113 protein-coding genes and 2 pseudogenes (1 of these 115 only partly in view) are annotated in these 110539 nt (G+C 72.9%); 55 read left to right on the top strand and 60 right to left on the bottom strand.

Annotated elements, in window-relative coordinates:
- Positions 1-589 carry the 3' portion of a 2-phosphosulfolactate phosphatase gene (locus tag OG904_RS32910; RefSeq protein WP_405497340.1) on the top strand. 113 nt of this gene lie to the left of the window's left edge, so the window shows 589 of its 702 coding nt (coding positions 114-702); the start codon falls outside the window, past its left edge; the stop codon is at positions 587-589.
- Between the two features lie 20 nt (positions 590-609).
- Positions 610-795, top strand: a complete 186-nt coding sequence (locus tag OG904_RS32905) for a hypothetical protein (RefSeq protein ID WP_405497338.1) — start codon at positions 610-612, stop codon at positions 793-795.
- On the opposite strand, the gene OG904_RS32900 is transcribed toward OG904_RS32905, so the two are convergent.
- The 4 genes from OG904_RS32900 to OG904_RS32885 all read right to left on the bottom strand — a co-directional run bounded on the left by OG904_RS32900 (position 741) and on the right by OG904_RS32885 (position 2869).
- Positions 741-1442 carry a beta-glucanase gene (locus OG904_RS32900; protein ID WP_405497337.1) on the bottom strand — a complete coding sequence of 234 codons (702 nt, stop codon included), beginning with the start codon at positions 1440-1442 and terminating at the stop codon, positions 741-743. The two genes, OG904_RS32905 and OG904_RS32900, sit on opposite strands and share 55 nt — an antisense overlap.
- Before the next feature lie 95 nt (positions 1443-1537).
- Complete coding sequence (locus OG904_RS32895; protein ID WP_405497335.1) at positions 1538-2152, bottom strand: hypothetical protein; 615 nt, start codon at positions 2150-2152, stop codon at positions 1538-1540.
- Between the two features lie 133 nt (positions 2153-2285).
- On the bottom strand, positions 2286-2567 hold the full coding sequence (locus tag OG904_RS32890; RefSeq protein WP_405497334.1) for a hypothetical protein: 282 nt from the start codon (positions 2565-2567) through the stop codon (positions 2286-2288).
- Positions 2564-2869, bottom strand: coding sequence for a DUF6247 family protein (locus tag OG904_RS32885; protein WP_405497332.1), 306 nt, complete (start codon positions 2867-2869; stop codon positions 2564-2566). Before OG904_RS32885 ends, OG904_RS32890 begins: the two co-directional genes overlap by 4 nt.
- Positions 2870-3092: 223 nt before the next feature.
- On the opposite strand from OG904_RS32885, the gene OG904_RS32880 reads away from it, so the two are divergent.
- Positions 3093-4700 carry a phospholipase D-like domain-containing protein gene (locus OG904_RS32880; protein ID WP_405497330.1) on the top strand — a complete coding sequence of 536 codons (1608 nt, stop codon included), beginning with the start codon at positions 3093-3095 and terminating at the stop codon, positions 4698-4700.
- Between the two features lie 39 nt (positions 4701-4739).
- Here the strand turns inward: OG904_RS32880 and OG904_RS32875 are convergent, their stop codons facing one another.
- Both OG904_RS32875 and OG904_RS32870 read right to left on the bottom strand, forming a co-directional pair.
- Positions 4740-5462, bottom strand: coding sequence for a siderophore-interacting protein (locus OG904_RS32875; protein ID WP_405497328.1), 723 nt, complete (start codon positions 5460-5462; stop codon positions 4740-4742).
- A gap of 200 nt (positions 5463-5662) precedes the next feature.
- Positions 5663-6181 carry a nuclear transport factor 2 family protein gene (locus OG904_RS32870; protein ID WP_405497326.1) on the bottom strand — a complete coding sequence of 173 codons (519 nt, stop codon included), beginning with the start codon at positions 6179-6181 and terminating at the stop codon, positions 5663-5665.
- 338 nt (positions 6182-6519) lie between these two features.
- Here OG904_RS32870 and OG904_RS32865 point away from each other — a divergent pair, with 338 nt between their 5' ends.
- The gene (locus OG904_RS32865) at positions 6520-6978 is read left to right on the top strand and encodes a GNAT family N-acetyltransferase (RefSeq protein ID WP_405497324.1); all 459 of its coding nucleotides are present in this window, start codon (positions 6520-6522) and stop codon (positions 6976-6978) included.
- Positions 6979-7003: 25 nt separating this feature from the next.
- Here the strand turns inward: OG904_RS32865 and OG904_RS32860 are convergent, their stop codons facing one another.
- From OG904_RS32860 to OG904_RS32850, 3 genes are all read right to left on the bottom strand, one after another.
- Positions 7004-8191, bottom strand: a complete 1188-nt coding sequence (locus OG904_RS32860) for a nitrate/nitrite transporter (protein WP_405497322.1) — start codon at positions 8189-8191, stop codon at positions 7004-7006.
- A 100-nt stretch (positions 8192-8291) separates the two neighbouring features.
- On the bottom strand, positions 8292-8966 hold the full coding sequence (locus tag OG904_RS32855) for an ABC transporter ATP-binding protein (RefSeq protein WP_405497320.1): 675 nt from the start codon (positions 8964-8966) through the stop codon (positions 8292-8294).
- Between the two features lies 1 nt (position 8967).
- Complete coding sequence (locus OG904_RS32850) at positions 8968-10413, bottom strand: ABC transporter permease (RefSeq protein WP_405497318.1); 1446 nt, start codon at positions 10411-10413, stop codon at positions 8968-8970.
- A gap of 178 nt (positions 10414-10591) precedes the next feature.
- Here OG904_RS32850 and OG904_RS32845 point away from each other — a divergent pair, with 178 nt between their 5' ends.
- Both OG904_RS32845 and OG904_RS32840 read left to right on the top strand, forming a co-directional pair.
- Positions 10592-11254, top strand: coding sequence for a response regulator transcription factor (locus OG904_RS32845; RefSeq protein WP_405497316.1), 663 nt, complete (start codon positions 10592-10594; stop codon positions 11252-11254).
- A complete protein-coding gene (locus OG904_RS32840; protein ID WP_405497314.1) occupies positions 11251-12540 on the top strand; it encodes a sensor histidine kinase in 1290 nt (429 codons plus the stop codon). Before OG904_RS32845 ends, OG904_RS32840 begins: the two co-directional genes overlap by 4 nt.
- On the opposite strand, the gene OG904_RS32835 is transcribed toward OG904_RS32840, so the two are convergent.
- Positions 12498-12851 carry a hypothetical protein gene (locus OG904_RS32835; protein ID WP_405497312.1) on the bottom strand — a complete coding sequence of 118 codons (354 nt, stop codon included), beginning with the start codon at positions 12849-12851 and terminating at the stop codon, positions 12498-12500. The two genes, OG904_RS32840 and OG904_RS32835, sit on opposite strands and share 43 nt — an antisense overlap.
- Before the next feature lie 100 nt (positions 12852-12951).
- Positions 12952-13356, bottom strand: coding sequence for a hypothetical protein (locus OG904_RS32830; protein ID WP_405497310.1), 405 nt, complete (start codon positions 13354-13356; stop codon positions 12952-12954).
- Positions 13357-13516: 160 nt separating this feature from the next.
- Between OG904_RS32830 and OG904_RS32825 the strand changes: the two genes are divergently transcribed.
- Positions 13517-14182: a GNAT family N-acetyltransferase gene (locus tag OG904_RS32825; RefSeq protein WP_405497308.1), complete on the top strand. Its 666-nt coding sequence runs from the start codon at positions 13517-13519 to the stop codon at positions 14180-14182.
- 27 nt (positions 14183-14209) lie between these two features.
- Here OG904_RS32825 and OG904_RS32820 read toward each other — a convergent pair whose 3' ends face one another.
- The gene (locus OG904_RS32820) at positions 14210-14830 is read right to left on the bottom strand and encodes a TetR/AcrR family transcriptional regulator (RefSeq protein ID WP_405497306.1); all 621 of its coding nucleotides are present in this window, start codon (positions 14828-14830) and stop codon (positions 14210-14212) included.
- A 195-nt stretch (positions 14831-15025) separates the two neighbouring features.
- Between OG904_RS32820 and OG904_RS32815 the strand changes: the two genes are divergently transcribed.
- The gene (locus OG904_RS32815; protein ID WP_405497304.1) at positions 15026-16489 is read left to right on the top strand and encodes an MFS transporter; all 1464 of its coding nucleotides are present in this window, start codon (positions 15026-15028) and stop codon (positions 16487-16489) included.
- A 364-nt stretch (positions 16490-16853) separates the two neighbouring features.
- Here the strand turns inward: OG904_RS32815 and OG904_RS32810 are convergent, their stop codons facing one another.
- From OG904_RS32810 to OG904_RS32785, 6 genes are all read right to left on the bottom strand, one after another.
- The gene (locus OG904_RS32810; RefSeq protein WP_405497302.1) at positions 16854-17096 is read right to left on the bottom strand and encodes a protealysin inhibitor emfourin; all 243 of its coding nucleotides are present in this window, start codon (positions 17094-17096) and stop codon (positions 16854-16856) included.
- Positions 17097-17342: 246 nt separating this feature from the next.
- On the bottom strand, positions 17343-18176 hold the full coding sequence (locus OG904_RS32805; protein ID WP_405497300.1) for a phosphatase PAP2 family protein: 834 nt from the start codon (positions 18174-18176) through the stop codon (positions 17343-17345).
- 47 nt (positions 18177-18223) lie between these two features.
- The gene (locus tag OG904_RS32800; protein ID WP_405497298.1) at positions 18224-19177 is read right to left on the bottom strand and encodes a YihY/virulence factor BrkB family protein; all 954 of its coding nucleotides are present in this window, start codon (positions 19175-19177) and stop codon (positions 18224-18226) included.
- Positions 19178-19259: 82 nt separating this feature from the next.
- Positions 19260-21023: a diacylglycerol kinase family protein gene (locus OG904_RS32795; RefSeq protein WP_405497296.1), complete on the bottom strand. Its 1764-nt coding sequence runs from the start codon at positions 21021-21023 to the stop codon at positions 19260-19262.
- A gap of 91 nt (positions 21024-21114) precedes the next feature.
- A complete protein-coding gene (locus tag OG904_RS32790; RefSeq protein ID WP_405497291.1) occupies positions 21115-23538 on the bottom strand; it encodes a SpoIIE family protein phosphatase in 2424 nt (807 codons plus the stop codon).
- The gene (locus OG904_RS32785; protein WP_405497289.1) at positions 23535-27554 is read right to left on the bottom strand and encodes a HAMP domain-containing protein; all 4020 of its coding nucleotides are present in this window, start codon (positions 27552-27554) and stop codon (positions 23535-23537) included. Before OG904_RS32785 ends, OG904_RS32790 begins: the two co-directional genes overlap by 4 nt.
- Before the next feature lie 340 nt (positions 27555-27894).
- On the opposite strand from OG904_RS32785, the gene OG904_RS32780 reads away from it, so the two are divergent.
- Positions 27895-28332, top strand: coding sequence for an ATP-binding protein (locus OG904_RS32780; protein ID WP_405497287.1), 438 nt, complete (start codon positions 27895-27897; stop codon positions 28330-28332).
- A gap of 48 nt (positions 28333-28380) precedes the next feature.
- Here OG904_RS32780 and OG904_RS32775 read toward each other — a convergent pair whose 3' ends face one another.
- Complete coding sequence (locus OG904_RS32775) at positions 28381-28725, bottom strand: STAS domain-containing protein (protein WP_405497285.1); 345 nt, start codon at positions 28723-28725, stop codon at positions 28381-28383.
- A 213-nt stretch (positions 28726-28938) separates the two neighbouring features.
- Between OG904_RS32775 and OG904_RS32770 the strand changes: the two genes are divergently transcribed.
- From OG904_RS32770 to OG904_RS32735, 8 genes are all read left to right on the top strand, one after another.
- Positions 28939-29865, top strand: coding sequence for a SigB/SigF/SigG family RNA polymerase sigma factor (locus OG904_RS32770; protein WP_405497283.1), 927 nt, complete (start codon positions 28939-28941; stop codon positions 29863-29865).
- Between the two features lie 9 nt (positions 29866-29874).
- Positions 29875-30309: an STAS domain-containing protein gene (locus OG904_RS32765; protein WP_405497281.1), complete on the top strand. Its 435-nt coding sequence runs from the start codon at positions 29875-29877 to the stop codon at positions 30307-30309.
- The gene (locus tag OG904_RS32760; protein WP_405497279.1) at positions 30306-31262 is read left to right on the top strand and encodes an anti-sigma factor RsbA family regulatory protein; all 957 of its coding nucleotides are present in this window, start codon (positions 30306-30308) and stop codon (positions 31260-31262) included. Before OG904_RS32765 ends, OG904_RS32760 begins: the two co-directional genes overlap by 4 nt.
- 190 nt (positions 31263-31452) lie before the next feature.
- The gene (locus tag OG904_RS32755; RefSeq protein WP_405497277.1) at positions 31453-31884 is read left to right on the top strand and encodes an ATP-binding protein; all 432 of its coding nucleotides are present in this window, start codon (positions 31453-31455) and stop codon (positions 31882-31884) included.
- Between the two features lie 103 nt (positions 31885-31987).
- Entirely contained in the window at positions 31988-32110 is a 123-nt protein-coding gene (locus tag OG904_RS32750) for a hypothetical protein (RefSeq protein ID WP_405497275.1), read from the top strand.
- 149 nt (positions 32111-32259) lie between these two features.
- Positions 32260-32709, top strand: a complete 450-nt coding sequence (locus tag OG904_RS32745) for an SRPBCC family protein (protein ID WP_405497273.1) — start codon at positions 32260-32262, stop codon at positions 32707-32709.
- 5 nt (positions 32710-32714) lie between these two features.
- Complete coding sequence (locus tag OG904_RS32740; RefSeq protein WP_405497271.1) at positions 32715-33551, top strand: DUF1206 domain-containing protein; 837 nt, start codon at positions 32715-32717, stop codon at positions 33549-33551.
- A 166-nt stretch (positions 33552-33717) separates the two neighbouring features.
- Positions 33718-34326: a response regulator transcription factor gene (locus OG904_RS32735; RefSeq protein ID WP_405497269.1), complete on the top strand. Its 609-nt coding sequence runs from the start codon at positions 33718-33720 to the stop codon at positions 34324-34326.
- Between the two features lie 33 nt (positions 34327-34359).
- Here OG904_RS32735 and OG904_RS32730 read toward each other — a convergent pair whose 3' ends face one another.
- The 5 genes from OG904_RS32730 to OG904_RS32710 form a co-directional block, all read right to left on the bottom strand.
- On the bottom strand, positions 34360-36192 hold the full coding sequence (locus OG904_RS32730; RefSeq protein ID WP_405497267.1) for an ATP-binding cassette domain-containing protein: 1833 nt from the start codon (positions 36190-36192) through the stop codon (positions 34360-34362).
- Positions 36189-38111, bottom strand: a complete 1923-nt coding sequence (locus tag OG904_RS32725) for an ATP-binding cassette domain-containing protein (protein WP_405497265.1) — start codon at positions 38109-38111, stop codon at positions 36189-36191. The genes OG904_RS32730 and OG904_RS32725 overlap by 4 nt, the downstream gene beginning before the upstream one ends.
- Before the next feature lie 68 nt (positions 38112-38179).
- Positions 38180-38320, bottom strand: coding sequence for a SapB/AmfS family lanthipeptide (locus OG904_RS32720; protein ID WP_405497263.1), 141 nt, complete (start codon positions 38318-38320; stop codon positions 38180-38182).
- A complete protein-coding gene (gene lanKC, locus OG904_RS32715) occupies positions 38317-40953 on the bottom strand; it encodes a class III lanthionine synthetase LanKC (RefSeq protein WP_405497261.1) in 2637 nt (878 codons plus the stop codon). The genes OG904_RS32720 and lanKC overlap by 4 nt, the downstream gene beginning before the upstream one ends.
- Positions 40880-41764, bottom strand: coding sequence for a VanZ family protein (locus OG904_RS32710; RefSeq protein ID WP_405497259.1), 885 nt, complete (start codon positions 41762-41764; stop codon positions 40880-40882). The genes lanKC and OG904_RS32710 overlap by 74 nt, the downstream gene beginning before the upstream one ends.
- A gap of 124 nt (positions 41765-41888) precedes the next feature.
- Between OG904_RS32710 and OG904_RS32705 the strand changes: the two genes are divergently transcribed.
- Positions 41889-42851 carry a YihY/virulence factor BrkB family protein gene (locus OG904_RS32705; RefSeq protein WP_405497257.1) on the top strand — a complete coding sequence of 321 codons (963 nt, stop codon included), beginning with the start codon at positions 41889-41891 and terminating at the stop codon, positions 42849-42851.
- Here the strand turns inward: OG904_RS32705 and OG904_RS32700 are convergent.
- Entirely contained in the window at positions 42778-43290 is a 513-nt protein-coding gene (locus OG904_RS32700) for an ATP-binding protein (protein ID WP_405497255.1), read from the bottom strand. The two genes, OG904_RS32705 and OG904_RS32700, sit on opposite strands and share 74 nt — an antisense overlap.
- Before the next feature lie 341 nt (positions 43291-43631).
- Here OG904_RS32700 and OG904_RS32695 point away from each other — a divergent pair, with 341 nt between their 5' ends.
- Positions 43632-44438, top strand: coding sequence for a ribonuclease BN (locus OG904_RS32695; RefSeq protein ID WP_405498399.1), 807 nt, complete (start codon positions 43632-43634; stop codon positions 44436-44438).
- A gap of 171 nt (positions 44439-44609) precedes the next feature.
- Here OG904_RS32695 and OG904_RS32690 read toward each other — a convergent pair whose 3' ends face one another.
- The 3 genes from OG904_RS32690 to OG904_RS32680 form a co-directional block, all read right to left on the bottom strand.
- Positions 44610-45050, bottom strand: coding sequence for a hypothetical protein (locus OG904_RS32690; RefSeq protein WP_405497253.1), 441 nt, complete (start codon positions 45048-45050; stop codon positions 44610-44612).
- 16 nt (positions 45051-45066) lie between these two features.
- Positions 45067-45321, bottom strand: coding sequence for a hypothetical protein (locus OG904_RS32685; protein ID WP_405497251.1), 255 nt, complete (start codon positions 45319-45321; stop codon positions 45067-45069).
- Positions 45322-45388: 67 nt separating this feature from the next.
- Entirely contained in the window at positions 45389-45904 is a 516-nt protein-coding gene (locus tag OG904_RS32680) for a hemerythrin domain-containing protein (RefSeq protein ID WP_405497249.1), read from the bottom strand.
- 185 nt (positions 45905-46089) lie between these two features.
- Between OG904_RS32680 and OG904_RS32675 the strand changes: the two genes are divergently transcribed.
- From OG904_RS32675 to OG904_RS32660, 4 genes are all read left to right on the top strand, one after another.
- Complete coding sequence (locus OG904_RS32675; RefSeq protein ID WP_405497247.1) at positions 46090-46632, top strand: hypothetical protein; 543 nt, start codon at positions 46090-46092, stop codon at positions 46630-46632.
- Position 46633: 1 nt separating this feature from the next.
- On the top strand, positions 46634-47209 hold the full coding sequence (locus tag OG904_RS32670; protein ID WP_405497245.1) for a hypothetical protein: 576 nt from the start codon (positions 46634-46636) through the stop codon (positions 47207-47209).
- A gap of 218 nt (positions 47210-47427) precedes the next feature.
- A complete protein-coding gene (locus tag OG904_RS32665; RefSeq protein ID WP_405497243.1) occupies positions 47428-49932 on the top strand; it encodes a SpoIIE family protein phosphatase in 2505 nt (834 codons plus the stop codon).
- A gap of 136 nt (positions 49933-50068) precedes the next feature.
- Positions 50069-50440, top strand: coding sequence for an STAS domain-containing protein (locus OG904_RS32660; protein WP_405497241.1), 372 nt, complete (start codon positions 50069-50071; stop codon positions 50438-50440).
- A gap of 83 nt (positions 50441-50523) precedes the next feature.
- On the opposite strand, the gene OG904_RS32655 is transcribed toward OG904_RS32660, so the two are convergent.
- From OG904_RS32655 to OG904_RS32615, 9 genes are all read right to left on the bottom strand, one after another.
- Positions 50524-50877: a DUF3618 domain-containing protein gene (locus OG904_RS32655; protein WP_405497239.1), complete on the bottom strand. Its 354-nt coding sequence runs from the start codon at positions 50875-50877 to the stop codon at positions 50524-50526.
- Between the two features lie 207 nt (positions 50878-51084).
- Positions 51085-51453 carry a PRC-barrel domain containing protein gene (locus tag OG904_RS32650; RefSeq protein ID WP_405497237.1) on the bottom strand — a complete coding sequence of 123 codons (369 nt, stop codon included), beginning with the start codon at positions 51451-51453 and terminating at the stop codon, positions 51085-51087.
- A gap of 94 nt (positions 51454-51547) precedes the next feature.
- A complete protein-coding gene (locus OG904_RS32645) occupies positions 51548-51709 on the bottom strand; it encodes a hydrophobic protein (RefSeq protein ID WP_405497235.1) in 162 nt (53 codons plus the stop codon).
- A gap of 168 nt (positions 51710-51877) precedes the next feature.
- Positions 51878-52033 (bottom strand): DUF6131 family protein, encoded by a 156-nt coding sequence (locus OG904_RS32640; protein ID WP_328296574.1) that lies wholly within the window; start codon positions 52031-52033, stop codon positions 51878-51880.
- A gap of 87 nt (positions 52034-52120) precedes the next feature.
- Entirely contained in the window at positions 52121-53188 is a 1068-nt protein-coding gene (locus OG904_RS32635; protein WP_405497232.1) for an iron-containing redox enzyme family protein, read from the bottom strand.
- Positions 53185-53619, bottom strand: a complete 435-nt coding sequence (locus OG904_RS32630) for a CDGSH iron-sulfur domain-containing protein (RefSeq protein ID WP_405497230.1) — start codon at positions 53617-53619, stop codon at positions 53185-53187. The genes OG904_RS32635 and OG904_RS32630 overlap by 4 nt, the downstream gene beginning before the upstream one ends.
- On the bottom strand, positions 53603-54286 hold the full coding sequence (locus OG904_RS32625) for a HemK2/MTQ2 family protein methyltransferase (protein ID WP_405497228.1): 684 nt from the start codon (positions 54284-54286) through the stop codon (positions 53603-53605). Before OG904_RS32625 ends, OG904_RS32630 begins: the two co-directional genes overlap by 17 nt.
- A gap of 187 nt (positions 54287-54473) precedes the next feature.
- Positions 54474-54773 carry a DUF3040 domain-containing protein gene (locus OG904_RS32620; RefSeq protein ID WP_405497226.1) on the bottom strand — a complete coding sequence of 100 codons (300 nt, stop codon included), beginning with the start codon at positions 54771-54773 and terminating at the stop codon, positions 54474-54476.
- Between the two features lie 12 nt (positions 54774-54785).
- A complete protein-coding gene (locus tag OG904_RS32615; RefSeq protein ID WP_405497224.1) occupies positions 54786-55115 on the bottom strand; it encodes a plasmid stabilization protein in 330 nt (109 codons plus the stop codon).
- A 192-nt stretch (positions 55116-55307) separates the two neighbouring features.
- On the opposite strand from OG904_RS32615, the gene OG904_RS32610 reads away from it, so the two are divergent.
- From OG904_RS32610 to OG904_RS32585, 6 genes are all read left to right on the top strand, one after another.
- Positions 55308-55481, top strand: a complete 174-nt coding sequence (locus OG904_RS32610) for a CsbD family protein (RefSeq protein ID WP_405497222.1) — start codon at positions 55308-55310, stop codon at positions 55479-55481.
- A gap of 291 nt (positions 55482-55772) precedes the next feature.
- Positions 55773-56384: a thioredoxin family protein gene (locus OG904_RS32605; RefSeq protein WP_405497220.1), complete on the top strand. Its 612-nt coding sequence runs from the start codon at positions 55773-55775 to the stop codon at positions 56382-56384.
- Positions 56385-56446: 62 nt separating this feature from the next.
- Positions 56447-56914: a hypothetical protein gene (locus tag OG904_RS32600; protein ID WP_405497218.1), complete on the top strand. Its 468-nt coding sequence runs from the start codon at positions 56447-56449 to the stop codon at positions 56912-56914.
- Between the two features lie 131 nt (positions 56915-57045).
- The gene (locus tag OG904_RS32595; RefSeq protein ID WP_405497216.1) at positions 57046-57963 is read left to right on the top strand and encodes a SigB/SigF/SigG family RNA polymerase sigma factor; all 918 of its coding nucleotides are present in this window, start codon (positions 57046-57048) and stop codon (positions 57961-57963) included.
- A 239-nt stretch (positions 57964-58202) separates the two neighbouring features.
- Complete coding sequence (locus OG904_RS32590) at positions 58203-59168, top strand: anti-sigma factor RsbA family regulatory protein (RefSeq protein WP_405498397.1); 966 nt, start codon at positions 58203-58205, stop codon at positions 59166-59168.
- 162 nt (positions 59169-59330) lie between these two features.
- A complete protein-coding gene (locus OG904_RS32585; RefSeq protein WP_405497214.1) occupies positions 59331-59675 on the top strand; it encodes an SH3 domain-containing protein in 345 nt (114 codons plus the stop codon).
- Between the two features lie 51 nt (positions 59676-59726).
- Here OG904_RS32585 and OG904_RS32580 read toward each other — a convergent pair whose 3' ends face one another.
- Positions 59727-60032 (bottom strand): WhiB family transcriptional regulator, encoded by a 306-nt coding sequence (locus OG904_RS32580; RefSeq protein ID WP_405497212.1) that lies wholly within the window; start codon positions 60030-60032, stop codon positions 59727-59729.
- A gap of 195 nt (positions 60033-60227) precedes the next feature.
- On the opposite strand from OG904_RS32580, the gene OG904_RS32575 reads away from it, so the two are divergent.
- From OG904_RS32575 to OG904_RS32550, 6 genes and pseudogenes are all read left to right on the top strand, one after another.
- A complete protein-coding gene (locus tag OG904_RS32575) occupies positions 60228-60974 on the top strand; it encodes an SOS response-associated peptidase (RefSeq protein WP_405498395.1) in 747 nt (248 codons plus the stop codon).
- A gap of 99 nt (positions 60975-61073) precedes the next feature.
- A complete protein-coding gene (locus tag OG904_RS32570; protein WP_405497210.1) occupies positions 61074-61622 on the top strand; it encodes a hypothetical protein in 549 nt (182 codons plus the stop codon).
- A 102-nt stretch (positions 61623-61724) separates the two neighbouring features.
- Entirely contained in the window at positions 61725-63143 is a 1419-nt protein-coding gene (locus tag OG904_RS32565) for an MFS transporter (RefSeq protein WP_405497208.1), read from the top strand.
- 132 nt (positions 63144-63275) lie between these two features.
- Positions 63276-63344, top strand: a pseudogene (locus OG904_RS32560) (hypothetical protein); the annotation flags it as partial.
- Between the two features lie 101 nt (positions 63345-63445).
- The gene (locus tag OG904_RS32555; RefSeq protein ID WP_405498421.1) at positions 63446-63820 is read left to right on the top strand and encodes a hypothetical protein; all 375 of its coding nucleotides are present in this window, start codon (positions 63446-63448) and stop codon (positions 63818-63820) included.
- Between the two features lie 116 nt (positions 63821-63936).
- Entirely contained in the window at positions 63937-65616 is a 1680-nt protein-coding gene (locus OG904_RS32550) for a peptide-N4-asparagine amidase (RefSeq protein ID WP_405497206.1), read from the top strand.
- A gap of 85 nt (positions 65617-65701) precedes the next feature.
- Here the strand turns inward: OG904_RS32550 and OG904_RS32545 are convergent, their stop codons facing one another.
- The gene (locus tag OG904_RS32545) at positions 65702-66865 is read right to left on the bottom strand and encodes a PP2C family protein-serine/threonine phosphatase (RefSeq protein WP_405497204.1); all 1164 of its coding nucleotides are present in this window, start codon (positions 66863-66865) and stop codon (positions 65702-65704) included.
- Positions 66866-67005: 140 nt separating this feature from the next.
- On the opposite strand from OG904_RS32545, the gene OG904_RS32540 reads away from it, so the two are divergent.
- The 5 genes from OG904_RS32540 (at position 67006) to OG904_RS32520 (ending at position 75053) form a co-directional block, all read left to right on the top strand.
- Positions 67006-67947, top strand: coding sequence for a cyclase family protein (locus OG904_RS32540; RefSeq protein ID WP_405497202.1), 942 nt, complete (start codon positions 67006-67008; stop codon positions 67945-67947).
- A gap of 105 nt (positions 67948-68052) precedes the next feature.
- Positions 68053-71079 carry a SpoIIE family protein phosphatase gene (locus tag OG904_RS32535; RefSeq protein WP_405497200.1) on the top strand — a complete coding sequence of 1009 codons (3027 nt, stop codon included), beginning with the start codon at positions 68053-68055 and terminating at the stop codon, positions 71077-71079.
- A gap of 143 nt (positions 71080-71222) precedes the next feature.
- On the top strand, positions 71223-72773 hold the full coding sequence (locus OG904_RS32530; RefSeq protein ID WP_405497198.1) for a sugar ABC transporter ATP-binding protein: 1551 nt from the start codon (positions 71223-71225) through the stop codon (positions 72771-72773).
- A complete protein-coding gene (locus tag OG904_RS32525; protein ID WP_405497196.1) occupies positions 72770-73873 on the top strand; it encodes an ABC transporter permease in 1104 nt (367 codons plus the stop codon). Before OG904_RS32530 ends, OG904_RS32525 begins: the two co-directional genes overlap by 4 nt.
- 31 nt (positions 73874-73904) lie before the next feature.
- Positions 73905-75053 carry a substrate-binding domain-containing protein gene (locus OG904_RS32520; RefSeq protein ID WP_405497194.1) on the top strand — a complete coding sequence of 383 codons (1149 nt, stop codon included), beginning with the start codon at positions 73905-73907 and terminating at the stop codon, positions 75051-75053.
- Positions 75054-75110: 57 nt separating this feature from the next.
- Here OG904_RS32520 and OG904_RS32515 read toward each other — a convergent pair whose 3' ends face one another.
- Complete coding sequence (locus tag OG904_RS32515; RefSeq protein ID WP_405497192.1) at positions 75111-76094, bottom strand: deaminase domain-containing protein; 984 nt, start codon at positions 76092-76094, stop codon at positions 75111-75113.
- Between the two features lie 216 nt (positions 76095-76310).
- On the opposite strand from OG904_RS32515, the gene OG904_RS32510 reads away from it, so the two are divergent.
- Positions 76311-76856, top strand: coding sequence for a GNAT family N-acetyltransferase (locus OG904_RS32510; RefSeq protein WP_405497190.1), 546 nt, complete (start codon positions 76311-76313; stop codon positions 76854-76856).
- An 80-nt stretch (positions 76857-76936) separates the two neighbouring features.
- Here OG904_RS32510 and OG904_RS32505 read toward each other — a convergent pair whose 3' ends face one another.
- Positions 76937-78400, bottom strand: coding sequence for an MFS transporter (locus OG904_RS32505; RefSeq protein WP_405497188.1), 1464 nt, complete (start codon positions 78398-78400; stop codon positions 76937-76939).
- A 77-nt stretch (positions 78401-78477) separates the two neighbouring features.
- On the opposite strand from OG904_RS32505, the gene OG904_RS32500 reads away from it, so the two are divergent.
- Entirely contained in the window at positions 78478-79002 is a 525-nt protein-coding gene (locus OG904_RS32500; RefSeq protein ID WP_405497186.1) for a MarR family winged helix-turn-helix transcriptional regulator, read from the top strand.
- Positions 79003-79060: 58 nt separating this feature from the next.
- On the opposite strand, the gene OG904_RS32495 is transcribed toward OG904_RS32500, so the two are convergent.
- The 3 genes from OG904_RS32495 to OG904_RS32485 form a co-directional block, all read right to left on the bottom strand.
- Positions 79061-79855, bottom strand: a complete 795-nt coding sequence (locus tag OG904_RS32495; RefSeq protein WP_405497184.1) for an alpha/beta fold hydrolase — start codon at positions 79853-79855, stop codon at positions 79061-79063.
- A 220-nt stretch (positions 79856-80075) separates the two neighbouring features.
- The gene (locus OG904_RS32490; protein WP_405497182.1) at positions 80076-81818 is read right to left on the bottom strand and encodes an acyl-CoA dehydrogenase family protein; all 1743 of its coding nucleotides are present in this window, start codon (positions 81816-81818) and stop codon (positions 80076-80078) included.
- Between the two features lie 127 nt (positions 81819-81945).
- Positions 81946-82500: a PadR family transcriptional regulator gene (locus OG904_RS32485; RefSeq protein WP_405497180.1), complete on the bottom strand. Its 555-nt coding sequence runs from the start codon at positions 82498-82500 to the stop codon at positions 81946-81948.
- A gap of 186 nt (positions 82501-82686) precedes the next feature.
- Here OG904_RS32485 and nadE point away from each other — a divergent pair, with 186 nt between their 5' ends.
- The gene (gene nadE / locus OG904_RS32480; RefSeq protein WP_405497178.1) at positions 82687-83517 is read left to right on the top strand and encodes an ammonia-dependent NAD(+) synthetase; all 831 of its coding nucleotides are present in this window, start codon (positions 82687-82689) and stop codon (positions 83515-83517) included.
- Positions 83518-83632: 115 nt separating this feature from the next.
- Here the strand turns inward: nadE and OG904_RS32475 are convergent, their stop codons facing one another.
- The 4 genes from OG904_RS32475 to OG904_RS32460 form a co-directional block, all read right to left on the bottom strand.
- A complete protein-coding gene (locus OG904_RS32475) occupies positions 83633-85189 on the bottom strand; it encodes a M12 family metallo-peptidase (RefSeq protein WP_405497176.1) in 1557 nt (518 codons plus the stop codon).
- Between the two features lie 182 nt (positions 85190-85371).
- Positions 85372-85737: a PRC-barrel domain-containing protein gene (locus tag OG904_RS32470; protein ID WP_405497174.1), complete on the bottom strand. Its 366-nt coding sequence runs from the start codon at positions 85735-85737 to the stop codon at positions 85372-85374.
- Positions 85738-85897: 160 nt separating this feature from the next.
- A complete protein-coding gene (locus OG904_RS32465) occupies positions 85898-86392 on the bottom strand; it encodes a hypothetical protein (RefSeq protein WP_405497172.1) in 495 nt (164 codons plus the stop codon).
- Positions 86393-86456: 64 nt separating this feature from the next.
- A complete protein-coding gene (locus OG904_RS32460; RefSeq protein WP_405498393.1) occupies positions 86457-87362 on the bottom strand; it encodes an NAD(P)/FAD-dependent oxidoreductase in 906 nt (301 codons plus the stop codon).
- A gap of 74 nt (positions 87363-87436) precedes the next feature.
- Here OG904_RS32460 and OG904_RS32455 point away from each other — a divergent pair, with 74 nt between their 5' ends.
- Together OG904_RS32455 and OG904_RS32450 are read left to right on the top strand one after the other, a co-directional pair.
- Positions 87437-88033 (top strand): helix-turn-helix domain-containing protein, encoded by a 597-nt coding sequence (locus OG904_RS32455; RefSeq protein ID WP_405497170.1) that lies wholly within the window; start codon positions 87437-87439, stop codon positions 88031-88033.
- A 157-nt stretch (positions 88034-88190) separates the two neighbouring features.
- Positions 88191-89165: a class I SAM-dependent methyltransferase gene (locus OG904_RS32450; RefSeq protein WP_405497168.1), complete on the top strand. Its 975-nt coding sequence runs from the start codon at positions 88191-88193 to the stop codon at positions 89163-89165.
- A gap of 143 nt (positions 89166-89308) precedes the next feature.
- On the opposite strand, the gene OG904_RS32445 is transcribed toward OG904_RS32450, so the two are convergent.
- The 5 genes from OG904_RS32445 to OG904_RS32425 all read right to left on the bottom strand — a co-directional run bounded on the left by OG904_RS32445 (position 89309) and on the right by OG904_RS32425 (position 95676).
- Positions 89309-89662, bottom strand: coding sequence for a UBP-type zinc finger domain-containing protein (locus OG904_RS32445; protein ID WP_405497166.1), 354 nt, complete (start codon positions 89660-89662; stop codon positions 89309-89311).
- A complete protein-coding gene (locus tag OG904_RS32440; protein WP_405498391.1) occupies positions 89659-91203 on the bottom strand; it encodes an ATP-binding protein in 1545 nt (514 codons plus the stop codon). Before OG904_RS32440 ends, OG904_RS32445 begins: the two co-directional genes overlap by 4 nt.
- A gap of 11 nt (positions 91204-91214) precedes the next feature.
- The gene (locus tag OG904_RS32435; RefSeq protein ID WP_405497164.1) at positions 91215-92891 is read right to left on the bottom strand and encodes an FAD-dependent oxidoreductase; all 1677 of its coding nucleotides are present in this window, start codon (positions 92889-92891) and stop codon (positions 91215-91217) included.
- Between the two features lie 177 nt (positions 92892-93068).
- Positions 93069-94340 (bottom strand): anhydro-N-acetylmuramic acid kinase, encoded by a 1272-nt coding sequence (locus tag OG904_RS32430; RefSeq protein ID WP_405498389.1) that lies wholly within the window; start codon positions 94338-94340, stop codon positions 93069-93071.
- A gap of 16 nt (positions 94341-94356) precedes the next feature.
- Positions 94357-95676 (bottom strand): MFS transporter, encoded by a 1320-nt coding sequence (locus OG904_RS32425; protein WP_405497162.1) that lies wholly within the window; start codon positions 95674-95676, stop codon positions 94357-94359.
- Between the two features lie 121 nt (positions 95677-95797).
- Here OG904_RS32425 and OG904_RS32420 point away from each other — a divergent pair, with 121 nt between their 5' ends.
- The 6 genes from OG904_RS32420 to OG904_RS32395 all read left to right on the top strand — a co-directional run bounded on the left by OG904_RS32420 (position 95798) and on the right by OG904_RS32395 (position 100111).
- Positions 95798-96460: a TOPRIM nucleotidyl transferase/hydrolase domain-containing protein gene (locus tag OG904_RS32420; protein WP_405497160.1), complete on the top strand. Its 663-nt coding sequence runs from the start codon at positions 95798-95800 to the stop codon at positions 96458-96460.
- Between the two features lie 65 nt (positions 96461-96525).
- Positions 96526-97053 carry an NUDIX hydrolase family protein gene (locus OG904_RS32415; RefSeq protein WP_405498387.1) on the top strand — a complete coding sequence of 176 codons (528 nt, stop codon included), beginning with the start codon at positions 96526-96528 and terminating at the stop codon, positions 97051-97053.
- A gap of 141 nt (positions 97054-97194) precedes the next feature.
- Entirely contained in the window at positions 97195-97626 is a 432-nt protein-coding gene (locus OG904_RS32410) for a hypothetical protein (protein ID WP_405497158.1), read from the top strand.
- A 31-nt stretch (positions 97627-97657) separates the two neighbouring features.
- Positions 97658-99001: a hypothetical protein gene (locus OG904_RS32405; RefSeq protein WP_405497156.1), complete on the top strand. Its 1344-nt coding sequence runs from the start codon at positions 97658-97660 to the stop codon at positions 98999-99001.
- 29 nt (positions 99002-99030) lie between these two features.
- Positions 99031-99522 (top strand): hypothetical protein, encoded by a 492-nt coding sequence (locus OG904_RS32400; RefSeq protein ID WP_405497154.1) that lies wholly within the window; start codon positions 99031-99033, stop codon positions 99520-99522.
- A 76-nt stretch (positions 99523-99598) separates the two neighbouring features.
- Positions 99599-100111, top strand: a complete 513-nt coding sequence (locus OG904_RS32395) for a hypothetical protein (protein ID WP_405497152.1) — start codon at positions 99599-99601, stop codon at positions 100109-100111.
- A 31-nt stretch (positions 100112-100142) separates the two neighbouring features.
- On the opposite strand, the gene cynR is transcribed toward OG904_RS32395, so the two are convergent.
- Positions 100143-101048, bottom strand: a complete 906-nt coding sequence (cynR, locus tag OG904_RS32390) for a transcriptional regulator CynR (protein WP_405497150.1) — start codon at positions 101046-101048, stop codon at positions 100143-100145.
- 124 nt (positions 101049-101172) lie between these two features.
- On the opposite strand from cynR, the gene OG904_RS32385 reads away from it, so the two are divergent.
- The gene (locus OG904_RS32385; RefSeq protein ID WP_405497148.1) at positions 101173-101772 is read left to right on the top strand and encodes a carbonic anhydrase; all 600 of its coding nucleotides are present in this window, start codon (positions 101173-101175) and stop codon (positions 101770-101772) included.
- 140 nt (positions 101773-101912) lie between these two features.
- Positions 101913-102383, top strand: coding sequence for a cyanase (cynS, locus tag OG904_RS32380; RefSeq protein WP_405497146.1), 471 nt, complete (start codon positions 101913-101915; stop codon positions 102381-102383).
- Positions 102384-102426: 43 nt separating this feature from the next.
- Here cynS and OG904_RS32375 read toward each other — a convergent pair whose 3' ends face one another.
- Entirely contained in the window at positions 102427-103050 is a 624-nt protein-coding gene (locus OG904_RS32375) for a TetR/AcrR family transcriptional regulator C-terminal domain-containing protein (protein ID WP_405497144.1), read from the bottom strand.
- 92 nt (positions 103051-103142) lie between these two features.
- On the opposite strand from OG904_RS32375, the gene OG904_RS32370 reads away from it, so the two are divergent.
- Complete coding sequence (locus OG904_RS32370; RefSeq protein WP_405497142.1) at positions 103143-104573, top strand: FAD-dependent monooxygenase; 1431 nt, start codon at positions 103143-103145, stop codon at positions 104571-104573.
- 25 nt (positions 104574-104598) lie between these two features.
- Here the strand turns inward: OG904_RS32370 and OG904_RS32365 are convergent, their stop codons facing one another.
- The 4 genes from OG904_RS32365 to OG904_RS32350 all read right to left on the bottom strand — a co-directional run bounded on the left by OG904_RS32365 (position 104599) and on the right by OG904_RS32350 (position 108829).
- Positions 104599-106026 (bottom strand): lamin tail domain-containing protein, encoded by a 1428-nt coding sequence (locus OG904_RS32365; RefSeq protein ID WP_405497140.1) that lies wholly within the window; start codon positions 106024-106026, stop codon positions 104599-104601.
- Positions 106027-106324: 298 nt separating this feature from the next.
- Positions 106325-106678: a VOC family protein gene (locus OG904_RS32360; protein ID WP_405497138.1), complete on the bottom strand. Its 354-nt coding sequence runs from the start codon at positions 106676-106678 to the stop codon at positions 106325-106327.
- Between the two features lie 70 nt (positions 106679-106748).
- Positions 106749-108152, bottom strand: a complete 1404-nt coding sequence (locus tag OG904_RS32355) for an MFS transporter (RefSeq protein WP_405497136.1) — start codon at positions 108150-108152, stop codon at positions 106749-106751.
- Complete coding sequence (locus OG904_RS32350) at positions 108149-108829, bottom strand: ArsR/SmtB family transcription factor (RefSeq protein ID WP_405497134.1); 681 nt, start codon at positions 108827-108829, stop codon at positions 108149-108151. The genes OG904_RS32355 and OG904_RS32350 overlap by 4 nt, the downstream gene beginning before the upstream one ends.
- A 413-nt stretch (positions 108830-109242) precedes the next feature.
- Between OG904_RS32350 and OG904_RS32345 the strand changes: the two are divergent.
- Positions 109243-109929: pseudogene (locus OG904_RS32345) on the top strand (IS110 family transposase); the annotation flags it as partial.
- A 181-nt stretch (positions 109930-110110) separates the two neighbouring features.
- Here the strand turns inward: OG904_RS32345 and OG904_RS32340 are convergent.
- Positions 110111-110533: a hypothetical protein gene (locus OG904_RS32340; protein ID WP_405497132.1), complete on the bottom strand. Its 423-nt coding sequence runs from the start codon at positions 110531-110533 to the stop codon at positions 110111-110113.
- Positions 110534-110539: the final 6 nt, after the last annotated feature.

Here is a 110539-nt window from a genome sequence, read left to right as displayed (position 1 = left end):
GGAGAAGATCGTGCTCGCCGAGTCCCTGGACGAAGCCCTGGCCCTCAAGGCCCGCCACCCGGATTGGGTGGCGCTCAAGGACGGTCCGGCCGCGCCCGGGTTCGACGCCGTCAACTCGCCGGGCCTGCTGCGGTCCGTTGACCTCGGCGGACGGACCGTGGTGCAGAAGACCACGGCGGGGACGGTCGGTGCCCTCGCGGTCAAGGAGGCGCCGCTGGTGCTGTGCGCGGGCTTCGTGGTGGCGGAGGCCACGGCCCGGCTCCTGCGGGAGCGCGGGGGTGAGGGCGTCACGTTCGTGATCACCGGCGAGGACGGCCGGGCCGACGAGGATCTGGCGTGCGCCCAGTACATCTCCCGGAGGGTCACCGGGGCCGGGACGGACGCCGCCGGATACCTGCGCCGCGCTGCCGGGTCGCGCGCCGCCGCCGAACTGGCGCGGGGGGTGCGTCAGGGGGTCCATCCCGATGACGTCGCGCTCTGCCTCGAGGTGGACCGGTTCCCCTTCGCCATGGTGGCGGCCCCGGAAGGCCCGCTCATGGTCCTACGTCCGCACGGCATGCCCTCACTGACCGACGGCGCCCCGATCTGATCAGGAGGACGCGGATCTCCATGTCTTCGGCATCCCCGGCGCGGGCCGCGTGCCTGGCCATCTGCTACGACGGCTCGTTCCCGGAAACGGTCCGCCAACTCACCTGGTTGGGAGCGGAGATCATCAACCGCCCGTGGTCCCAGCCTGCCCGCTACGGCGAGCGCGTCACCCCGGACCGGTACACCCGCAAGTGCGAGACCTCGTAGGACAGCTCCAGCACCTCGGGCTCCGGCGCCGGGTGGTACCTGCCCGCGGAGACCGAGAGGTTGACGATGAGGTAGGCGTGCCAGCCGCGGCCCACACCCCTGCCGTCGCTGAAGACACGCACGCCGTTGACCCACCAGACGACCGAGCCCTTCCCGAACTCGACCTTCAGGTCGATCCACGCTCCGGGCCGGATCACCGGATCACGGTGGTAGCGGTGCGCCTCCCGGACGTGGTTGGAGAGTTCCAGCAGATCCGGGTTGTCGGGGTGGTACTCGAACACGTCGATCTCCTGGCCGCCGTCGCGCCAGGTCCAAATGGCGGGCCAGGCCCCCCGCCGCACCGGGAGCTTCACCCGGGCCTCCAGCACGTCGCCGGTGCGCACCGCGAAGCCCTCGTCACTGCCTTCGGTGGTGAGCAGTCCGCAGTCCCAGTGGCCGTCGGGGCGCGGCGTCGCCCGGAAGACCCCGCCGCGGCTGTAGGCGGGGTCGGCGACGAGGTGGTCCAGCTTGTTGTCGCCCGGGTTGACCGGGCCGCCGTCGGGATACGCCCACGAGCGGCCGGCGATCCACTGGGTGGGAGAGGTGAAGTCGGCGGTGAAGACGGGTGCGCGGCGCGGGCGCACCATGCTCCACAACCGTTCGGGCATGTCCGAGATCATGACTGTGATGTGCCCGCCAGGAGACACCGCACACTCGAACGGTCACACAACGCAATCAGACGGCTAGTTTGCGGTTCTGAAGGCTACGACGCGGGAGGGGTGAACAGGTGCGCCCGTCGGACTCCGGCCTTGCGCAGTTCGTCGGCCACGATGCGCAGAGCGGTGCGGGCCATGTACGGAAACATCCCGCCCTTGCAGTCCAGATGCACGCAGGGAACCTCTTCGTCGACGGCGACGTAGTTCGGGCTGTAGAGGTCGGTGTCCACCATGACGTCCTCGGCCTCCTCCGGCGGGAATTCGCGGCCGTCCTCGAACGTGCAGGCCAGGCGGCGCCGTGCGGCGGTGAGTGCCGCGATGGCGCCCGCCGGGTCGGTCGACTCGACGGCGATCTCCCAGTGCTGCCGGAACCTGTCGCCGTTGCCCCCCAGGATGCGCAGTGCACCCGGGTCCACCGTGATGCCGCCGGGTTCGCTCTCCGAGACCACGGCCCGCTCCATCCAGAAGGCGCTCTGGAGGGTTTCCAGGGTGGCCTCCGCCACGCGCCAGAGCATCTGCGGGCCCGAACCCCGCACCGCCTCCTCGAACAGGCCACGGGCTCGTTCCCCGTCCCCCAGGTCCAGGACCTGGCACCCGCGCCTGAACGCGGTCTGGGAAGGGTCGTCGACGACAGGGGGCAGGAGGGGCTCATCGGTATCCACGGGCCCATGCCTACCACCCACCGCTGACATCCGGCCGCCGATCCGCCGAATCACCGACAGCACCGATCCGACCGGTCAACTGGCCTGACAGGGACCCGAGATCGCCTTGACCCCGGCATCTGCGGTGCCGGGGTCAGAGTGCTGTCGTGCGCGGCTCTCCGAGCCAGAGGACGTTCAGGACGGACAGGCGGCGCAGGGGCCTGTTGATCCAGTAGGTGAGGGACAGCTGACCGACGGACGCGAGCCGCACGTCCTCGCCCTCGGGATCGTCGGCGTTCCACCGGGAAAAGCCCCAGGGGTCGGCCGCGGCGGCGTCCAGGATGTCCCAGACCGTCTCTTCGGCGTGCTCGGGCAGCATTTCGAGCGCCTTCGCCGCCGGTGCGGAGAAGCGGACCGCGTACGGCAGGCCGGTCACCGGCGCCCGCCCCGCAGCTCCGCCATGTCCACGAAGGCGCTGTCGTCGCAGCCGCCGGCGACGAAGGCGTCCACCGCCGGGGCGGAGCCGAGCCTGGCCTGCCAGACCTGGACGACCTCGTAGAGCGCGGCGAGCGAGAACGTCCGGCGGGACTCCTCCAGCGCGGCCGTCCACTCCTGCTCGAAGGCCGGCACCCACCGTGCGGCACGGCGGTCGGCGCGCAGCTGCGTCAGCAGCTCGGCCGGAGCTCCCGGGGCGGGGGCGTACGGCGTGGCGGAGGTGTCGTAGGGCTGCGCGCTCATGGGCTGTCCTCCCGGAGGGTCGTACCGCCACGGTACGCCCGCCGGACGGTCGTGGATGCCGTGAATGCGGCGGATGCCGTGGATGCGGCGAACGCGTGGCCGGAACTCGCCCTGGACTGATTAACAGATGTCTACCAGCTGGTAACTTGCGCGGGTTGATCAAGCTTGGAGCTCTGGCCGGTCATGCTCCCGGCCAGAGCCACCCCTCAGTCAAGGAACCACATTGGCACGCACCGCCCGTACGACGGCCCTCCTCAGCGCACCGGCCCTCGCACTCGGCTTCTCCCTCGTCGGCGCCACCGCCCCCGCGTTCGCCGCGGACGCGCCCACCCCGCACCTGGACTCGGTGGAGCAGACCCTGCGTCAGGTATCGCCGGGCCTGGAGGGCTCGGTCTGGGAACGCACCTCCGGCAACCGGCTCGGTTCGTCCGCGCCCGGGGGCGCCGACTGGCTGCTCCAGACCCCCGGCTGCTGGGGTGACGCCACCTGCGCCGACCGGCCCGGATCGCGCCGTCTCCTGGAGAAGATGCGCCAGGACATCGCCAATGCCCGGCAGACGGTGGACATATCGACGCTGGCCCCCTTCCCCAACGGCGGCTACCAGGAGGCGATCGTCGCGGGCCTCAGGGAAGCCGCCCAGAAGGGCAACCGGCTCAAGGTGCGCGTCATGGTGGGCGCGGCGCCCATCTACCACTCCACGGTGTTCCCCTCATCCTACCGGGACGAGCTGCTCGCGAAGCTGGGCCAGGCCGCCGCGGGCAACATCACCCTCAACGTGGCCTCCATGACCACCTCGAAGACCGCCTTCTCCTGGAACCACTCCAAGCTGGTCGTGGTGGACGGCAATTCGGTGATCACCGGCGGCATCAACAACTGGAAGGACGACTACCTCGACACCTCCCACCCCGTGAGCGACGTCGACCTGGCACTGTCCGGGCCCGCGGCGGGCTCCGCGGGCCGCTACCTGGACTCCCTGTGGGACTGGACCTGCCGAAACAAGAGCAGCTGGAACTCGGTCTGGTTCGCCGCCTCACCCGGCGCGGACTGCATGGCCTCCCTGCCCCTTCCCACGGCTCCGCAGCGCGAGGGGGACGTGCCCGCGCTCGCCGTCGGTGGTCTCGGCGTGGGCATCCGCCAGAACGACCCCGCCTCCGCCTTCCGCCCGGTCCTGCCCACGGCCGCCGACACCAAGTGCGGGATCGGGGTGCACGACAACACCAATGCCGACCGGGACTACGACACCGTCAACCCGGAGGAGAGCGCCCTGCGCGCCCTGGTCTCCAGCGCGACCTCGCACATCGAGATCTCCCAGCAGGACATGCAGGCCACCTGCCCGCCGCTGCCCCGCTACGACGTGCGCCTCTACGACACCCTCGCCGCGAAGCTCGTCTCCGGTGTGAAGGTGCGCATCGTCGTCGGCGACCCGGCGAACCGCGGCGCGGTCGGCAGCGGCGGCTACTCGCAGATCAAGTCGCTCTCCGAGGTGAGCGACGCCCTGCGCGGCCGGGTGACGAACCTGACCGGTGACGGCGCCCGGGCGCGGACGGCCCTGTGCGAGAACCTCCAGCTGGCCACGTTCCGCGCTTCCGACCGGCCGACCTGGGCGGACGGCAAGCCCTACGCCCAGCACCACAAGGTGGTCTCGGTCGACGGTTCGGCCTTCTACCTCGGCTCCAAGAACCTGTACCCGTCCTGGCTGCAGGACTTCGGCTACGTCGTCGAGAGCCCGGCCGCGGCCGCACAGCTGAAGAGCGACCTGCTGGACCCGCAGTGGCGGTACTCCCAGACCACCGCGACGTACGACTACACCCGCGGCCTCTGCCAGGGCTGACGGCCCCGCCCCGCCGGACCCGCCCGACGACGGCGCTCCTCACTCCATCCCGGTCTTGCCCGGGGTCCAGAACGGCTTCGTGACCACGGACCGCCGGGGCCAGCCGCGTTCGCGGACCAGGTGGTCGCGGACGAGCTGGACCGTGCGCGCCTCGCCCGCCACGTACCCGACCCCGGGCTCGTCGGGCAGGTCGAGGGCGCGCACCGCGTCCACGAGCACGGCGGAGGAGACCGGGGACGCGTCGCCCCGGACCACGAAGGCGAGTTCACCGGCACGGTGGAGCGGAAGCCGGGCCCCGGCGGTCGCCGTCTCCACCGCGCCGTACACCCTGCTGTCCGCCGGTACGGCGGCCAGCAGGGCGCCGAGGGCCACGGAGGCCGTCTCCTCTCCGGCGAACAGGTGGTACGGCGCGTCCGGGCGCAGCGTGAACGACCCTTCCGGGCCACGGAACCGGACGGCCTGCCCGGGGCGCGCGGCCCGCGCCCACCGGGCGCCGGGGCCCGCGCCCAGGTGGTCCAGTACGCACAGGTCGAGCGCGCCGAGCTCCGGGTCGAACCGCCACACGGAGTAGGTGCGCAGATCGCCGAGGCGGGCGCGCAGGGAGGAGGCGCCGGGATCTCCGGTGAAGACGCGGAGCTGCTGGCCCGGGGTGCAGGTCAGTGCGCGCAGCCCCTCCCCGGCCACCCGGATCCGGGTCATGCCGGCGGCGATCGGCTCGGTCTCGGTGATGAGGCCCTCGACGGACAGGCGGTCGAGGATCATCCGTCCGACGCCGCGTGAGCGGGCTTTGCGTACAGGGGTGTCGCGTGGGGCGGCCAAGGGGTCGGTCCCTTCCGTGTGCGTCGTCCGACCGGACAGTCTTCATGTCGCGACGCGCGGCATCGAGGCTGGGAAAATAAGTCGTACGACGCACCTTCCGCAAGTGCCCGGCACCTGAAGGCGGAACCCCCGCGAACGGTCCGTCAGCCGGTGGGCGGGGTCCAGTCGGCGGGCAGGCCGGACTGGGCGAGGACGGTGGCCAGGCTGTAGTGGTCCTGGTCGGATGTGATCAGGCAGTGGTTCCTGTCGAGGTCGAGGACGGTGGTCATCGGCACGGCGAAGGGCTTGGGCGCGCCCTTGAGGTGGCCGGAGTAGACGGCCCGGACGGTGACGCGGTCGCCGTCGAGGCGGGACGCACGGACCGTGACGTGGACGTTGCCGATGAGGTTGTCGGCGCGTGCCTTCCAGCCGGAGATCTCCTCGCGGCCCCGGAAGGTGACGGCGATGGCCTCGTCGGTGTAGGTGCCGTCGGCGGTGAACAGCGCTCCGAGGGACCGGGGGTCCGTGCCGTTCCAGGCGCCGGCCCAGGCGGTGACGATCCTGGGCGGCCGCCCGCTGGAGTCCGCGGCATGGGCGGCGGTCGCGGTGGTCGCGGTGGCGCAGAGGGCAGCGGTGGCGGCCAGTACGGTCATGGCACGGGCGGGACGGGAGGTCGAGGGCATGGGGATGTTCCTTGTCGTCTGCATGTGTGCGTATTCGCGTGTCTGCGTATTCGCGTGTCTGCGTATTCGCGTATTCGCGTGTCTGCGACGGTCTGCGTGTCCGCAACCGTCATGGCACACAGACTCGTGTCATGCGGTGTCCACTCTCCAGGCCCGGACACCCCGGGGAGTGCCCATCCCTGTCCACACTTGTCCACACCGCCCTGTGACCACGGCACGGCTACCTTCCGCAGCGGCGCGTCAGGATCCCGATTTCGACATTCCGGTGCTGCCCGGGCACGGCCGGACCAGGCATGATCCTTCGCGAGGGGCCGTTCCCGACGAGGAAAGTACGCATCATGTCGAAAACCATCACAGTCCGCGGGGTCCGCGACGGGGACTTCCCGCAGTGGCGCACGCTGTACCGCGGCTACGCGGACTTCTACCGGGTCGAGCAGACCGAGGAAGCCGCCGAACGCGTGTGGGCCTGGGTGAACGACCCCTCCCACGAGGTGAACGTCCTCGTCGCCGAGGACGGTGACGGCCGGCTGATCGGCCTCGCCCACTACCGCCCGTTCGCCCGACCCCTGTCGGCCACCACCGGCTGCTACCTGGACGACCTGTTCGTCGACCCCGCCCACCGCGGCTCAGGGGCCGCGGACCGGCTGCTCGCAGTCTTGCGCGAGATCGCCGCCGAACGCGGCTGGAGCGTGGTCCGCTGGATCACCGCCGACGACAACCACCGCGCCCGGGCCAAGTACGACCAGGTGGCCACCCGCACCATGTGGGTCACGTACGACATGGCACCGGACCGCTGAACCCGCGCGGGCCGGTCCCGTCACCTCACCGGCTGGTGCGCAGGGTGCGCATGCGGCCGTAGGCGTACACGCACCCTGCCAGCGCGAGGTCGGACAGCAGCATGAAGCCGATCGAGTACGAGCCCTTGGCGCTGTAGATGCCGCCCATGACCAGGGGCGGGACGAACCCGCCGAGACCTCCCACGGCGCCGACGATGCCGGTGACGCTGCCCACCTGGGGTTGCGGTGTGACCTGCGAGACCAGGGCGAAGACGCTCCCGCCGGCGGTACCGAGCCCGGCTGCCATCATCAGCATCGCGATGGTGGCAGCCGGGACGAGCGGTGGGTCGAACGCCTGGACCACGGCGAACAGGGCCACGGCGGCCAGCGCGGCGGCGGTGACGACAGCCGGGTGGAACCTGTCCGAGAGGCGGCCGCCGATGGGCCGGAAGACCACGGTGACCAGGGCGAAGCCGGCGGCCCTGGTGCCCGCGTCGGTCGGCGGGAGTTCGTACCAGGTCTTGAGGTAGGTGGGCAGGTAGACGCCGAACGCGACGACGCCGCCGAAGCCGATGGCGTACAGGGCGGACAGCTCCCAGGTGACCCGCAGCCGGGCGGCCCGGCCGAGCCGGGCGGAGAGCGAGGCGGTGGGTACGGCCCGGTCGGGGCGGTCCGTGATCAGGACGGCGGCCAGCGCCGCGTACCCCGCGAGCGCGGCGGCCACCACGAGGAACGGCAGGTTCTCGCCGTGAGCGGCGATGCGCGGGGTGAAGTAGCCGGACAGCGCGACGCCTCCGGTACCCATGCCGAACACGCCGAGCGCGAAGCCCCGCCGGTCCGGCGGGAACCATGAATTGACGAGGGGGACGCCGATCGCGAACGTCGTGCCGCCGAGGCCCAGCAGCAGGGCGACCACGAGGAGGAGGACGTAGTCGTCCTTCACGGGGATCAGCAGCAGCACCGGAACGACGGTGAGCGCGGACACCAGCGGCAGCATCAGCTTCGCACCGTAGCGGTCGGTGAGCGCACCCGCGGGGATCCGCCCCACGGAACCGACCAGGACCGGGATCGCGACGAGCAGCGACTGCTGGAAGGAACTGAGGTTCAGCCGGTCCTTGTACCCGGTGGCCAGTGGGGCGATCAGGTCCCAGGCCCAGAAGGTGAGCGTGAACCCGAGCGTGGCCACGATCAGATTGCGGTACGCGGCGGCGGAGGGGCGCTGGTCGGTGTCCACGCCCCCAGTCAAGACACCGGACGGCCCCGTCGGCGCGCTGGACTGCGCCGTACGGGGCCGCCCGGGCCGGGTGGCCCCTGGCCGGGCCGGCCCCCTACGGTCACACGGTCACGAGCTTGCCCCGCTTCAGCTGCAGGACCTCGTCGCAGGCGTTCGCGACCTCCCGCGAGTGGGTCACCAGGATCACGCACTTGCCCTCGTCGTGGGCCAGCCTCCGGAACACCTCGATGATGTCGGCGGCCGTCTCGTGGTCGAGGCTGCCGGTGGGTTCGTCGGCGCAGAGGACGTCCACCTCGCAGGCCAGGGCCCGGGCGATGGCGACGCGCTGCTGCTGGCCGCCGGAGAGCTGGAGCGTGCGGCGGTTCTGGTCGGCCCGCTCGATGCCGAGGAGGTCGAGGAGTTCGGTGGCGCGCCGCTTCCTGTTGACGCCCTTCACTCCGGTGATCTCCATCGCGGAGGTGATGTTCTGCACGGCGGTCATGTAGGTGAGGAGGTTCAGCGACTGGAAGACCGTGGCCACGTGCCGGTTGCGGTACCGGCCCAGGCCCAGCCGGGCCACGTCCTGGCCCTGGAAGCGGACGCTGCCCGTGGTGGGCGAGTCGAGTCCGCTGGCAAGGGAGAGGAGGGTGGTCTTGCCGCTGCCGGAGGGGCCGATCACCGCGTACATCCGGCCGGCCTCGAAAGCGTAGTTGACGCCCTTGAGGACGGTGCGCCTGCGGTTTCCGCTCTGGTAGGCGCGGCTGAGGTCACTGAGTTCGAGGATCGGGGTGGTCACGTCAGTCGCCCTTCGTCAGGATGTCGCGCGGGTTGAGGCGCAGTACGCGGGCGCCGGGGACGAGCGTGGCGAGGACCGCGATGCCGAGGCCGGTGGCGCCGACCTTGCCCAAGTCGGCGGGGCCGAGCCGGATGTCCATCGTGTCGATGGGCTCGACCTGTGGTTCGTCGCTCCTGTTCGCGCCGCCGGTGGGGTCGGAGGGGTCGGGCTTGTTCGCTTCGTTCGCGGCCTGGTCGTTGGCGGAGGACACCTCGCCGGAGAGCAGTCGGTCGCCGATGGCCTGGGAGAGGAGCTGGCTGCCCGCGGCGGCGAAGCCGATCGCCAGGACCGCACAGGCGACCACCTCGACCAGGTGCTGGCCGAGCAGCTTGGGCTTCTTCTCGCCGAGGGAGAGCAGGATGCCCAGCTCCTTGCGGCGTTCGCGCAGGTTGGAGGCGATGATCAGGGCGAGGATGACGGTACCGGCGACGGCGACCAGCCAGACCGTGAGGGAGGCGAAGTCGGCCGTCTTGCCGATCGGGCCGACCAGGGTCTTGTACTGCTTGTCGTTGACGGTCAGCGGGAAGATCTTGAGGTCGGCTCCGGCCGCCTTCGCGTCCTCCTTCAGCTCGTCCAGGTCGCCGGGGTCGCGCAGGGTGAAGGTGGCCTGCTTCAGGACGCCGCCGTCGGCGGCCGGTTCCTTGCCGTCGAGGCGGGTCGCGCCGTCCGGAGTGACGTAGATCTGGTTCGAGGGGGCCGCCATCGGCGGGACGTACGAGCGGGGGTCGGGGATGCCGTTGGTGTAGATGCCGCCGATGGTGAAGTCCGTCTCCTTGGTGCCGAGGCGGCCGTCGGGATTCTGGATGTTGGCGTTGAGCTTGACCTTGTCGCCGACCTTGAGGTTGTTGTCCCTGGCCACCCGCTCCTCGATGACGACGACGTCGTTCTTGGTGTCCGGCTTGATGCCGGAGCCGGCGATGATCTTGGAATCGCCGTTGCGGAACGCCGAGACCGAGTCCAGGTCACGGACGCCGTCCGCCTTGAAGAAGTCCACTCCGCCGCTGTCCTGGCCGGCCGGCGCCGGAACCGGCTGGTGGAGCTTGACCTGGCCCGTGGGGGCCGCGACTCCGTCCTTCGAGTAGTTGCACCGCGCCACCACCGAGGACTTGCAGATCTTGTCCACCAGGCCGCGGCTCAGGTCGCCCTCGGCTCCGATCATGCCGCCCTGCCCCGACCCCGGGTCCGGTTTCTGCGACTTCCCGGAGTTGATGAGGGCGTTCAGGTCCAGCTGCATGGTGGCCACGGCGCCCACGCTGCTCTTCGCCGACTCGGCGGCACGCGCCGCCGCCGACTGGATCAGGAACCCGGACAGGACCAGGGTGCAGATGACGAAGAAGAGCCCCACCAGCATCACCGTCTTGCCCAGCTGGCCCCACAGCCGCCACCAGGCTCGTTTGAACAGATTCATGGACGTCACGCTACGAAGGCCGTGTTTTGAGCGGTGTATGCGATTTCCGGCAGCGCCCGGTGTCTCATACACGGATCAAATGTGCCGTTTGATAAGACGGATCCGGTACGAGGTCGATACCGGTGGCGGAGTAGGGGAAATGCCCCGGTGAATTAATGAAAAGAAAAGGTTGTCGCGCGTGCGCGTGCTGGTGGTGGAGGACGAGCAGTACATGGCACGGGCCCTGGAGATGGGTCTGCGCCGGGAGGCCATCGCGGTGGACGTGGTGCACGACGGGGCGACGGCCCTGGAGCGGGTGGCCGTCTACGACTACGACGCCGTGGTCCTGGACCGCGATCTGCCCGGGGTGCACGGTGACGAGGTGTGCCGCCGGATCGTCAGGATGCGGCTCGGGTGCCGGGTGCTGATGCTGACCGCCGCCGGGCGCCTCGGGGACAAGGTCGAGGGCCTGGGGCTGGGCGCCGACGACTATCTGGCCAAGCCCTTCGACTTTCCCGAACTGGTCGCCCGGCTGAGAGCCCTGTACCGGCGCAGCCCGATGGTGCACGCGCCGGTCCTCACCTTTGCCGACATCGAATTCGACACCCACCGCCAGCGGGTCAGCCGCGGGGGCGGCGAGATCCGGCTCACCCGCAAGGAACTGGCCGTACTGGAGCTCCTGATGCGCGCCGAGGGCGGGGTGCTCAGCGCCCAGTACCTCCTCGACAAGGCCTGGGACGCGCACACCGACCCCCTCACCAACGCGGCCCGCCTCGTCGTGCACACCCTGCGCAAGAAGCTCGGCGAACCGCAGCTGGTGCACACCGCGATCAGCGCCGGCTACTACCTGGGGACCGAATGAGGCGGCGCCCGGCGCGCAGGCCCGCACGGCGGTCGCTGAGCATCCACGGCCGGCTCTTCCTCGGTTTCGCGGGCGCGCTCGGGCTGTGCGGCGCGCTGATGGTCACGATCATCTACGTCGGCATGCGCTTCGTCCCGACCTACGACCTCACCAGGACCGTGGAGGTCCCGGCCGGCTCCGTGCCTCCGCGGGTCTGCACCCCGCCCGGGACCACCCCTCCGCTCCCGGGGGACATCGCGTGCCCGACGCCCGGCGAGGGACAGATGACAGAGGGACACAGGGCCGACGGCCTGAAGACCGGCGCCCCCGCGGACATCACCACGAAGGAGGAGGTGTGGTCCACCGTCCTCACCTTCTCGATCGGCGGGGTGCTCCTGGTGATGGCCCTCGGCCTCGGCGCCGGGTGGATCCTCTCCAAACGGCTGCTCGCCCCGCTGCACACCATCAGCGAGGCGGCGGCGAGGGCCGCGAACGGCAATCTGCGGGACCGGATCAACGCCGGGGGGCCCGCGGACGAGCTCAAGCAGCTGGCGGACACCTTCGACGGCATGCTGGCCCGTCTGGAGGAGTCCTTCGCCGCGCACCAGAGGTTCGCCGCGAACGCCTCGCACGAGCTGCTCACCCCGCTGGCCACCACCCGGACCCTGCTCCAGGTCGCGGGCGACGACCCCACGGGCGAGGAGTTCGCGGAGCTCGTCCCGATGCTGTGGGAGACCAACGAACGCAACATCCACGTCGTACGGGCGCTGCTCGACCTGGCCACCGCGGACCGGGCGGCGCCCTTCGACCCCGGTCCGGTGGACGTCTCGGTGCTCGTGGTCCGGGTCGTCGCCGAACGGGCCGGGCGGGCGGCCTCGTACGGGATCCGCATCGAGACGGAGATCGAGGCGGACTGCGAGGTCACCGGAAACGCCACGCTGCTGCGGCAGTTGCTGCTGAACCTGCTCGACAACGCCCTCACCCACAACGTCGCCGGCGGCTCGGTGCATCTGGCCGTCCACCGGGAGGAGGGTGTGGTGGTCGAGGTCGACAACACCGGCCCGCACGTGGAAGAGGAGGTCGTGGACCGGCTCTTCGAGCCCTTCTACCGGGCCCGGTCCCGGGTCAGCAGCGACCGGACCGGGCACGGGCTCGGCCTGGCGATCGTCCGGTCGATCGTCACGGCCCACCACGGCACGGTCACCGCCACGGCGAACCCGGGCGGCGGCCTCACCGCCCGCATCGAGTTGCCACCCGGCCCGTCTCAGCGGAACTCGTGTACCACCCGGATCTCGCCGACCAGGTGAGCGTTGAACTCGTCCAGCTCCTCAGCCGGCACCCACAGCTCCAGGATCGTCCGCCCGCCGGCCTGCTGGACGGGGTACCGGCTCAGGAACCCCGACTCGACCTCGAAGCGGGTGACGAATCCGACGCCGCTGTGCTTGACGTTCCAGTCCCTCGCGATCTTGATCGCGTAGTCCTCGTTGAGGACCGGGTAGAAGATCGGCTGCTCGGGGAGACGAGGGGGCCAGGCACGCCAGTTCAGCTCTCGGACCAGGGCCAGCTCTTCGGGGCCGGTCGGGCGCCACAGGGTCGTCGTTGCTCGCTGGCTGGGCATGTGCGTCGCTCTCTGGATGCGGGAGGCCGCTGGTACGGCTGTTCTGCGACCGGACGATACCGGCGGCGGGGGTGCATCAGCCATGCGGTTTCCGTGCCCGTCAGCTGGGCGGGCGGTCCTCGGTGCGGGTGCTCGCGGTGGTCTGCCCGGGCGGCCAGGTGCCGTGCTCGATGAGGTGGGCCACCGCGTGGCCGGCGGCGTCGAGGGTGACCGTGTCCCGGTCGGCGTGGCTGCCGGTCCGGCCGTCGGGCAGCGCGTACCCGCCGGAGGAGCCTTCGGCGCGCGGATCCGCGAGATGCTCGCCGGGGTCGCCTTCCCCGTCCAGCAACGTGACCTTCGCACGTTCGCCGTTGGTGACGACGCCCAGGAGCCGCCCCGTGCCGCTCTCGAACCAGGTTTCCGGGTTGCCCCAGTCCAGCCGGTGGCGGAGCAAGTGCCGGGCCTCGGCACCGGCGTAGGCGTGGTCGGCGGAGCCTCGCAGGTGCCAGCGGTCAGCGGTGGTCAAGGTGCTCCTGCCTCGGTCTGGACGGTGTGTGGAGAGGTGCGGGTGTCCATTGTCGCGCGCCCGCGGGGCCCGGGCCGCAGAGGCCGCCGCCGGGTGGTTCGTGCGGCGTGTCCGGCCCGTGCGCCGGGGGCGGCCCGGGCTCGCTGCCTAGCGTGGCCCCATGAGCACACGTCCAGCACTGCCGTTCGCCGGGTACGGGATCCGGTCGGCCCGGCCCGGGGAGGCCGGGGCGATCGCCGCGCTCCTGGCCCGCGCCTTCGCCGACGACCCGGTCATGGCGTGGATGATCCCCGGCGCCACCGGCCGGGAACGCCGGATCGCCCGCTACTTCAGGCTGGCCCAGCGCCGGCAGCGGCCCCGCGCGGGCGGTGTCCGGGTCGCCGCGACCGGTGAAGGGCGGCTGCTGGCGGCCGCGTTGTGGTCGGAGCCCGGGCGCTGGAAGACCTCCGCGGTACAGGACCTGACGGCGCTCCCCCGGTACGCCGGCGTCTTCGGACTCCGTGGGCTGCCACGGGCCGGGGAGGTCCAGAACGCCATGCACGAGGCCCATCCGGACACACCGCACTGGTACCTGCCGTCCGTGGGGACGGAGCCGGGGCTCCAGGGGACGGGCGTCGGTTCGGCGCTGCTGCACCAGCAGCTGGCCGACTGCGACCGCCTCGGTCAGCCCGCCTACCTGGAGTCCAGCAAGCCGGCCAACGTGCCCTTCTACGAACGGCTGGGCTTCCGCGTCACCGGTGAGCTCCGCCTCCCGGAGGGCGGGCCGACCGTCCGGCCCATGTGGCGCGACCCCGCTCCCGCGGACCTGCCGGCGACCGGCCGGTAGGCGCCGCCCCCGTCGGGGAGGCGTAGATCACCGGGGCTGCGGTCGGCGCAGGAGCGCAGGCGCCGGGTGGGGCAGGGGGCTGGCGGCAGCGGGGTTGAGGCCGTCCAGGACCAGGGTCACGTAGCGCCGCCAGCCGTCTTCGGCCGGATCCATGGTCCACAGGACGCTGACGAGCATGCTCATGATCCTCTTCAGATCGTCGGGCACGAGGTCGGCGCGGATCACCCCGGCCTGCTGACCCCGCGTCACCAGCGGGTCGAGCGCGTCGAAGAAGCGGGCGCTGGTCTCCGCGGAGAAGACTCCGGCGTTCCGGGCCGCCGTCAGCACGTGGTGCTCGTCGGCCGCCGAGGTCAGGGCGGCTTCGATCACGACGCTCAGACCGTGGCGGGGGTCCTCGTCCGCGAGCGCGCGGTCGATGGCGGGGATGACGTCCTGGGTGAACTGCTGGTCGAGTACCGCTCGAAGGAGGGCGGCCTTGTCCGGGAACCGGCGGAAGAGCGTGGCGATCCCCACGCCGGCCCGCCTGGCGATCTCGTCGAGCGGCGCATCGGGCCCCACCTCGGCATATACGTCTCGTGCCGCCCGGACGATCTTCTCGATGTTGCGGGCGGCGTCCGCTCGCAGAGGTTTGGGAGTGTCGGTCGGCACGCTGCCGACAATAGCAACTGATAGTCGACGATCGGATCTGGTTGACACGCCGCGCGCCGCGAACTGATAGTTGACTACTGCTTGTGGTGTGCACCGACCTCGTACCCACTCGCTGCCGGGCAGTCCCCTCAGCACCTCGCGCACTCCGTGCCGTCCGGCCGGCCGGACCTTCGACCTACGCCTCTAGGACTCTCCATGCCACAGTCCCCCACGGCCACCACCCGCACCGGAAGGGTGATCGCGACGCTCGCCCTCGCGGGTGTCGCCGCGGCCGTCATGCAGACGCTGGTCACTCCGCTGCTGACCGACCTGCCGAACATCCTGCACACGTCCCACTCCAACGCGGCCTGGGTCGTCACCGCCACCCTGCTCGTCGCGGGCGTGTGCGTCCCCATCAGCGGCCGCCTCGGCGACATGGTCGGCAAGCGCCGCATGCTGCTGGCCTGTTGCGTGCCGCTGATCGCCGGATCCGTGGTGTGCGCCCTGTCCGGCAGCGTCATACCCATGATCGTCGGGCGCGGCCTGCAGGGCATCGGCATGGGCATGATCCCGCTGGGCATCGCCCTGCTCCGGGACATCCTCCCCGCCGAGAAGCTCAGTTCCTCCATCGCCCTGGTGAGCGCCTCCATGGGCATCGGCGGCGGGATCGGCCTGCCGCTCTCCGCGGCCGTCGCGCAGTACGCGAACTGGCGCTTCCTGTTCTGGGGAGCCGCGGCGCTCGCGGCCGTGGTCGCCGTCATGATCGTGGCCTTCGTGCCCGACGTCCCCGCCGCGGCGAAGGGCCAGCGCTTCGACGTGATCGGCGCGCTGGGCCTCGCGGCAGGCCTGGTGTGCCTGCTGCTCTCCGTGTCGAAGGGCGCCGACTGGGGCTGGGGCTCGGCGACCACCCTCGGCCTGATCACCGCCGCCCTGGCGGTCCTCGCCGCCTGGGGCTGGTTCGAATGGCGCACCACCGACCCGCTGGTGGACCTGCGCACGACGGTCCGTCCGCGCGTCCTGCTGACCAACCTCGCCTCGGTCTTCATCGGCTTCGGCATGTACGCGAGCATGCTGGTCGTCCCGCAGCTGCTCCAGTTCCCCGCCTCCACCGGCTACGGCCTGGGCCAGTCGATGGTGGCGGCCGGGCTGTGGATGCTCCCCGGCGGGCTGATGATGATGGCCGTCTCCCCCCTCGGGGGCAAGCTCACCAATGCCCGCGGCCCGAAGGTCACCCTCGTCTGCGGAGCGCTCCTGCTGGCCGCGGGCTACGGCGCCGCGCTCCTGCTGGCCGGAACCGCCCCCGGCCTGATGGTCGCCGCCATGGTCATCAACAGCGGTGTCGCCCTCGCCTACGGCGCCATGCCCGCCCTGATCATGAGCGCGGTGCCGCTTGCGGAGACCGGGGCGGCCAACGGTTTCAACGCCCTCATGCGCTCCCTGGGCACCTCCGTCGGCGCCGCCGTCGTCGGTGTCGTGCTGGCCCGGATGACCACCACGGCCGGCGGCGTCACCTTCACCTCCGAGTCCGGCTTCCGGACCGGACTGCTGATGGGCGGCGGGTTCGCCCTGCTGTCCGGAGCCGTCGCCGCCCTCATCCCCGCGCTCCGGCCGGAACGGCTCGAGCTCCGGGAGTCCTCGGGGCCCGCGACCGAGTCCGCCCACACCACCGTCAGCAAGTAGCGTCCGCGCTCGGCACACCGCCCGGAGCCGCTTCCCGGCGGCTCCATCGGCTCAGTGAGGTGCCGCGGCGGAGGCCGTACGGCCCGAGATCCGCTCCAGCGACCGGCTCAGGTCGGCCGCGAACCGGTTGTCGGCAAGGATCCGGCGCCCGCCCGGGCCGGCGCTAGCGGGTGACGGCCCGCACGGCGGCGGCGACGGAATGCGGCCGGGGCCGGGGTACGGCCCCGTCGCAGCCAGATGGCCGGACCGTACCCCGGTACCGGGCTCCTACCCGTCCGGCCCGCTCCCATGGCCCCGGACCGGGCCCGTTGTCGCGGGCGGCGATGTGATCACCCCGGACACCGGGCCCGGGCGGGCGCCGGGGTCAGGCCATTTCGCCGAGGACCGCGCGGATGAGTTCGCGCTGGTCGCCGGTCAGGCCCATCTCCTCGAGAACGAGTTCCTGGCCGTCGACCGTGATCCGGTAGTGGAAGCCGTCCGCCACGGGCGGCATGACGCGTCGCGCCAGGTCCTCCCATGCCGCGGCGTCCTGCCGGACAGAGGTGTCGATCTTCCGCACTTTGCCCACGCCGGCAAAGCCTCCCGAGCGACTGACGGTGATCAGCATGGTCGTACTCCTTCGCAAGCCGGATCTTCCCTCACGGGACCGCGCACCGGCCGTTCGGTCACGGACTCGGACTCGGGCACTGACGGCCACGGCCCCGTGAGGCTCTGGGCGCACCTGCCCCCCGATCCGGCGGTCATCCCCCACCGGGGACCCGACGTGACGCCAACGGCTCGATTTCACCGGTGTCTGGCCGACGACGGGCGGCAGGACGGGCGGACGGCAGGAACCGCGTGCAGTACTCCCCTCTCAGGCCCCTCCCCCGTCCCCGCCGGTCGCGGGCGCCTCGGGCTCGGGTCCGGTGAGCTCCGGTTCCAGGCCCCCGGCCACCGGGGTACGGCGCCGTCCGGTGTCGGCCCGCCAGGCCTCGAAGGCCAGTGTCGTCGCGGTGACCACCGCGAGGCCCAGCAGCCAGCCGCCCACGACGTCGCTGACCCAGTGGACCCCCAGCGCGACCCGGGTGCAGCCGACGCCGACCGTGGTGACGAGCGCGAGCACCCAGGGCAGCGGCCGCCAGGCCCGGGGGACCACGGGCAGCAGGACCAGCAGCAGGACCGCGCACGAGGTCGTCGCCGTCATGGCGTGGCCGGAGGGGAAGGAGAAGCCGGGCGCGTGGGCGACCGGATCGGCGAGATGCGGCCGTGCCCTTTCGACCGCGCTCTTGACCAGGAGCCCGGTCAGGCCGCCCGCGACCGCCGTGGCCGATGCCCAGGCCGCCAGCCGCCAGGCGCCCCGGGTCATGAGCCAGGCCACGAGTACGGCCACCGCGAGGCGCAGGGTCACCGGGTCCCACACGAAGTCCGAGAGGAAGCGCAGGAGTTCCACCCAGCCCGGGTGGGCGAGCGCGGTGCCGTGGAGGCGTTCGGCCGCGGTCCGGTCCAGGTGGTGCAGCGGAGGCCACTGCGACTCCACGAGGACCAGGGCCAGCGCGAACGGCACGGCCGCCACGGCCGTCGCGACCGAGGCGAGCACGAGCCTCGCGCCGAAGGCGGCGTCGGGACCGGCGTGCCGCGGGAGCAGCCTCCGTAGCGGACCGCGTGGGCCTGGCGGCCGTTGCCGGGGACGTTCCGTGCGCCGTGCCATGGTGGCGGCTCCCTCTCGTGTGCGGTGGTGGTGCTGCGGCCGGGCGGTCAGACTCCGGGATCGTCCGTGATCGGCTCCCGCACCCCCGCCCGTACGGCTTCCAGCTGCGCGGCGAAGGAGAGCCCGAGGAAGAGCGCCACGGAGGTGAGGTAGGACCAGAGCAGCAGCGACACGATCGCGCTGAGGGGTCCGTAGACGCTGGTGAACGAGCTGCTCTCGCCGATGTACAGGCTCAGGCCCCAGGTCGCCAGGTTCCACAGCACGAGGTGGACGACGGCCCCGAAGGCCAGCCAGGTGTAGCCGGGCTGGCGCCGGCGCGGGGAGCGGCGGAAGATCGCGCTGGTGGCGAGGACGGCGAACAGCACGCCGACGGGCCAGCGCACGAGTTCCCAGATCCGCACGGTGTCGGGAGAGAGCCGGTAGACCTCGGCCAGCGCGCGGGTCAGGTGGGTGCCCAGCACGGTCAGGGTGAAGCTGAGCCCCAGCGGGAATCCCGCGAGGGCCGCCATCACCAGGCCCCGGGTGTACTTGGCGAGGAAGGGCCGGTCCCGCTCGTTGCCGTAGATGCGGTTGGCGCCCCGCTCGACCTGGCAGAGGGCGGTGGTGACGTTGACGAGGGAGAACAGCAGTCCCAGCCAGAGGGCGGCCTGGCCCCCGTCGCCCGCGTGGCGTCTGCTCTCGCTGAGCGCGTCGTCCACCACGCCCTGGCCGGGGCCGCTGGTGAGCCCGCGGATGGTCAGCTCGGCCACGCGGCCCACGTCCTCGGTGTGCAGCACGCCGGACAGGCCGACGGCGGCGATGGCCAGCGGGACTATGGACAGTACGGTCTGCAGGGCGAGGGCCCGGGCGTGGCTGAAGCCGTCGGCGTAGCGGAAGCGCACGAAGGAGTCGCGCGCGAGGCTCCAGCCGCCGTAGCGGCGCAGCGCGGTCCACGCTTCGTCGGCCGACAGTTCCTCACCGCGCACGTCGTGCCGCTGCGGTACCCGTCGTGCGGTGCCCATGGTGTTCCTGCCTTCTCGTGGAGCCTGCGAAGCTTTCGGCCGGCCGGAGTCCGGGGGCCGGCGGTCCGTGCGTACCGCGGGCTCAGGACGCCGGTCCGGGAGCTTGCGGGAGGCACGCGCCGCTGTCTGCGGCGGCGGTGGCCCCGGGCTGCCGCGGGGTGGTGGGTGCCCCGGGTGCGCGGGGCAGGCAGACCCTCAGGGCGCCCGGTTCGATCTCCGCGGTGAGGCGGACGCCGTCCCGCACGGCATCGCCGTCGAGTTCGCGCGGCTGCGGTACGGCGCAGCGGATCTCGATCCGGGTGGCGCTGAAGTACTCGAGCGCGCCCCCGGCTTCGCTGCGGCCGCCCGGGGCCGCGGCCGGCCCGGGGGCTGTCTGCCCGGGGGCCTGCCCGCGGCGCCGCAGGACGCGCTTCGCCAGGTGACCGGCCGCGGCGAACCATCCCGCGGCGCCCCGCGGGTCGAACAGCACCACTTCCAGGCGTCCGCTGTCCGGCCTCGCCTCCGGCAGGAGCGGGAGGCCGCCCTGGAGGGTGCCGACGTTGCCGATGACCACCATGCGGGCCCGGCGTCGCCGGGTGCGGCCCCCGTCGACGCGGACCGTCAGGCGCATGCCGGGATCCCCCAGGTGCCGCAGGGCCGACAGGACGTACGCGGCCCAGCCCATCCGTGACTTGAGCCGCGGGGAGGTGTCCCGGACCATCGCGGCGTCGAAGCCGGCGCCCGCCATGACGGTGAACCGCGTCGGCGGGAGGCCGTCGCCCCGGACCCGGCCGACGTCGATCCCGAAGGTTCCACCGCCCAGGGACTCGTCCAGGGCGAGGGCCGGATCCATCGGGAGGCCCAGGTTCCGGGCGAGGAGGTTCCCGGTGCCGCAGGGCACGACCGCCAGCGGGATGCGGCTGCCGGCCAGGACTTCGGCGCAGGCGCGCAGGGTGCCGTCGCCGCCGCACACCACGACGAGGGCCGGGCGGAGGGTGGCGAGCTCCCCGGCCAGGGTGCCGCAGGGCCGTTCGGCGGAGGTCAGGATCCACCGCGGGTCGCGGTGGCCGTGGTCGCGGAGCACGGTGCGGACCCGGTCGGCGAGCTCGTCCGGGCAGCCGTGCGGGTGTCGCACCACGATGACCGGACCGCCGCTGCGGGGCGCGGGCGCCGGGCCGGACCGCTCGGCGCGGGCGGGTTCCGCAGTGGACCGCCTCCCGTACAGCAGCGCGAACCCGGTGATCAGCAAGGTCGCCGCACCGTTGAGCAGGCCGCCGGCCACGTCGCTGGGGTAGTGCATGCCCCGGTACATCCGCGACAGTGCGACGGCCGGCGGGACCAGCAGCAGGCAACCCGCGACCGCGTGGCGCCAGGGGCCCCGCAGGCGCAGCACGGCGATCACCGCCAGCCCTCCGTAGAGCGCGAGGGACGCGCCGACGTGCCCGGAGGGGAAGCTGGAGGTCGGCGGCGCGGCGTCCAGGTGGGCAACCGCGGGACGCGGCCGGTCCACCCAGGCCGTCACCACGAGGAAGACCGCCGACTGCGCGGCCACCGAGGCCCCCAGGAACAGCGCCTCGGCCCGGCGCGGGACGCGGGGGACCAGGAGGAGGGCGAGGACGCAGAAGAGGGTCACGCCGACGACGGCCTGCGTACCGGCGAGCGCGGAGAACCAGTCCGTGACGGCGGTGGCGGTCGCACCGCGGCGCTCCGCCAGCGCCGGGTCGGCCGAACCCTCTGCCGACAGCGGCCAGTGCCGGGCGGCCGGGCCGGTGACCAGCCTTCCCAGGCAGACCATCAGGGCCGCCTGGACGGGAAGGAGCAGGAGCGGCCAGGCGCCGCGCACGGAAGAACCGCAACTTCGCTTCATGAGGGGACTTCTGGCCCGTCACGGCCGGATGATGCGCTGTGGGGCGCCTGCGCCCCATGTCGTCCCTTCCGGACCTTGCCGGGCCGGGAGCTCAGCCGACCTGGATGCCGATCACGCACGTGTCGTCGTCCGTGTCGGAGCGGCTCTCCGCGAGGAGGCGGTCCAGCTGCCCGTCCAGGGATCCGGCGCCGGCGGCCGCCGTGTTCATGAGGTGTCCGAGCGAATCCTGGACGGAGGAGTCGCGCCGTTCCACCAGCCCGTCCGTGAACATCAGCAAGGTGTCCCGCGGTTCGAGCCGCACCTCCCGCTCCACGTACGTGACGTCGGGCAGGGCCCCGAGGAGCAGGCCCTCGATCAGCGGGAAGGCCTCGGCCTGACCGCCGCGCACGAGCACGGGCGGCAGGTGGCCCGCGCGCGCCCAGCGCAGCACCCGGGTGCTCGGGTCGAAGAGGCCGCAGACGGCGGTGGCCGTCACGTGCTTGGCCAGGTGGTGGGTGACCGTGTTGAGCCAGGACAGCAGCTGGGCGGGGCCCGCGCCGGTGACGGCGAGACCGCGCAGGGCGTTGCGCAGCACGACCATGCCGGTGGCCGCCTCGATGCCGTGGCCGGCCACGTCGCCCACGGACAGCATGATCAGTCCGGAGGGCAGGACCACGGTGTCGTACCAGTCCCCGCCGACGAGGGACTCGGTCTCCGCCGGCCGGTAGCGTACGGCGACCCGCAGGCCCGGCGCTTCCACGGCCGGAGGCGTGGGGGGCATGATCGCGTGCTGGAGCTGGAGGGCGAGCCGGTTGCGTTCGGCGGATTCGGCCTCGGTGTGGGCGAGTTGGTCGCGGGTCGCGGCCAGTGCGACCTCGGTCCAGTGCTGGGCGGAGATGTCCTGGTAGGCGCCGCGCACCGCGTGCAGCCGCTGGTCCGCGTCGAGGACGGGCTCGGCGACGACCCGGATGTGGCGGGTGATCCCGTCGGGCCGCTGGAGGCGGACGTTGACGGAAGCGGGACGGTGGTGGCGGAGCACCGCCCGCAGGAAGCTGCTGAGGGCGGCGTGGTCGTCGGGGTGGGCGTAGCCGGGCAGTTCCCGCAGCCGCACCGGGGGCGCGGTGGCGGGGAGTCCGTGCAGCGCGTAGAGCTGTGCGTTCCAGGTGGTCTCGCCTGTGACGAGGTTCTCCTCGAAACCGCCGATCCGGCCGAGGCGCTGGGCGTGCTGGAGGAGGTTGGCCAGCCGGGCCGTCTCGTCCTCGATCCGCCAGATCAGCAGGACGGCGGCGCCGTGGCGGCTGACGCTGATGTCCGCGACCGAGGTGAGGGGTATCTGGTCGACGAGCGCGGTCAGGCTCATTCGGCGGGCCCGGAACGGCTCGCCCGTCGCGTGTACGCGTCCGATGATGTCGCACAGTCCGCTCTCGCCGGCCGCCATGGGGTAGGCCTCCAGCAGCAGGGCGCCGTTGACGTCGCCGCGCGGCCGGCCCACCGGGTCGACGAACCGGCTGCCGGTGTGCCGGATCCGGAAGTCGCTCAGCCGGCCTTCGGAGTCGAGCACCGGGGTGAGCACCACGGCGGGATCGTGCAGTCCCTCGGCGAGGTCGATGAGCTCGGCGACGTCCGGGAGCACCGCCTCGGTGCTCGTGCGGTCGCGCGGGGGCGCGGTGTCCATGGTGCGGGCGCACAGCTCGGCGAGCGCCTCGACCTGGCGCTCGATCTGCGGGGGCTGGGCCGCCAGGGGCTCCGGCCAGCAGATCTCCAGGACTCCGTGGATCCGCCCGCCCGTCCCCGTCGGTACGGCCATCCGTCCGCCGTCGGGCCAGTGCAGGTGGCCGATGGAGGGCAGCCCCTCGCGGCCCGGCAGGGCCAGGGTGACCAGTCGGCGCTCGCTCAGTGCGAGTCGGGCGACGGTGGAGACCCCGGGCGGTACGTGGCGCCAGCGCGCGGCCTCCCCGGGCGGGAAACCGGCGTGGCCGGCGAGGGCCAGGGAGCCGTCGGGCTCCGCGGTCCACACGGCGACGGCGACGGCTCCCAGGGGGCCCAGGGCGTTCGTCAGGAGGGACTCGGCCACCGCCTGGGTGTCGGCGGCGACGGCGAGCATGCCGCTCTCGGCTGTGCGCATCCGGACCGAGAGCGCGGAGTGCCGCCCGGCCGGTCCGTCGGGCACGGCGGTGCGCTCGACGAACTCGGCGGCGATCTCGCTGACCTGGTCGCGGGAGGCCTGGTTGACGATGTCGGCGGCGAGTTCGAGGGGGGAGGTCCCGCTCTCGCGGCACAGCACGTCGAGCTGGCGCGCCGCCGCCGCCGGAGTGCAGTTCAGCTGTCCGATCAAGATGCCCTTGGCCAGTTCGACCAGGGCCCGGCCGTCGGCGGCGGCCTGCGCCTCGAGGACCTCGCGGCGCAGGCGTTCGACGGTGGCGACGAGGCGTCCCAGCGGGGCCGGGGCCTGGTGCGGTACCGCGCTCGCGGCCCGCTCGCCGTCCGCCGGACCCTGCGGGGTCACGGGCTCGTACCGCTGGGTGTCCCCGGTCACCGCATGAGCCAGTGCCGGACGCGGGCGATGAGGTCGTCGGCGTCCACGGGCTTGGTCACGTAGTCGCTGGCGCCCGCGGCGAGGCTCTTCTCCCGGTCCCCGGGCATCGCCTTGGCGGTGACGGCGATGATGGGCAGGCCCGCGTAGGCCGGCATCCGCCGGATCTCGGCCGTGGCGGCGTAACCGTCGAGTTCGGGCATCATCACGTCCATCAGGATGAGGTCGACGCCCTCGTTGCGGATGAGGGCGTCGATGCCCTTGCGGCCGTCCTCGGCGTGCAGCACGCGCATGCCGTGCAGTTCCAGGACCCCGCTGAGGGCGAAGAGGTTGCGTGCGTCGTCGTCCACGACCAGCACCGTGCGGCCGGCCAGGTCCCCGGCGAGGACGTGGGCGTCCTGCTGCCCGCGCGCATCGCCCTGGACCAGGGGCAGTACGTCCCCGGGCTGCTCTGCGGACAGGTGGAGGGCGATGCGTTCGCGCAACTCGTCCAGGCTGGAGAGCAGTTCCACGTGGCGCGAGGCGGACCGCTCCCGCAGGGCGTCCTCCAGGCCGGTCCGCACCCGGGGGTTGTTGTGGGCCAGGACCGGGAGCGAGGCGAGGGCCCGGTCACCGTCGAGCGCGTCGAGGAAGCGCAGGGCCTCGCCGTCGGGCATGTCCAGTTCCAGGACCACGCAGTGGAAGGCGTCGGACGCCAGGGCGGCGGCGGCCTCCCGCGAGCTCGTGGCATTGACCACTTGGATGCCGCCGCGTTCCCCCGTCATCTGGTGGCTGGGGGCGAAGTCCCGGCCGGCGCTCTCCGCGACCAGGGAGAGCAGGCCGTTGGGGCGTGCCTCGATCACCAGCAGGCGGCGGGCCCGCCGCTGGGCGGGGAGCAGGTGTGCGTCCGGACGGCCCGGACGGGCCGCCGCGGGCGTGCCGCTGGACGCGGTCACCCCGGGGGCGTCGGCCGGGGGCGCTTCCTCGTAGTCCGCGCGGCTGACCGGCAGGTAGAGGGTGAAGGTGCTGCCCTGGCCCGGTGTGCTCTCCGCGGTGACCGCACCGCCCAGGAGCTGGGCGATCTCCCGGCTGATGGAGAGCCCGAGGCCGGTGCCGCCGTACTTGCGGCTGGTGGTGCCGTCGGCCTGCTGGAAGGCTCCGAAGACGGACTCCAGCTGCTGCTCGGGGATGCCGATGCCGGTGTCGCGCACGCGGAAGGCCAGCAGGGGGCCGCGCCGGGTGAGCCCCGCGGGGGCGTCGGGGACGGTCGCCGGTTCGATGTGGAGCTCGACGCCGCCGCGCTCGGTGAACTTGACGGCGTTGGAGAGCAGGTTGCGCAGGACCTGGCGCAGTCGCGAGTCGTCGGTGAGCAGGTCGTCGGGGGCGTCGGGGGCGGTGGTGACGGTGAAGTCCAGGCTCTTCTGCGTGGTCATCGGGCGGAAGGTGGCGTCGACGTACTCCAGCAGCTGGGGCAGCTGAACCCGCTCGGGGTTGATGTCCATCTTTCCGGCCTCGACCTTCGACAGGTCCAGGATGTCGTTGATCAGCTGGAGCAGGTCCGAGCCGGCCGAGTGGATGATCCCCGCGTACTCGACCTGCTTGGGGGTGAGGTTGCGGGCGGGGTTCTGGGCCAGCAACTGGGCGAGGATGAGGAGGCTGTTGAGCGGCGTGCGCAGCTCGTGGCTCATGTTGGCGAGGAACTCGGACTTGTAGGTGGAGGCCAGCGACAGCTGCTGTGCGCGGGTCTCCAGTTCCTGCCGGGCCTGCTCGATCTCCAGGTTCTTGGCCTCGATGTCGCTGTTCTGGCTGGCGAGGAGGGCCGCCTTCTCCTCCAGCTCGGCGTTGGAGCGCTGGAGTTCCTCCTGCTGGACCTGGAGTTCCTCGGAGCGCGCCTGGAGTTCGCCGGTCAGCCGCTGGGACTCGCCGAGGAGCTCGTCGGTGCGGGCGTTGGCGACGATCGTGTTGACGTTTGCGCCGATGGTCTCCATCAGCTGGGTGAGGAAGTCGCGGTGTACGGGGGTGAAGGCGCTGAAGGAGGCCAGCTCGATCACTCCGAGGACCTGGTCGTCGACCACGATCGGCAGGATGATCAGGCTGCCCGGGGTGGTGTGGCCCAGCCCGGAGGAGATGACGTAGCCGCCGGGCACCTGGTCGGTGGCGATGATGCGGTGGCTGCGGGCTGCCTGCCCGACGAGGGACTCCCCGAGGGCGAACCCGGTTCCCTCTTCGGCGCCCGCGGGACGCCCGTAGGACCCGACGAGGGTGAGCACGGTGCCGGCGGGGCCGTCCTCGGCGAGGTAGAAGGCGCCGTACTGGGCGGCCACCAGCGGGGTCAGCTCGTCCATGACGAGTTCGGCGACGGCGGCGAGGTCCCGGTGGCCCTGCATCAGGCCCGAGATGCGGGCCAGGTTGGACTTGAGCCAGTCCTGCTCCTGGTTGGCCCGGGTGCTCTCGCGCAGCGAGCCGACCATGGAGTTGATGTTGTCCTTGAGTTCGGCGACCTCGCCGGAGGCGTCGACCGTGATCGAGCGGGTGAGGTCTCCCTCGGCGACCGCGCTGGCGACCTCGGCGATGGCCCGGACCTGGCGGGTCAGGTTGCCGGCCAGCTCGTTGACGTTCTCGGTCAGGCGCTTCCAGGTGCCCGACACGCCCTCGACCTCGGCCTGGCCGCCGAGGCGGCCCTCGCTGCCGACCTCGCGGGCGACTCGGGTGACCTCGGCGGCGAAGGAGGACAGCTGGTCGACCATCGTGTTGATGGTGGTCTTCAGCTCCAGGATCTCGCCGCGGGCGTCCACGTCGATCTTCTTGGACAGGTCGCCGTTGGCCACGGCCGTGGTGACGAGCGCGATGTTGCGGACCTGGCCGGTGAGGTTGTTCGCCATGGAGTTGACGTTGTCGGTGAGGTCCTTCCAGGTGCCGGCCACGTTGGGCACCTGCGCCTGGCCGCCGAGCCTGCCCTCGGTGCCGACCTCGCGGGCGACGCGGGTGACCTCGTCCGCGAAGGCGGACAGCGTGTCGACCATCGTGTTGATGACCCCGGCCAGCGCGGCGACCTCGCCCTTCGCCTCCACCACGATTTTCTGCGAGAGGTCGCCGCGGGCGACGGCGGTGGCCACCTGGGCGATGGAGCGCACCTGGCCGGTCAGGTTGGACGCCATGACGTTGACGTTGTCGGTGAGGTCCTTCCAGGTGCCGGAGACCCCCCGGACCGTCGCCTGGCCGCCGAGGTTGCCCTCGGTGCCGACCTCGCGGGCCACCCGTGTCACCTCGTCGGCGAACGCGGAGAGCTGGTCGACCATCGTGTTGATCGTCTCCTTCAGCTCCAGGATCTCCCCCCGGGCGTCCACGCGGATCTTCTGCGTCAGATCGCCCTGGGCCACCGCGGTGGTGACCTCGGCGATGGAACGCACCTGGGCGGTCAGGTTGTCGGCCATGACGTTGACCGATTCCGTCAGGTCCTTCCAGGTGCCGGAGACGCCCTTGACGTCCGCCTGGCCCCCGAGCCTGCCCTCGGTGCCCACCTCGCGGGCCACGCGCGTGACCTCCCCGGCGAAGCCGGAGAGCTGGTCGACCATCGTGTTGATGGTCTCCTTCAGCTCCAGGATCTCCCCGCGGGCGGTGACGGTGATCTTCTGCGAGAGGTCGCCCTTGGCCACGGCGGTGGCGACCTGGGCGATGGAGCGGACCTGGGCCGTGAGGTTTCCGGCCATGAAGTTGACCGAATCGGTGAGGTCGAGCCAGGCGCCGCCGACTCCCGGTACGTCGGCCTGACCGCCCAGGGTTCCCTCGGTGCCCACCTCGCGGGCCACGCGCGTCACCTCGGAGGTGAACAGCGACAGCTGGTTGACCATCCCGTTGAAGACGGTGGCGATCTCCCCGAGCAGCCCGTCCGTGCCGTCGGGCAGCCGGGTGCGGAAGTCCCCGTCGCGTACGGCGGTCAGGCCCGCCAGCAACTGGCGAAGTTCCGACTCGCCGATCCCGCCCTCGCCCGCCACCGGCGGCACCCCGCCCGGTGAATCAGCGCCCGCCCGCTCGGCCATCCGTCAACCCCACTCTCGATACCAACCGCTCCGAACGCACGGGACGGGACGGGCTCCCTGGCAGGGGAACGCGCCGGAGCGCCCGGCTCCACCGGAATCCTCTTCGCCGCGAAACCGGTCCGGTGAAGGCCGACCCCCGCCGAAAGGACGATAGGGCACAGCCGATCACACCGGGACCGGCGCATGCGATCGCACCCGGACCGGGGCTTCCGATCACACCCTGACCGGCCCGTACGCCCTTTGCCGCGCAAAGCCCCGGATGCTCTCCCCGGCTCCGGGCAGACGAACCTGTGACGCGCGTACGACCATCGCGCACGACCAGAGGGACGAGGTGAGGGTGATGGCGGTCAGGGCAGTGGGCTGGGCACGTTCGTTTCCGGTCGCGGAAGGCGTCCGGGCAGCGCGGCAGTGGACCGCAGGGCATCTGGCGTCACTGCCGTGGAGTCGTTCGGCGGCCGACACCGCGCACTCCGTGCTGCTCTGCGTCTCCGAACTCGTCACCAACGCGCACCTGCACGCGGCCGGCACCGCGCACCTCGTGCTGACCTGGGACGGCCGCTGCCTGCACGTGAGCGTCTCCGACGCCGACCCGCGGCTGCCCCGCCCGCGTGAGCCCGATGCGGACGAGGGGGCCACGTCCGGTCGCGGACTGGGGATCGTCACCGCGCTGGCCGATTCCCTGGACGTCCACGCGAGCCACGGCGGCAAGGCGATCACCGCGTGCTTCCGGCCCGCCGGCGGGCGGAACCCGCACGCGGCCGGCCCGTACCCCGGCTGACGGCTGACGGGCTGACGGGCTGACGGGCTGACGGGCTGACGGGCGAGCTCACGCCTCCAGGGCGTCCTCGACGCTCGCGCTCAGGGAGAGGACGGTATCGGCGCCGGTCACGGTGAAGAGCCGGCGCAGCTGCTCCCCGGGGGCGGCGACGCGCAGGGCCGTGAGGTGGTGCAGCCGCAGCAGCAGGTTCAGGAAGGAGGAGTCCCCGAAGGTGATGTCACCGGCGTCCAGGACCACCAGGGGGTACCGGCCCGCGGCGGCGGTGAGGGCATCCTCCAGCGGGGCCAGCGTGTCCTGGTCCAGCTCGCCGCGGGCGGCCACCACCCACCCGGGCCCCGCCTCGTAGCAGTCCCCGACCACACCTGGCCGGTCCGCGTCCCCTGCTCTGGTCATGTCCGCCTCCCCGGATCGCTGCCTGTAACGTCGTCGTCAAGGGAGTATGCCCGGTCGCCAGGCCGGCGGGCCCGCTCCCGGGTGCGGCGCGGTTCCCCCGGGTGCGCGGCAAGGCCGGGGAAAAAAACCGGTGCCCGTCCATGTGTGTAAGACCGATCGGCCGGGGCAGAAGCGCCCGGGCAGCCATCAGTCAATCGGGAGGGAGTGGCTACCATGTCGCGCTCGGCCACCGTCGCAGGACCCATTCGTGCCACAGACTCGCAAGCCGCCGCTTGTGACCGGGGCACCGCGGGAGCGCCAACGCCGGACGTGGACCAGTTCCAGGTGGAGAACGCCCGCGAGATGGCGCCCACCGACGCCCGGGAGCTGTCGCGGCACTTCTTCGGGAGGCTGCGCACCCTGGAGGAGGGGACGCGCGAGTACCAGTACACGCGCAACACCCTCATCGAGATGAACCTCTCGCTCGTGCAGTTCGCGGCGCGGCGCTTCCGCGCCCGGGTGCTCGGCGGCGGTCTCGACATGGACGACATCATCCAGGTGGGAACGATCGGCCTGATCAAGGCCATCGACCGCTACGACCTCGAGCGGGAGGTCGAGTTCTCCACGCTCGCCCTCCCCTACATCACCGGTGAGATCAAACGCTACTTCCGCGACACCACCTGGGCCGTGCACGTACCGCGCCGCCTGCAGGAGCTGCGCACGGAGCTCGCCAAGGCCCAGGAGGCCCTGAGCGACGTCCTGGGGCGGGCGCCGACGGTCAAGGAGGTCGCCCTCCACCTGGAGCTGTCCGAGGAAGAGGTCATCGACGGACTGGTGGCCGCGAACGGCTACACGAGCGGCTCGCTCGACACCGCCGTCGCGGAAGGCGACTCGGCGTCCACGGCGAGCCGGACCACCCGGCCGCTCGCGGAGCGCTTCGGTGAGGTCGACCCCGCCATGGAGCTCTTCGAGGAGTTCCACACCCTCGCACCCCTGCTGGAGGAGTTGGACGAGCGCGACCGGTCCATCCTGCAGATGCGCTTCGGCCAGGAGAAGACCCAGGCCGAGATCGGCGCCGAGCTGGGCATCTCCCAGATGCAGGTGTCGCGCATCCTGTCCCGCACCCTGGCCCGGCTGCGCGCCGGCATGCTCACGGAGTAGGACCCGGCGATGACCTCCCTCCACCGGCACACCTGTTCCGCCTCCGCCGTCGGCCCGCAAACGCGCCGGGACGACGGTGCGGGGGCGGACGCGGACGTGCGGTGCGGGCGGGGGTGCACCGCAGCGGTCGCGGGGACGGCTCTGACCGCCCGGCCCCTGGGGGACCGCCCCGGGACGCGCCTGAGCGGCAGCTGCGACCTGGATTCCCGTCAGGAGCTGTGCGACGCGCTGGGCGTCATGACCGGGATTCCCGGCCCCGTCCTGCACCTCGATCTCTCCGCCGTGGTGTTCCTCGACACGGCAGCGGTCGCCGCCCTGGTGGGGACATCCGCCGCACTCAACGGGCAGGGGCGGCGCCTGCTGCTCCACGACCCGCCGTACTCGCTCCGCAAGGTCGTGGAGATGTTCCCGGACGAATGCGCCGCGCTGGAGGTCGCAGCATGATCACCGTTCCTGCGCCCGCCGGGCCCGGGGCCTTCGTCCACCCCGCCCTCTTCTACCAGGACCTCCCCGGGTACGTGAGCGGGGTGGGCGGCTTCGTACGGGGCGCCCTGTCCGCCGGGGAACCGGTGCTCGTCGCCGTGCCGGGTCCGCACCTGGACGCCCTGCGCGAGGGCCTCGGCGAGAACTCGGCGGAGGTCACCTGGGCGGACATGACCGAGCTGGGCCGCAATCCCGGCCGCATCCTGTCCGCCCTGCAGGATTTCGCCGACCGGCACCCGGGCCGGCCGGCCCGGATCGTCGGTGAGCCGATCTGGCCCGGCCGCTCCGCCGCCGAGGTGCTGGAGGCCACGCGTCACGAGGCCCTCATCAACACGGCCTTCGCGGGCCGGCCGGCGACCATCCTGTGCCCCTACGACGTACGGGGGCTGGCGCCCGCGGTGGTGTCCGACGCCCGGCGCACGCACCCCACGCTCATCGAGGAGGGCCGGGACCTGCCGAGCCCGCTCTACAGCGACGCGTCCGGGGTCTCCGCGGACTGCGACCGTCCGCTGCCCGAGCCCGCAGGTGACGTACCCCGGCTCGACTACTCCCACGGAGGGCTGGCCGAGGTCCGGGCGTACGCCGAGGGGTGGGCGCACGGAACGGCCCTGACCCCGGCGCGGCGCGGCGATCTCGTCCTGGCCGTCAGCGAAGCGGCGGCCAACTCCCTTTCCCACGGGGGCGGGAAGGGCACCATGCGGCTGTGGACCACGGGCGGGGCCCGGGCGGAGGTCGTCGCCGAGATCCGCGACGGCGGCCGCCTGGCCGACCCGCTCGCGGGACGCCGCCGGCCCTCCCTCGCGTCGGCCGACGGCGGTCGCGGCCTGTGGATGATCCACCAGCTCTGCGATCTGGTGGAGGTCCGCGCCACGGACAGTGGCTTCACCCTGCGGCTCCACATGGCAACGTCCTGAGAGCGGCGGTCACCTAGACTGTCCGGGCGGGCCCGAGTGTCCCCAGGTCGCCGGGGGGCGTGAGGGGCCGGTCGGGGCATCGACCATGAGATGGCCGGACAGGGCCCGGAAGCAGAGAACAGCGTCAATGTGGGGGTGAGAGACCTCGGTGGAGACCATCGGACCCATCGGACCTGAGACGGGTGGTCCGGTGAGCGCCGGCCTTCCCGCCGGAGGACAGCGCCGCCGGCTCGCCCTGGCGGGAGTCCGCGGCGCCGTGGCCAAGGGCCGCGACTTCACGCGCGAGGCCCTGCGGGACTGGGGATGGGACGGGACCGAGACCGCCGAGGACACCCTGCTCCTCGTGTCCGAGCTGCTGACCAACGCGTCCCTGCACGCGGACGGTTGCCACGAGCTCGTGCTCACCTCCGGCGAAGCCCTGCGCATCGAGGTGTACGACGGATCGACGACGCTGCCCAGGCGCAACCCGGCCCCGCAGCGCGGTGTCCCGGGCGGCCACGGCCTGTACATCGTCGAACGTCTGTCCGACCGCTGGGGCTCGCGCGCCCACGAGCACGGGAAGGCCGTCTGGGCGGAGATCGAGGCCGCCCGGCTGGTGTCCGGCAGGCCCACCGGTCGCTGACCCGTCGGGTGCGGGCCCGTGCGCGCACCGGAGCGGCGCTCGTGCCCGCACCCCCGCCCGCGCCCGGGAGCGTCAGGACGGCCGCCGGGGGCAGGAGCGCGATATGACCTCCCCTCAGTTCACCTCGCTGTCCCTGGCCCCGGCGATCGGTCCCGACTGGGTGCACCTGCTCGTCATCGCCTTCGCACTGATCGTCCTCGTGCACACCCTCGCCCGGCACCCGTAGGGACACCGCCGCGTGCGGCCCCGATCCCGGCGTACGGGCGGACGGTCCGCGCATGGGGCCCTCCAGTCCGGGTAGCCGCGCCTGCAGACGTCCTGACGGACGACCCGCACCTCGGGGTGCGGGCTGCCGACCACACGGAAGGGGTGCGCATGTCGCACGTCGAGGAGTATGTCGAGGTCAACGTCCCCGTACGCACGGCCTACAACCAGTGGACGCAGTTCGAGGACTTCCCCGCCTTCATGGAGGGGGTCGAACGCATCGTCCAGCGCACGGACACGCTCACCCACTGGGTGACCAACGTGAACGGTGTGCAGCGCGAGTTCGACGCCCAGATCACCGAGCAGCTCCCGGACCGGCGCGTCGCGTGGATGACGGTCGACGGGGAGGCCCGCCAGGCAGGGCTGGTCACCTTCCAGCCGATCGACGCGACCACCACCAAGGTCGTCCTGCACATGAACTGGGTGCCCGACGGTCTGGCCGAGGCGGCCGCCGACAAGCTCGGCTTCGTCAAGCGCCAGGTCGCGGGCGACCTGAAGCGGTTCAAGCTGTTCATCGAGGAGCGCGGGGTCGCGACGGGCTCCTGGCGCGGCGAGATCTGACCGCGATGGGAATCGGGGCCGCGAGGGGCGCCCGTGCCGCGTCCCGGGGGGCCCGTACGGCCTCCCGGGGCGGCCGGGGCCGGGAGGTCACGGCACGCTGCGGGCTGCTGGCGCGCGGGGTGCTGTACGTACTGATCGGGATGCTGGCCGTACGCGTCGCCTTCGGTGGCGGCGGTGAGGAGGCCGACCGGCGGGGCGCCCTCCAGGAGCTCTCGGGGAAGCCCTTCGGCAGCGTCCTGGTCTGGGCCGTGGGCATCGGGCTCGTGGGCATGGCGCTGTGGCGTCTGTCGGAGGCGCTGTTCGGGGCGGCCGGGCCGGAGGGCGACAAGCCCGTGAAACGGCTGTCCTCGGCGGGCCGGTCCGTGTTCTACGCCGTGGTGGCCTTCTCCGTGCTCACGTTCCCCGCGAGCGGCGGGCGTTCCGGGGACGAACAGTCGCGCGACGCGACGGCGACGGCCCTGGAACTGCCCGCCGGGCAGTGGCTGGTGGGCGCCGCCGGGCTGGGGATCTGCGTCGCGGGCGTGGTGATCGCGGTACAGGCCGCGCGGCGCTCCTTCCGCAGGCATCTCGCCATGGGAGGGGTCTCGGCACGGTGGCGCAAAGCCGTCGACTTCCTCGGGGTGAGCGGCGGCCTGGCCCGGGGGACGGTGGCCACCGCGGCCGGCGGCTTCGTGGTGTACGCGGCGCTGCGCTACGACCCCGCGCGGGCGAAGGGGATGGACGACACCCTGCGGTCGTTCACCACCACCGCGGCGGGTCCGTGGCTGCTGCTGGCGGTCGCCGCGGGGCTGGTGCTCTTCGGGCTCTTCTCCTGGGCGATGGCCCGGTGGCGCGAGGTCTGAGCCCCGTCCACTCTTCAAGGGGATTACCCGCCTAAGGGAAGCCCGAATTCCGGGGTGTCTCGGCCAACTTGCCCGTACGCCCCCGCACGCCCCCCGAAGTGACGTTCCATCACCCCCGTACGGGGGCAGCCGCGTGGTGCTTGGTTCGTCTACCTAGGGGAGAACGATGACGAAGGTCCTCGTCCTGCACAGCGTCAGCCTGGTCCGGTCCGCACTGGCCGCCCTGCTGAGATCGGAAGGGCCCTTCGAGGTCACGTCCGCGGGCTGGCGGACCGCGGGGCGCCGGGCCGAGTCCTTACGACCGGACGTGACGGTCGTCGACCTCGACTGTCCGGGGGCGACGGCCGTCCTGACCGAAGGGGGGCGCACGGACCAACAGGTCCTCGCGTCCCCGTCCGCCGTCCTGGTGCTGGCGTCGGCCGGCGCACCCGGTGCGCTGCAGCGGGCCTTCCGGGCCGAGGCCCGCGGCTACGTCGACAAGGACGGCTCGCCCGGTCGGCTGGTCCGCGCGGTCCGCAAGCTCGCCGCGGGGGAACGGTTCATCGACGCCTCGCTGGCCTCCGCCTTCATGGAGGCCGAACCGCTCCCCCTGAGCCCGCGCGAACTCAGCGTGCTGGCCCGGGCCGCGGAGGGCGATTCCATCGCGGAGATCGCCCGCACCCTGCACCTGGCGAGCGGGACGGTGCGCAACTACATCGCCGCGGTGACCCGCAAGACCGGAGCGCGCAACCTCATCGACGCGATCCGGATATCGCAGGGGGCGGGCTGGGTCTGAGCAGCGGCCGCCCGGGCGGATCCGGGGCCGGGGTCATTCGTCCGTGGTCCGGTTCCAGCTTCCCACCAGATCGCGGTACAGGGGTGAGACGGCAGGGAGTTGCGCGTGCGTGCCGCACACCGCGCGGGTCCCGTCGAGGACCAGGACCCGGTCGGCTCGGGCCGCGGACGAGACGCGGTGCGCCACGACGACGAGGGTGCCGGGACGGTCCGCGAGGGCCCGCTCGGCCCGCTCCTCCGTACGCGGGTCCAGGTGGCAGGTGGCCTCGTCGAGCAGCAGCAGCGGAGCCGGCGAGAGGTAGGCGGCGGCGAGCGCGAGGTGCTGGCCCTCCCCCCGGGACAGCAGCCGGGGGGACACCTCGCCGTCCAGGCCTCCCAGTCGTGCGACGAGGTCCTCCAGCCCCAGGGCGAGGACGGCGCGCCGCAGTCGGGCGTCCCCGGGCACCGAGCCGCCGGGCCCCGCGGCCAGGTGGGTCAGGTTCTCCCGCACCGTGCCGGTGAACACGTAGGCCTGCTGCGGCAGCAGGGTCCGCCGCGGGTCCGGTCCCGTGGCGGACCCTGCCCGGCGGGCGGCCTCGCCCGCGACGCGCACCGTCCCCGCGCCGGGTGACAGCATCCCGGCCAGCAGTGCGGTGAGGGTGGACTTGCCGATGCCGCTCGGCCCGACCACGGCGAGGTGCTCCCCCGGCCGCACCACCAGGTCGAGGCCGTCGAGCACGGGAGCCGCGCCGGGACCGTAGGCGAAGCTGACGCCCCGGAACTCGGCCGCGGCGGCGGTGCGCGGGCCTGCGGGGGCGGGGATCCCGGGCTTCGGCGTACGGGGGGCCTCCGGGGCCGGAGGACCCGCAGGACCCGCAGGACCCGCAGGTGCCACCGGAGGCACCGGAGGCACCGGAGGCACCGGCAGCGGCTCGCAGAAGCGCTCGAGGACCACCAGCAGCCGGGTGCCGGCCGAACCAAGCGCCGTCATCAGGGTGTTGAGGGCGGGCAGCAGCGCCTGCACCACGTACGTGAGGCCGCCGGCCAGCGTCCCGGCGGTGACCCCGCGCCCCAGCAGCCAGGGCGTCGCCGCGAGCAGTGCGATCACCGGCAGCCGGCCCGCCGTGCCCAGGGCCAGGGTGCGCAGGGCGGCCCAGTGCCCGAGGGTGCGTGCCAGCCGCTCCTGAGCGGCGATCAGCGGCTCCACCCGGGCTTGCGCCGCCGCCTGCCCACCGCAGGCGGCGATGTCGCGCAGCCCCTCCCCCAGCGCGCCCACCCGGTCCGCCAGCGCCTCGTCGGTGTCGAGGGACCGGCGTTGTACGGAGGCCATGGGACGGAGCGTCGCCAGGAACCCGGCCGCGCCGAGCAGCAGGGGTGGCAGCACGATCAGCAGCAGCACCGGGTCCAGGGCGGCCAGGCCCAGGAAGGCGCCGAGGGCGGTGAACACGAACGAGCGCGCGGTGAGGACCAGCCCCGCGAAGGAGTCCCGGGCCATCTCCGTCTGCTGGGTCAGCCGGGAGACCGCGCCCGAGTCGGGAGCGCGCGCGGGGTCGGCGACCGCGCGGTCCAGGGCTTGGCGCACCGCCCGCCGGACCAGGCCGTCGCGCAGCGGCTCCACGAGGTCCGCGAGCCCGGCGAAGACCCCGCGCAGCGCGAACCCGCCGAGCAGCGCTCCGGCTCCGGCCGCGGCCAGCCAGGCCAGACCGGTGGCGGTGCGGCCGGCGAGGAAGCCGTCGTCGAGGGCGCGGGCCACGCCGTAGCCCCCGAGGAAGGTGTGCGCGGACTCCAGCAGCGACCACGCCGCCAGCCGTCCCACGGCTCCCCCGCGGCCCCGCAGGAACCGCCGGGCCTCGGGGGCCACCCGGCGCCAGGTCTCCCGCTCGGTCACGGTGCGACCTCCCGGTTGCCCGCCGGTGTCCGGCTTCGGTCCGTTTCCGGGGTCCGGGCTGCTCCCTCCGCCGGGTCGGGCGGCGCGGCTTGCCGGTCCGGCTCCGCGGGGTCGGCCGCGAACACCGCCCGGTAGCCGGGTTCGTGCCGCCACAGCTCGCCGTGGGCACCGGTGGCCCGCACCCGTCCGTCCTCGAGCCATACGACGAGGTCGGCGCGTACGGCGGAGGAGAGGCGGTGGGCGACCACGATCCGGGTGCCGGAGCGGACTTCACGGGCGAGCGCCCGCTCGACCTCGCGGGCCGTGACGGTGTCCAGGCTGGAGGTGGCGTCGTCCAGTACGAGGAGGCGCCCCGCGTGGCAGAACGCCCGGGCCAGTCCGAGGCGCTGGACCTCGCCCCCGGACATCGGGGCGTCGGCGAGACGCGTTCCGTAGCCGTGCGGCAGGCGCCGTACGAAGGGGTCCGCGCGGGCGGCGCGGGCCGCGGCGCGGACCGCTTCGGGGCCCGGGTCCGGACCCGGGCCGAAGCCGATCGCGTCGCCGACCGTCTCCCCGAGCAGCACCGGCCGGTCGAAGGCGTACCCGACCTCGCGGCGCAGCGCCCCGGCGCTGAGCTTCCGCAGGGGTACGCCGTCCAGCAGCACCTGGCCGGCGTCGGGGTCGGTGAGCCGGCCGGCCACGGCGGCGAGCAGCGTCTTGCCGGCGCCGGAGCGGCCCACCACCGCCACGGTGGCGCCTCCGGGTACGACCAGGCTGATGTCGCGCAGCACCGTGGATCCGCCGCGCACGACGCGGACCCCGCGCAGTTCCAGGGTGCCCGGGCCGCCGTCCGGCAGTTCCGCCCGGCCGTACTCGAACGCGGGCAGGGCCAGCAGGGCGGTGGTCCGGCGGGCGGCGGCCCGGCCGCGGACCACGGCGGCCAGGCCCCCGGTCACGGCGCCGGCCCCGGCCGCGAGGGCCGCGTACCGCATGGCCGCGAGGAGTTCGCCGACCCCGATGGCTCCGGCCGACAGGCGGATGCCGCCGACCGCGAGGACCGCGTAGAGGAGCATCGGCATCAGGGTCGCGGACCGGGCCGTCGTGCCGCCGTAGACCTTCCACATGCGCCGTCCCTCGGTGTCGAGTTCGGGCAACTGCTCGAGGATCCGGGCGCGTTCGCGGTCCGCGGTGCCCGCGGCGGCGATCGTCCGGGCCCCGGCCAGTGCCTCCACGAGGCGGCCGGCGGTGGCGAGCTGCACCTGCTGGTAGCGGGCGACGGTGGTGAGGGTGGAGCGGGTGAAGGACCTCAGCAGGAGCAGCAGCAGCGGCACGCCCAGGAGGAAGGCGAGGGCCGTCCACAGGTCGATGAGGAGGAGCGCGGCCACCGCGCCGAGCGGGGGCAGCAGCGCTGCGACGGCGTGCGCGACGGCGGTGGGGACCTTCCCGGCCTCGGTGGCGTGCGCGGTCAGCCGCGCCGCGGTTTCGCCGGGTGCGTGGCGGGCCGCGTGGTGCGGGGCCGTGCGCAGCAGCCCGGCGAGGCCGAGCCTGCGCAGCCGTGCGGTGGAGCGGCCGTCCACCTCGCCGGTGAGCCGGGCGGCGGCGGCGTCCAGCGCCACCTCCGCCGTGATGACCGCGGCGCACAGCAGTGTCCAGGCGGTTCCCGAGGGGTCCCGGCGGAGCAGCAGGTCGAGGGTGTGACCGAGGACGGCGGGTTCGGCGAGCGCCGCCGCGGCGGCCGCGAGCGCGCATCCGAGGACGGCGACGGTGCGCCCGCCACTGTGCCGGGCCAGTGCGACGAGCGCCCGGTCGGCGCTGCGGGCCCCGTCCGGTGCCCGCGCCGGGCCGGCCCCGGCGTTCGCGCCGGTGTCGTCCTCGGCGTTCGCGCCGGTGTCGGCCCCGGCGTTCGCACCGGTGTCGGCCGCCGCGTCCGGTGGGCTCATCGGCGGATGCCTCCCGTGGTGTGGTGCGGGCCCGGGCGGTGAACCGCCCGGGCCCGAGGTGACCTGGATCAGTGACAGGTCGTGATGCTCAGGCTGCTGTCGCCGCAGAGCAGCAGGCTGGCCCGGCTGCCGCCGCCACCGCCGCCGCCGTGCAGCTCGGTGATCTCTTCCTTCGGGGTCTCCATCGACTGCAGGTCGAGAAGCGTCATGTCGTATCCCTCTTCTTCCGTCGAGTGGTGCCATGGGTCACGACCCCGGACGGGGCCGGCTCTGGGGCCGCCGCGCGCGGGCGCAGCGGCGGGAGGAACGGCAGGTGCGCGCGCCCGCCGGGCGCCGCGCTGCCGAGGGCGAGGAGAGCGCCGGCCGTGCCCGTGGAGAGGTCCATGGACAGCCGCATCATCTGCTCGCCGGGGAAGGCCAGATGCCCCTGGTACGGCACTGCGTGCCGGGCCAGTGCGTCGATCTGGCGGGCTATCGCCCCGGGTCCGGTGCCCGGGCCCGGAGTGGTGGTCCGGGCCAGGTGGAGGATCATGCCGGCGGCGCCGCGCATCAGCCCTGGCTGGGCGTAGAAGGTCGCCTGCGCCGCTCGTACGATCTCGCGCCGGGCCTGTTCGAAGCGCTCGTCCGGGCCGTGCTCCAGCCAGTCGTCGAGCACCATGCCGATGCCGACGCTGCCCTCGCCGAGGTACGGCATCGTGCGCCAGCCCTCGTTCACCTGGAGGGTGCCGAACGCGCTGGTGACGCAGCGGTCCAGGTCGCGGTGGAGCGCCTGCCCGGCCTGCACCAGGAGCTCCTTGTCGCCGGTGCGCTCGTACAGCCGCACGAGCAGCAGGGCGGGGCCGGAGTGTCCGTGGAGGAGTCCCGCGCGGGCGGGTCGCTGCTCCGGCCGGATGACCAGTTCGGCGCAACGCAGGGCCGCGGCGTGCAGGTCGCCCTCGCCGCTCGCGGTGCCCAGGGCGTCCAGGGCCAGGCCGATGCCGGCGAGTCCGCCGTGCAGGTCGGGTCCCGCGCTCTCCCAGGGCTGGTGCAGCAGCCGGTCCGCGAGGGCGAGGGCACGGTCGTGGTGTCCGAGCCGGTGCAGCGTCCAGGCCGTGCCGGCCAGACCGTCGTGGAAGCCGAGCGGGGTGCCGGAGGCCGGTTCCGCGGTCCGGTCGAGCAGCCACTGCTCGGCCTCGGGCCAGGGTTCGGCGCCGGTCTCGGCGAGCGCGTGGAGCACTCCGGCGATCCCGTGGCCGAAGCCGACGCCTCCGCCGGCGGCCGCGAACTGCGCGATGTCGCCCGGGACCATGCGGTCCTCGCGGTCCGGGGTGGCGCTCGCGCGCAGCGCCGCCGTCATCGAGGTACGGGCCGCCGGCCAGTCCCCCGGCTCGACGGGCAGGTACGGTCCGGCCGGCGCGGGCCGCCGCCCGCCCGGTGCGGTCCTCGGGGCGCCGGACATGATCTCCTCGACGGCCTCTTCGAGGAACCGGCGGGGTACGGGGAACTGTTCGGCGGCGACGGCCGCCAGGTGCGCCGCCTTGCCCCGGTCCAGGACGAGCAGGCTGGTCAGCGGGAGGAACAGGGCGAGCCGCAGGCAGGCGAGGGCGTAGCGGTCCACGGAGAACCCGCGCCGTTCGGCCGGGGCGACGAAGGCGGGGTTGGCCACGGTCTGGCGCAGTCCCTCGTCGACATGCGCGGCGGCTTCGAAGTCCAGCAGGGAGACGGAGGGTTCGCCCGTCGCGTCCTCCGAAACCATGATGTTGAAGAGGTGGAGGTCGTTGAAGACCACGCCGCGGGCGTGCACGGCGTCGACGGCCGCCGTGACCTTGCGGTGGATGGTGAGGGCCCACTCGGTGTAGGAGGCGAGCTCGGCCGGGTCGGGATCCGCCTCGATCAGCGGGTGGCGGCGGGCGAAGTAGGTGTTGAGCGGTTTGCCGGCGAGGTGTTCCAGCACCAGGAAGTGGTGGTCGCCGACCGTGAAGGTGCCGCGGACCGCCGGGACGCAGTCCAGGCCCGCCAGCCGTTCCAGAGCGGTCCGTTCGCGGTGCAGCCGGGCCACGGCGTCGGCGCCGTCTGCGGCGAGGCCCGCGTACGGCCTGGCCTCCTTGAGGACCACGGACTCGCCGGTCCGGGTGTCCTTGCCGACGTACACGCCGCCGCCGTTGGAGAAGTGCAGCGCCCGCTCCACCGTGTAGGGGACGCCGGTCAGGGTGAGCGCGGAGCGCGCCGCGAGGTGTGGCGCGAGGAAGGCGGGCGGCTCGAGCCACTCGGGCGGCTGGAATACCGGTCCGCGCGGGTCCGGTACGAGGCTCCCGTCGGGGGCCTCGATCGCCGGGACCAGTTCACCGTGCTCGTCGTAGCAGTGCCGCAGGGTGAAGCTGCCGTAGCGCAGGTGCACCGGCCCGGCGCCCCAGCGCAGGTCGCTGAGGATGTAGGGGCCGGCCGCCCCCGCCAGCGCGGTGTCGAGGTCCCGGGCGATCCGCTCGCACTGCTGCTCGTCGGCCGGGTAGACGGTGATGAACTTCCCGCTGGCGGCTCGGTCCGCGTACTTGGCGTTGCGCAGGTGCAACAGGTAGCGGCTCGGGACGAACTTGAAGGCGATGCGCCGGGCCACGCAGTACTCGTACACCGTCGTCAGCAGCGACTCGGCGTTGTCCAGCGTGGCCGAGACGTGGATCTTCCAGCCCTGGGAGGGCAGTTCGGCGCCGACGGGACGCAGGGCGAGCCAGTCGCCGCTGCGGTGCGACCGCCAGCCCGGCGGGACGGGGGCGAGGGCGACGGGATAGCTCTCACCGGCCCGCCGGTACGGCGCGTCGTAGAACCAGCGGTCGGCGTCGCAGAAGGCCGCGTACCCCTTGTTCACACCTGCTCCCTCGGTCGGTGGCAGTAACGACCGTGTCACGCGCCGCGGTTGCGGCGACAGTCACGCCTGTCACCGGTGGGGCGTGCAGTACGCACGAGTAGCGGGTCGGGAATCCGGCCTCAGGAGTGCGGAGCCGGGCCGGGGGGCAGGAGCCGCCGGGCTCCGCTTCCCGTCGCGGGGCCGGGCGCCGGGGCGTCCAGCGGTGCCACCAGTGCCTGCGGCGCGGGTGTACGGCCCGCCCCAGCCTGCGGCCCATCAGCAGGTACCCGAGGAGCGCTCCGGCCGTGTTCAGGATGACGTCGTCGATGTCGAAGACGCGGCCGGTGACGAGTGCGCCCTGGACGAGTTCCACCAGCGTCATCAGGCAGACCGTCACGACGGCCACCCGCAGCAGCCCCCGGGCCGGAGGCAGCAGGACGGGCAGGAGCACTCCGAACGGCAGGCCCAGGAGCAGGTTCCCGCCGAGCTGTCGCACCGCCTCCACCGTCGATGCCCCGTCCAGGTAGGCGCTGATCGAATGGCCGGGGCGGATGTTGCTGTGCACGAGGGCCACCGAGGCGGCGGACGGTTCCAGCGTCAGCCGGGCCAGGACCGTGCCGAACAGGACGGTCCCGATCAGGGCTGCCGCCATGGCCAGTACCCGCACGACCGGGTGCACCGGCCGGTGCGGCTTCCAGACGTCGGGCTCGGCCGGTGCCGCCGGTACGGCCTTCGCCGCGGGTGCCGCCGGTACGGTCCGGGCCGCCGGTGCCGCCGGTACGGTCCGTTCGCCGGGTCCCGCTTCGCGCCGCAGCGCTCGTCTCCATCTCATGCGGGCGCGTCTACCCCGCCGGCGGTCCCACACGCGCGGGCCGTTGACTGTCCGTCACCGCCCGCGCCCGTACGCGGGCCACCGCGGGCGCATGCGCACGGGCCCCTCAGGGCACCCGCGCGGCATGACCGACATCCCCCGCGACGCCCCGCACCCGGGCCGTCCGCACACCCTCGCCCGCGTGTCGCCCGCCCGCATGGCGCGCACCCGCGCCGAGCTGCGGCGTACGGCCGTCCACGTCTGGACCGACAACCTCGCCGACCAGGCGGCCGCCCTCACCTACTACGCCGTACTCGCGCTGCTGCCCGCGCTCGTCATCGCGGTCTCCCTCGTGGGGCTGCTCGGCACGGCCACGAGGGTCCGGCTGATCACCGGGCTCACCTCCTACGCGCCCCCGCAGTCGGCGCAGGTGCTGCGCGACGCGCTCGACGGTCTCGTGGCGGAGCGCTCGCCGGTCTGGGCCCTGCTGATCAGCGGTGTGCTGAGCGCGGTGTGGTCCGCGTGCAGCTATCTGGCGGTCTTCCGGCGCACCCTGCACACCATGCACGGGGTGCCCGACACCCGGCCTCCGCTCCGCGCGGCGCACACGCTGGTCGTCAACGCCGTGGTGCTGCTGGTCCTGCTCGTGGCCGGCGCCCTGGGGCTGGTCGTGTCCGGACCGATGGCCCGGCGGGTCGCCAGGGCCGGCGGCGGGATCGGCCCGGAGGGCATCGCGCTGCTGCGCTGGCCGGTGCTGCTGGTGGTCGTCACCCTCCTGGTGCTGATCCTCTTCCGCAGCGGCCCGGCCCAGAGCCGGGGCACCCGCCGGGGCCTGCCCGGCGGGGTGCTGGCGGCCCTGCTCTGGCTGGCCGCCTCGGGGCTCTTCACCCTCTACACGGAGCTGGACACCTACGGCCGGCTCTACGGATCGCTGGCCGGTGTGGTCGTCTTCCTCATCTGGCTCTGGTTCGCCAACCTGGCCCTGCTCACCGGGGCCCGGTTCAACGCCGAACGGGCTCGGCGGCCGGAGCGGTTCAGTGGCCGGCCGGCGGAGCCGTCCGGCCCCGGGTCCCTGAACCCCGGTTCCCCGCGCCCCGGTTCCCCGTGACCAGCCGGGAGGAATCGATCTCCGCCCAGACGACCTTTCCGGAACCGTGGGCGTAGGAGCCCCATCGGTCGGAGAGCCGCTGCACGATGTGCAGGCCGTGGCCGCCGGGGACGCCCGGCCGGCGTACGGCACGGGGGTGCGGCGCCGCCGCCGCGCCGTCGACCACGTCGATGTGGAGGGCCTCGCCCGCGGTCAGCACGAGCTCGTGGCAGCCGTGCGCGTGCAGGGCCGCGTTGGTCACCAGCTCGGATACGACCAGCAGGGCGTCCTCGGCGCTCTCCCGGCCGTCCCAGCCCCAGTCCCGCAGGGTCTGGCGGGTGAAGTCCCGGCCCTTGCCGACCGCACCCCGGACCCCCCGCAGGGCGAGCCTGCGGCGCTGGCCGGTGACCGCCGCCGCCTTGCCCAGCGGACCCCTGGCGGCCGCTCCCGTCGTATTCACTGACGCCTCACCCCGACCGTTGACGCTGCCGTGTTCGATGGAGGGAGCGGCTCCGTGCCCGGGCCGCCCGGGTGCGCCGGCCTGTGACCGCCGTCCCGCTCTCGCGTATGCCCGACCTGATCGTCGGGACACGTGGACACCGCCACCGGTGTGGGTCTCCCCCGCGACCCGGTGCGTTGGGCCGGGCGGGCGGGCCCGGCGGTCCGGTGGATTCCCGGAGACGGGGGTCTACCGTGGGAACAGCGGTTGGAGCGGCCATGCGATCACGACGGCGCACCGAAGCCCGGCCCGGCGACGCGACCGGATCCGGTGGGGCCCGCAGGCTGTCGCCCTTCGGACGGATGCTCAGCACGATCCGCCGGGCGCGGGCCGGGCGCCGCTGGCTGCGCGTCCGGGAGCTCGATCTGTGGCAGCGCTCCCTGCGGTTCGCCGCCCTCGGGTTCCTGACGCTGGTGCCCCTGCTGATCGTCGTCTCCGCGGCGGACACCCACGGGGGACGGGGATTCGCGCAGTGGCTGGGCGACGGGCTCGGCGTGTCCCCGGCCGCCAGGGTGGAGATCGGGCAGCTCTTCGCGCTGCCCGGCCAGGCGTGGCGGACCACGACGGCGTTCGGCCTCGCCCTGCTCGCCGTGTTCGGCCTGTCCTTCGGCACGATGCTGCAGAGCGGCTACGAGAGCGTCTGGGACCTCCCGCCGTCCCGCTGGTGGGCCAGATGGCGTCACGCGCTGTGGCTCGGCGTACTGATCGGGATCCTCTACCTCTCGGCGGTCACGGTGCCCTGGCGCGACACCCCGGCCCGCGGCTTCGTCACGGTGGCGATCGGAACCCTCTTCTTCTGGTGGTCCCAGCGGCTCCTGCTCGGCGGCCGGGTCCCGTGGCGGGCCCTGCTCCCCGGGGCCGCGGCCACCATGCTCGGACTGATCGGGCTGCGGGTCTTCTCCCGGCTCGTCTTCTCGCCGCTGATCGCGTCCGGCGCCGTCACGTACGGCGCCTTCGGAACCGTCCTCGTCATCCAGACCTGGCTCGTCGGCATCGGCGTCGTCGTGTTCGGGGGCGCGCTCGCCGGCCGGCTCCTCCACGACGAGCTGCTGCGCCGGGCGGGACCGGGCGGAGCGCGGCAGGACGGCGGAACGGGCCCGGGCCCTTAGGCCGTCTCTTTCGGATCTTGTCAGGCGTCGCGGGCCCGGCAAGATCCGAAAGAGCCGGCCCAGCGGGGACGGCGTTCGCGGGAAGATCCGCGAATGGCCTGCGGCCACCCGGAGCTCCGGGTGGCCGCAGGCCATTCGCCGTACGGCGGCACGTCGGGGAGGGGCGGGCCCTCAGAGTTCCGCGCGGGTGGCGGACTGGGCGGCCCGTACCGCCACGTTGGCCGCGTCCCGCACGACCGGTGCGGCCGGGCTGCCTGCGGCGCCGCCGCGGCCGGACAGCGTCCGGCCGCACAGCGCCGCCCAGACCAGGGCGGCCGAAGCCGCCTTGGCGCGTTCGGCGCGGCGGGGCAGCAAGGTGCCGAAGAGCAGCGCGTCCCCCGCGTCGATCGCGACCCGGCACAGAACGGCCGTGCGCAGCGCCGCCCCGCCGGGAGCCGCCACCATGGCCGCGCCGACGACGGCGTCCCGGACTCCCAGGGCGCGGATCAGCAGCGCGGTGGAGCCCCGCTCGGGCAGGCCGCAGGGGCGGGCCAGCACCCGGGGACGGCAGGCGACCGCCACCCCGTATCCGAGGGTGGCCGCGCCCATCACCCTTGCCGCCGTGGTGCGCATGCCGGTGCCTCCGCTCTCAGTGGTCCTCGCCGCCGGACGGCCGCGGGCCGTCCGGACGGGCCTGCTCCTCCCGGCCGATGCCCGGGCGCTGCCGCTTGGCCTCGTGTTCCCCGGCATCCGCGGCGCCGGAGCCGGAGCCGGAGCCGGAGCCGGAGCCGGAGCCGACCACGGCGTCGTCCGCCCGCTGCCGGGCCTCGCGGTCCCCGCTCTCGCCCTCCGCCTCGGACGGGGTGGTACGCGGGTGCAGCCGGACCTTGTCCTGATCCGTCATCGCGTCCTCCTGCGGTCTTCGGTCTTTCGGTCTCCGGCCCTACTCGTCTACGCCGGCGGTGGCCCCGTCATCCCCGTACGACCGCTCGCACGTTCTCGACGCTGCCGCAGTCGGCGGCCAGGCGCCGCTCCCGCTCCTGGCGGAACGCCGCCCCGAGCTCGGCGCGCCGCTCGTCCGGGACGTTCTCCCTGGCGCCGTTGAGGATGGTCCGTTCCTCCTCGTCGAGGTGGTGGGAGACCGCCTTCACCAGCTCCTCCAGACGGGCGTCCCACTCCTCCGAGCCCACCTCGGAGACTTCGAGCAGTGCCAGCAGGGCCTCGTTGCCCTCCGCGTGCTCCTCGGTCCCGTGCTCGACCTCCTCGTTGTCCACGTCCTTGAACCTCTTCAGCGCGCCGTACACCTCGGCCTCCTCCGCCTCGCCGTGCGCGACGAGAAGGGCGGAGAACTTCGCGAGGGCGCCCGCCCGGTCCGCTTCGACACTGCGCATCCGGCGGAAGAGGTCCTCCATCGTGCGGTGGTCCTTGAGGATCATGGCGACGACGTCCTGGTTCTGCTGCGGCTTCTCCTGCTTGTCCGCGGCCATGCCACGTCCTTCCTGCTCTCGGGCCTGCTCTCGGGCCTGCTCTCGGGCTTCGCTTCGCATGGCGCCTGCTCCCTGGCCAGGAGTTCAAACCCCGGGGACCCCAGTCCTGCCCCGACGGGTTTGCCCGGCACCTGCGAGGGCAGCCGCGTCGATGGATGAGAAGAGCCCCCGGACGGAGGCAGGAGATGTCAACCAATTCGCTGATAGCCGTCATCGTCGTGGCGGCGGTCGTCGTGATCGCCCTCACCGCACTGCTGTGGACGCTGGCCCGACGGCGGCACCTGCGCGAACGGTTCGGTCCGGAGTACGACCGTACCGTCGAGGAGCGGGGCGACAAGCGGTCCGCCGAGCGGGACCTGCGCGCCCGTGAGGAGCGGCACGACCGCCTCGACATCAAGGAGCTGTCCCCCGAGCGCCGGCACCAGTACGCGGACGAATGGACCGGTGTGCAGCAGCAGTTCGTGGACCGGCCGGAACGATCCGTGGCCGATGCCGACGAGCTGGTGACCCGGCTGATGGGTGAACTCGGCTACCCCACCGAGGGGTACCAGGACCAGTTGCGGGACCTCTCGGTGGAGCACGGCCGCACGCTGGAGGAGTACCGGGCCGCCCACGCGGCGAAGGTGCGCAGCAGTGCGGGAGAGGCGACCACAGAGGAGCTGCGCGGGGCGATGGTGCACTACCGCACCCTGTTCGAGGAGCTGCTCGCCGACCAGAGGAGCCGATGACATGCAGAACCGCGAAGACGACGAGAAGGCGGGACGGACGTCCGAGTCAGTCCTGACGACCGATGACCTCGCACGTCCCGCGCGGGGCGGTGGCGGTGGCAGGGACGCGGCCGTCTACCCGGGCGAGGCCACGGGTGGCCGGAGCGGCGCGGAGCGGCCGCCGGCGGACGCGCGCGCCGGGGGCCCGCAACCCGTGGGCCCGGAACCCGTGGGCGACGCGTCGGCGCGGGAACCGGAAGGGGTGCCGCGGGCCGAGCCGGAAACCTGGCAGGACCTGAAGGAACCCGCCGGCGGACCCGGTTCCGAGGACGAACCACTCCTCGGAACCCCTGAGGCAGAGCGCTACCGCACGCGTTGGAGCGAGATCCAGGGGCGGTTCGTGGACGACCCGCAGGAGGCGGTCCGGTCGGCGGACACCCTGGTGGCGGAGGTCATGCAGACGTTCGCGGGCAGGCTCTCCGAACACCGCAGCGGGCTGGAGAAGCAGTGGGACCGCGGTGAGCAGGTGGCCACGGAGGACCTGCGGCAGGCCCTGCGCGCCTACCGCTCGCTGGTCAACCGGCTGCTCGACACCTGAGCGGCACCGGCCTTGACTCCGGAGCCGGGTCCGGCGCGGTCCGGCCGTCCGGCGGGGCGGCGCCGGAGCCGCGCGGCGGACGGCCACCATCACCGGCGGGCCCCAGGCCGTCTCTTCCGGATCTTGCCGGACGGCCCGGCAAGATCCGGAAGAGACGGCCTGGTCGTGGGGCCGCCGCACCCGGCGCGAGCCGGGTGCGGCCGTGCCATGCTCGAGGAATGAAGGGCGATGCCACACCTGCGGGAGAGGGCGCCGCACCCGAGGTGCTGGCGCTCGCCAAGGTGGTGGCAAGGCTGCGGTCGGAGATCGTGGACCTGGAGGGTCTCGCCGCGACCACGGCCGTCGTCGAGCGGGCCAAGGGCGTGCTGATGGCCCGGGAGGGCGTGGCCGCCGACACGGCGTACGCGATGCTCCTCGACCGTGCCGGTGCGCGCGGCCGCACCCTCCTGGAGGAGTGCTGGATCACCCTGGGGCAGATCCGTTCCCGCCCCTCTCCCCCGGCCGCGGCGTCCTCCGCGCCGGTCCCCGCACCGTCCCCACCCCCCTCGCCGACCTCACCGACCTCGCCGACCTCCGCGGCAGCCTCCGCCCCCGGTACGGAGAACCCTGCCACCTCGGCCTTCGGCGCCGGACGCCATCTCTTCGGCCGCGGCAGCGCCGAGGACTCGCTGCGGCCGCTGCTGGCCCGGCTGGCCGACGGCCTGGCGACGGCCCGCGGCGGTGACGCCATCGCGGAGCTGCTGCGGACCGTGCTCGGCGCGGCCACCGGGATCGACGCGGTGATGATCTACTCCCTGGCCTCCGCCGGGAACCTCGAGCTGACCGGCGCCGCCGGGATCGACCGGGCGCTGGCCGAGCAGTGGCGCCGCGTCCCCCCGCTCAGCGGGGTCGCCGCCCACGAGGCCGTCGCCGGGCGCCGGGCCCTGTGGCTGGAGGACCCGGTCCAGGACGCCCACCGCTACCTGCTGATCGGGAACCCCCCGGACCGCTGGCCCTCCCGCGCCTGGCTCCCGGTACCCCCCGAGGGACCGCCGAAGGCCGCCATCGGCTTCCTGCGGTCGCGGCCGGGCCCCTTCGCGGCCGACATCCGGGCGCTGCTGCGGCGGGCGGCCCGGCTGTGTGCCGGTCCGCTGGGGATGGCGGAGCGGCCCGGCGAGGACGGCTCCCAGGGGGTGGGTGCGGACGTGGCCGAGGTCCAGCAGGTCCTGGACGCACTGGCCGGACCGGCGATCCTGCTCACCCCGCTGCGCTCGGAGGCGGGCGAAGTGGAGGACTACCGGATCGACGCGGCGGCGCCCGAGTCGGTGGACGTGGCCGGACGGCGCGGCAAGGAGCTCGTGGGCCGCAGGATCCTGGAGACCTACCCGACCGTGGCGGGCACCGCACTGTGGGAGGGCTACCTGGAGACGCTCGCGACGGGAACCGGGTACGAGGGGGAACCCTTCACCTACGAGGAGGTCGTCGCCGGCCTCCCGCGGCAGTCCGCGTACTCGGTCCGGGCCTCCAGGCTCGGAGACCGCCTCGTCGTGTCCTGGATCCGCCACGACACCAGCGAGCGCGAGGCCCGCCGGCTGGCCGACATGCAGCGCCTGGGCAACCTCGGCTGGGCCGGCTGGAACCTGGCGGCGGGCACCGTCACCTGGTCCGAGCAGGTCTACGCCATCTTCGACCGCGACCCACGCGAGGGGCCGATGCCGCTGGAGGAGCTGCCGCACCACCTCCTCCCGGACGACCTGCCGGTGCTGGGCGCCGCCGTCCAGCGGCTGCTGGGCGAGGGCGAGGCCATAGACCAGGCGTTCCGGATCACCACCGCGCACGGTGTCCGGCACCTGCGGATCGTCGCCGGGGCCCAGACCGATGCCGACGGCACTCCGGTGGAGGCGTACGGCTTCTTCCAGGACATCACCGTGCAGCGCGGCGCCGAGCTCGCGCTGCTCGAGAGCGAACGCGCCGTCCTGCTCCAGCGGGGCATGCTCCAGGCCGAACGGGCGCTCGCCGCGCGCCTCCAGGAGGCCCTGCTGCCGATCCCCGAGCAGTCCCTGGAGGTGGCCGGCCTGTGCGTCGACGTCGCCTACGTCCCTTCGGACCGCGGGGTCAACGTCGGCGGGGACTGGTACAGCGCCATCGAACTGCCCAACGGCAGTGCCCTGTTCGTGGTGGGCGACGTGGCCGGGCACGGTCTGCCGGCCGTCGGCACCATGGCCCAGCTGCGGTTCACCACCAAGGGCATGACGATCACCGGGTCTCCCCTGCCGGACGTGCTTCGCCGGCTCAACGCCCTCCTCCTGCACACCTCCTCGGACCGGTCCGCCACCGCCTCCGCCTCCACCACGGCCACCATGGTCATGGCCCGCTACCAGCCCTGGGACCGGCGCCTGGTCTGGGTGCGGGCAGGACACCTGCCGCCCCTGCTGGTCCGCGGCGGCCGGGCGGCCTTCCTCGAACAGCCGCGGGGCAGCCTCCTCGGCGCCGCTCCCGAGGCCTCGTACGGGCAGGCCGTGCTCGACCTGATGCCCGGCGACCACCTGCTCCTCTACACGGACGGACTCGTGGAGGAGCCGGGCGAGGACCTCGGCGCCGCACTCGACCGGCTCGCCTCGACGACCCTGCGGCTCCTGCGGGAGGACCGCGGTCAGACCCTGGCCCGGACGCTCGCCGCGCTGTCGACGGGCAACCGCGACGACATCTGCGTCCTGGACATCCACGTCCCGGAGGAACCGTGAGCCCACGCACCGGGCGCGAGGCTTGGACGGCGCCCGGCTGGGTAGGCGCGATGGACCCCGAGATCCTCAGGACGGGAGAAGCCATGGCCACGCCAGCGGGTCGGCCGGCCGCACAACGAGAAGGGGTGCGTGCGTGATGTCCACGGCGAACGGAGAGCGTTTCACCGTCGAGGCGCTGCCCCTGTCCGGGGCCAGGGTCCTGGTGATGTCGGGGGAACTCGACCACGACACCGCCGAGCCCTTCCGGCACACCTTCGACGCGGCGTGGCAGGACGGCGGGCGGCTACTGGTCGACCTGAGCCGCCTGGACTTCTGCGATTCCACGGGGCTGAACGTGCTGCTGCGCGGCCGGATGGCGGTCAAGGAGGCCGGTGGCAGCCTCGAACTGGTCGGCCTGCACCCGCCGGTCGCCCGGATGTTCCACATCACCGGCGCGGACCGGCTCTTCCCGATCCACACCGACATGGACGCCGCACTGGCAGCTCCGCCGGGGAGCCCGGCCGTATAGACCAGCCTCCCCGGGACGGAGCGTACGGCTGCGCCCGCGCCGGGACGGTCCGCTCGTGCTCCGCCGTCCCGGCCCCGGCCCCGTCAGCCGAGTCGCGGCGTTCCCCGCCGTGCCCGCCCGCTGCGCCGCAGGAGCAGTACGCCCGCCAGTGCGCCGCCCGCCACGATCAGCGCGGTGCTGTTGCTCCGTGCCGTGGCGACGGCCCGGCCGGCCCTCCCCGGCACGGGATGGGGGGCCGTGCCCCGCAGCCGGCCGGTGACCTGCCCGACCTGCCCCCGGACCGCGGCGATCCGGTCGTGGGCCCGCCCCGTGACGCCTGCCCTGGAGGCCAGTGCTCCGACGGTCCGCCCGAGCTCTTCCCGGGTGCGGGCGAACTGCCGGCGGACCTCCTGTGCGGTACGGACGGACGTGCTGCCGTGTGACTTCGTCGTCGTCATCGGGATGTCCTTCCTTCGATTGCTCTTCACGTGCCTGACCGCTCTCTTGGCGCGGATACCCGCCAACGGGCCGATAACGCGGCCGAGTTGCCGGGAAACGGGCCCGCATCGGCCGTCCGCTGTGCGCGGATCGGGAGCGGACGGATCGGGAGCGGGCACGGCAGTGGGCCCGGACTCGTCGAGTCCGGGCCCACTGCCTCGAGCCGGTCAGGCCGGTGGAATGCCGAAGGGGCCGCTGGTGGCGTAGTAGGTCACCAGCTCCTCCCGGTACCCGGCGTCGCCGAGGTGCTTGTCCCGGTGGAACTCCGGGGCCTGCTTGATCTGGCCCATGGTCCGGTCGACGAAGATCCTGCGCTCCTCGGGGTCGATGCTGACGACGGTGCTCGCCGGCAGCAGGACCTCCTTGCCGAAGATCCACATCCCGGTGTCCACGACCAGGTAGGCGTCACCGACCCCGTCGGAGTGCTTGTCCACCTTGCCGATGCCGCCGTCGGTCGCCTCGACCTTGTAGCCGGTCAGATCGGCACCGGCCAGGTGACCGGCGGTCGACTTGTAACTCCACACATGCTCAGTCACGCGAGAACAGCTCCTCGGTTAAAGAACGGACGGCGGGGAATTCCCTGCCGTCCCGCAATTCGTTCGTCCGGGACGGAATTCCCGGTCCGGACCGCTACCAGCGGTACCAGCGGCCGCTGCCGCCCTTGGGGCGGGCGACGAAACCGATCAGCCACAGCACCAGTACGGCGATCGCGACCCACCACAGGATCTTGAGCGCGAAACCGGCGCCGACGAGAAGGACGATCAGCAGAAGAACGAGAAGAAGCGGAACCATGATTATTACCTCCGGAAATCCGTCTGCCCCGATCCCGTCTGCTCACTCGCATGAATGCGCCGGATGTGCCGGTCACGTCGCGCGTGGCCGGATCCCACGCCGCGGCGGCCGCAGCGGGTCCCGGCTACGGGTCGCACCCGCGGCCGGGACCACATGTGGGGGCCGCTGTCACCAGTAGTGGCGGCGGCCGCCGACCGCGTGTCCGACCGAACCCAGGATCCAGAGCACCGCGCCGATGACGAGCAGGATGATCCCGATGGTCCAGAGGATGGAGATTCCGGTCAGGAATCCGATGAGCAGGAGGATGAGTCCGGCGAAAAGCATGATGTCCTCGTTCTCACGTCGGGAATTCGGCGGACCGGGTTGATCCGCCGTGGTGACTCAGATCGCGCGTACCCGGGAATCCCGTTCTTATCTGTGGCTTGGCCCTGATCTTCTGTGGGCGGGCGAAAGGTCTCGGGGCACCGGCGCCAGTTCCGTCCGCAGGGCGGAGCGGCCTCGCCCCCAGGCTTCCAGCAGGTGGTCTGCGAGACGGCCCTCCAGCAGGACCGTCGCCGCGCACCCGAAGGCCACGTCGGGCTCCAGCTGTGGTTCCTCGCCGAGGAGGCCGCCGATCACCTCGCGCCGTACGACCTGTTCGTGCACCGCGTCGGCCTCCACGTGTTCGGTGTAGAAGCGCTCGGCGGCCGGTCCCGCGCCGCATCGCCGCATGGCGCCGGCCATCCGGCGCGAACCGGGCGAGGAGGTCACTTCGACACAGGCGAAGTGACCCACCAGGGCGCCGCGCAGCGAGCGGTGCAGGCCGAAGAGCGACATGAGGTTGACGGTGGCGAGCAGCGGCGCCGGCGCGTGGTCCAGGTACCTGCCGTAGGCGTGGTCCAGGCCGAGGTCGTCCATGAGGTCGGCGAAGAGCCTGGCGTGGATGTCCGCGGCGCGCCCGGCGCCGAACTCGTCGTACTCGATCGCGACCATGCCGGCCTTGGCCCGTCCGGTCAGCCGGGGAACGACCCAGACGTGCGGGTCGGCTTCCTTCAGGTGGTAGAGGGAGCGCAGGGCCGCGTACTCGCGCAACTGCCACAGTTCGCCTTCGGTTTCGAGGAGGCGGCTGACGCTGCCCGTCAGGTCGACCGGCTCGACGAGGAGCGGCGCGAAGGCCTCCTCGGCCGACCGGGGGGCATCCGCCAGTTCGGTGCGCAGGGCGTGCAGGAACCGGGTCTCCAGCGCCTGCCGCAGGCGGAGCAGGTCCGGGTCCCACTCGCGGTCGTCTTCGACTCCCCCGAAGCCCCGGTAGTGGAGCTCGTAGAGCAGGTAGAGGGCGAGCTGGAGGTCCTCGCCCCACGGATCGGCCGAGAGGACGGCCCCGGCCCGGTGCACGGGAGGACGCCCGGTGCGCAGGGCGTCGAAGACGGCGTCCGACAGTACGCCGCGACCTCGCACGAGGTCAGGTCCGCTGCTCGCGGTTCTGGGGGTGGCCGTCATCCGGTGCTCCTGTCCTGGGCGGCGTGGTCCCGGGCGGCGTGGCCCTGGGCGGCATGGTCCCGGGCCTGGGCCTGCTCTTCGGTCTGGCCCTGGTGCTGGTCCTGGCCCTGGCCCTGGTCCTGGTCCTGGTCCTGGTCCTGGCCCTGGCTCCGTTCCTGGTCGCGGCCCTGGTCTTCGGGCGTGGCGGTGCGGCGTTCGCGGGGGCGGTGGCTCGTGTCGCACCAGGGGTACGTCCGGCTGCGGCGGCAGGTGCACACGGCGACCGTGAAGCGGTCGGAGCGGACGAGGCTCCCGTCGTCCATGACGATCTCCACGGGCCCTTCGACCAGGACCGGGCCCTGTGGATCCACCGCCAGCCGGCGGGCCGCGCGGCGATCGCGGCGATCGGGCTCCTCCCGGTCGCCCGGCCGGTCCTCACGCACGCCGGGCACGGACGACCACCAGCTCTTCCAGCTCGTCTCCGTCGGTCAGGCCCCGGCTCAGCAGCCAGGCCCGCCTGGAGCGGAGCACCGGCCCCCAGGGCACCACGGCCCGGGCCGCGACCTCGGCCGTCAGGCCTTCGCGCCCCAAGTGCTCCAGGGTGGTCGCGGTCCCGCACATGCCCGACTGCACCATGAGCAGGATCCCGCCCGGCCGCAGCAGCGCGGGCGCGCGCGCACAGATCCTGTCGATGACCTCGCGCCCGTCCGGGCCGGCGTCCCATGCGCGGGCGGCGCCGCGGGAGGGCAGACGGGCCCGCGGGGACGGTACGTACGGCGGATTGGCGAGTACGAGGTCGAAGCGGCGGCCCCGCGTGCGGCCGGCGAAGTCTCCGTGCAGCACGGTCAGCGGCGTCCCCCGGCGCAGGGCGTTGAACCGGGCTGCGATCACTGCGGGCCAGGAGACGTCGACCGCGGTCACCCGCGCCCCGGCTCCGGCCGCGTACAGCGCGAGAGCGCCCGTACCCGTGCCGATCTCCAGCACCTCGGTGGCGGGCCCCAGCTCCTCGTCGGAAAGGGCGTCGGCCAGGAGGCGCGTATCGGCCTGTGGGCGGTACACGCCGGGTGGGGCGAGAAGTCGTACCCGGGTGTCCCCGCTGGTCAGGGCCGTGTTGAGCATCGCGCACCTCCGGAGGGGGCCCGGCCCGCGGGGAGCGGATCGCGCCGATGGACGGAACGGGGGGCGCCTGCCCGGAACGCGGGGACCTACCGCGGTCCCATCGATCTTCAGAGGATCACACGAGGGTGATCCTCTGAAGGGTGAGCAGGAGAGGCTCTTGGCGCCCGCTCACGCCGCCCGCGCCCGCTCACGCCCGCGCGCGGCTCTGCCAGCGCCGCCGGCACCAGCGGACCAGCAGGGGGAGGGCCGTGACGAGGGTCAGGACCCAGGCAGCCGCGAAGGCCCAGATCAGGGGCTGGGCCACGGTCACGGACGCCGCGATCAGCAGGGCCAGGGACACGGCTCCCAGGAGGGCGGCGGTCCGAGCCGTACGACAGCGCAGGTCGAGCGAGCGCAGCAGCAGGCCCAGGGAGCGATCGGCCTTCAGACCGTCTTCGATCTCGCCCAGGGTGCGCCGCTCGTGGTCGGAGAGTCCGGCTCCATCCATGACGCACCTCCCTCAGCCACCGCCACCGAGTGCGCGCCGCAGCTGTTCCTTGTTCATCTTCGATCGGCCCTCGATGTTGCGGTGCCTGGCCTCTTGGTAGAGCTGGTCGTACGTGCGGCCCCCGGCACCGCTGTGGGAGCGGTGCCCGCCGCGTTCGCCGGACGACATGTCCTGCAGCGAGAGTCGGCTCGCCGTCTTCGACTCGCCGTGTCGCGCACGTTCCTTGTTGACGGTCCGGGCGGCGATCTCCTCCGCCCGCTTCTCGCTCTCCCCCCGGTCGAGCGCGCTCTCCTTGATGTGCTCGTACTGCCGCTCGCGCTTGGGGCTGGATCCACGGGGCATGGCGCGGCTCCTTCCGGTTCAGCGCTCGGCTACCCGCGTACGCGCCGTCCAATCCTGGGCGAATACGGGGCCCGTCGGCGGCCCGGGCGCCGCTCGAAACTCGGGTCGGCTCCCGACGCATACACCGGGGAGTCCCGGGCAGTCGCGGCCCATCGGAAGAATCACCGCACGACCGAGAGGACCGGAACCGTCATGAGCAAGGCGAAGGCGAAGGCCAAGCAGGTCAAGGGCAAGATCAAGGAAACCGCCGGCGACGCGATGGGCGACCGGCGCATGCAGGCGGAAGGCGCCGGGGAACGCCTGACCGGCAAGGCGCAGGAAGCCGCGGCGAAGGTGGCCGACAAGGTCAAGAAGTCCAAGCACTGAATCCCGCTCACCCACTTCCCGCGCTTCCCACACTTATCCAGCGGCCCCGGTGCCGTCGTGTCCTCACGACGGCACCGGGGCCGTCGTGCGGCCCGCTGAATCCGGTGGCCCGCCCCGCCGTTCCCGGGTGGAGAGCCACCTGCCGGGCCCGCCCCCGCCGCCCACAAGGGACCTCACGGGAGCATTCGCTCCCGGTTCACCCGCCCGTGAATGCCGAGGTCAGCCCGCCTGAACAGCGGCGGACCGGCCCGGCTATCCTCCTGCGACTGATCACTCACGGGAGGGAACCTCATGCGCCGGATACGCCTCGGGACGATCGGGACGGCAGCCGCGATGGCCGGAGTCGCATTCACCGCCGGGTGCGCTGCGACCAGTACCACCGCACTGGCGCCCGCCTCCACGGCGACCGCGTCCTCCGCCACGACCGGCGCGCCGTCCACCGCGGCCTCGCCCAGCGGCAGTTCCCTCCCGGGGACGCCCTCGGCAGCCGCGCGGGCCCTTCCCCGTGGTTACGACGCCAAGCGCGACGCGAAGGCCGACATCCAGGCAGCCGTGGCCGAGGCCGCCAAGGACCACAAGGAAGTCCTCGTCGACTTCGGCGCCAACTGGTGTCCGGACTGCCGGGCACTCGACGTGATGTTCCGCTCCGCCCAGGTCGAGCCACTGCTGCAGAAGAACTACGTCGTGGTCTCCGTCGACGTGGGCAAGTTCGACCACAACCTCGATGTGGCCGCGCACTACGTCAACCTGCAGACCAGCGGGATCCCGGCGCTGGTCGTCCTGAAATCGGACGGTGAACTGCGGACCGCGACCGACGACGGCGCCTTCTCCAGCGCCGGAACCATGAACCCCGGCCAGGTGAGCGACTTCCTGACCCGGTGGTCGCCCGCCGGCAGCCGGTGAAGATCCGAACTCGGCGCAGTGCCGGGCTGGGGGCGGGCACTGTGTCGGCAGTGGCGTCGGCCGTGACGTCGGCCCTCCTGATCAGCGGCTGCGGGACGGCCCGGCCCACTGGGCCCACAGCGCACTCCACGGCCAACGGGGTCACGGTCACCGTCGCCCTGCTGCCCACGTCCAGCGGTCAGCGTGAGATACGGGCGACGTTCAGTCCTGGGCAGACCGGGTTCCACCTGTACAGCATCGATCTTCCCCCGGAGGGCATAGACGGGCTGGGCATCCCGACCCGGCTCTCCGTTCAAGGTGACCTCACCGCCACGGGCAAACCGGCGACGGACCGCCCGATCCGCCTGCTCCGGCCCGCAGGGCTCCAGGTGGAGCTCCCCGTCTACTCGGACGGAGCCGTGACGTTCACCCTGCCGGTCCGCCAGACCGGCTCCCACCAAGCCGAAGCGGTCGTCAGCTACGGTGCCTGCAGCGAGACCCGGTGCCTCACACCCGTCACCGACAAGGTGATCCGGCTCAGCCTCGACTGACGCGCAGCGGGGAGGAAGGGACCGAGGGAAAGTGGGTCAACACGCCCCTCGCGGGGTATGAACCCATCAGGAAGACGACGACGGTTCTCCGCTGCGCCTGTTGGCGCAGTTCCATCCGTCGGAGGTTTCACATGTCACCCACGGTATCCGTGTCACACATGTCCCCGATGGCCTGCGACACCGCGGGCCCGGATCTCCTCCAGACCGAGATCCCCCCTGCTCCGGTCGGTGTGGCGGTTCCGCTCGAGATCCCCGACTCTCCGGTCGGCGTGAGCACCGCGGACGCCCGGACCCTGTCCACCGCGCTGTTCCGGCGCCTGGACACCCTGGAAGAGGGCACCTCCGAGTACTCCTACGTGCGCAACACCCTGGTCGAGCTCAACCTCAGCCTGGTGAAGTACGCGGCCCGCCGCTACCGCACGCGCCGGGAACCGCTGGAGGACATCATCCAGGTCGGCACGATCGGCCTCATCAAGGCCATCAACCGGTACGACGTGGAACGCGGGATCGAGTTCGCCACGTTCGCGATCCCCACCATCACCGGCGAGATCAAACGATTCTTCCGGGACACCAGCTGGTCGGTGAAGGTCCCCCGGCGGCTGCAGGAGCTCCGGCTCGACATCGCCAAGACGTACGACGTCCTCGAACAGCGGCTGGGCCGCCGGCCGTCCGACCGTGAGCTGGCCCAACAGCTCGGAATCACCGAACACGAGCTGGTCGAGGGCCTCCAGGCCGCCAACGGCTACACCGCCGGCTCCCTCGACGCACCCCTCGGCGAGGACACGAACGTGACACCGCTGGCCTCCTCGCTCGGCACGGAGGAAGCGGCGTACGACCGCATCGAATGCCTGGAAACGCTCAAGCCCCTGCTGACCACGCTCAGCGACCGCGACCGGCAGATCCTGGCCATGCGCTTCGGGGAGGAACTCACCCAGTCCGAGATCGGCGACCGGCTCGGCCTCTCCCAGATGCACGTCTCCCGCCTGCTGAACCGGATCACGGAACGGCTGAGGACTGGCCTTCTGACCGACGAGACCGTCACGTCGTAGAGCATCGTCGCCGGGCGTCGTGGGCGGGCCTCGCAGGCGGACGTCGTGGGCGGGCCTCGTAGGCTCAGCGCCGCCTCGCCCCGGCAGCGGGGCACCGACCTCGATGTCGGCATACAGCCGATATGGGCACACAGTGGCATGACCCACCGATTCCCGGGCAGCAGCGGCTATGAGCCCCCTCATGCAGGGGACGCCATCGGGAAGGGACCGCCATGACCAGCCGGGGCGCCCGGGACGTGATGGGCCGTACGACCCCTGCGGCACCCTTCGAGCACCCGGCGCTCTTCTACCGCGGCGAGGACGAGTACGTGGCCGCTCTGGCGCCCTTCATCAGGGCCGGCGCGCAGGCCGGAGAGCCCGTCGCCGTCGCCCTGCCGAACGGGAACCTGGGGCTGATCACAGCGGAACTCGCCGGCCTGGACACCGAGCCGGCCCCCGGCGTGCGCTTCCTCGACATGACGCTGGCGGGGCGCAATCCGGGACGGATCCTCCCCGGGGTCCTCCTCCCCTTCGCCGACGCCCACCGGTCCGGGCACGTCCGGATCATCGGCGAGCCCGTCTGGCCGGGGCGCACCCCGCAGGAGTACCCGGCATGCGTCCAGCACGAAGCCCTGATCAACGCCGCCTTCCGCGGGCGGGACGTCACCGTCCTGTGTCCGTACGACGCGGAAGCCCTGCCCGCCGGGGTGCTCGCCGATGCGCGGGTCACCCATCCGACCGTCATCGAGGACGGCCGGGAGCGCGTGAGCGCCGCCTTCTCGCCCGGCCGTGCCTTCGCGCGCGGCAACGAGCCGCTGACCCGCCCCGAAGACGCGGCCGCCTTCGGGTTCGACGCGGGGCGCCTGCACGGAGCACGCCGGTTCGCCACCGAGATCGCCTCGCGGCTCGGTACGGCCGACGACGCGCGTGCGGCGCTGTCACTGACCGTGGCCGAGCTGACGACGAACAGCGTGGTGCACGGCGGCGGCAGCGGGATCCTCCGGCTCTGGGTCGAAGCAGATCAACTGGTGTGCGACGTAAGGGACTCCGGGCTGCTGAGCGATCCGCTCGCCGGCCGCGTACCGCCGCCCGTCGAGCGGCCCGGTGGACGCGGGCTGGTCCTGGTCAACGAGTTCGCCACACTGGTCCGCATCCACGCGGGTGCCACGGGGACGACGGTCCAGGTCCACCTCGACATGCGACCCCGGCCCGGATCGCTGCCGTGACGCTCCGGCAGCGACCGCCTCGGACGCGGGTGACTGGGCCATCCGGTGCAACGGAGGGCGTGTTCCCTCCGGGCCCCCGCCCCGGCGGTGGATAGTCGATCGGGTGATCGGCGGCAGGTGCCGCGGAGCCACGCCCAGGCGACACAGGAAGAGTGGATCCCGATGGTGAAGAAGGCATTGCTGACGCACGTCCTGGCGGCCGGAGTACTGATCGGGCCGCTGGGCACGGCCGGCTGGGCGGCCGACGGTCCCGGCGGTGGGCACGCGAAGGCGGAGACCCGCCCCGTGGGAGTGGTGGAGTCCCGGGCTCCGCTCAACGTCCGCGAGAAGCCGACCGCGTACTCGGGCGTGGTGAAGCAGCTGCGCCCGCACGAGCGGGTGCTCCTCTCGTGCCAGAAGCGCGGAGGCTGGGTGGACGGCAACCCGGTGTGGTACCGCCTGCACGGATCGAAGGGCTGGGTCTCCGCCCGCTACGTCCACAACCTCCAGCCGGTCCGCCCCTGTTGAGACCCGCGGAGCCGGGCACGGCCCCGTACCGGCGGGGGCCGTGCCCGTTGCTCAGGCGGGGCGGGACAGCGCCGGCCTCTCCCCTCCAGCGGCACCGCACCGGCGCCGTTCGCCCTCGGTGAGCCCGCCCCAGATCCCGAACGTCTCCCCCGCCTCGAGCGCGTGCCTCAGACATTCGCGCTGCACCGGGCACAGCGCGCACACCTCTTTCGCCGCCTCGTCGCGCGCCTCTCGGTCGGGGTTCTGTTCGCCCGTGGGGTGGAAGAAGAGGCGCGAGCCCAGTTCCCGGCAGGCGGCCCCCTCCTGCCACAACCAGTGGTGCTCGGCACTGCCGGGTAAACGCGACGCGTTTCCCACCTCGGGACCTCCATCGGATAGGGGCCGGATACGGACCGGATCCGAACCGGTTCCGGATGCGCGATCCCCCCTCGTCTGGCCCGGAGCACGCGCCTCAAACACGCTGTGACCGGTCAACCCCAGGAGGGGTTCCACGCAGGGGCACTCGCCGCGCTCGCCCCTTCCCGGCGGGAGCGGGGTGGGACAATGAACGGCATGTGCGGCCGCTACGCCTCTTCCCGGGGCCCCGAAGACCTCGCGGGCCTCTTCGACGCCGGCCTCGACCCGGCCCGGGTACTCGGCCCTTCCTGGAACGTGGCGCCCACCGACGAGGTGTGGGCGGTTCTGGAACGCGCCGCCCGTGACACCGGGGAGGTCCAACGGCGCCTGCGCCCCGTGCGATGGGGCCTGGTCCCGTCCTGGGCGAAGGATCCGGCCGTGGGATCACGGATGATCAATGCGCGGGTGGAGACGGTCCACGAGAAGCCGGCCTACCGTCGGGCCCTGGCCAAACGCCGCTGCCTGCTGCCCGCGGACGGTTTCTACGAGTGGGTCGCCGTGCCGGCCTCCGGGCCGGCCAAGGCGTACAAGCAGCCGTACTTCATCCGGCCCGAGAGCGGATCCGTGATGGCGATGGCCGGGCTGTACGAGTTCTGGCGCGACCCCGCCGTCACCGACGAGGACGACCCGGCGGCCTGGCTCACCACGGCCACGATCATCACCACCGAGGCCACCGACGCGGCCGGCCGCATCCATCCCCGGATGCCGCTCGTCCTCCACCCGGGCGACTACGAGGCGTGGCTCGACCCCTCGCACCAGGACACCGTGGACCTCCGCGCCCTCCTGCACACCCCGGCCGACGGCCGCCTCTCGGTGACCGCCGTGTCCACGGCCGTCAACAGCGTCCGCAACGACGGCCCCCGGCTCCTCGACGCCCCCGGCCCACAGGACCCCACCACCTGAACGCGTTCAATACCTCGGTAGGGTGGGGCCCGGTCAGGGCACGGAGCTCGGCCGCGGTGACGGCTGCACGCCGGCCGGTGCGATCAGGGGGCGGCGCGGATGCGATACCGGAGATCCGGGGCGAGGACGACGGCCCGCGCCCTGCTGGGCTTCGGGCTGATCGGCGTGCTGCTGTGCGGATGCGGCCGGCTGTTCCCGCTGCCGCCACCCGGGACACCCCAGACCCTGAGCGGGGCGGAACTGATGGGGACGTGGACGGACGGGAGGGGCGGAAGCCTCACCTTCTCCGACGGGCACCTCTTCGTCGCCGACAAGATCTGCGGGGACTACCTGTCCATGGCGCCCGATGCCGCGGCGCCCCGGCCCGCGGCATCCCGGCCCGCGGCGACCGAGTCCACGGCATCCGGCTCCACGGCGCCCGAGCCTCCGGGGACCGCGGACGAGCAGATCAAGACCGGCTACGGTCCGTGGGAAGCCGACACCTCGACGGCGCCCGGCGAGCGGGTGGCGGTGACCAAGGTCCGGATCGAGTTCGACGGTGAACTGGCCGCCTCCTACGAGGCCGGCGGCACCCGCGGGGCACCCAGGCTCTGGGCGTACTTGGGAGACCCTGACGACGGCGACCTCTGCGTCCTCACCAAGACCTGAACCGGAACCGCCCGGCGGAACCAGGCCGGGACCACCACCGTGCTGCGGAGCCCGGCGGGCCGCCCCACAATGGGACGAGGATCGGCTGAGAGGAACGCTCTCATGCACACCGCGTCTTCGACGGCAGTCCGGACCGGTGCCTTCATCGCGGTCGCCGTCGCACTGTTCTGCATCCAGCTCGACTTCTTCGCCCTCAATCTCGCCATTCCCGGCATCTCGGCGGAGCTCGGCGTCACGGTTTCGGCCGCTCAGTGGAGCTTGTCCGCGTACATGCTCGCCATCGGCTGCTTCTTCATCGTCGGAGGCCGGGTGGGCGATGTCTTCGGGAGGCGGGGCACCCTGCTGGCCGGTACGGCCCTGTTCGCGGCCGGTTCCGTGGGGTGCGCGCTGGCTCCCGGCCTCGGCCCGCTGGTGGCGGCCCGGATCGCGCAGGGGGTGGGTGCGGCGTTCGTCTTCCCGGTGGCCGTGTCCGTGATCACCAACACCTTTCCCGAGCAGAGCCGCATGAAGGCCCTGGGCGCCGTGTTCGGTGTCGCCAACATCGGGACCGCGCTCGGGCCCTTCGTCGGCGGAGGGTTCACGGAGGGGCCCGGCTGGCGCTGGATCTTCTGGGTGATGGTGCCGCTGAGCCTGCTCTCGCTGCTCGTCGCGCTCGTGTACGTCCCGGACTCGCGCGACGCGTCGGTGCCGCGCGAGCTCGATCTCCTGGGCTGCGCCCTGATCGTCTGCTCGCTGGCCACCCTGACGACCGGCGTGGAGCGCGCGGACGCCTGGGGCTGGGACAGCGCGCGCACCCTCACCCTCTTCGCGGTGGCCGTGGTGACCGGCGGGCTGTTCCTCGTACGGGAGCGGCTGACCCCGCACCCGCTGATCGACCTGCGGCTGCTGCGCAACGTCCCCTACGTCCTGGTGACCGTGCTGGGCTCGCTGTCGAACATGGGCTTCGTCGCGACCGTCTTCCTCTCCACGCTCTACCTCCAGGGCGTACGCGGCCTCTCGCCGCTCCTGGCGGGCACCGTCTTCCTAGCCCCGGCGCTGATGGTGGCGCTCAGCGGACCGCTCGGGGCGCGGCTGGCCCGGCACATGCGGACGACGGCCGTGATGGCACTGGCCGGGGGCATCGCGGGCACGGGGATGTACGCGCTGACCGAGGTCAGCGCCTGGTGGCTGTACGTGCCGGTGTTCGCGTGGTGCGGGCTGGGACTGGGGCTGGGCTGGACCTTCTCCAGCGTGGCGACGCAGCAGGTCGTCGCTCCGGCCAGGGCAGGGGAGGCATCCGGCGTACTGATGACGTTCCTGGTCACGCTGGGAGCGATCGCCCTGGCCGGGACGGCGGCGGCGATCTCGGCGATGACGCCGCAGCGGGCGCCCGAGGAGGCCTACGACATGATCCTGCGGCTGGGCGGGGTGGCGATCCTGGCCACGGTGGCGGTCGTCATGGCCCTGAGCCACTGGCTCGAGGCGCACGGCGGCATCGCAGCCCGGCCGGGGGCCCCGGCGGGGCCAGGTGGTGGCGCGTAGCATCCCGTCACCCCCCGTACTACCGCGCCGCTGCCCGGCGAACTGCCCCCGGGCGGCGTCGAGATCACCGACTCCGAGGCCGGGGCCAGGTGGGCCGGGGCCAGGTGGGCCGGCGCCCGGACGCCCGCCGAGGTGGCGGCCCGGCCGGCAGGCGTCGCGGTCCCCTGGTACGTGGCCGGGGGCTGGGCCGTCGACCTGTTCACCGGCGGACGGAGCCGCGCCCACGGTGACCTCGAGATCGCCGTCCCGGCCGGCCGGTCCCCGAGATCCGGGCGCAGTTCCCCGGGTTCGCCTTCGACGTCGTGGCGTCCGACCACCTCTGGGAGCTCACGCCCGAGGTGTCCGGGCTGGGCCATCAGACCTGGCTGCGCGACCCGTCGACCGGGAACTTCCTGGTGGACGTGGACCGCGAGCCGCATGACGGCCCGACCTGGATCTGCCGGCGCGACCCGTCGATCCGCCTGGCGTACAGCTCGGTCATCCGCCACACGCCGGACGGGGTTCCCCTCCTCGCACCGGAGCTGGCGCTGCTGTTCAAGGCCAAGGCGAACCGCCCCAAGGACCAGCAGGACTTTGCCGGTGCGCTTCCCCTGCTGGACGGCGCCCAGCGCCGGAACCTGGCCGAGCTCCTCGCCCATGTGCATCCGGGGCACAGCCGGCTGACCGGCCTCCGGTAGGACGGCGCAGCTGCCGATCGGGCCCCCGCGGATCCGCGAGGAACGGTCCGGATCCGGCCAAGGGCGGACCCGCCGCCCTGGCGCTCCCGCAGCGGGCCGGGTTTCACTGCGGGCCCATGAGACGACACAGGATCATGGGCGTGCTCGGCGCGCTGACCCTCGCGGCGGCCACCCTCGCCGCCGCGGGCCCGGCGGTGGCCGAACCCGGCGGCGCACCCGCGGCCGCCTCCCCCGCACCGGCGGTACCCGGCTCACAACCGCCGCCCGCCGAGTTCGGAACCGACTGGCACGACCCCCTCACCCCCGCCCCGCCCGTGGCCCACCCCGGGACCAGGTCCTGCCAAGTGACCCTCGCCGAGGCGCAGTTCCGCGACTTCACCCCGTACCAGGGCAGTTACGCACCGCCCACCGGCTGCGGAACGGCCGACTGGGCGAAGGTCGTGCTCCGCCTCGACGGCAAGGTCAAGGGCCGCCAGTTCGACCGCCTCGGCCACCTCTCCGTCGGCGGCGTGGAGATCTTCCACACCTCCACCCCCGAGCCCTCACCGGACGGCATCGCCTGGTCGGTCGAGAAGGACGTCACCCACTACCGCGACACCTTCAGCCGCCCGCAGCCGGTGGAGATGCTCATCGGCAACGTGGTCAACGACACCTACACCGGCGTCATCGACGTCAAGGTCGTGCTGACCTTCTACGCGGCCGAGCGCCGCCCCGGCCCCGCCCGCCCGGACCCCGGCCGCACCCCGGACCGCGTCCTGGCGCTCACCACCCCGGACGTCACCCTCCCGCGCAACACCGAGCGGCTGCTCGCCGAGGTGTACGCCACGGGCTCCGGCGGCGGCTGCGAAGAGTACTGGTACATGACCACCCCCGAGGCGGCCCCGTACTCCTGCAAGGCGGCCGACGGCCCCTACCGCGAGGTCCGGATCTCCGTCGACGGGCAGCTCGCCGGCATCGCCGCGCCCTTCCCGACCGTGTGGACCGGCGGCTGGTCCAACCCCTTCCTCTGGTACGTGACCCCCGGCCCCCGCGCCTTCGAGGTCCAGCCGATCCGCTATGACCTGACCCCGTACGCCGCCCTCCTCAACGACGGCCGCCCGCACCACGTCGAGGTGTCCGTCGCCGGAGTACCGGCCGGGCAGAGCGGCTGGGGCACCCCCGCCAACCTGCTGGTCTGGCAGGACGCGGCCCGGGAGGTCGTCACCGGCGCCCTGACCCGCGCCGAGCAGAGCGATCCGGCCAACTCCTCGCGCTGGACGCCCGCCGCGCCCGGCGCCGAGCACCGCCTGGACACCGAGGGCGGCCACCGGCTGACCGTCGCCGGCTATCTGGACACCTCGCACGGCCGGGTCACCACCACCGTCACCCGCGCCGTGCACAACACCTCGGTGCACCGCTGGACGGAGGGCGAGGACCGCGACGGGCTGACCGCGACGTGGACCGACGAGGAGAGCGTGACGCGCGGGACGAGCACCACCCGGACGAACCGCACCTACACGATGGACGGCGAGACCACCCTGGGCGCGGGCGACCGGCTCCGTACCGTCATCACGCTCGGGGACCGCGCCGACACCGTCACCCTGCGCGGCGGCCGGGAGGTCGAACGGTCCCGGCTCGACGACCAGTACACCGGCGACGCGAGCTACACCGCGAACGTTCCGCGCGACCAGCGGCACGCGGTCGCCACCACCTCCGCCCGCTACCGGACGTACGGCAGCGCGGTGCCCGGCGGCTGCTACGACCGCACCGTGGCCACGGCCCAGGGCACCATCACGCAGGACCGCCGCCGCTGCTGACACCGGCGGCGCCACGACCGGCGGTGCGAGGGTGCGAGGGTGCGCACCCTCGCACCGCACCGCACCGCACCGCACTCTCCCCCGCTCAGTGCCGGCCGACGCCGGTCCCGTCTTCGAGACGGTCGACGATGATGACCGCCACATCGTCCGCCAGGCATCCCCGGGTGTGGTGGAGCAATCCCTGCCGCAGACCCTCCAGGAACGCCTGTCCGCTGTGGTCGCACATCGCCGTCATGGCCCCGGGCAGATCGAAGAAGGCGTAGGCGTCCTGGCCGTCACGCGCCTCGATCACGCCGTCCGTGTAGAGCAGCAGCCGGTCCCCCGGTGCGAACGAATAGGTGTCCGTCCCGCCGGGAGGTCCGCTGATGAACTCCTCCAGACCGAGCGGCGGCAAATGGACGGCGGGCATCAGGGAGCGGACCGTGCCGTCGCGCAGCAGCAGCGGCGGTGGATGGCCCCGGTTGATCACCTCGAGGGCGGGGCCGTCCGGGATCTGGGCCACGAGCGCGGTCACGAAAGCCTCCCGGAGGGAGTCGTCGGCGCCGTTCGCCCCCGCGCCCATGACGACGGCGTCCCGGCGCAGGGCCGCCCCGCAGTGGTTGATGACCTCCACCAGGTCGTCCTCGTAGTGCACGGCCTCCCGGAACGCGCCGAGCACGACCGCGGCGGCGCGTACGGCGGGCAGTCCCTTGCCCCGTACGTCACCGACGATCATCCGGACCCCGTACCGGGTCTGGACCGCGTCGTACAGGTCGCCGCCGATCTGGGCCCCGGTCTCCGCCGCCAGGTACATGCTGGCCGCCCGTACGGGGCCCAGCCGGGCCGGCACCGGCCGTAGCAGGACCTCCTGCGCGGCCACGGCGATCCGGCGGATCTGGTTGAGCTCGCTCTCCCGGCGCGTACGCACGGCCCGGCTCGTGATGAAGCTCGCCGCCGACACCAGGAACAGGGCGAGGAAGTTCGTGTAGACCTGCTGGCCGCCCCACGCCCCGTTGTAGGTGGCGGTGGTCACGCTGACGGCGACGGCCACGCCCGCCGCCGCGAGCGTGCCCCCGGGGCCCATCGTCACCGCCGCCAGGGCGGGCGTCGCCACCAGCAGGGGTCCGGTGTACACGACGTGCGCGGGCGTGAGCTCGATGAGGAGCACCAGCAGGGCGATCGCGAAGGGCACGCACTCCGCGAGGGCGAAAAGGACCTGGTGGTGACCGCCTGCTCCCCGTCCCGGGGGCGAGCGCACGGGCGCTCTCATGAGTACAGCCTGCCCCTGCGGGGCGGCCTGCCGCCACTTCGGGTTCACCCGCCCCCTCACGTGTCCGGCCGCGGCCCGGACCGGGTAGGGATGCGCGGACGGAAGGGCCGCCCCGCCGCCCTCCGAGTCTGGAGCGCCCCATGCCCGTGAGCACCGGCCCGGCGGAGGTCCCCCGGGTCTCCCGTGCGGAATTCGACGCCCTCTTCGCCTCGCTCCGTACGTGGGGCCGCTGGGTCCCGGCCGACCGGGGTGCCTGGAACCGGGTCACCCCGGACCATGTGCGCAGGGCCGCCACCCTGGTCAGGGACGGTACGACGGTGCCCCTGGGGCTGCCCTGGAACACCCGGCCCGGCCCCGACAACGCCAGGCCCGCCCTGCACTACATGTCCGATCTCGGTGATCTGGAGCCCCCGGAGCCCTCCGCCCACAAGGACTTCCTCGGCGCCGACTACCACGGCAAGGGAGTCAGCCACCTCGACGCCCTGTCGCACATCGCCTACCGGGGGCTGCTCTACGGTGGTCATCCGGCGCGTGAGGTCATCGGCTCCGGCGGGGCCCGGTTCGGCTCGGTGGCGGCGCTGGGACCGCTCGTGACCAGGGGCGTCCTCCTCGACCTGCCCGCCGCCCTCGGGGTCGACTGGCTGGAGCCCGGACGCGCGGTCCGCGCCCGGGACGTCCTCGCCTGCGAGCGGGCGCTCGGCGTGGCGGTCGACGACGGGTGCGCGGTGCTGCTGCGCTCCGGCCGGTTCCGGCGCCGTCGCGAGCTCGGGCCGTGGGACGTCGACGCGGCCAGCGCGGGCTTCCACGTGGACGCGATGCCGCTCATGGCGGAGCGGGCCGTCAGCCTGCTCGGTGCGGACGGGGACAGCGACGTCCGGCCTTCCCCGGTCGAGGGCCTCCACTCCCCCGTCCACGCACTGGCCGTGGCGGCCATGGGGGTGCCCCTGCTGGACAACCTGGATCTGGAGGCGCTGTCCGTCGCGTGCGCGGAGGCCGGACGCTACGAGTTCATGATCGTCGTGACGCCGCTCAACGTGCCCGGAGGGACGGGATCCCCGGTCAATCCGGTCGCTCTCCTCTGAAGTCGCGAATGGGCGAGAATATACTCAATCGCATTGATTCAACTTTCATCACACGGACGGCACGGACCGGCACCGACCCACACCCAGCCAGGGGAAGTGATGCAGATGGGGGTCACGGGAGAGCAGATCGGCCCCGCACGCTCCCGTGAGCGCTTCCTGGTGGGCGAGGCCGTCGGGACCGGGGTGCGCGGTCCGATCCTGAACTCCTGGCTGCGCTGCCGGCTGCTGGGGCTGTCGCCGGACGGGACCGAGCTGCCCTACCGGGACGACTTCGATCCGGACAGCCGGCTCGTCCGCGCCGCCGGGCCCGTCCTCGACGAGCTGGAGTCCAGGTTCTCCGGCAGCCGGATGAACATCGCCATCGCCGACGCCGGCGGCACGGTGCTGCAACGCCGCTTCGGCGAGCCCTCCCTGGCCCGCAGCCTGCCCCCCATCCAGACCGTGCCCGGCTTCGTCTTCGCCGAGCGCTTCGGCGGGACCAACGGCATCGGCCTCGCGCTGGCCGAACGGGGCCCCGTACAGGTCTACGGCGCGGAGCACTTCGCCGAACGCGCCCAGTCGAACGCCTGCTGCGCCATACCCATCCGCGACCAGCTCAGCGGGCGCATCGCGGGCGTGCTCTGCTTCGGGTACCCGCACGCCTACGAGCGCCCGTCCCTCGCCGTCCTGCTGCGCCGGGCGGCCGGGACGATCGAGCGGCGGCTGACGGAACAGAGCTCGGAGCGCGAGCGCGGGCTGCTGCGGGCGTACCTCGATGCCGAACGGCGCGCCCTGACGGGCGGGGGTGGCACCGGCACCCACGACGGGCCCCGCGCAGGGCCGGCCGGCCCTGCGGAACCGGACGGCCGGATGGGGCCGGACGGCCTGAACGGGGTGGACGAGGTCGTCGACCTCGCGCTGGACCCGCGCGATCAGCGGATCCTCAAGGACCGGGCGACCGAGCTGATCTCCTCCTACCGGCGGGCGGCCGTCGCCGTGGCGCTCCCCCACGGCCGGGCGGCCACCCTGCTGAGCCGGCCGGTCACGAGCCGCTCCGGGGTGGAGGGCATGGTCGTCGAGGCCGTCCTCAGCAGCGACACGCCACCGGTCCACCACCTCCCGCTCTCACCCCGCACCGGCGCGTCCGCGACGGGCTCCTCCCACACCATCGGCTCATCCCACACCATCGGCTCATCCCACACCATCGGTTCCGCCCACACCGGCGCCTCCCGCACCGATGCCTCCCGCACCGGACCGCCGCCCGCCGGGCCGGAGGCAGGGCCCGCCGGACCGGAGCCGTGGCCGTCCGCACCGGATCCGGCCGGACCGGGGCCGGGGCCGGGGTCAGGGGTCGCCGGATCGGGCCCCGCCGAGCCGCTGCCCGCCACCGGGCCCCGGCCCGGCACGGTCCGCGGCCTGGTGCTGGTGGGCGAGCCGGAGGTCGGGAAGTACGCCATCGAGGCGAGGCGCCGCCTGGAGCTGCTGGCCGAGGCCAGCACCCGGATCGGCACCACCCTGGACGTGGGCCGCACCGCCCGGGAGCTCGCCGAGATGGCGGTCCCGGCCCTGGCCGACTACGTCACCGTCGACCTGCCCGAGGCCGTACTGCGCGGCGACGACCCGGTCGGCCCCCGGCAAGGCGAGGACCCGGTCGGCCCCGGGACCGACCTGTACCGGGCCGTGGTCCACGGCATCCGCGACGACTGCCCCTTCTACCCGGCCGGCCGGCACGTGACGCTGCACCCCGGGAATCCGGTACTGCGCTGCCTGACCGAGGGGCACACGTTCCTGGAACCCGAGCTGAACTCCGCGGCCGGCTGGATCGCCCAGGACCCGGAGCGCGCCCGGAAGGTCATGGCGCGCGGCGTGCACTCCCTCATCGCCGTCCCGCTGCTCGCCCGCGGAGTCCTGCTCGGCATCGCGAGCTTCTACCGCGCACAGGACCCCGCCCCCTACGGGGAGGACGACAGCCGGCTGGCCCAGGAACTCGCGGCCCGCGCCGCCCTGTGCATCGACAACGCCCGCCGCTACACGCGGGAACACACCCTGGCCCTGGCGCTCCAGCGCAGCCTGCTCCCCCGCGGCCTGCCCGAACAGGGCGCCGTCGAGGTCGCGCACCGCTACCTGCCCGCCGAATCCGGGGTGGGCGGCGACTGGTTCGACGTCATCCCCCTGTCGGGCGCCCGCGTCGCCCTCCTCGTGGGCGACGTCGTCGGACACGGGCTGCACGCCGCCGCCACCATGGGGCGGCTGCGTACCGCCGCGCGCAACTTCGCCGAACTGGAACTCGCCCCCGACGAGCTCCTGACCCACCTGGACAACCTCCTGGTGCGCATGGACCGGGAGGAGGGGGGCGACCACGCCACGGGCAGCACCGGCATCGTCGGCGCCACCTGCCTGTACGCCATCTACGACCCCGCCTCACGGCAGTGCACCATGGCCAGGGCCGGCCACCTGCCGCCGGCCCTGGTCCATCCGGACGGCACCGTGACCTTCCCCGACCTGCCCGCCGGCCCGCCGCTGGGCCTGGGCGGTCTGCCCTTCGAGACGGCCGAGATCGAGCTCGCCCGGGACAGCACGCTCGTCCTGTACACGGACGGGCTCGTCGAGGACCGCCACCGCGACATCGACGTCGCCCTCGAGCTGCTCCGGCGCACCCTGGCCCACCCGGACCGGAGCCCCGAGGAAACCTGCCGGGCGGTCATGGAGGCCATGGCGCCCGATCACCCCTCCGACGACATCGCCCTGCTCGTCGCCCGCACCCACACCCTGCCCGCCGACCGGATCGCGACCTGGGACATGCCGGCCGATCCCGCGCGGGTGTCCGCCATCCGCGCCGCCGCCACCCGCCAGCTGGCCCACTGGGGGCTGGAGGAGGTCTCCTTCGCCGCCGAGCTGCTGCTGAGCGAACTGGTCACCAACGCCGTCCGCTACGGCACCGCGCCGATCCAGGTGCGCCTGATCCACGACCGCACCCTGATCTGCGAGGTCTCCGACGGCAGCAGCACCGCCCCGCACCTGCGGCGGGCGGCCACCACGGACGAAGGCGGGCGCGGCCTGTTCCTCGTGGCACAGCTGGCCCAGTCCTGGGGCACCCGGTACACGCCCGGCGGCAAGGTGATCTGGGCCGAATGCGCCCTGGACGAGATCTAGGCCGTCTCCGAAAACCAGGCCCGATCCAGTCGTGAATGCGGCTTACCCACCGCCATGCCACTGAATACCCCTTCCATGCCAGTAGCATCCTCCCTGTACCGCCCTCCCGAGAGGGGGATCCGAGGTCGGCCCCGGAGACGTCCGTGCATGACGCCCATGATCCTTCCGGCACCTCGACGAGCCCCGGCGGGGAACCGCTCCTGCGGGTGCGCGGTCTGGGGAAGCGGTTCGGCGGCACAGTGGCGCTGGACTCGGTCGGCCTCGATCTGCACCGCGGAAGCGTCCTCGCCCTCCTCGGCCCCAACGGCGCCGGGAAGTCCACGTTCATCAAGGTGCTCGCCGGGGTCCACCGGGCGGATGAGGGCGAGGTGACGGTGGCCGGGCACCCGCTCGGGTCCGAGGCCGCCTCCGCGAAGATGTCCTTCATCCACCAGGACCTGGGGCTGGTCGAATGGATGACGGTCGCCGAGAACATCGCCCTGGGGACGGGCTACGCGCGCCGCAGCGGTCTGATCTCCTGGCGGCGGACCCGGGAGGGCTGCCGGGAGGCCCTGCGGACCGTCGCCGGACACCTGGAAGCCGACGCCCGGATCGCGGACCTCGCACCCGCCGAGCGTTCCCTGGTGGCCATCGCCCGGGCCCTCGCACGGCGGGCCGAGCTCCTCGTGCTCGACGAGCCGACCGCCACGCTCCCCGCCGCGGACTGCGCCCGCCTCTTCGACGTGCTGCACGCTCTGCGCGACCGGGGACACGCCGTCCTGTACGTCAGCCACCGGCTCGACGAGGTGTACCGCGTCGCCGACGCCTTCGCCGTCCTGCGCGACGGACGGCTCGTCAGCGGCGGTCCGCTCGCCGGGTACGGTCCCGCGCGTCTGGTCCGTGACATCGCGGGCGGCGTTCCGGCCGGGCGCGGGCCTGCCGCCGCCGTGGCCGCCGGACGCCCTCCCGTGCTGCGCCTCGACGCCGTGACGACGCGGCGCTCCGGGCCCGTCAGCCTGGAGCTGGCGCCCGGAGAGATCCTCGGCATGGTCGGGCTGACCGGCGCCGGCCACATGCAGCTGGGCCGCGCCCTCGCGGGGGCACTGCCGCTGCTCGGCGGGCGGGCCCTGCTCGACGGCCTGCCGTACCGTCCGCGGACCGTGGCCGCCGCCCTCGCCCGGGGGGTCGGCTTCGTGGCCGCCAACCGCCAGGAGGAGGGCTGCGCCCCCGATCTGACGGTGCGGGAGAACTTCCTGGCCAACCCCCGGGCATCCGGCGTACCGGCGTGGCACTGGCTCGGCCCCCGGCGCGAGCGGCGCGAGAGCGCCGCCCTGATCGAACGGTTCTCGGTGCGCCCGCGCGACGGCGAGGTGCCCATCGCCACCCTGTCCGGGGGCAATCAGCAGAAGGTGGTCCTCGGCCGGGCGCTCCGCGGGCGCCTGCGTCTGCTGGTCCTCGAGGAGCCGACCGCGAGCGTGGACGTCGGGGCCAAGGCGGCGATCCACCGGCTGCTCGACGAGGCCGCGGCCGGGGGCCTGGCGGTCCTGCTGGTGTCCACCGACTTCGAGGAGGTCGCGGCTCTCTGCCACCGCGCGCTGGTCTTCGTCCGCGGATCGGTGGCGGCCGAGCCGGCGGGCAGCGAGCTGACACCCGTCGAGCTGACCCGCGCCGCCTCGGCCATGCCGCCGATCACCGGAAGCACGACGGCCCCGTGACCCCCTGGTCCCCGCGCGGGCACATCGTCGGCAATTACGGGCTGCTGGCCCTGACCGCGCTGCTCTTCGTGGGCTTCTCCGTCGCCCTGCCGGACACCTTCCCCACCCGCGAGAACGTGTCCTCCATCCTGTCCAACCAGTCGATCCCCGCCCTCCTCGCACTCGGCGCGACGATCCCCATCGCGAGCGGGAAGTTCGACCTGTCCATCGGCTACGGGCTGGGGCTGGCCCACGTCATGGTGATGTACCTCGTCGTCGACCGGGGAACGCCCTGGCCGCTGGCCTGCCTCGCCGTCGTCCTCGGCGGGGCGCTGGTCGGTGCGGTGAACGGCGCCGTCGTCGAGTTCGCCCGGATCGACTCCTTCATCGCCACGCTCGGCACCGGCAGCATCATGTACGCCCTCACCGGATGGCTCACCGACGGCAGCAGGATCGTGCCCGGCCCGGACGGCCTGCCGGCCGCGTTCACCCGTCTCTACGATGCCCGGTTCCTCGGTCTGCCCGTTCCCGCCTTCTACGTCCTCGCCGCGGTGCTCGTGCTCTGGGTGGTGCTGGAACGCCTGCCGTTCGGCCGGTACCTCTACGTCGTCGGCTCCAACCCCCGCGCCGCCGGCATCATCGGCATCCCCACCCACAGGTACTCCGTCTACGCCTTCACCGGATCGGGGCTCGTCGTGGGCATCGCCGGGGTCCTGCTGGCCGCGCAGCAGCAGACCGGCAACCCGAGCGTGGGCCTGGACTACCTGCTGCCCGCCTTCGTCGGCGCGCTGCTCGGCTCCACCACGATCAGGCCCGGCCGGGCCAACGCGCTCGGAACCCTGGTGGCCGTCGGCGTGCTCGCCGTCGGGCTCGCCGGCATCGGCCAGCTCGGCGCCCAGTTCTGGGCCACCCCGCTGTTCAACGGGGGCACCCTGCTGCTGGCGGTCGGCCTGGCCGGGTACGCGGCCCGGCGGCGGCTGCGCACGCGGGCCGCGACGGACGGGCCACCGCCGGGCGGGCCACCCGTCGAAGCAGCCCACGGGCCGACCGGCGGACGCGGCGGCGGGCCGCCCGCCGGGCCGCCCGGGCCGTCGGCGCCGCCGGCGGCCGAAGCCCCGTAACCCCTCCAGCGCACTCCCGGTCAGGAGCACCGTGTACCCGAACCGCACCAGCATCCTTGCGGCCGCGGCCCTGTGGGCGGCAGCCTCCGCCCTCCTCGCGGGGTGCGCGGGCGGCTCCTCCCCGGGCTCCGGCACGGCTTCGCCCACGGCCGCCGGCTGCCCGGCCGTACTCGCGCGGGCGAAGGCGGCCGTCGAGCGGGCCGAGCGTACGGACCTCTCCTGGAACGGACCGACGACCGGCCCCGAGGCGGTTACCGGCAAGACCATCGTCTACGTGGCCCAGACCATGACGAACCCCGGTGTCGCCGGAGTCGCCGGGGGCTTGCGGGAGGCCGCGGCGGCCATCGGCTGGCAGGTCCGGGTCATCGACGGGGACGGCACCCCGGCGGGCATCCAGGCCGCGCTCAGCCAGGCGGTCACCCTGAAGCCCTCGGGCATCGTCATCGGCGGCTTCGATCCCCTGCTCACGGCGCAGCAGACGGCGCGGGCGCGGGCCGGGGGCATCGAGCTGGTCGGCTGGCACGCGGTCGGCTCCCCCGGGCCGAGCACGAATCCCCCGCTCTTCACCAACGTCACCACGAACGTGGAGGAGGTCGCGGAGGTCAGCGCGGACTGGGTCATCGCCCGGTCCGACGGCCACGCCGGGGCCGTCGTCTTCACGGACGACTCCATCCCGTTCGCCCACGGCAAGTCCGAGATGATCAAACACCGGCTCGCGGCCTGCCCCGGAGTCACCCTGCTGGCGACCGAGAACATCCCCATCCCGGACGCGAGTCAGCGCACCCCGCAGCAGGTCTCCTCCCTGGTGTCCCGCTTCGGGGGCCGGTGGACCGATTCCGTCGCGATCAACGACCTCTACTTCGCCGACGCCGCCCCGGCACTGCGCGCCGCCGGGCGCCCGGGCGCCGGGCCGCCCTTCAACATCGGCGCGGGCGACGGTGACCCCTCCGCCTTCCAGCGCATCAACAGCGGGCAGTACCAGGCCGCCACCGTCCCCGAACCGCTGACCCAGCAGGGGTGGCAGATCGTCGACGAGTTCAACCGCGCCTTCGCGGACCGGCCCGCCAGCGGCTACGTGGCGCCCGTTCACGTGGTGACGGCCTCGAACAGCGGCGGGGCCACCTCCTGGGACCCGCGGGGCTACCGGGAGGCGTACCGGAGGATCTGGCACGGGGAGTGACCCCGGCCCGGGTCCGGGCCCGGGGTCACGGCGTGCGAGGACCCGGTCGGGACCCGGTCAGCGGGTGGCGGGGAAGATCTTCAGCCAGGTGCCGGCGGGGCGCGCGGTCGCGTCGGCGTACCCGTAGCCGTCGGCCTGGGCGGCCGGAGCCTCGTAGGACACCTCGATCCGCACCTTCGGGAAGTCCGCGGCGAACGCCGCGACGGCCGTCCGGCCGGCCTGGCCCGGTCCGCGTTCGCAGACGAGCCGGACGGTGCCCTGGTCGATGCCGCGGATCCACTGCCGGAAGGACTGCGGGCGCATCTGCCCGCCGGGGGCCATCCGGTCGCGGACGGACCCGGCGACTAGGTCCAGGGCGGCGGCCACCTCGTCGAGCGGCGCCGCGGTGGCGCTGGGCGCCGGGTAGAGGAACGAGGCGTGGGGCTGCTGGTCGACCGCCGTGACCGTGCCCTGGAAGCGGTAGCCGTCGGGTCCGGCCACCTTGGCGTCGAAGGTCGCGGTGGCCGCGGCGAGGGGACTGCCCGGGTGGCTCTTGACCCACAGCCCGCCGGCGCCCTGTTCGGCGTCGCCGACGCCGTAGCTCCCGTAGAGGCCGTCACCGGCCGTCAGCAGCCTCGCGGTACCACCGCTGAACAGCGCGTTGCGGTAGCGGACATCGAGCGCGAGGGTCGGGAAGTCCGACCGGAAGTCCTTGATCACCGAGCGGCAGGAGTGGCACGGGCCCATGTCGGAGTACAGGTCGACCGTGCCCCTGCGGACGGCGCTGATCCGCGTCCGGTACTGGGCGGTGTCCCGGCAGCCCAGGTGGTGGTAGATCGCGTCGGCGAGGAGGTTCACGGCCTGCCGCTCGGCGTCCTTGCGGTGCTGGACGCCTTTGAGGGCGCCCGTCCAGTCCGACGGCTCGGGCAGGTCCTGGTAGTAGTTGTCCCCGCGCAGTTCCTGGTGCGAGACGCTCTCGATCTCCCCTTCGAGGTCCTCGTGGCCGATGAAGGCGATCGAGTACCGCAGTCGCGCCTTGTTCCTGAATGCCGCCGTGGTCATGGGCCCCCCACTCGCTCCCGGCGTACGCCGCGATCCGCCCGACGGCCGGATCCCCCTCGCCGTACCCCGCCCGCCCATCATGTGGCCGGGAGATGGAAGGGGGATAAACGAACGCTCAACGCCCCCCGGATCGGCGGGGGCTTCGCCGCCCGCGACCGACGCTCCGCCATCGACCCGATACGCGCCCATATTTGTGCGTATGCCATCATCGCGGACATGACCGATGCCGAGATCATCCCGTTGCAGCTGACCCACCTCGACTCCGTCCTCGATCTCGGCCACCGGGCCTTCGACGTGAACTCGATGCCCTACACCTCGTGGTCGCTGTCGTCCGTGGCCGCGCACTGGGACGCCCAACCGGACGCCTGCTGGATCGCCCGTGACGACGAGGGGCTGCTCGGCTTCGTGCTCGGGTCGCTGTCCTACGACGAGCGCGAGGACTGGGGTTACCTCGAGTGGATCGCGCTGGAGGAGCGCGCGCGGGGCCGGGGGGTCGCCAGCGCTCTGGTCGGGCGCTGCTGTGACGCGCTCTTCGCGGCGGGCGCATCCCGGATCATCACCGACGTGGAGGGCAGCAACGCGGCTTCGGCCTCGATGATGCGGCGCAACGGGTTCACCGAGAAGGTCACCGTCACCCTCTTCGTGCGGGCGAACCCCCAGGAACGGACCGGCGCAAGTACGTACGCCGCCCAGGACCCGGCCCGGTCCCGCCTGCGCCGGGCCGCCCGGACGGCCCAGGCCGCTGAAGGGCGGTCGGCTTGACGGGTTCGCTTTCGTTCCGTGGAGAAGTGGGGTGGGGTGGTGCCGCACGCAGGGGCCGGGCACGTGGCCGGGGCGGGTGGTCAGAGGGCCGGTTCGGCCTGGTTGCCGACGGCCTTGCGGGGCAGGGCCAGACAGAGCACCGCGCACAGGAGGTAGGCGGCTGTCGCCCAGGGGCCCGCGTGGGTGATGGCGCCCGTGAGGCCCTTGTCCGCGTGGGAGAAGAAGACGTTGCCGATGACGGCGACACCGAGGGCTCCGCCGAACTGCTGGGCGGTGGACAGGATGCCGGACGCGCCGCCGGCGAGGTGGGCGGGCACGGTGCTCAGGGTCGTGTTGACCAGCGGGATGATCAAGAAGATCAGGCCGACGCCGGCCAGCAGCAGGCCCGGGACCAGCGGCCAGGCGCCCGTGTGGAATTCGGCGGAGTCCCCGACCGTCTGCCGGACCCAGAACAGACCGCCGGCCATGACCAGGGCGCCGATGATCAGAACGGTACGGCCGAGCTTGGCGACCAGCGGGTCGACCGCGGGGGCGGCGAGGATGGATCCCGAACTGAAGGCGATCATCAGCAGGCCGGCTTCGGCGGGGGTGTAACCCTGCCCGGTCTGCAGCCAGATGGTGAAGACGAGCATGAAGCCGGACATGCCCCCGTAGAAGAGGAGCTGGATGAGCAGTCCGGCGCTGAAAGCGGGCTTCCTGAAGAGGCCGGTGGGCAGTAGCGGGTGCTCGATGCCGCGCCTGGACTCGACGACGGCGATCGCGATGACGGTGAGGACGCCGGCGGCCAGGCAGATCCAGCCCCACAGCGGCCATCCGTTGGAGCGGCCCTGGACCAGCGGCAGCACGATGGCGATCATCGCCGCGGCCAGGACGGCGTTACCCACGAGGTCGATGCGGCCGGTGAAGGAGCGGTCCCTGGAGCCGGGGATCCACTTGGCGCCCAGGATCAGGACCAGGGCGGCGAGGGGGAGGTTGACGGCGAAGACGGTCCGCCAGCCCCAGCCGAAGAGGTTCCAGTCGGTCAGCACGCCGCCGAGCAGTACGCCGACGGCGGTGGAGATGCCGGCGATGGCGCCGTAGAGGGCGAAGACCTTCCCGCGCTCCTCGCCGTCGAACATGGTGCGGAACGAGGCGAGGATCTGGGGCATGAGGATCGCGGCGGCCACGCCCTGGACGCCCCGGGAGGCGACCAGCACCTCCGCGCTGCCGGCGAGTGCGCTGGCCAGGCTCGCGGCGGCGAAGGCGACCACGCCGGTCATGAACAGTTCCTTGCGCCCGTACCGGTCACCGAGGTGTCCGGCGATGATCAGCGCGGCGGCGAAGCCGAGCATGTACGCGGACACGGTCCACTGCAGCTCGGCGGGCGTGGCTCCCAGCCCCTTGCCGATGGAGGGCAGTGCGGTGTTCACGATCGAACCGTCGATCATGTCCAGGAGCGCCGCGAGGATCATCACGAACGCGGCCGCCCACCGCTTGGGGTAGGGCACCGCCCCGCTGGCGCCGGTGGCGGACTTCTCCCCCGTGTCGGTCGTACTGGACGACATGGCCACTCCCTAAAATAACTGGACTTTCCTGTATCTTGAATCTCAAGCGATTAACACCATGAGCGAAGGTATCTTGAATGTCAAGCGATTGGGAGCTCGAGACCGTCGAATCGCGGCTGGGCGGGGCGGTGCAGGCCTACCAGGCCTCCGTCGACGACTTCGACCGGGAGCTGGCCCGGCTGATGGGGGTGAACGAGACCGGCCTGCGCTGCCTGGAGATCCTCCTGGCCACGGAGGAGGCCACCCCGCGCGAACTGAGCACACGGCTCGGCCTGACCACCGGGAGCGTCACCACGATGCTCGACCGCCTGGAGAAGCTCGGCTGCGTCACCCGCACCCCGCACCCCACCGACCGCCGCAAGACCCTCGTCCGCGTCACCCCCGACACGGCCCAGCGCGCATACGGGCTGCTCGCGCCCTTCCTCGACGACGCCGGCCGGCAGGTCCGGACCCGCTACTCCGCCGAACAGCTGGAACTGGTCGCCGACTTCCTGACCTTCAGCCAGGAGATCCAGCAGCGCCACGTCCACCGGCTCCGCGAACTCCCGTCCCCCCACCCCGGCCGCACGGGCGGCAAACAGACCCCGGGCCCGCGCGCGTAGCCGACCTTCCGGCGGATGCCCTCGACCAGGACAACGCCAGGCCACGTCCGGCCGGTGATCAGACCCCGGCGAGGAACTCCCGGACGGCGGTCGCGAAGCCTTTCGGGTCGGCCGTCGGGGCGAAGTGGTCGGTGTCCAGGGAGCGGTACGCCGTTCCGGGGCGGCGGTCCGTCATCTCCAGGGCCTGGGAGGCGGGCAGGACCTGGCTGCGCAGGCCGTGGACCAGCAGCGCGGGGCAGTCGCTCGCGAGCCACTGCTTCCAGTGGTCCCCGTGGACGAGGTTCTCGGAGTCCACGGTGTCCGCCGGGTGGAAGGGCAGCCGCCAGCCCGATCCGTCGGGCAGCGGGCGCAGTACCGGCGCCATGGCCGGGGCGAGCGGGCCGCAGGCGGCGAGGAGGGCCTCGCGGGTGGGGGCGGCGTAGGGGAAGTTCAGCACGAAGGCCAGCGGGCCGGCGCCGTGGCCGGGGAGATCGACGGGGCCCTCGACGTTGACGAGGGCCTCGACCAGCGCCGGGTGTTCGGCGGCCAGGTGGTAGGCGTTGATCCCGCCGAGGGAGTGGCCCAGGACGACGGTGCGGTCGATGCCGAGGTGTGCCAGGAGCGCGACCAGGTCGGCGAGGTAGCCGGCCCGGGTGTAGTCACCCGCCCGGTCGGAGTCGCCGTGACCGCGCTGGTCGGGGGCGATGACCCGCCATTCGGGGCCGAGGGCGGCGGCCAGGGCCGCGAAGGAGGAGCCTTCGGAGAGGTGGCCGTGCAGGGCCAGCAGGGGGCGGCCGGCGCCGCCGAAGTCCAGATAGGAAAGGACACGGCCGTCGACGGTCAGGGTGGCGCGGGCGGGCTGAGCAGCGGACATCGGGATTCCCCCTCGTTGGCACCGGTACCCGCACCGATACCGATACCGGCAGCGGTGGGTGTGGTGCGGGCTGTTGGGGTAACCATACAAGCGTCTATGACAGTTGTTCAAGACGATTGTATGGAACTTTTTCGGGTGCGCCACAGTCCGGCAGCACGCAAGAGGCCCCGTACGCGGGCACGTAGCCGCGTACGGGGCCTCCGGTGGAGCAGCGGATCCGTCAGGGCGCCATCTCGTAGGACCCGGCCAGGGACTCCACCCTCGCCCAGACCCGTGCCGCGCGGTCGGCGTCGAGGGCCGGGCGGCGGACCGCGCCCAGGGCCCAGGTCTGCTGGTCCTCGGTGGCGGAGTCCTTGCCGTGCAGCTCGACCGCGTGCGCGGAGAAGTCGCGTACGAGCACGCCGAACAGCTCGTCGAGCACGTCCTCGTCCAGACCGGTCAGCCGGGCCTGCTCCAGGACCAGCTGGCCGTGCACGACCAGCGCGAACAGCTGGCCGACCGCCAGGAGGAGGTCGAGGTCACGGCTCTGCGCCTCGTCCGGGGCGGCCGTGGTGACGAACTCGCACAGGGCGTCGGCCTGTTCGCGGAACCGGGCGACGTTGGGCACGGCGGCGTACGCGTCGTAAGCGGTGCGCCAGTCGTGGAAGCGTACGGAGCCCAGGCCGCGGGCCGGACCCTGACGGAAGAGGAACCCGTCGTCGGCGGCGTCGAGCCGGGTCGGCACGGGGGCGTACTCGACCGGTTCCAGCAGGTGGTTGCGCATGAACTTGAGGATCAGCGCGAGGTTGACGTGGACCGTGCCCTCCAGCTTCGGCAGGCCGCGGATCTCGACGGCGGCCTGGGCGAAGTAGGTGTCCTTCTCGAAGCCCTTGGCCGCGATGACGTCCCACATCAAATCGATGACCTTCTCGCCCTCCGTGGTCACCTTCATCTTCGTCATCGGATTGAAGAGGAGGTAACGGCGGTCGTCGGGGCCCGCGGAGCGGAAGTAGTCGACGGCGCGGTCGCTGAACAGCTTCATCCCGACGAGGCGGACGTACGCGTCCGTCAGCTCGCGGCGCACGTGCGGGAAGGCCGTGACCGGGCGGCCGTAGAGGATCCGGCCCTGCGCGTGGGTGACGGCCTCGTACATCGCGTGCTCGCAGATGCCGATCGAGGCGGTGCAGAGGTTGAACTTGCCGACGTTGACGGTGTTGAGGGCGGCGTCGAACGCGGCGCGGCCGGTGTGCAGGACGTCTTCGGCGGCGACCGGGTAGTCCACGAGGCGGAACTCGCTGACGTACTTGGAGGAGTCCACGACGTTCTGCACGAGCCGGTACGCGGGGTGGCGGCTGTCGGCGGCGAAGAAGACGTAGCCGTCGGGGCCCTCGACGTCGGTGCGGCGGCCGAAGACGGAGACGAGTCCGGCGGCGTTGCCGTTGCCGATGTAGTACTTGGACCCGCTGGCCCGGAAGCCGCCGGTACCCGCACCGTCAGCGTCGGTGGACGGCTCCAGCAGCATGTCGGTGGAGTAGATGTCCGCGCCGTGGGTCTTCTCGGACAGGCCGAAGGCGAACACCTCGCCTTCGGCGAGGAGCTGCGCGGCGCGGGCGCGGGCGGCGGCGTTGCCGCTCTGCCAGACCGGGCCGAGACCGAGGATGGTCACCTGCCAGGCGTACCAGTAGTCGAGGCCGTAGAAGCCGAGGATCTCGTTGAGGGCGGCGATGCGCGCGGTGTCCCAGCGCTTGCCGGGCTCGTCCTGTCCGGCGGCGGGCTCAGGCGTCAGGAAGGTCGCGAAGAGGCCCTCCTTGGCGGAGAACGCGAGGAAGTCCCCCAGCCAGGCGCGGGACCGGTAGTCCTCGATCAGCCGGCGCTTGCCCCGGTCCTCGAACCAGTCGACGGTCGCGCGGAGCAGCCTGCGGGTCTCGGGGTCGAAGTGCGCGGGGTCGTAGGTGCGCGGGTTGAACAGCAGCGGGTCGCTCATGGGCGTTCGCCTTCCGGTCGGAGGATGTGGGGTGCAGCGTGCGGGGTGAAGTGCGAGGGGTGCAGCGTGAGGGGCCCAGGGCAAGCGTGAGGATGCGCCGGGTCCGATCAGGTCAGATCAGGTCAGGTCAGGGCGCGGCGAGGCCGCGGAGCGTGGTGAGTACGTCCTCCAGCCAGGCGAGCTGCATGCGCTCGTAGGCGATGCCGCCACGGAGCACGACGTGCTGGAGTTCCCGGCCGGCGCCCGGGGCGGCCGCTGCGTCCGGGCCGGTGAAGTCGCGCAACTCCCCCGCCAGGTAGTGCGTGAGTCGGTCGGCGTGCGCCCGGTGGTGCCGCTCGACCTCGCGGATCAGGGCGGCCGGGTCGTCGAAGGCCGCGCCGCGGATCTTCACGGCGAGCTCGTGCCGGACGGTGTCCGGCTGGATCGGCTCGTGGAGCCACTCCGCGAGGGCGGCCCGGCCGGCCGCCGTGACGGAGTACTCCTTCTTGTCCGGCCGCGCCCGCTGCGGCACCTCGCGGACGTCGAGCCGACCGTCGCTCTCCATGCGCCCGAGCACGCGGTAGATCTGCTGGTGGGTGGCGGTCCAGAAGTAGCCGATGGACCGTTCGAACCGGCGGGACAGTTCGTAGCCGGAGCCCGGCTGTTCCAGCAGGGAGACGAGGATCGCGTGCTCGAGTGCCATGCCCCTGATCTTTCTATGCAATTCGTTGCATAGACAAGGACCGCCGCCGCGGTGAGACGCGGCTCACCCGGCACGCGGAGCTTCCGGGCGGGCGCCGGGGTCCCGCCGAACCTCATGACCGGCCGCCTCGGTTAGGGTCGGCGGGACAGCGCATCACGAACCGACGAACGACCACGAGGAGCAGCCGTGAGCCAGCCGGCTTCCACCGCCCTGCAGCAGGAGATCGCCCGGGAGCTCCTGGTGGCCGAGGGCTTCGACGCACGGCGGGAGATCGAACGCCGGGTGGCGTTCCTGGCCGAGCGGCTCACCTCCACCGGTCTGCGCTCCCTGGTGCTCGGGATCAGCGGCGGGGTGGACTCCACCACGGCCGGCCGGCTCTGCCAGCTCGCCGTGGAGCGGGCCCGCGCGGCCGGTCACGACGCGACGTTCTACGCCATGCGGCTGCCCTACGGGGTCCAGGCCGACGAGCGGGACGCCCAGCTCGCCCTCGGGTTCATCAACGCCGACCGGGTGCTGACCGTGGACGTCAAGCCCGCGAGCGACGCCGCACTGTCGGCCGCGCTGGCCGGCGGCACCGTCTTCCGGGACGCCCACCACCAGGACTTCGTACAGGGCAACATCAAGGCCCGCCAGCGCATGATCGCCCAGTACGCGGTGGCCGGCGCGCACGACGGCCTGGTCGTCGGCACCGACCACGCCGCCGAGGCGGTCTCCGGATTCTTCACCAAGTTCGGCGACGGCGCGGCCGACTTGGTCCCGCTGACCGGCCTGACCAAGCGTCGGGTGCGCGCCTGCGCCGATGCCCTGGGCGCCCCTGCCGAGCTGGTCTGGAAGACGCCCACGGCGGACCTGGAGACGCTGGACCCGGGCAAGGCCGACGAGGACGCGCTCGGTGTCACGTACGACGAGATCGACGACTTCCTGGAGGGCAAGCCGGTCGGTGAGCGTGCCTTCGACACGATCGTCCGCCGCTACCGGCTGACGGAGCACAAGCGGCAGCTGCCGATCGCGCCGTAGGCGGTCACTTCCTGATCTTGCCGGTCGGTTTCACGCACGGCTGCGCCCCCGCCGGGGAGGATCGGCGGGGGCGCAGCCGTGCGTGGCGGCTCCCCGGGTCCCTGCGGTGGGTCCGTCAGGCGGGGAGGAACACGCCGGTCAGGGTGTGGGCTCGGTCCATGGTGATGTTGACCTGGGCGCTGGGGTTGTACTGGACGCCGTCGTAGAGCCAGGCGACGAGGCGGTAGCCGGTCTGGGGGCGGGCGGTGACGCCGACGACGGTGCCGGGCTTGTAGGGCCCGTAGACGGCCGGCCGGATGGTGCCGCCGTCGGTGGAGTCCAGGGTGAGGGCGTGCCGGGTACGGGCCGTGGTCAGCGTCCGGTAGCCAGCGACGATCGGGGTGGACAGGCGGGCGAGGCCCGCGTTGTTGTTGTTCGCGTCGCCCAGGGGCTGGCCGTTGACGGTGTTCTCGGTGTTGGAGTACTGGTTCACGGCACTGCACGCCTTGAAGCAGGAGCTGGAGTACGCCATGAGGGTGTGGAACTCCTCGTTCGGGGTGATCCACCCCGTTCCGTAGGGAGTGTTGAGGTCGCTTCGCCAACTGCCTTCGGGGATCTGGGAGTCCAGGGTGCGGCGGTCGTGCCACAGGCCGAGGTTGTGGCCGATCTCGTGGCCGAGGTTGTACCAGTCGGTCAGCGAGGTGAAGTCGACTACGGAGAAGGCCTCCTTGGAGTTGAAGACGCCGCGCTCGGGGAGATTGCCCTGGCCGGAGGACTGCCCCGGATCGACCTTGTTCACGATGGTGATCAGGTCCACCCCGTAGCGCCGGCGCAGCTCGGCCGCGGTCGCGCCGAGTGCCTGGTCCTGGGGGTCGTTCAGCTTGTCGTGCATCAGGGACGAGGTGTTGTCGCCCCGGTAGTCCGTGTTGTACGTGCCGATGATGTCGATGCTGGCGGGGATGTTGCTGTCGGCGAGGGCCTCGTTCATCTTCCGCTCGGCCCAGTGGATCGTGTTGATGACCTGCTGCTCACCGCCGGCCGCGGTGACGGCCTTCGAGGTGTAGCCGGCGATGACGTCGATGACGGCCGGGTTGGCGGCCGTGGCCGCGGCCCGTCCCCGGAGGGACTCGCGCATGTCCGACGCGGAGGCCGAGGCGTTGAACGGCTGGTCGGGGGCGCGGTGCGGACGGTGGTCGGGGTCCTCCTCGGTGGCATGCAGCCGGGGAGGCCGGCCGGGGAGGGTCTCCAGGTGGTAGACGCGCTCTCCGAGGTCGGCCACGACCTCGACGACCACGGCGCCCTGGGGCGTGCGATCGGTGTCGCACACGCCGCGCATCGAGACGACCACACTGGTATCGGGCTTGTTCTTGACGTGACCGCTCCAGGTGAGCGTTCCCTGGTCGTCGTCGATCCCCTCCTCGACCGCGGTGACGCGGACGTCGTCGAAGAATTCGAAGGTGCGCTCGCGCGGCACGCCGAACGGGGCAGCGGTGCACAGCTCGCTGAAGGCTTCCGTCCTGAGGGGGAAGGTGCGCTCGCGCAGCACCTCCTTGCCGTCCCCGCCCGGGGAGGGGGCTCGGGTGGTCTGGGGTGCGGCGGAGACACCGGCGGCAGTGGCGAGCGGAAGGGCGGCGACGGCGGCGACGCACAGCGCGATCAGGCGTGCGCGCCTGGGGCGGCGAAGTGAGGTCATGATCCAAACAAGGCAGAGTCGGCATCGCACAGACGCGCGACATACCTGCGGCCCCGGACACATCACCCGACCGCCACGGCGGAGCCACTCCGATGCCCGTCGGGGAGACGGGGAACGCGGCCGGGCATGGACACGGGCCCGAACTCGTCGAGTTCGGGCCCGTGTCCATGCCCGGCACCGGGTCAGATGATGCGGCCGCCGAAGCCACCGACGGAGTAGTAGGTGCCCAGCTCCTCGCGGTAGCCGACGTCGTCGAGGTGCTTCTCGCGGTGGAACTCCGGAGCGTTCTTGATCTGCTCCTTGGTGCCGTCGACGTAGACCTTCTCTTCGCCCACGTCGATCCGGATCACCGTGCTCGCCGGGAGCAGGACCTCCTTGCCGAAGATCCAGACCCCGGTGTCCACGACCAGGTAGGCGTCACCGGCCTCGTCGGAGTGCTTGTCGACCTTGCCGATGTTCCCGTCGGTCGCCTCTACCTTGTAGCCGGTCAGATCGGACCCGCTCAGGTGGCCGGCGGTCGACGTGTAGCTCCACACATGCTCAGTCACGCGAAAACAACTCCTTCGCCAGACAGGGGGCGGTGAGGTCTCCTCGGCCGTCCCTCTCTTCCGATGTCGCACGCGGCGCCGTTCGCGCCCCGCCCGAACTCGCCTGCCCCGGCCCGGGTACTTCATTCGCCGCCGGGGCAGTCCGCTCGGCCGGGGGAGGTCAGAAGATGCCGAAGTAGCGGTGCCACCAGGTCGCCCGTTCCACGTGCCAGGGCAGCCGGCTCGGCCCGTCGTAGTCGGACTCGATCAGCTCCTCGGGAACCACCGGGTACCCGAGGTCGGCCAGGGCCCGGTCCGCCCTGGCGAGATCGGCGGCGTCCAGGGCGCCTTCGGCCTGGGCGTCGTCGGTGCCGAAGTAGGCGCCCGGGTTGTCGGCGCACACCAACGCGAGGGAGCCGAACTTGCTCACGCAGACGACGATCCGGGTCCCGCACACGGTCGCTTCCGCGGGCACGACGACGCGTCCGTACTCGCTGGAGTCCTGGGTGTCCCGCTCGGACTCGCAGCGCGTCTCGAAGTCGTCTTCGAGCCGGGCCACCAGAGCGCCGAACAGGACGGCGCTCGCTCGGCGGTCGTAGCCGCGCGGCCACTCCAGCCACTCGGGGTCGTCGAGCTGACGCAGCAGGGCCGGCAGGTCCGCTTCGCTCTCTGTCATCCGGACATCCTGACACCCCCGCTCCGCCCGGCTCCACTCCGTCAGTGGTCGGCGCGGGAAGGGGTCAGCGACCGGAGGCGGCGAGGGCCGCGTCCGTGTCGGCGCTCACCAGATCGGCTTTGATGTGGGATCCGGCCAGGGCGCCTGCCGCGGCCGAGGCTCCGACCTGGGCCATCGGCTCGGTGGCGTTCCCCGCCACCCATACGCCCCGGACTTCGGTGGTCCCCGCCGGGCCGGTCGCGAAGTGGCGGCCCATGGAGTCCGGCAGGTCCCTCATCGGCAGGTTCAGGCCGCCGAGGCCGTCGGCCCGGGCCCACAGCGTGGTCGCGACCGCCAGGACCCGGCGGGGAACGATCCGGCCGTCGGCCAGCCGCACGCCCTCGACGGAGCCGTCCCCGGCGGACTCGACCGCGGCCACGGGTGTGTCCACGACGCGGATGCCACGGGCCGCGAGGCGCGCCCGGGTGTCCTGGTCGAGGGCGGTGCCGCGGCGGAAGTAGACCAGGTCGTCGGTCAGCTGCCGGAAGGGCAGCGCGTGGTGGACGGAGGCCGGGCCCACGGCCAGGATCCCGATGGCCTCGTCGCGTACCTCCCAGCCGTGGCAGTACGGGCAGTGCACCGCGCCGCGCCCCCAGTGGCGGGCCAGCCCGGGAACCTCGGGCAGTACGTCGCGCAGGCCGGTGGCCACCAGCAGTCGGCGCGCCCGTAGAGCGGTGCCGTCGGCCAGGGTCACGGTGAAGCGCGGGTCCACCGCGCCGGTGGGGTCGGCCGGGACGGCGGCGGTCACCTCGCCGGCCAGGATCCGCCCGCCGTAACGGCGTACCTCCTCCCTTCCCCGGCGCAGCAGCTCCGCCGGGGCCACGCCCTCGAGGCCCAGCAGGCCGTGCACGCCCTCGGCGGGTGCGTTGCGGGGCGTACTCGCCCGCTCCCGCCGCTCGGTCGCCGTGATCGACAGCGGGGCCTTCCTGATGGGGCAGGCCCGGTGCGGGCCCGAATGGATCGCAGGCTAAGCAGCCTTTGCGCAAGCGGCATACGATGTTGCCCATGACGCAAGACAATGGTGAGCTCGACAGCCTGGTGCGCAAACGGATCCGCGCGCTGCGGGTGGCGCAGGGGTGGTCGCTCGACGAGCTGGCCGGCCGGGCCCGGCTCAGCCCCTCCACCCTCAGCCGGATCGAGACCGGTCAGCGCCGCCTCGCTCTGGACCAGCTCGTCACCCTCGCCCGCGCCCTGGACACCTCGCTCGATCAGCTCGTCGAGACGGCCACGGACGATGTGATCGCCAGCCCGGTGATCGATGCGGCCCACCAGCTGATGCGGTGGCCGGTGAAGGCGGACCCGGGCATGACGGTCGTGCGTCAGCGGATGACCGACCCGCCGCCCGACAACCCGGCGCGCATGCGCGCGCACCCCGGCCACGAATGGCTCGTCGTCCTGTCCGGCACCGCGATCCTGATGCTGGGCAACCGCCGCTTCCGGGTGGAGACCAATCAGGCCGCGGAGTTCCCGACGATGCTTCCGCACGCGATCGGCGCCGAGGGCGGCCCCTGCGAGATCCTGGGCATCTTCGACCGCGACGCCCGCCGCGGGCACCAGAGCGGCGAGAAGGCCGGGAACGCCGTCGGCCGCCCGTCGCCCTGACGCGGAGCACGACGCGGACCCGCTCCGGCCCCGGACGGAGCGCGGCTCACCCCTTGTGGGGGGGGCCGCTTGCCGGAACGGCAGCCCCGGCGGCCATCGTCTTGCGCATCGCGAAAGCGACCGTGTCGCACGCCCCTGGTCCTCTTAGCGTGGGTGCATGACACACACAGCCCCGCACGCAGCGCACGACCACGGAGCGCACCCGGTCCACCGGCACGGGCACGAGAACGGCGAGCGGCGCGGAGACCGGCACGGGCAGCCGCACGAGCAGCCGCAGGGGGAACCGTACGTGCACCAGCACGGAGACCGGCACAGCACGCAGCACGAGACCGACGGCCAGGCGGAGATCCTGGACCTCGACGCGGAAGTCCTCGCCGAGCACATCGCTTCCATCACCGCGTGGCTGCCCGTCGAAGCCGCCCCCCGCCACATCGTGGACCTGGGCAGCGGGACCGGAGCCGGTACCCTCGCCCTGCTGAAGCGCTTCCCCGACGCCGAAGTGACCGCCGTCGACACCTCGGCCGGCCATCTGCTGCGCCTGGTCGAAAAGGCCGGGACGCACGGCGTGGCCGACCGGGTCCGCACCGTTGAGGCCGACCTGGACACCACCTGGCCCGACCTCGGCACGCCCGAGCTGGTGTGGGCCTCGGCCTCCATGCACCACATGGCCGACCCCGAGCGCACCCTGCGCCAGGTCCGCGACGCGCTCGCGCCGGGCGGACTGTTCGCTGTCGTCGAGCTCGCCGGCTTCCCGCGGTTCCTGCCCGAAGGCGCCCCGGAAGGTCGGCCCGGGCTCGAGGAGCGGTGCCATGCCGCACTCGACCGCCACCACGCCGAGCAGATGCCGCACCGCGGGGCGGACTGGGGCCCCATGCTGACCGCGGCCGGCTTCACCGTCGAGGGCGAGCGCACGATCACCGTGAACCTCGGCCCGCCCCACACCGAAGCCGTCAGCCGCTACGCGCTCGGCAGCCTGCGCCGCCTGCGCGGCGGTGTCGCCGGGATGCTGGCGGCCGAGGACCTGACCGCGCTCGACCAGCTGCTCGACACCGACGGCCCGCAAAGCGTTCTGCGACGCGAGGACCTGAGGGTCCGCACCGAGCGCAGCGTATGGGCGGCCCGACGCCCCTGAGCGGCGTCGCCGTGGCCGCCTCCGGGGAGCTCCACCGCCGACGCGGACCGTGCAGGGCCGATGGGGTGAGCGCGGGCGCGCCCCGTCGGCCGTTCACGCGCCCGTCAGCCGTTCACGCTCCCGTCAAGCGTTCACGCGCCCCGTCAGCCGTTCAGCTGCCGCGTCCAGTCCTGGGGTACGCGCCCGGACGGGCCCGGGGCCGGCTGGTCCGCCGGGTGTCCGGCCGGAGGTGCCAGCGCGGGACCGGACTCGTACAGCTCGTTGCCCGCGTAGTCCCAGAACCAGTCCTCGCCAGGTTCGAAGCTCTGCACCAGCGGATGTCCGGTGGACTTCCAGTGGGCGGTGGCGTGCTGGCCGGGCGAGGAGTCGCAGCAGCCGACGTGACCGCACTGGGCGCAGCGCCGCAGGTGGAACCACCAGCCGCCGACCGCGTCGCACTCGGCGCAGCCGGTGCCGGTGGGCGGGACGCTCTGGTCGACTCCGTCGATGGCGGTCATGCGGACTCCTCGGGGGTCGCTGTGGTCCCGGTCCCGGTGGACCCGGTCCCGGTGGTCCCGGTCCCGGTGGTCCCGGTCGCGGGCTCGGCTTCGGCTTCCGCTTCGCCTGCGGCTTCCGCTTCGGCTTCCGGGGCGGTCAGCGGGAGCAGCACCTGGAACCGGGTGTCCCCCGGTACGGACTCGACCTGGAGACTGCCGTGGTGCTTGCTGACGACGATCCGCCAGGAGATGTCCAGGCCGAGGCCGGTGCCCTCGCCGACCGGTTTGGTGGTGAAGAACGGGTCGAAGATCCGGCTGCGGATGTCCGCGGGGACACCGGGGCCGGTGTCCCGGAACTCCACCAGCAGCCGGTCCCCCTGGCGCGCCGTGCGGACCGTCAGCGTGCCCTCGCGTCCGGTGCTCCGGATGGCGAAGACGGCGTTGTCGATGAGGTTGGTCCACACCTGGTTGAGTTCCGCCGGGTACGCGGGCACGTCCGGTACGGAGCGGTCGTACTCCTTGACCACCCGCACCCCGGGTCCGATCTTGCCGGAGAGCATCACCAGGGTGCTGTCGAGGAGTTCGTGGACGTCGACGACCCGGTGCGGGGCGCGGTCGAGCTGCGAGTACTGCTTCGCGGCGTCCACGAGGTGGGAGATGCGGGTGGTGGAGTCGTCGATCTCGTCCATCAACAGCTCGGTCTCGACGGTGTAGTTGAGCCAGCCGATGGCCCCGGGCAGGATCTCCTCGGCCACGGAGTCCGCGACCTGTTCCAGCCAGTCCGTGTCCAGCCCGGCCTGCACGAAGGTCGGCGCGATCCGCCAGCCGTCCGGGATGCCGTGGTCCTCCAGCCAGTCGGCGAGTTCGTCCTCCCGGTCGGAGGCCTCCAGGGGGCTCAGCGCCACCGCCTTCGCCACGCGTTCGACGGTGCGCTCCTGGATGTCGATGAGGCCGGCGATCGCCTCGCGGGGGTAGTTGCCCTGCGAGATGTGGGCGAGCTTGTGCCGCATCTTGCCGACGCGTTCGCGCAGGGTGGCGGTGGCCCGTACGGCCGCGGCCGCCGGGTTGTTGAGTTCGTGGGTGAGTCCGGCGGACAACGAGCCCAGGGCCAGGAGCCGTTCGCGCTGGCCGATGGCCTGCTGGGTGCTCCGGGAGCCGAAGAAGAGCCCCTCCAGCAGGTGCGCGGCCATCGGGAACCACTCCCGCATGACGTCGGCGAACGACTGCGCGGGGAGCACGAAGAACCGCGTCCGCTCGGTCACCCGCATGGAGTTGTTGTACGTCTGCGGGACCCGGTCGCCCAGGTAGGCCTGCATGGCCCCGGAGTACACCCCGCGCTGCGAGGTCCGGGCCACCTCCACGTCGTCGCCGCCGACCCGGCGGGACAGGACGACGGTGCCCTCGATCATCACGTAGAAGCAGGTGGCCGGGGCGCCCTCGGTGTACACGGGACCGGCTTCGAACCGCTCCACCCGCCCTTCGGCGCACAGCCGTCCGAGCTGCTCCGGGGAGAGCTTCTCGAACAGGAACAGCGAGGCGATCTCCTGCGGGGCGCAGGGCATGACCTGCCCGCTCACGACTGCTCCAGGTAACGGTGGACGAGCATCACTGCCATGGCTCCTTCTCCGACGGCGGACGCGACGCGTTTCGCCGACCGGGCGCGCGCGTCGCCCGCCACGAACACGCCGGGGACGTTGGTCTCCAGGTGGTACGGCGGCCGGTCCAGCTCCCACTCGGCCGGCGGCCGCCCGTCCGGGGTGAGGTCGGGCCCGGCCAGGATGAAACCGTGCTCGTCGCGCAGCACCGTACCGTCGAGCCAGTCCGTCAGCGGGGCCGCGCCGATGAAGACGAACATCCACTGGGTGTCGACGAGTTCGGTCGCTCCCGTGTCCACGTCGCGCAGCGTGAGCTGCTCCAGGTGGCCGTCTCCGTGCGCCGATTCGACGACGGTGCGGGTGCGCACCGTGATGTTCGGCGCCTCCTCGATCTGCTGGATCAGGTAGTGGGACATGGACGCGGTCAGGGATTCCCCGCGCACCACCAGCGTCACCGATTTCGCGCCCCGCGCCAGGTACATCGCCGCCTGTCCGGCGGAGTTGGCGCCGCCCACGATGTACACGTCCTGCTCCAGGCAGGAGGCCGCCTCGGTGAGCGAGGAGCCGTAGTAGACCCCGCAGCCGGTCAGGTCGTCGCAGCCCGGCGCCTGGAGCTGCCGGTACGACACCCCGGTCGCCAGGATGACGCTGTGCGCGGCGATCGCCGAGCCGTCGGAGAAGCGGACGACGCGGGCCGCGCCGTTGGCCTCCAGCCCCGTGACCTCGCGTGCGGTGAGGATCTCGGCGCCGAACCGGCCGGCCTGGCGGCGGGCGCGGTCCGTGAGCTGGGCACCCGACACGCCGTCCGGGAAGCCTAGGTAGTTCTCGATGCGGGAGCTCTGCCCGGCCTGCCCGCCGGTCGCCGACCGCTCGACCAGTACCGTCCGAAGCCCCTCCGAGGCCCCGTACAGGGCCGCGCCGAGCCCGGCCGGGCCGCCGCCGATCACCACGAGGTCGTAGAAGTCGGAGGTCGGCGTCGTGGCGAGCCCCACCTGGGCCGCCAGGTCGGGGGCGTCCGGCTCGATCAGCACGGCGCCCCCGGGAGTGATCACCACGGGCAGCCGCTGTCCGTCGGCCCCGGCCGCCCGGAGCAGTCGCTGCCCCTCCGGCTCGTCACAGGAGTACCAGCGGTACGGCACCTGGTTGCGGGCCAGGAACTCGCGCACCCCCGAGGAGCGCGCCGACCAGCGGTGGCCGATCACCTTGGTGGCGGGAACGGGCCGGTGGTCGCTGGAGCGCCAGGCTGCGATCAGGTCGTCCAGGACCGGGTAGAGCTTCTCCTCCGGCGGGTCCCAGGGCTTGAGCAGGTAGTGGTCGAGGTCGACGACGTTGATCGCGTCGATCGCCGCGCTGGTGTCCGCGTACGCGGTCAGCAGTACGCGCCGGGCGCCCGGGTAGATGCCCAGGGCCTCTTCGAGGAACTCGATGCCGTTCATCTGCGGCATGCGGTAATCGGCCAGGATCACGGCCACCAGGTCGCCCCGCAGCTTCAGCTCGCGCAGCGCCTCCAGGGCGGACTCGCCGGACTCGGCGCGCACGATCCGGTAGCCGGAGCCGTAGCGTCTGCGCAGGTCACGGGCGATGGCACGGGACACTCCCGGATCGTCGTCCACGGTCAGGATGACGGTCCGCGCTGCATCGGCGACCTCTGGCATGCGTCTCCCGCCCCGAGCGGCCTCGACTGGCGGCGCGGCGAGCCGCCCGCGCCCGGTTCCCGCCCATCGTATGTTGGATCACCGCGGTCCGCTCCGGGACGCCCGTGGTCCGCGCACTGCGGGGGGCCGGGGCCTGCCGGGCCGCGGTGCGGTTGCGGTGCGGTGCGGTCGACCCCGTCAGCCCTGGGTGCGTGCGGGGCGCACGGTCAGGCGGGTGGGCGCCGTCCCCAGCGGCTCCGGCAGGCGCAGGCCCGCTCCGCCGGGCGTGATCGAGCCGAGGACGCCCGCGTGGCGGGCGCCGGTGCACGAGGGGACGGTTCCGGGCAGGCCGTGCGCGGTGAGCCAGCCCAGGACGGCGAAGGCGTACGCCTCCTTCGCGCCGGACGGCAGCCCGAGCTCGTCCGACGTCCGCACCGGTACGCCCGTGCCGTCCCCTGCGCACATGCCGCCCCTTGATCCGGAGCCGCCCCTTCCGTCCCCGCCGACCCCGCCCAGTTCCTCGCGCAGCCACCGCATCAGCACCGGGTTGCGGGTCCCGCCGCCCGAGGCGATCACCTCCGTCGCCCCGCAGGGCCGTACGGCGTCGGCCACGGTCCGTGCCGTGAGCCGGGTCAGGGTGGCGACCACGTCCTCGGCGGGCAGCGGCCCGAACGGGGCCAGCGCCGCACGCAGGTAGGGCAGGTGGAAGAGCTCCTTGCCCGTCGTCTTCGGCGCGGGCAGGGCGTAGTACGGCTCCTCCAGGAGCCTGCGCAGCAGCGGCGCGTGCACGGTTCCGCGTGCGGCGAGCGCGCCGTCCGCGTCCATCGGGCGTGCCGCTCCGGAGGCGTCGGGCCCGGCCAGCTCCCGTACCGCCGCGTCGATCAGCGCGTTGGCGGGCCCGGTATCGAAGGCCAGCGGTTCGCCGGCCGCCGCGTCCGGCACCACCGTCAGGTTCCCGATGCCGCCGAGGTTGAGCGCCACGGGCACCCCCGGCCGTCCCCGCAGCCACATGACGTCGACGATGCTGACCAGGGGTGCGCCCTGTCCCCCGGCGGCCACGTCCCGGGTGCGGAACCCGGAGACGACGGGGCGGCCGGTGGCCTCGGCGATCCAGGCCGGCTCGCCGATCTGGAGGGTGCCGTGGACCCGGCCGGCCCCGGCCCAGTGGTAGACGGTCTGCCCGTGCGAGGCCACCAGGTCGGCCCGTCCGCCGCACAGTTCGAGGTCGGCCCGCACCGCCGCCGCGGCGAAGGCCTGGCCGATCCGCGTGTCGAGCCGGCACACCGTGGCCAGGTCGGTCCGGGAGGGCGGCAGCGCCCCGGCCAGCGCCGCCCGCAGCTCGTCCCCGTACGCCGTGCTGATCATGCCCAGCGGTGTGAGCACCAGGGTGTCCCCCTCCAGGGACAGGTCGGCGGCGGCCGCGTCGATGGCGTCGTACGAAGTGCCGGACATCAGCCCGACCACCCGCAGGCCGTTCACCGGCCGCTCACCGCAGCGCCCGCCGGTGGTCGTCCCCGCGCAGCGTCAGCAGCGCCGCGACGCTGACCGCGCAGGCGGCCGCGGCGTAGTACGCGGGAACGTCCACGTCCCCGGTCCACTCGACGGCCCGGGTGACGATCAGCCCCGCGCAGCCGGAGAACACGGCGTTGGACAGGGCGTACGCCAGCCCGAGCCCCGTGTAGCGCACGCTGGTCGGGAACATCTCGGCCAGCATCGCCGGGCCGGGACCCGCCATCAGCCCGACGGCGGCCCCCGCACCGAGGAGGGCGGCCCCCTTCGCGTACACCGTGGCGCCGGGGTCCTGCACCAGGTGCAGCAGGGGCAGGGCGAGTACGGCGACCAGCACCGCTCCGGCCACCATCACCGCGCGCCGTCCGATCCGGTCGCTCAGCACGCCGGCCGGCAGGATCGACGCCGCGAAGCCGAGGTTCGCCAGGACGGTGGCGACCAGTGCCTGCTGGAACGTCGCGTTCAGCGTGCTCTGGAGGTACGAGGGCAGGACCACCAGCAAGGTGTAGCCGGCCGCCGACCACCCCGTCAGCCGCCCGACTCCCAGCGCGACGGCCCTGGCGGTCTCCGCGGCGGGGGGTCTGCGCACGGGCGCGTTCCGCCCGGTGACCGCCGACGCGAAGGCGGGCGTTTCGTCCAGGCGCAGGCGCAGCCACAGCGCGCCGAGCCCGAGCGGCAGGGTCAGCAGGAAGGGCAGCCGCCAGCCCCACCCGTTCAGCTGCGAGGTGGTCAGTACGGTCGCCAGGAGCGCGGTCGCGGCGGCGCCCGCGAGCAGGCCGAGCGCCACCGTGAACGACTGCCACGCCCCGTACCGTCCGCGGCGGCCCGGCGGCGCCGACTCCGTCATGACCGACACGGCTCCGCCGAACTCCCCGCCCGCCGAGAGCCCTTGCACGATCCGCAGCAGCGTCAGCAGCCACGGCGCGGCCGCGCCGGCGGACGCGTACGTCGGCAGCGCGCCGATGAGCGTGGTGGCGCCGGTCATCAGGCAGACGACCAGGACGAGGGTGGGGCGCCGGCCGATCCGGTCGCCGAGCCGCCCGAACACCGCCGCGCCGACGGGCCGGAAGAAGAACGCGAGGGCGAACGACGCGTACGTCCGCACCAGCGCCTCCACTTCGCTGCCGCCCTCGGGGGTGAAGAAGTGCGCCGCGATGACGGTGGCGAAGTAGCCGTAGACGCCGAACTCGTACCACTCGATGAAGTTGCCGACGGACCCCGCCACCAGCGCCCGGTGGGAACCGGCGGGCCGGGTGCTCGCGGGAGACCGGACCGGACCGGGGGCGGGTGGGAGCATGGAGCCAGCGTGCTGACCGGAAGGCCGCTCCACAAGTCGCGTCCCCCATCTGCCGTACGCCGCCGGGGCCCTCCGGGGAAAATCCCCACCGGCGCGGCCGGGAAGGGCGCAGACTCGTCCCATGGCTGACATGGGGGCGTTCGGGGCGGCGGTGACCGCGTGGGCCGCCGGCGACACCGGCAGCCCGGGCGACACCGGCGGCCCCAACGACACCGGAGGCCTCGGCGACGCCGCGCGCGAGCTCGCCGCGCGGCTGCCCGTCCGGGTCGTCGTCCTGCTCGAAGGGCTGAGCGACGCCGCGGCCGTCGACGCCCTGGCCGCGAGCCGCGGCCGGGACCTGGCGGCCGAAGGCGTCTGCGTACTGCCGATGGGCGGCGCGATGAGCGTGGGGCGCTTCGCCCGGCTCCTCGGGCCGTCCGGCCTGGGCCTGCGCCTGACGGGCCTGTGCGACGAGGCGGAGCGCGGCTACTACGCCCGCGGCCTGGAGCGGGCCGGTGCGGCGCCGGAAGGGTTCTTCGTCTGCGCCGCGGATCTGGAGGACGAGCTCATCCGCGCGCTGGGCGCGGCGCGGGTGGAGGAGCTCGTGCGGGCGGAGGGTGACTTCCGGCCGCTGCGGACCTTCCTGCGCCAGCCCGCGCAGCGGGGCCGGACCCCGGAGCAGCAGTTGCGGCGCTTCCTCGGCACGAAGAAGGGCCGAAAGATCCACTACGGCCGCGCCCTCGTCGAGGCGCTCCGCGCCGACCGTGTTCCGGCGCCGCTGGAGGATCTGCTCGCCAGTATCTGACCCGAATCGGCCCGGGAATCCTGGCGGCGACCCCACCCGGAAAGTATGATCAAGCAATGTCTGACATGACCGAAACCACGCCCGGCTGGCTGACCACGGATGAGCTGGAGTTGGCCAGGGCCCGGATGCCGATCCTGTACGTGACGGCTGTGCCCGTGCGCGTGGACGACAGCGGCGAAGTCACCAGCGTCGGGCTGCTGCTGCGCATCGGTCCGGACGGAACGGTCAGCCGGACCCTGGTGTCCGGCCGGGTCCTGCACCACGAGCGGGTCCGTGACGCGCTGCTGCGCCACCTGGAGAAGGACCTCGGTCCGATGGCCCTGCCCCATGTCCCCGCCGCCCTCCAGCCCTTCACGGTCGCCGAGTACTTCCCCACGGCCGGGATCACCTCGTACCACGACCCGCGTCAGCACGCGGTGTCCCTCGCCTACGTCGTGCCGGTGACCGGCGACTGCCGTCCCCGGCAGGACGCGCTGGACCTGGTCTGGTTCAGTCCGCAGGAGGCGGCCTCCCAGGCCGTGCAGAGCGAGATGCCGGGCGGGCACGGCGTCCTGCTGAAGCAGGCGCTCGCGCACACGGGACACATCTACTGAGCAACGCCTCCGCCCCGCCCGGGCGGTGCCCGCGGGCAGGTCGTGGGCGGGGCGGAGGGCTCGGAGAATCCGTACAAGGGGCGGTTCGCACCCGAACAATTGGCGCGCATATGATCCTGCCAATCGGACGGGGGACGCATCATGTCAGGGGATTTCGCACGGGAATGGGACCGTGAGCGCGCGGGCGTCACGGACCAGCACGTGGGCACACGGCTGAACGGCGCGCCGGCGGGCCCGTTCGCCCCCGGCGGGCCGGGGGACTTCGCCTCCACTCCGGCCGAGAAGCAGGCGGCGGCGGGCACGATCGAGACCGAGCTCGAGCCGGACACCAAGAAGGCCACCGAGCACGCGGACGACGCCACCGACACGGCCCGGAAGGGCTTCGAGGGCTGGGAGACGGCCGCCGCCCTGAAGAAGGTCGCGGACACCTGGGACCAGCAGGTGAAGACCCTGATGGGCCGCTTGTCCGGGGAGAAGACGGCGCTGCGCGGGGCATCGGGGCTCTTCGTGCGCAACGACACCGGTCTGGGCAACCAGTTCCTGCTGTCGGACTCGAAGCTGAACGGGCTGTAGGGGGCGCGCGGTGCTGACGTATCACGAGGTCATGACCACGGACCTGGGACTGCTGACGACGGCCGCCGGCAAGTGGGACTCCATGGCGGGTGAGCTGAAGAAGGTCGAGACCCGCTACGGCGACACCGTCCAGAAGATCACGATGGGGCCCGACTGGGCGGGTGTCAGCGCCGGATCGGCGCAGTCGGGCTTCGCGGCGACCCGTTACGAGTACGCCGCCGCGCAGACCCAGGCCAAGGCGATCGCCAGCCTCCTGCGGGACGCCCACGAGCAGTTGACCGATCTCAAGTCGAAGCTGGAGAGCGCGCGCGACGATGCGGTCGCCGCCGGCATGACCGTCTCCGAGCAGGGACGCGTCGCCTTCGACTACTCCAAGCTCACCCCCGCCGAGCGCAGCGCCTACCACCACGACCCCGACGGTGAAGCCTCCATCCGCACGGCGGTCACCAAGTGGCAGAGTTACGTGGACGACCGCGTGAAGGCCGCCTCCGAGGCCGACCAGCACGTCAGGATCGCCCTGGAGGCCGCTGTCGTCGACAGCAACCGGGACGCCTTCGGCAAGGGCGGCGACCAGACGTTCAACGGGTTCAACGCGCACCCCGAGGGCGAACTGGCGAAGGTCCCGGTCCCGGGGCCCAAGGACGCCGACGTCGGCACCAGGACGGACGGCTGGCAGGCCGAGGGCTCCGCGAGCGCGACCGGGCCCGACGCGGGCGCCAAGGCCTCCGGCCCCAAGTACGGCAAGGAGGGCTCGGCCAAGGCGTACGCCGACCTCGGCCACGCCACCGCGGAGGGATCGCTGACCAACGGGTCGATGAGGCTCTCCGGGATAGCCGACGCCTACGCGGGGGCCCGGGCCAGCGCGAACGTCGGCATCACGGACAAGGGCGTCACCGGCAAGGCCGAAGTGTCGGCGGGCGGTCGCGCCATGACCGAGGGACGCGCCGGGTACGGGTACGTCGAGGGATACGGCCGGGCCGAGGGCTTCGCCGGCGGCGAGGCCCAGGCCAGCGCCGGGGTCGGCCTGGAGGGCGTCAACGCGGGCGCGAAGGCCTTCGCCGGGGCGAAGGGAACCGTCGCCGGGGGCGCGGAGGTCGCCGGGATCGGCGCGGGTGCGACGGCCGAGGGATGGGCCGGTGCGGGCGCGGAGGCCAAGGTGACCTTCGGCAAGGGCGACGACGGCAAGTTCCACGTCGGCACCAAGGTGGGCGTCGCGCTCGGCCTCGGCGGTTCCGTCGGCGCGGAGTTCACGTTCGACCCGGACAAGATCAGTGACGCCGCCGGGGACGCGGCCGACGCGGTCGGGGACGCTGCCCATGCGGTCGGGGATGCGGCCGGCTCGGTCAAGGACACTGTCAGCGGCTGGTTCGACTGAGCCGCGCTCCCGAGGAAAGAAGTCACGAGATGCCCACGACACTGCCGGTGCCGATCGAGTTCCGGCTGCCCGAGGGATGGCGGCCGGCCCCTCCGGACGAGGTCGGCGCGCCGGGCGTGGCCTTCGTCGCGCTCCATCCGCATCCGGATTCCGGGTTCACCGCCAACATCACCATCGACGGCGAGTACCGGCCGGACGCGGTGACGCTGGACGAGCTCGCCGACACCTCGGTGGAGCGCCTGCGCGAGGCCGGCGAGTCCGTGGAGGTGACCCACCGCCGCGAGATCGGCTCCGCGGGTTCGCCGGGACTGACCCAGCGGGTGACCTTCTCCGCGGTTGCCGGCGGCGTGCGCCGCGACCTCGTCCAGTCCCAGGTCTACCTGTCCATGCTGGACGTGAACGACCCGCACGAGCGTGCGGTGATCCGGATGGTGCTGACCGCCACCGCGGCGCAGCACGACAGCGTCCTGGGCGACTTCCAGGAGTTCCTGCGCACCGTCGGCCCGGACACGGCGGCGTGATCGCGGCAGGCGCCCCGTTCCTCCCCCGGCCCGGACGATCTTGTGTCCACCGGCTGGATGTACCTAGGCTGGCGGCATGGGCCTCTTCGACAGACTGACCGGCACCCGGCACCCCGGAAGCGGTGTCGCACCGCGTTCCGCCGAGGAGGTCCGGGCCGTGCTGCTCGGATCCTTCGGGGCGGACGCCCCGTACACCGTGCGCAGCGGTGCCGCGGAGGGCGCCGATCTGGTGGCGGAGTCGCGGATCCTGGAACCGGCCTGGCACACCTTCTTCGCCCGGACCCAGGTGAGCCAGGTCTTCCAGATCCGGATGCGGCTGGACGCGGCCGCCCGCGAGGTCCGCACCGTCGACCGTCAGTACGACGTCACGTGGCTCGGCGGCACGCCCAAGCTGGCCCTCTCCGCCGAGCAGCAGCGGGGGCAGGTCAGCACGGTCTCCCGGCGCCGGACGGTCGAGCGGGGCGCCGACGGCGGTCTGGAGACGACGGAGGTGTTCCGCTTCGACAGCTCCGAACTCAAGGATCCGCTGCGGGAGGCCGTCCTCGGGGCGGGCTGGACCTGGCGCGGAGTGGTGTTCGGAAAACTCTGACCGTACGCGCCCCCGTGCCGGGCCGTGCCGCTCAGGCCGGTGCGTAGCCGCGGGCGCGGACGTGCTCCTCGGTGAGCCGGGTGAACGCCCGGGCGGCGGCGCTCCGGTAGGCGCTCCCGCGCCTCAGGAGGGCGACGGTGCGGGTGGGCAGGGCGGGTTCGAGCGGGACCGGCGTGAGGTGGGGTTGGCCGTGGGCGATGGCGTCCGGGAGGACGGTCGCGAGATCCGTCCGCCGGATGATCTCGGTGAGGGCCTGGATGGAATTGGCCTCCACCGCGATGCGCGGCCGTACCCGGTGGGCGGCGAAATAGGCGTCGATATGCCCTCGGGTGACGAAGTCCTCGCTGAGCAGAGCCAGTTGGCGGCTGGGAAGCTCTGCCACGGGTAGGGGACGCGGCGGGCCGGCCGTATCCCGCCGGTCGGCGGCGACGAGGCTGAGGGTCTCGGCGTACAGCGGGGTCGCGGCGATGCCGGGCAGGTGGGGGCCGTGGAAGGCGATGCCGAGGTCGAGTTCGTCGGCCAGGAGGCCGGCTTCGATGTGGTCCTGGGCCATCTCCCTGACGTCCAGGGTGATCCCGGGGTGGCGCGCGTGCAGCTCCGCCGCCAGTGGCCCGACCAGGTAGGCGGTGAAGGTCGGCGTCACGGCCAGCCGGAGGTGGCCGCGGGAGAGGTCGCCGATGTCGAGGACCGCCCGTTCGGCGGCGGCGAGGTCGCGCAGGGCCCGGCGGGCGTGGTGCGCGTAGGTTTCGCCGGCGTCGGTGAGCCGGACGCCGCGGCCGGTGCGGTCCAGCAGCTGGACGCCGACGGTGCGTTCGAGCTGCTTGATCTGCTGGGAAAGGGTGGGCTGGGAGATGCGCAGTTCTTCTGCCGCGCGGGTGAAGCTGGCGTGCTCGGCGACGGCGAGCAGGTAGCGCAGGTGACGGAGTTCCAGGGCCATGACCTCGACTATAGATGTCATCGATAGGTCTCATGGTCAACACGTCTTGGACACTATAGGAGCAGGTCATGCATGGTGGATCTCGTCGGCCCCACGGGGTCGGCAGCCACCGAAGGGAGTGACCGTGCAAGACCTCACCGAGGGCGTCGCCCAGTTCCGCCGGGACGTCTACCCGGCCAAGGCGGACCTCTTCGCCCGCCTGGCGACCACCCACCGGCCCGCCACGCTGTTCATCAGCTGCTCCGACGCCCGGGTGGTCCCGGAGCTGATCACCCAGAGCGATCCGGGCGAGCTGTTCGTCATCCGCACCGCCGGCAACCTGGTCCCCGCCCACACACCGGGCCCGGACGGGGTGGCGGCCAGCATCGAGTACGCCGTCACGGTACTGGGCGTGGGCGAGATCGTGGTGTGCGGCCACTCGGCCTGCGGGGCGATGACCGCCCTGGCCGAGCGGCACGACCTGAGCGGCGCCCCGGCGATCGCCGGCTGGCTGCGGCACGCGGACGCCTCCGTCGCCCGTACCTCCGCGGGGGCCGAACCGCCGGAGGTCGATGCCCTGGTACGGGAGAACGTGCGTGCCCAGCTGGCGAACCTGGCCACCCACCCCTCGGTGGCCCGCGCCCTCGCCGCGCGGTCGGTCACCCTGCGCGGCTGGGTCTACGACATCCCGGCCGGCACCGTCACGGAGCTCGACGCCATCCGGCCCGCCGTTCCCGCGGCCTGACGACCGCGACCTGACCGCGACCTGACCTCGGCCTGAACGCGGCCCGACCGCGGCCCCCGGACCGACCCCACCCTCCAATCCCGATTCGCGCCGCCTCCGCCGTGCCCGGCGAGCGGCACACCCGAAAGGACGCCCTTCCCATGGTGCACGCCCAGTTCGACAACACCGCCCGTCAGGCCCTGGCCGTCAAGGCCGTGGACGCCAAGATCCGCAAGGACCTGTCCTGGCGGGAGATCGCCGACGCCGCCGGCCTGTCGGTCGCCTTCGTCACCGCCGCCGTCCTCGGCCAGCACCCGCTGCCCAGGGCCTCGGCGGAGGCCACGGCCGAGCTGCTGGGCCTGGACGCCGACGACGCGCTGGTGCTCCGGACCATCCCGACCCGCGGCTCCATCCCGGGCGGCATCCCCACCGACCCGACGATCTACCGCTTCCACGAGATGCTCCAGGTCTACGGCACCACGCTGAAGGCCCTGGTCCACGAGGAGCTCGGTGACGGCATCATCTCCGCGATCAACTTCCGGCTGGACGTGAAGAAGGTCGCCGACCCCGAGGGCGGCGAGCGCGCGGTCATCACCCTGGACGGCAAGTACCTGCCGACCAAGCCCTTCTGATCCGCCCGCGGATACGCGGATGGGCAGTTACGCGGATACGCGGTTACGCGGTCGGCGGGAGCAGGGTCGCGGCGATGCCCGCGAGTACCGCCGCGAGCCCCGCTTCGAACCCGGCGTCCTGATCGCGGAACATCTCGGGACCGGCCTCGGCCGTCAGCGGGTAGCCCGCGAGGCGTTCGGCGCGCGCCTCCAGGTCGTAGCCCTCGCCGTCCGAGCCGGGCAGCGGGCCCATGGACTGCTCTTCGATCACGTACCCGATGGTGTAGCTGTACGCGGTGAACCAGGCACGGGCCGCCCCGGCGGCCGTGAACCCGCCCGCGACCAGGGTCCGCAAGTGGGCCTCCATCGGCGCGGCGTAGCTCATGTCCGTGAAGTGCGTACCGCTGTAGACCTTGGCGCCGTCCCGGTAGCGCAGCAGATGGTCCCGCAACCCCCGCATCGCGGTCTCCAGCGCCTCGCGCCAGTCGCGGGGCGGATGCGTCGCCGATGCCAGGTCGGCCGTCATCCGGCGGAACATCTCGGTGGCCATCTCGTCGAGCAGTGCCTTCTTGTCCTTGAAGTGCCAGTACAGGGCGGGCGCCTTGACGTCCAGCTCCTTGGCGATGGCCCGCAGGGTCAGCCCTTCCAGGCCCACCTCTCCGAGCAGGCGCAAGGCGGTGGACGCCACCGTCGCACGGTCGAGCCGGGCCCGTTCGGGTTTCGTTTCTCGTTCGCTTCCCACCTTGACAACTTAACAGCGTTAAGTCGATCCTCGTAGCCATGACCGAACTTAACAGCGTTAAGGAATTCGGGGCTCCCGACGTGCTCGTCGTCGGCGCCGGCCCCACCGGACTCGCCCTCGCCCTCGACCTGACCCGGCGCGGTGTCCGTGCCCTGGTCGTCGAGCGGGCGGTCGGCCTCTTCCCCGGCTCGCGGGGCAAGGGCCTGCAGCCGCGCACCCTGGAGGTCCTCGACGACTTCGGCGTCGGTGACGCGGTGGAGGCCGCCAGCACCTCCGCCCCCATCGGGCAGATCTGGCAGGACGGCACGCCCGTGGGCGAACACGACGTGCTGGGCGACCGCGAGGTCGGCGGGCCCACCGACACCGAGCCCCATCCCCGGGCCCGGCTCCTCCCGCAGTGGCGCACCCAGGAGATCCTCTTCGAGCGCCTCATCGGACTCGGCGGTCGCGTCGCCTTCGCCACCGCGCTGAGCTCCTTCGACCAGGACGCCGACGGGGTCACCGCACACCTCGCCGACGGCAGCACCCTGCGCGCCGCCTACCTGGTCGCCGCCGACGGCGGGCGTTCCACCGTCCGCCGGGCGCTCGGCATCGGCATGACCGGTGAGACCGTGGACCCGGCCCCGATGGTGGTCGCCGACGTACTGCTGCGTCCCGGAGCCCTGGACCGCGACCACTGGCACGTCTTCCCGGGGGCGGACGGCGAATTCGCCGCGCTGTGCCCGCTGCCCGGCACCGACGAGCACCAGCTCATCGCGCGGACCGACGACCTCGACATCCCGGCCGTGATCGCCGCCCGCACCCACCTGGGCGCGGCGGACGTGGCCGAGGTCCGCTGGTCCTCCGACTTCCGGCCGCGCGCGGCCATGGCCGACCGCTTCCGCGCCGGACGGGTCCTGCTCGCGGGCGACGCGGCCCACGTGCACTCCCCTGCTGGCGGCCAAGGCCTCAACACCAGCGTGCAGGACGCCTACAACCTCGGGTGGAAGCTCGGCCAGATTCTGCGCCACGGCGCGGACCCGGCCCTCCTGGACACCTACGAGCAGGAGCGGCAGCCCGTCGCCGCCCACATGCTGGGCCTGTCCACCCGGATCCACCTCGGCGAGGAACAGCGCGGCGAGGCCACCCGCCAGCTCGGCCTGGGCTACCGGGGCGGTCCCCTCTCCCAGGGTGCGGCGGGCGCCCTGGAAGCCGGGGACCGCGCCCCCGACTCCGCCCTCCCGGACGGCCGCAGGCTCTTCGACCTGTTCCGGGGGCCCCACTTCACCCTGCTCGCGGTCGGCACGGACACCGAACTGCCCCCGGTGGACCCACTGTTCACGCACGTCCACCGGATCGGGGCGTACGAGGCGTACGGCAAGGGGGTCTTCCTCGTCCGGCCGGACGGCTACGTGGGCTGGGCGGGCGAGGACGCGACCGGCCTGGCCCGCTACCTCGCCCGCTTCGGCGGAACGCCGGACCGGACCTGAGGCCGGTCCCCGGCGCCCCGCGGCGTCAGCAGGTGAGGGAGCCCCTGCGCAGGGCGTGGCCGCCGTCGTTGCTGTCGTCGGACCAGAAGACGGGCTTGGAGCCGCCGACGCACTCGGCGGCCCCGGCCACCGAGAAGCCCTCGTTGTTGTAGTCGGACATGCCACCGGGGCGGTTGAAGACCGCGGTGACGGCGAGGGTACCGGACGCGTTGACCTGCATCGTCCGGTGCTGGCCGGAGCAGGTGTCGTCGCAGACCACCCACAGCCGGGAGACCTGCGGCTCCCACTGGAGCTCCATCACCCCGGCCATGCCGCTGCTGACGGCGGCCACGCGGGTGAAGGCTCCCGAGTCCTGCAGTACATAGCCGTACAGCATGCCGGTGCCCTCGACACCGACGAAGAACACTCCGCCGGCGTGCGTCCCGTAACCGCCCGGGGCGTACAGCGCGCCGGTCGAGGCGTCCTTGAACCCCGCCCCGGTCAGGTAGGAGTCGGGAACCCAGGTGACGGCCTCCAGACCGAGGTTGGACCCCACGGACGGCAGGTCCGCGGTCAGGTTCCACTCCTTGGCGGCGGTCAGCGTGGACCCCGTCCCGCTCACGTCGTACTTCAGGACGGACAGCCGGCTGGTGCCCGAGGAAGCGCTGTTGCGCTCACTGGCCACGAAGACCCCGCCCGCGGCGCCGGTGCCGGTGACCGTCACGCCCTCCGCGTCGGGACTGCCGGAGCCGCCGCCCGGGAAGCGCAGCGTCTTGCCGGAGGACCATCCCCCGGCCGTGTCCGGGGTCCACCCGCCGGAACCGTTCGGCAGCAGCCGCCACAGCTTCCCGGAGTTCTGGGCGGCCCACATGACGCCGCCCTCCTGGTAGAGCCCGCTCAGGTCCTCGCCGAAGACGTTCGACGCGTCGGCCGTGGCCACCGAGCCGCTGCCCGGCCAGGCGACCGGGGTGGTGCCCCCGCCAGAGGTTCCGCAGCTGTTCGGGGCGCCGAGGGTCAGCGCGGCCGCCTTGAACGCGCCCGTGCCGTCGGGGCAGCGCGACCACGACGGAGCGGAGTGCTCGCTCCAGGTGAAACTGTCGGCCAGCGTGCTGCCGTCCGGCAGGTAGAGGCGCGCCTTGTCGCCGGAGCCCAGGCCGAAGGAGGCGTGCACGTCGAAGGCGCGGAACGCACCGGGGGCCAGCGTGGTGCCGGAGGCGATCTTGTACTTGGAGCTGTTGCCGTCGTCCTTGAGGATCCAGCCCGAGATGTCGACGGAGGCGGCGCCCTTGTTGTACAGCTCGATCGAATCGTTGACGTCCCCGGTGGTCACCACCTCGTTGATGCGGATGTCGTCGGCCGGGGCTGCGTGGGCCGGGCCGGCCGTCAGGGCGCCCGCGACCAGCGCCGGAGCGGCGACGAGGGCGAGCGTCAGAGCGAGACGGTGGCGCCGGTGGCGGGTACGCGGTTCGGTCACGGTGTCTTCCCGGGGGTCGTAGCGGCAGTGCCGCACGAGAGTCTGCGCCCGGGCCCGCGAGAAGGGCACCCTCCGCAGAACGCCATTCCGTGAACGGCTGCCGAACTGTGCGCGAAGCCCGCCCACGAGCCCGGACGAGCCGCCACATACCGTCCCCGAGCTGCGGCGATGCGCCCCACGCACCCACCGGCTCACGCAGAGGTGACGGCCCGGCCTGGCGCGCCCCGGACGTGGGGGCCGCCGGGGTCGCCGGGGTCGCCGGGGTCGCCGGGGTCGCCGGGCGTAGCGTCCGGTTGTGTCAGGCCGGCTGCCACAGTTCGACCCGGTTGCCCTCCGGGTCGGTGACCCAGCCGAACCGGCCGACGCCCTCCATCTCCTGGGTCTCCTCGGCCACGTCCGCGCCCTTGGCGCGCAGTTGCGCGAGCATCGCGTCCAGGTCCCGGACCCGGAAGTTCAGCATGGTCTGCTGGGCCGGGGACCCGAAGTAGTCGGTCGCGGACTCGAACGTCGCGAACACCGTCAGCCCGTGCTCCTGACGCCACACGCCGTTCTCGTCCGCGTCCAGGCCCAGGCAGTCGCGGTACCAGGCGCCCAGCGCCACCGGGTCGGCCGCCCGCATGAAGTGGCCACCGATTCCAAGCACACGTTCCATGCCGTCATCTTGCCAGGACGTGCGGCGGGCGGGCCGGAACCACACCATCGACCGCCGCACGTCCTGTTGGTCACGGGGCGCAGTCGGCCTCGGTCCGGGCCGTGGCCTGCGGCTGGGCCTCCTGCGTGGGGCCGGGCCCGTTGCCACTCGCCGACGGGTCGGCGGCGGGGGCGGGGGCGGGGTCCGGCGGTACGGGCTCGCCGCGGCGGATCCACAGGAGGGCTCCGGCCAGCAGGACGGCGCCTCCCAGGAGCCAGGGCAGCGGGCCCGGCGGAAGCACGCCGATGGCCAAGCCGGTGAGGGCTCCCGTCAGTTGCAGGGCCAGGGACTGGACGGAGAGCGCGGTGGCCCGGCCGGAGCTCTCCACCCGGCGGTGCAGGATGTCGTTCTCGCTCGGTCCCGCCGAGCCGAGCCCGAGCTGGACCAGGCCGTAGCCGAGGATTGAGAGGACCAGGGAGCCCGGTCCCGTGGTCATCGCGGTGGCGGCGAGCAGGAGCAGCCCGCCGGCGCTGGTGCCGAGGCACAGCATGACGGCGCGTTCGCCGCTGCCCGCGAGCCGGGCGGCCAGGGGCGCCAGGTGGCTGCCGATGCCCGAGCAGACGAAACCGGCACAGGCGAGGGCGGCGAAGAGCACCGCGCCGGACTCCGATGCGCCGGTGAGGGCCGCGGCCCGGCCCGGAGTGAGGAGTTCGATTACGGCCAGGGCGCTGCCGGCGGCCCCCGCGCTGAGGAGGATCCTGCGGACCAGGGCGTCGCGTCCGCCCAGCCGCAGTCCGCCCGCGACGGTTGCCGGGACGCCCCGGAGCACGCCGCGCAAGGTGGCGCGCGGGCGGGGCGGCTCCCGCAGGGCGGTCAGTACGTAGAGCACGAAGGCGGTTTCGACGGCCGCGCCCAGCAGCAGCGGGGTGGAAAGGGGCAGCACCAGTCCGGAGGTCGCTCCGCTCAGGCGGGAGCCGAGGTCGGGTCCCAGGCCGAGCAGCCAGGGGAGTGATCCGCCGAGCAGGGTGCCGACCGCGAGTGCGGCGGACGTGGCGGAGGAGGCGCGGGCCAGGCCGGTGCGCAGATCGGCGCCGGGGCCGGAGTGCGCGTGGACGGTATCCACGTACCAGGCTTCGGCCGGTCCGCTGGACAGGGCCCGGCCGGCGCCCATCAGGCCCATGCCGAGGCCGAGGAGCCAGCCGGTGGTGCCCAGCGCCACGAGGACGAGGGCGGCCAGGTTCAGCAGGCCGGCGGCGGCCAGGACGGCTCGGCGTCCCAGGACGTCGGACAGTCCCCCGGTGGGCAGCTCCAGCGCGGCGGCGGTGAGGGAGTGCACGGCGAAGAAGACCGCGATGGCCGTCATGGCCATGCCGCGCTCGGTGAAGAGCAGGATCAGCGGCGCGATGCTCAGTCCCAGCGGCAGCCAGAACAGCACGCAGACCGTGACGAAGCGGCGCCGTGCGGTACGTATGTCCAGCGGCGGGTGACCGGTCATGACACGTCCTCGGCTTCGGTGCCGGCGGCGCCGTAGGTGCCCGCTCCGGGGGCGGGGGCGGGATCGGAGTCGCTGTCGGCGTCGCCGTCGCCGTCGCGCGGGGCCAGGGGCAGACCTGCCGTGAGGAGCACGACCCGCGCGGCACGGGGGTCCACCGCGTCACGGACGGTCAGTTCCGCCAGCTTCCGGTCGAACACCTCCCAGAGTTCGGTGAGCGACTCAGGGGTCAGACGGGGCATCAGATCGTTCATACCGGAGGGCCCCACCCATTCCTGACCCAGCCGCCCGTCGGCGATGTCGGCCTCGTGGCGGGCGAGGGACCTCTCCAGGTGCTCCATCTGGGCCTTGCGCGACAGGCCGACCCAGGCGCGGCTCTCCGGCCCGGCTTCCATCGCCTCGTTGCTCCAGGAGGTCACGGAGTGCACCGCCCGCCAGCGGCGTTCGCGCCCGTCACGGTGCTCGGCCTCGGCGACGAACGCGTACTTGGCGAGGACCCGGAGGTGATAGCTGGTGGAGGCGGACGACTCCCCCGCACTGACCGCCAGTTCACTGGCGGTGGCCGGACCGTCCTGCCGAAGCATCCCCAGCAGTCGGATGCGCAGCGGGTGCGTGAGGGCCTTCAGGGCTGCCGCGTCCTGCTCGGGATCGAGTACGCGTTGCTGTGCTTCGCTGACCATCACGGGAGAGTAGAACGATCCGGCGACTTTCCAAAAGTATTTTTGCAGAAGTTCCTTTGGGAAGTTGGGGACGCCCGGCACTGATGCGCGGTCGATGCGGCACTCCGCCGGTCGACCAAACCGCGCGGTGGTCCCGGGGGCTACTTCACCTGCTTCGGCTCCCACTTGCCCCCCGATACCTTTTTCGTGGCTCCGCAATGGGGCCTCCGGCCTTCGGGTCCGGCATGACTTCCCCCCCTTGTTGTTAATGATCCGGGGGGGTGGTGTCACCGGGCCCGGAGGCATCGACGGACCGCTGATGAGGGGCTTGAGCACCGGCTTCACCCAAGGCCGGAAGAGCTCTCCGTAACGTGGATGGGGCAGCTCGGTGCCGAGGCAAGGCCGGACGAAAGCGTGAGTGGAGGGGCCTGCACGTGATCGACACCGGCGACATCGACGTCCTCCTCGGCCTGGACGTCGGCAAGGGCGAACACCACGCCACCGCCGTCACCCAGGCCGGGAAGAAGGCCTTCGACAAGCGCCTGCCCAACACCGAACCCAAACTCCGCGAGCTCTTCGCCAAGCTGAAGGCCAAGCACGGAACCGTGCTGGTCGTGGTGGATCAGCCAGCATCCATCGGGGCCCTGCCGCTGGCGATCGCGAGGGACAGGGGCTGCCCTGTCGCCTATCTGCCCGGCCTGACGATGCGGCGGATCGCCGACCTCTACCCGGGCGAGGCCAAGACGGACGCGAAGGACGCGTTCATCATCGCGGACGCGGCCCGCGCGATGCCGCACACGCTGCGGGCCATCGACGGCGAGGACGAGACCATCGCCGAGTTGGAGGTGATCGTTGGGTTCGACGACGACCTGGCCGGCGAGGTGACCCGCGTCGCCAACCGGCTCCACGGCCTGCTGACCCAGATCCATCCGTCGTTGGAGCGGGTGCTGGGGCCGCGGCTGCAGCACCCAGCCGCCCTGGACGAGCAGACCGTCACCGTTCCTGGCACCGAGGCGGCCGCCTTGATCGTCCCGAGCCCGGCCGGATCCCTGACGGCCGTGCTTGATCAGCGGAAGCTCCTGGCCGGGCGGATCGAGGAACTCCTGGAGTCTCACCCTCTAATGCAGTGCGTAGAAGGTTTCGGCGCCACCCGTTGAGGGCGGTGTCGGTCCTTGCGGAGCCGATGCCTCGGGTCCTTCCGACAGCCCAGGTCTTCCACCAAGACAGGCGCCGTCTCCGCGACACGTTTCGTGGCGGAACCTTCTACGAACCGCAGCCTGCCAGGGCGGTCGCTCCGCAGACCTAGACCATGGTCAGGAGGTGATCCGTGGGGCCGTAGTCGATCTTCCAGTCGGCATAGACCCCCACGGCGCCGTCCTTCCGGCATCGCAGCCCAACGGTCACCCAGCGGACCAATCCGTCGTCGGCCAGGGAGAACGCGACCACGGTCTCGAACTCCTCGCTTCCGCACGGGCAGCATGCCTCGCCCGGATCCGCGCCCTCCCAGAACTCATCGCTATCCGCGATGAACGCGCGGCCTCCGCAACCAACGCACACTCGCTCGGCTCCGCCCTCGACATCGTCGACGAGCACGAAGAACACGCGCCCGCCACACCCGCCGCAGACGGAAGGAACGATCTTCACCGGACGGCCGTCGGCAGCGTTCCGGAGAAACACCGCGAGCTCCGCAGAGACACCCTCGCCGACCTGATCATCAGCATGCACAGGCAC

The organism is Streptomyces sp. NBC_00096 (genome assembly GCF_045041305.1).
In the GTDB taxonomy this organism is placed as follows: Bacteria; Actinomycetota; Actinomycetes; order Streptomycetales; family Streptomycetaceae; genus Streptomyces.
Note: the sequence above shows the minus strand (reverse complement) of the source record. Positions and strands in the feature narration are given on the sequence as shown.

Coding starts and splice junctions, on each gene's coding strand:
- OG904_RS32810 (WP_405497302.1), bottom strand. CDS start 17,096: ATGCTGATCACCGTCAGTCGCTCGGGAGGCTTTGCCGGCGTGGGCAAA.
- OG904_RS32680 (WP_405497249.1), bottom strand. CDS start 45,904: ATGGCCGCGGACAAGCAGGAGAAGCCGCAGCAGAACCAGGACGTCGTC.
- OG904_RS32590 (WP_405498397.1), top strand. CDS start 58,203: ATGGGCCGTACGACCCCTGCGGCACCCTTCGAGCACCCGGCGCTCTTC.
- OG904_RS32645 (WP_405497235.1), bottom strand. CDS start 51,709: ATGGTTCCGCTTCTTCTCGTTCTTCTGCTGATCGTCCTTCTCGTCGGC.
- OG904_RS32835 (WP_405497312.1), bottom strand. CDS start 12,851: ATGCCCAGCCAGCGAGCAACGACGACCCTGTGGCGCCCGACCGGCCCC.
- OG904_RS32505 (WP_405497188.1), bottom strand. CDS start 78,400: ATGTCGTCCAGTACGACCGACACGGGGGAGAAGTCCGCCACCGGCGCC.
- OG904_RS32615 (WP_405497224.1), bottom strand. CDS start 55,115: ATGCCCCGTGGATCCAGCCCCAAGCGCGAGCGGCAGTACGAGCACATC.
- OG904_RS32395 (WP_405497152.1), top strand. CDS start 99,599: ATGGGCCTCTTCGACAGACTGACCGGCACCCGGCACCCCGGAAGCGGT.
- OG904_RS32425 (WP_405497162.1), bottom strand. CDS start 95,676: ATGCTCCCACCCGCCCCCGGTCCGGTCCGGTCTCCCGCGAGCACCCGG.
- OG904_RS32780 (WP_405497287.1), top strand. CDS start 27,895: ATGGCGGTCAGGGCAGTGGGCTGGGCACGTTCGTTTCCGGTCGCGGAA.
- OG904_RS32865 (WP_405497324.1), top strand. CDS start 6,520: ATGTCGAAAACCATCACAGTCCGCGGGGTCCGCGACGGGGACTTCCCG.
- OG904_RS32885 (WP_405497332.1), bottom strand. CDS start 2,869: ATGAGCGCGCAGCCCTACGACACCTCCGCCACGCCGTACGCCCCCGCC.
- OG904_RS32455 (WP_405497170.1), top strand. CDS start 87,437: ATGACGCAAGACAATGGTGAGCTCGACAGCCTGGTGCGCAAACGGATC.
- OG904_RS32825 (WP_405497308.1), top strand. CDS start 13,517: ATGAGCACACGTCCAGCACTGCCGTTCGCCGGGTACGGGATCCGGTCG.
- OG904_RS32490 (WP_405497182.1), bottom strand. CDS start 81,818: ATGAGCGACCCGCTGCTGTTCAACCCGCGCACCTACGACCCCGCGCAC.
- OG904_RS32500 (WP_405497186.1), top strand. CDS start 78,478: ATGTCAAGCGATTGGGAGCTCGAGACCGTCGAATCGCGGCTGGGCGGG.
- OG904_RS32735 (WP_405497269.1), top strand. CDS start 33,718: ATGACGAAGGTCCTCGTCCTGCACAGCGTCAGCCTGGTCCGGTCCGCA.
- OG904_RS32900 (WP_405497337.1), bottom strand. CDS start 1,442: ATGCCCGAACGGTTGTGGAGCATGGTGCGCCCGCGCCGCGCACCCGTC.
- OG904_RS32815 (WP_405497304.1), top strand. CDS start 15,026: ATGCCACAGTCCCCCACGGCCACCACCCGCACCGGAAGGGTGATCGCG.
- OG904_RS32405 (WP_405497156.1), top strand. CDS start 97,658: ATGACCACGGACCTGGGACTGCTGACGACGGCCGCCGGCAAGTGGGAC.
- OG904_RS32495 (WP_405497184.1), bottom strand. CDS start 79,855: ATGTCCGCTGCTCAGCCCGCCCGCGCCACCCTGACCGTCGACGGCCGT.
- OG904_RS32420 (WP_405497160.1), top strand. CDS start 95,798: ATGGCTGACATGGGGGCGTTCGGGGCGGCGGTGACCGCGTGGGCCGCC.
- OG904_RS32350 (WP_405497134.1), bottom strand. CDS start 108,829: ATGGTCAGCGAAGCACAGCAACGCGTACTCGATCCCGAGCAGGACGCG.
- OG904_RS32515 (WP_405497192.1), bottom strand. CDS start 76,094: ATGACCACGGCGGCATTCAGGAACAAGGCGCGACTGCGGTACTCGATC.
- OG904_RS32710 (WP_405497259.1), bottom strand. CDS start 41,764: ATGAGATGGAGACGAGCGCTGCGGCGCGAAGCGGGACCCGGCGAACGG.
- OG904_RS32450 (WP_405497168.1), top strand. CDS start 88,191: ATGACACACACAGCCCCGCACGCAGCGCACGACCACGGAGCGCACCCG.
- OG904_RS32545 (WP_405497204.1), bottom strand. CDS start 66,865: ATGAGAGCGCCCGTGCGCTCGCCCCCGGGACGGGGAGCAGGCGGTCAC.
- OG904_RS32745 (WP_405497273.1), top strand. CDS start 32,260: ATGTCGCACGTCGAGGAGTATGTCGAGGTCAACGTCCCCGTACGCACG.
- OG904_RS32720 (WP_405497263.1), bottom strand. CDS start 38,320: ATGACGCTTCTCGACCTGCAGTCGATGGAGACCCCGAAGGAAGAGATC.
- OG904_RS32605 (WP_405497220.1), top strand. CDS start 55,773: ATGCGCCGGATACGCCTCGGGACGATCGGGACGGCAGCCGCGATGGCC.
- OG904_RS32905 (WP_405497338.1), top strand. CDS start 610: ATGTCTTCGGCATCCCCGGCGCGGGCCGCGTGCCTGGCCATCTGCTAC.
- OG904_RS32850 (WP_405497318.1), bottom strand. CDS start 10,413: ATGAATCTGTTCAAACGAGCCTGGTGGCGGCTGTGGGGCCAGCTGGGC.
- OG904_RS32740 (WP_405497271.1), top strand. CDS start 32,715: ATGGGAATCGGGGCCGCGAGGGGCGCCCGTGCCGCGTCCCGGGGGGCC.
- OG904_RS32875 (WP_405497328.1), bottom strand. CDS start 5,462: ATGATCCTCGACCGCCTGTCCGTCGAGGGCCTCATCACCGAGACCGAG.
- OG904_RS32595 (WP_405497216.1), top strand. CDS start 57,046: ATGTCACCCACGGTATCCGTGTCACACATGTCCCCGATGGCCTGCGAC.
- OG904_RS32550 (WP_405497206.1), top strand. CDS start 63,937: ATGAGACGACACAGGATCATGGGCGTGCTCGGCGCGCTGACCCTCGCG.
- OG904_RS32840 (WP_405497314.1), top strand. CDS start 11,251: ATGAGGCGGCGCCCGGCGCGCAGGCCCGCACGGCGGTCGCTGAGCATC.
- OG904_RS32565 (WP_405497208.1), top strand. CDS start 61,725: ATGCACACCGCGTCTTCGACGGCAGTCCGGACCGGTGCCTTCATCGCG.
- OG904_RS32785 (WP_405497289.1), bottom strand. CDS start 27,554: ATGGCCGAGCGGGCGGGCGCTGATTCACCGGGCGGGGTGCCGCCGGTG.
- OG904_RS32640 (WP_328296574.1), bottom strand. CDS start 52,033: ATGCTTTTCGCCGGACTCATCCTCCTGCTCATCGGATTCCTGACCGGA.
- OG904_RS32415 (WP_405498387.1), top strand. CDS start 96,526: ATGACCGAAACCACGCCCGGCTGGCTGACCACGGATGAGCTGGAGTTG.
- OG904_RS32870 (WP_405497326.1), bottom strand. CDS start 6,181: ATGCCCTCGACCTCCCGTCCCGCCCGTGCCATGACCGTACTGGCCGCC.
- OG904_RS32370 (WP_405497142.1), top strand. CDS start 103,143: ATGACCGAACTTAACAGCGTTAAGGAATTCGGGGCTCCCGACGTGCTC.
- OG904_RS32360 (WP_405497138.1), bottom strand. CDS start 106,678: ATGGAACGTGTGCTTGGAATCGGTGGCCACTTCATGCGGGCGGCCGAC.
- OG904_RS32800 (WP_405497298.1), bottom strand. CDS start 19,177: ATGGGCACCGCACGACGGGTACCGCAGCGGCACGACGTGCGCGGTGAG.
- OG904_RS32410 (WP_405497158.1), top strand. CDS start 97,195: ATGTCAGGGGATTTCGCACGGGAATGGGACCGTGAGCGCGCGGGCGTC.
- OG904_RS32445 (WP_405497166.1), bottom strand. CDS start 89,662: ATGACCGCCATCGACGGAGTCGACCAGAGCGTCCCGCCCACCGGCACC.
- OG904_RS32625 (WP_405497228.1), bottom strand. CDS start 54,286: ATGCTCAACACGGCCCTGACCAGCGGGGACACCCGGGTACGACTTCTC.
- OG904_RS32695 (WP_405498399.1), top strand. CDS start 43,632: ATGCTCAGCACGATCCGCCGGGCGCGGGCCGGGCGCCGCTGGCTGCGC.
- OG904_RS32585 (WP_405497214.1), top strand. CDS start 59,331: ATGGTGAAGAAGGCATTGCTGACGCACGTCCTGGCGGCCGGAGTACTG.
- OG904_RS32485 (WP_405497180.1), bottom strand. CDS start 82,500: ATGGCACTCGAGCACGCGATCCTCGTCTCCCTGCTGGAACAGCCGGGC.
- cynS (WP_405497146.1), top strand. CDS start 101,913: ATGGTGCACGCCCAGTTCGACAACACCGCCCGTCAGGCCCTGGCCGTC.
- OG904_RS32510 (WP_405497190.1), top strand. CDS start 76,311: ATGACCGATGCCGAGATCATCCCGTTGCAGCTGACCCACCTCGACTCC.
- OG904_RS32660 (WP_405497241.1), top strand. CDS start 50,069: ATGTCCACGGCGAACGGAGAGCGTTTCACCGTCGAGGCGCTGCCCCTG.
- OG904_RS32475 (WP_405497176.1), bottom strand. CDS start 85,189: ATGACCTCACTTCGCCGCCCCAGGCGCGCACGCCTGATCGCGCTGTGC.
- OG904_RS32570 (WP_405497210.1), top strand. CDS start 61,074: ATGCGATACCGGAGATCCGGGGCGAGGACGACGGCCCGCGCCCTGCTG.
- OG904_RS32685 (WP_405497251.1), bottom strand. CDS start 45,321: ATGACGGATCAGGACAAGGTCCGGCTGCACCCGCGTACCACCCCGTCC.
- OG904_RS32760 (WP_405497279.1), top strand. CDS start 30,306: ATGATCACCGTTCCTGCGCCCGCCGGGCCCGGGGCCTTCGTCCACCCC.
- OG904_RS32750 (WP_405497275.1), top strand. CDS start 31,988: ATGACCTCCCCTCAGTTCACCTCGCTGTCCCTGGCCCCGGCGATCGGT.
- OG904_RS32775 (WP_405497285.1), bottom strand. CDS start 28,725: ATGACCAGAGCAGGGGACGCGGACCGGCCAGGTGTGGTCGGGGACTGC.
- OG904_RS32440 (WP_405498391.1), bottom strand. CDS start 91,203: ATGCCCTGCGCCCCGCAGGAGATCGCCTCGCTGTTCCTGTTCGAGAAG.
- OG904_RS32665 (WP_405497243.1), top strand. CDS start 47,428: ATGAAGGGCGATGCCACACCTGCGGGAGAGGGCGCCGCACCCGAGGTG.
- OG904_RS32770 (WP_405497283.1), top strand. CDS start 28,939: ATGTCGCGCTCGGCCACCGTCGCAGGACCCATTCGTGCCACAGACTCG.
- OG904_RS32675 (WP_405497247.1), top strand. CDS start 46,090: ATGTCAACCAATTCGCTGATAGCCGTCATCGTCGTGGCGGCGGTCGTC.
- OG904_RS32355 (WP_405497136.1), bottom strand. CDS start 108,152: ATGACCGGTCACCCGCCGCTGGACATACGTACCGCACGGCGCCGCTTC.
- OG904_RS32655 (WP_405497239.1), bottom strand. CDS start 50,877: ATGACGACGACGAAGTCACACGGCAGCACGTCCGTCCGTACCGCACAG.
- OG904_RS32705 (WP_405497257.1), top strand. CDS start 41,889: ATGACCGACATCCCCCGCGACGCCCCGCACCCGGGCCGTCCGCACACC.
- OG904_RS32690 (WP_405497253.1), bottom strand. CDS start 45,050: ATGCGCACCACGGCGGCAAGGGTGATGGGCGCGGCCACCCTCGGATAC.
- OG904_RS32610 (WP_405497222.1), top strand. CDS start 55,308: ATGAGCAAGGCGAAGGCGAAGGCCAAGCAGGTCAAGGGCAAGATCAAG.
- OG904_RS32620 (WP_405497226.1), bottom strand. CDS start 54,773: ATGGATGGAGCCGGACTCTCCGACCACGAGCGGCGCACCCTGGGCGAG.
- cynR (WP_405497150.1), bottom strand. CDS start 101,048: ATGGCCCTGGAACTCCGTCACCTGCGCTACCTGCTCGCCGTCGCCGAG.
- OG904_RS32725 (WP_405497265.1), bottom strand. CDS start 38,111: ATGAGCCCACCGGACGCGGCGGCCGACACCGGTGCGAACGCCGGGGCC.
- OG904_RS32670 (WP_405497245.1), top strand. CDS start 46,634: ATGCAGAACCGCGAAGACGACGAGAAGGCGGGACGGACGTCCGAGTCA.
- OG904_RS32805 (WP_405497300.1), bottom strand. CDS start 18,176: ATGGCACGGCGCACGGAACGTCCCCGGCAACGGCCGCCAGGCCCACGC.
- OG904_RS32635 (WP_405497232.1), bottom strand. CDS start 53,188: ATGACGGCCACCCCCAGAACCGCGAGCAGCGGACCTGACCTCGTGCGA.
- OG904_RS32540 (WP_405497202.1), top strand. CDS start 67,006: ATGCCCGTGAGCACCGGCCCGGCGGAGGTCCCCCGGGTCTCCCGTGCG.
- OG904_RS32535 (WP_405497200.1), top strand. CDS start 68,053: ATGGGGGTCACGGGAGAGCAGATCGGCCCCGCACGCTCCCGTGAGCGC.
- OG904_RS32575 (WP_405498395.1), top strand. CDS start 60,228: ATGTGCGGCCGCTACGCCTCTTCCCGGGGCCCCGAAGACCTCGCGGGC.
- OG904_RS32465 (WP_405497172.1), bottom strand. CDS start 86,392: ATGACAGAGAGCGAAGCGGACCTGCCGGCCCTGCTGCGTCAGCTCGAC.
- OG904_RS32765 (WP_405497281.1), top strand. CDS start 29,875: ATGACCTCCCTCCACCGGCACACCTGTTCCGCCTCCGCCGTCGGCCCG.
- OG904_RS32400 (WP_405497154.1), top strand. CDS start 99,031: ATGCCCACGACACTGCCGGTGCCGATCGAGTTCCGGCTGCCCGAGGGA.
- OG904_RS32435 (WP_405497164.1), bottom strand. CDS start 92,891: ATGCCAGAGGTCGCCGATGCAGCGCGGACCGTCATCCTGACCGTGGAC.
- OG904_RS32795 (WP_405497296.1), bottom strand. CDS start 21,023: ATGAAGCGAAGTTGCGGTTCTTCCGTGCGCGGCGCCTGGCCGCTCCTG.